Below are 88,509 nucleotides of genomic sequence, written 5' to 3' on the forward strand. Positions count from 1 at the left end.
CGTCGATGCGCAGGGGCGCATCCGGCATCACCAGTTCGGCGAGGGCCAGTATGCGAAGGTGGAACAGGTCATCCAGCAGCTGCTGGCGGAAGCGGGGCGGCCCGCCGTGCCGGCCGACCTGGTCTCGCCGCAAGGCCAGGGCACGCAGGCCGCGCCGGCCGAATCGCCGGCCCTGTCGGGCGAGACCTACCTGGGTTACGAGCGCGCGCACAACTTCGCTTCGCCCGGCGGCATCGCGAACGACCATGCGCACGTCTATTCCGCGGCTGCGCCATCACTGCGCACCAACCAATGGGCGCTGGCTGGCGAATGGACGGTGGAGAGCGAACGCGCGGTGCTGGCCCGCGCCAACGGGCGCATCGCCTACCGCTTCCACGCACGCGACCTGCACCTGGTGCTCGGCCCGTCGGCCGATGGCAAGCCGGTGCGCTTCAGGGTGCTGGTCGACGGCAAGCCTCCGCTCGCGGACCATGGCGCCGATACCGATGCGCAGGGCAACGGCACCATCGATGGGCAGCGGCTGTACCAGCTGGTGCGCCAGGCGGCGAACGACAGGGAGCGCCTGTTCGAGATCGAATTCCTCGATGCCGGCGCGCAGGCCTACGTGTTCACCTTCGGCTGAGTGCCTCGCGGCAGCGGGCGCGTGCCCGTTTCACAGGTGCTGAGCCACCAGCACCACGGCTCCGGCGATAGAGATGACGCCGCCAACGAACTTCCTGAATGCCTTCATGGCGTTCTCCTTCAGTGAGGCTCCATGGTGCCGCGTGGCTGTGCATTCGTGGGTTGGGAATTCTCATGTGCAGGATAGAAAAACCCAACCTGCAAGGCACTGCTCAGTCGCACGGCATCTACGACCGCGCACTCGGCAGGGAAAGCCGCGCCCTCGCGAACTGGCTCGCGCGAAGCCTCACGCGCTCCACTGCGGCTTCCAGCGTGGGCTGCTGCATGAATACGAGCACTCCCCGCTTGAGCCCGCGAAGGCTCAGCTCGGCAACGCCGGCGTAGCGGCCGTCCGTGGTCCGCTGGATATCGATGCGGCTCGACCAGCCATCGGGCAGTTTGACGAGAAGCTGTAGTTGTTGTTGTGTGACGCTCATGAGGGCGCCGAGGATAGGCGCCGCGGCGTTGCGCCCCCAAGGAAATAGTTCTTGGTATTCGAGATTCTTCAAGGTTGGCATCGGATGAATCTCCGGCCCGTCCTCGATGTCTCCCAGATTGGTCGCGATCATCGGCTTGCCCGCCGCCTCCGGCGGGTCCTCCCTCCGACCCTGCGAAAACGGGGTCCTTCAGCTCGCCTTCGTGCGAGCTTTTTTTTGCCTCCGCCGTCGCCTCTGCAAACTGAGCAAGCTCAGTTCTGACAATCGTGAAATACGCCCGTACCTGGAACATGTCGCCACCAATGGCATGACCGAAGAGTCAACCGACGTGCGGCGAGGACGTTGACAGCCACATGCACGTGTTTTCGTGTGACCCTTGAGGTGCAATCATGAAAAAAGCCCTGATCCTGTTGGCTGCCGGAACTGTCTTCACCGCTTCGGTCTTTGCACAGCAGCCACCGGCTGCACCAGCAACGACGAGCCCCGCTCCCGCTGCAAAAATGGCACCGGCAGCAGCACCAGCCGCGGCGCCTGCGGCCGCAGCACCCGCAGCCGCAGCGCCCGCGGCCAAACCCGCAACGACCACCACGGCAGCAGCACCGGCCGCAGGCCAGGTCTGGGTCAATGGCAAGGTCTATCACTGCGCGAACGACAAGCACTTCGGCAAGACGAAGCACGGCTCGTACATGTCGGAGGCCGACGCGAAGGCCAAGGGCGCTCACGCAGCCCACGGCAAGACCTGCTGAACGTCGCAATGCCGGGGCGCGGGCCGCTTCGTGCCCGTGCCCCGGCGAAAACCCACGAGCAGACAGCGACCTGCTGATCCCTTCTCTTTCCCCCGTCTCCCTTCGTTGTGGCTATCAGCCAAAACTGCTAGCATCAATTAACTTACCGGCCGGCATGTAAAACAAACCTCAGCCTCGACGGCCCGTGGCGCACCACAACAAAGGCACCTTCATGCGACTCTTCAAACAGACCCTGTGTGCAGCCGCGATGGGCATCGTGTCGGCCGTGGCTTCGGCGGCGACGCCGCAACCGCTGCTCGATCGTGCGCTCGCCCTGTCCGATGCCGCCGAGCCCAACGTCATCGCATGGCGCCGGCACATCCACCAGCACCCCGAGCTGGCCTACGAAGAGGTCGAGACGGCCAAGTACATCGCCGCCGTCCTGGCGAAGATTCCCGGCATCGAAGTGCAGACCGGCATCGCCGGCACCGGCATCAAGGCGGTGCTTCGCGGCGGCAAGCCCGGCCCGGTGGTCGCGCTGCGCGCCGATATGGACGCCCTTCCCGTCGAGGAGCGCAACGACCTGCCGTTCCGCTCGAAGGCCAAGGCCATGTGGCGTGGCCAGGAGGTGTCGGTGGCGCACGTCTGCGGCCACGACACCCACGTGGCGATGCTGCTGGGCGCGGCGCAGGCGTTCTCGGTCATGCGCGCCGAGTTGCCCGGCACGGTGGTGTTCCTGTTCCAGCCGGCCGAGGAGATCGGCCCCGGCGACCGCCCGAGCGGCGCGCTGGCCATGGTCAAGGCGGGCGTGCTCGACAACCCCAAGGTCGACGTCGTGCTGGGCCAGCACATCGGCTCGCAGGCGCCCAAGGGTTCGATCTCTTATCGCCCAGGCGCGATGCTGGCCAGCATCGACGTGTTCGACATCAAGCTCAGCGGTGCGGGCGGACACGGCGCCGCGCCCTGGGCCGCCAATACGCCGATGCTGGCGGCCGCGGAGATCACGCTGGGCCTGCAGAACATCGTGAGCCATCGCACCAACCCGACCATCGACGGCGGCGCCACCGTGGTCACGGTGGGCATGCTGCAAAGCGGCAACCGCTTCAACATCCTGCCCGAGATGGCCGAGCTCTCCGGCACGGTGCGCGCGCTGTCGGCGCAGAACCAGAAGACGGCCCACGAGCAGATCCGCATGAAGGCCGAGCACATCGCGGCCAGCTACGGCGTAAAGGCCGACGTGCGCATCGACACCGGCGGCGGCTATGGCGTGCTGGTCAACGACGTACCGTCCACCCTGGCGCTGGTCGATGGCCTGAAGGCCGCAGCGGGCAAGGACAAGGTCGCGGAAATCCTGCCGTCGATGGGCTCCGAGGACTTCGGCGCGTTCGGCGCAACCGGCATCCCGGTGGTCTTCTGGATTCTCAACGCCTCGCCCTATCCGGACCGCGCGGGTCCGACGAACCACTCGCCGCTGTTCACCATCGACGAATCGGCCATGCGCATCGGCGTGCGCGCGCTGACCAGCGCAACCCTCGCCCAGATGACACGTGCCAACGGCACGTCGCCTTGAAGACAGCCAACGGCTGATCCCCGGGTTTCCCCCGACCCACCCGCGTTGTGGCTGTCAGCCAAAACTGCTAGCATGAATTAACTTACCGGCCGGCATGTAAAAACAAGCACCGAGACCGGCAGCCGAGACCACAGAACCAGAGACGCGAGACAACGAATGAACGCCCTGATGCAAAACAACGCGCTGCTCATTTCCAGCCTGCTGGAACACGCGGCCCGCCATCATCCGGACGTTGAAATCGTCTCGCACCTCGACATGCGGACCTGCGTGCGAACCACCTGGCGCAAGGTGGCCCAGCGCGCGGCCAGGCTCGCCTCCGCCCTGCGGACGCTCGGCATCCAGCCCGGTGCGCGCGTCGCGACGCTGGCCTGGAACACGCATCGGCACCTCGAGCTCTACTACGCCGCCTCGGGCATGGGTGCGGTGCTGCACACCGTGAACCCGCGGCTCTTTCCCGAACAGATCGCCTACATCGTCAACCACGCGGCCGACGAACTGGTCTTCTTCGACCTGGGTTTTGCGCCGCTGCTCGAACAGGTCGCGCCACAACTGAAATCGGTCAAGGGATTCGTGGCGATGTGTTCGCGCGCGGAGCTGCCTGCGCTGAACCTGCCCGGCCCCCTTCTGTGCTACGAAGACCTCGTGGCCGATGCCGAACCACTCGCCGAATGGCCTGCGCTCGACGAGAACACCGCCTCGTCGCTGTGCTACACCTCCGGCACCACGGGCAACCCCAAGGGCGTGCTCTACAGCCACCGTTCGACTGTTCTGCACTCGTGGGCCGCCTGCGCCGCCGATGGCCTGCAGCTGTGCGCGCGCGACAGCGTGCTGCTCGCGGTGCCGATGTTCCATGTGAACGCCTGGGGCATTCCCTACGCGGCGGCCATGTGCGGCGCCAAGCTGGTGCTGCCCGGCCCGGACCTCGGCGGCGAGCGCCTCTTCAACCTGATGCGCGACGAGCGCTGCACCTTCTCGCTCGGCGTACCGACCGTGTGGCTGGGCTTCTTCCAGCACGCGGAGAAGCTCGATGCGGCTGCGCGCGCCGCCCTGTGCCTCGAACGCGTCGTGGTCGGCGGCTCCGCCGCGCCGCGTGCCATCGTCGAGAAGTTCGAGCACCTGTTCGGCGCCTACGTGATCCAGGCCTGGGGCATGACCGAGACCAGCCCGCTGGCCACCATCTGCAACCTGCTGCCGCGCCACGAGGGCATCCCCCTGGAAGAGCGCTTCGACGTGCAGACCCGCCAGGGACGCGCCATCTTCGGCGTGGAGATCGCGGTGTTCGACGCCGAAGGCCGCCGGCTGCCGGCCGACGACCACACGCCAGGGGAACTGAAGGTGCGCGGCCCCTGGGTCGTGTCGGCCTACTACGGCCAGGAGCCCGGCGCAGAACTCGATGCGAACGGCTGGTTCGCCACCGGCGACGTCGCGCTGATCGACAAGGACGGCTACGTGCAGATCACCGATCGCTCGAAGGATGTGATCAAGTCGGGCGGCGAATGGATCTCCTCGATCGACCTCGAGAACCTCGCGGTCGGCCACCCCAAGGTGAAGGAAGCCGCGGTGATCGGCGCGTACCACAGCAAGTGGCAGGAGCGCCCGTTGCTGATCGTGGTGCCGAACGAAGGCGCACAGGTCACGGCGGCGGAAATCCTCGGCTTCATGCAGGACCGCGTGGCCCGCTGGTGGATGCCCGACGACGTGGTCTTCGTCGACGAACTGCCCCACACCGCCACCGGCAAGCTGTTGAAGACACGGCTGCGCGAGCAGTTCCAGGGCCACCGGCTGCCGACCGACGCGGCCGTTGCCGACTGAGGTTCGGATGCCCACCAACACCCGCCGGTGCTGCGGCCGAGTTCACGCGACAGCAACCCTGAAAACAATGGAGAGACAAGCATGCAACATCGATTCCGGCTCGCGGCCTCTGCGGCCATCCTTCTCGCCTGCGCGGCGGCTGCTGCGCAAGGCACCCCGAACACCATCAGCGACGACGTCGTGCGCATCGGCGTCATGGCCGACCAGACCGGCCCCTACTCGGGCAACGGCGGCCCCGGCTCTTCGCTGGCCGTGAAGATGGCGGTCGAGGACTTCGGCGGCAAGGTGCTCGGCAAGCCCGTCGAGGTGCTGGTGGCCGACGACCAGAACAAGCCCGACGTGGGCCTGAACATTGCGCGCAAATGGCTGGACACCGAGAAGGTCGACACCATCGTCGGCGGCTCGGCCTCGTCGATTGCGCTGGGCGTCTCGTCGCTGCTCAAGGAGCGCAAGAAGCCGTACCTGATTGCGGGCACGGTCAGCGCGGAGCTCACCAATAAGTCGTGCTCGCCGATGAACTTCCAGTTCCTCACGGACACCTATGCGCTGCCCAAGGCGGGCGTGCAAAGCCTGATGAAGCAAGGCGTGAAGAGCTTCTACTTCATCACCGTGGACTACGCCTTCGGCCAGGCCTTCCAGGACGACGCCACCAAGTTCATCCAGGCCGCCGGCGGCAAGGTGGTGGGCTCGGTCAAGCATCCGCTGGGCGCCACCGATTTCTCGTCGTACCTGCTGCAGGCACAGTCCAGCGGCGCGCAGGCCATCGTCATCCTCAACGCCGGCCTCGACCTGTCGAACGCGTTGAAGCAGGCGGCCGAGTACAAGCTCACGCGCAACGGCCAGATGGTGTCGGTGTTCGGCATGACCATCAACAGCGTGTCGGCCATGGGCCTGGATGTGGCCCAGGGCCTGCAGCTCACGGTGCCGTTCTACTGGGACCGCGACGACGCCTCGCGCGAATGGTCGAAGCGCTTCATGGCGCGCAACAAGGGCGTGGTGCCAACCTATATCCACGCCGGCGCCTACAGCGCGACCATGCACTACCTGAATGCGGTCAAGGCCGCCGGCACCGACGACGGCGCCACGGTCGCGGCGAAGATGAAGGCCACGCCGATCAACGATTTCTTCTCGAAGGACATCAAGATCCGCGAGGACGGCCAGGCGCTGCGCCCGGTGTATGCCGTGCAGGTGAAGAAGCCGGCCGAGTCGAAGGGTGCGAACGACTACTACGCGGTGCGCGCCGAGATCCCGCCCGAGCAGACCTGGCGTCCGCTGGCCGAGAGCAGCTGCGACTTCATCAAGGGCAAGTGAGCGCTACGGTGGGCATGCAGATCGACATCCTCGAGCCGCGGCGCGACCTGCTCGGCGAATGCCCGCTGTGGGACGCGCGCAGCCAGTCGCTCTACTGGATCGACGGCCGCGCCCAGCTCGTGCGCCGCCACACGCCCGCCACCGGCGCCAGCGCCGAGTGGCACGCGCCGCAGCACATCGGCTCGATCGCGCTGTGCGAGAGCGGCCGCCTGCTGCTGGCGCTGGAACACGACTTCTGGCTGCTCGACCCCGACAGTGGTGCGATCGTGCCCATGGACGCCGGCGTGGCGCACAGCGCAGAGCGCATGCGCCTGAACGACGGCCGCACCGACCGCGCCGGCCGCTTCGTCGTCGGCTCGATGACCCTGGGCCGCGCCGAGCCCGAAGGCGCGCTTTACCAATTGACGACCGGCGGGTCGGTGAAGACGCTGGACACCGGCATCGCGGTTGCCAACGCCACCTGCTTCAGCCCGGACGGCCGCTGGCTCTACTTCGCGGACAGCCACACGCACCAGATCCGCCGCTATCCCTACGACACGGCCACCGGCGCAGCCGGCGCGAGCGAAGTGCTGGTCGATACCCGCGCGCTCGGCTCGGTGCCCGACGGCGCCACCGTCGATGCCGAAGGCCACCTGTGGGTGGCGCTGGTGCAGGCCGGCCAGCTCGCGCGCTTCACGCCCGAAGGCCGGCTCGAGCGCACCATCCAGCTGCCGGTGACCTACGTCTCCTGCCCCTGCTTCGGCGGCCCCGACCTCGACGTGATCTACCTCACGTCGATCAGCAACAGCGGCAACCTGCTGCGCAGCGACCATCCGGACGCGGGCGCGGTGTTCGCCATCCACGGCGCCGGCGTGCGCGGGCTCGAGGAGTCCCGCTTCGCCGACCGCCCTCCCCTCATCTGACAAGGCAGACAACATGACTCGACGTTTCGAAGGCAAGGTGGCGCTGGTCACCGGCGGTGCACGCGGCATCGGCCGCGCCATCTCGGAAGCCCTGGCGGCCGAAGGCGCCGTGGTGGGCGTGCTCGACCGGCAGGAAGACCTGGCGCGCGAAGCCGCCGAAGCCATCAAGGCGCAAGGCGGCCGTGCCGTGACCTTCGGTGGCGACGTGGCGCGCCGCGACACCTTCGCCCAGTCCATCCCGGCGCTGAAGCAGCAGTTCGGCCGCTTCGACATCCTGGTCAACAACGCGATCTGGGTGCGCTACGGCCCCATCGAGGCCATCACGCCCGAGATGCTCGAGCGCATGGTCGGCACCGGCTTCAACTCGGTGGCCTGGGGCATCCAGGTGGCGGCCGAGGCCATGGGCGAAGGCGGCAGCATCGTCAACATCGCCTCGTCGGCGGCCTACCTCGGCCTGCCCGAGGGCATGCTGTACTGCGGCGTAAAGGCCGGCGTGCTGGGCCTCACGCGCTCGGCGGCGGTCGACCTCGGGCCGCGCGGCATCCGCGTCAACGCGATCTGCCCGGGCTCGATCGAGACCGAAGGCGTGAAGATCAACCTGACACCCGAGAAGACCCAGGTCCGCCTCGCCAAGACGCCGATGAAGCGGCTCGGCGCGGTGGACGACGTGGCCAAGGCCGCCTGCTTCCTCGCCTCTTCCGACAGCAGCTTCATCACCGGCGAATCGCTGCTGGTCGACGGCGGCGTGACGCACGCCTTTCTCTGAACACCGGGCCCGCCCACGCCATGGACACCATCCTCGAAGCGCACCAGCTCAGCCGGCAGTTCAGCGGCTTCTTCGCCGTGAAGAACGTCGACCTGCGCGTGCGCCGGCATTCCGTGCATGCGCTGATCGGCCCCAACGGCGCGGGCAAGACCACCTGCTTCAACCTGCTGACCACCTTCCTGCGGCCGAGCACCGGGCGCGTGACCTTCAACGGCCGCGACATCTCGCGCAGCGACCCGGCCTCGGTGGCCATGGCCGGCCTGGTGCGCTCGTTCCAGATCTCGGCCGTGTTCGGCCAGATGACGGTGCTGGAGAACGTGCGCGTCGCGCTGCAGAAGAAGGCCGGCGGCAGCTTCGCCTTCTGGCGCAACGTGCGGGTGCTGCGCAGCCTGGACGCGCGCGCCATGGAGCTGCTGGAGCGCGTGGGCCTCACGCACTGGCGCGACACGATGGCCGGCGAGCTGCCCTACGGCCGCAAGCGCGCGCTGGAGCTCGCCACCACCATCGCGATGGACCCCGAGATGATCCTGCTCGACGAGCCCATGGCCGGCCTCGGCCACGAAGACATCGGCCCCGTGGTCGAACTGATCCGCGACGCGGCCAAGGGGCGCACCGTGCTGATGGTCGAGCACAACATGAAGGTCATCGAGGCGCTGTGCGACCGCGTGACCGTGCTGCAGGCCGGCCAGGTGCTGGCCGAAGGCAGCTACGACGAGGTGTCGCGCGACGCCCGCGTGATCGAAGCCTATGTGGGAGGCGCGCATGCCTGAGACCCTGGAAGCGGCGGCCACCACCGCCATGCTGCGCGTGGAAGGCCTGCGCGGCTGGTACGGCGAAACACTGGCACTGCAGGGCATCGACCTCGAAGTGCACGAAGGTGAAGTGGTCTGCCTGCTCGGACGCAACGGTGCCGGCAAGACCACCACGCTGCGCGCCATCATGGGCCTGCTCGGCCGGCGCGAAGGGCAGATCCGCATCGGCTCGACACCGTCCATCGGCCTGCAGCCCGAAGCCATCGCACGGCTCGGGCTGGCCTACTGCCCCGAGGAGCGCGGCATCTTCGCCAGCCTCACGACGCAAGAGAACCTGATGCTGCCACCGGTGCTGCGCCCGGGCGGCCTGAGCGTGGACGAGATCTACACGCTGTTCCCCAACCTGCTGCAGCGCCGCCACAGCCCCGGCACGCGGCTGTCGGGCGGCGAGCAGCAGATGCTGGCCATCGCACGCATCCTGCGCACCGGCGCGCGGCTGCTGCTGCTCGACGAGCCGACGGAAGGCCTCGCGCCCGTGATCGTCGAGCGCATCGGCCAGACCATCGGCATGCTGCGCGAGCGCGGCTTCACCGTGCTGATGGTGGAGCAGAACTTCCGCTTCGCATCCACCCTGGCCGATCGCTTCTACGTGATCGAGGAAGGCCAGGTCGCGGCGCATTTCCGCCGCGACGAGCTGGACGCGCAGCGCAGCCGCATCGAGTCCCTGCTGGGGCTCTGAGCAACGCAATCAACGCAGGACACACCACAAGATGGACGGGTTACTCGGAATTCCCCCGGCGGCACTGATCGGGCAGCTGATGGTCGGCCTCATCAACGGCGCCTTCTACGCGCTGATGAGCCTGGGGCTGTCGATCATCTTCGGGCTGCTGCGCGTGGTGAACTTCGCGCACGGCGCGCAGTACATGCTGGGCGCCTTCGTCACCTGGGGGCTGCTGGAGTACCTGGGCATCGGCTACTGGGGCGCGATCGTCATCGCGCCGCTGGTGGTGGCGGCCTTCGGGCTGCTGTTCGAGCGCTGGATGCTGCGGCGCCTGTACACGCTGGACCATGTCTATGCATTGCTGCTGACCTTCGGCGTCGCCTTGCTCATGGAGGGCGCGTTCCGCCTGCAGTTCGGCGTGAGCGGGCAGCCCTACCCCAACCCGCTGTCGGGCGGCCTGGACGTGGGCGTCACCTTCCTGCCGATGTACCGCGTGTGGGTCATCGTGGCCGCGCTGGCGGTGTGCCTGGGCACCTGGTTCTTCATCGAGAAGACGAAGCTCGGCGCCTACCTGCGCGCCGCCAACGAGAACGCGCCGCTGGTGCGCACCTTCGGCATCAACGTGCCGCGCATGCTGATGCTGACCTACGGCCTCGGCGTGGGCCTTGCCGGCCTCAGCGGCGTGATGGCCGCGCCCATCTACCAGGTGAGCCCGCTGATGGGCTCGAACCTGATCATCGTGGTGTTCGCTGTGGTGGTGATCGGCGGCATGGGTTCGATCCTCGGCTCGATCGTCACGGGCTTCGGCCTCGGTGCGATCGAAGGGCTCACCAAGATCTTCTATCCGGACGGCGCCGGCGTCGTCATCTTCGTCGTGATGATCCTGGTCCTCGCGGTCCGACCCCACGGCCTGTTCGGCCGCGCCTACTGAAGAAAGCCGACATGGACGCTCTCCACCGCCGCACGAACATCGCATTGCTGGCGGCCGCCCTGGCGGCGCTCGCCATCGCGCCCTTCGCGGTCTATCCGATGTTCCTCATGAAGCTGATGTGCTTCGCGCTGCTCGCCGCCTCGGTCAACCTGCTGGTGGGCTACGTGGGCCTGCTGTCCTTCGGCCACGCCATGTTCTACGGCACCGCCGGCTACATCACGGCGCACGCGGTCAAGGTCTGGGGCTGGGACGGCATGGCCGGCATCCTCGCGGGCGTGGCCACGGCGGCGCTCGTGGGACTGGTCACGGGCCTGCTGGCCATTCGCCGCCAGGGCATCTACTTCTCGATGATCACGCTGGCCTTCGCGCAGCTGGTGTATTTCATTGCGCTGCGCATGCCCTTCACCGGCGGGGAAGACGGCATCCAGGAGATCCCGCGCCCGATGGTGCTGGGCCTGTTCTCGCTGCAGAACACGCTGGTGCTCTACTACTTCGTCGCGGCGCTGATCGTGTTCGGCTTCTGGCTGATCTACCGCGTGGTGCATTCGCCCTTCGGCCAGATCCTGCGCGCCATTCGCGACAACGAGCCGCGCGCCCAGTCGCTGGGCTACCGCGTCAACCGCTACAAGCTGCTGGCCTTCGTGCTGTCGGCCGGGCTGGCGGGGCTGGCCGGTTCGCTCAAGGTGCTGGTGTTCCAGCTCGCCTCGCTGACCGACGTGCACTGGGCCACCTCGGGCGAGGCGCTGCTGATCTGCATCGTCGGCGGCATGCACACGCTGCTCGGGCCGGTCGTCGGCTCGATCGTCATCGTGTCGATGGAGAACTACCTCGCCTCGTTCGCCGAATGGGTGCTGATCATCCAGGGCGTCGTCTTCGTGCTGGTCGTCATGCTGTTCCGCAAGGGCATCGTCGGCCAGTTCCATTCGCATCTCGCCGCGCGCCGGCAGCGCCGCGCCGCGGCTTCCTGAGGAGCATGCCCATGGCAGCCCACGACCTTCCCTCCACCTGGCCGGCCACGCCGGGCCTGCTGTCCGGCCGGCTGGCGCTGGTGACCGGCGCCGCCAGCGGCATCGGCCGCGCCATCGCAACGGCCTATGCCCAGGCGGGCGCGCGCGTCGTCGTGACCGACCTGAGCAGCGATCGCTGCGCCGAAACACTGGCGGCCGTGCACGCCGCCGGCGTCGAGGGCTGGGCCTACGCGCTCGATGTATCCGATGCCCAGGCCTGCCTCGCGCTGGCCGAGGCGGTGCACGACACCGCGGGCGACATCGACACGCTGGTCAACAACGCCGGCGTGATCATCCGCGAAGGCATCGACAGTCCGCGTGCGCAGGAGAACCTGCACCGCACGATGGACGTGAACCTGTTCGGCGTGTTCAACACCGTGCATGCGTGGCTGCCGGCCTTGCGGCGCACGCGGGGCTGCATCCTCAACGTGGCCTCGGGGGCTGCGTTCATCGCCCAGGGCGGCGCGCTGGGTTATTCGGCCTCCAAGGCCGCAGTGAAGATGTTCACGCAGACGCTGGCGCTCGACCTTGCGCCGGACGGCATCCGCGTCAACGCGCTCGCGCCGGGCGTGATCGAAACGCCCATGACCGAGGCCACGCGCGCCGATCCGGCGCGGCTGGGCCGCTTCATGCAGCGCATTCCGGCCGGCCGGCTGGGCCAGCCGCACGAGCTCGCGGGGCCTGCGGTGTTCCTGGCCTCCGGGCTCGCGAGCTTCGTCAACGGCGTCACCTTGCCGGTGGACGGCGGCACGCTGGCCGTGTAAGGCCCCGGGACCCGCAACAGCGGGTCCCCATCCTGGCGTCAGGCCGCGAGTGCCTGCTGCGCGCGCTCGAACACGAAGTCGCGATAACCGCCCTGCACCGCCGCGGCGCAATGCTCCCGGTACTTCAGGAAGCCGCCCGTGAAGAGCGTGAGCCCTTGCGGCTTGTCCTTCACGTTCGCGCCGACGTACCAGGTCTTGGCCTTGGTCAGCAGCGTGCGCTGCGAGAGCGCGTAGACAAGGTCCATCCAGGCTTGCTCGGCCTGCGCGGTCGGCTCGATGGTCGACAGGCCGTTCTCTTCCATGTGCGTCATGGCCGCGGCGATCCAGTCGACGTCGTGCTCGCTGATGCGGATGATGTTGGCGAGCGCGGCAGGGCCGTTCGGTCCGGTGGTCATGAAGAGATTGGGGAAGCCTTCCATCATCAGGCCCAGGTGGGAACGCGCGCCGTCCTTCCACTTCTCGTTCATCGTGCGCCCGTCGCGCCCGACGATGTCGAAGGCCAGCAGCGCGCCCGTGAGGCCGTCGTAGCCGGTGGCGAAGATGAGCACGTCGAGCTCGACCTCGCCGGCCTGCGTCTTCACGCCGCGCTCGGTGATCTCCACGATCGGGTCGGCGATGCAGTCCTTCAGGTGGACGTTGGGCCGGTTGAAGGTCTCGTAGTAGCTGCTGTCCAGGCAGGGGCGGCGCGCGAAGATGGGGTAGCCGCGCGGCTTCAGCTTCTCGGCCGTTACCGGGTCCTTCACGGTCTCGCCGATCTTGCCGCGCACGAATTCGGCCACGTGCTCGTTGGCTTCCGGGTTGGCCAGCAGGTCCGAGAAGGTGCCGAGCATCGCAAGCCCGCCGTTCTTCCAGGCGTCTTCGAGCAGCTGTTGGCGCTGCCTGGGCGTCACGCTGAAGAAGGCCCGCGTGGACTGCGGGCGCACGCCGCCCACCGCGCTGTTGCGGGCCGATTCGCGAATGCTGGCGTAGTTGCGCTTGACCTCGGCCACGTAGTCGGGCTCGAGCGCTTCGTTGCGCATCGGCATGGTGAAGCTGGGCGTGCGCTGGAACACGAAAAGCTCGCCGGCTTCCTTGCCCACTTCCTGCACGATCTGGATGCCCGTCGATCCGGTGCCGATGACACCCACGCGCTTGCCGGCGAAATCGACGGGCTGGTGCGGCCACTTGGCGGCGCGCAGCAGCTGGCCCTTGAAGCGGTCGATGCCAGGGATCTCCGGGTCCTTGGGAATCGACAAGGGGCCGGTCGCCATGATGCAGTACGTGGCCTCGTAGGTGTCGCCGCGATCGGTCGTCACGGTCCACAGCTTGCGCGCCTCGTCCCACACCGCGCGGGTCACGCGCGTCTTGAACTGGATGTGCCGGCGCAGGTCGAGCCTGTCGGCCACGAAGTTGATGTACTTCAGCAGCTCGGGCTGGGCCGCGAACTGCTCCGACCACGTCCACTCCTGCTCGATCTCGGGAGAGAACGAAAAGCTGTAGTCGATGCTCGGCAGGTCGACGCGCGCACCGGGGTAGCGGTTCCAGTACCAGACACCGCCGACGTCGCCGCCCGCTTCGAAGCCCTGCACCCTGAAGCCCATCTCGCGGAAGCGGTACGTGGCGTACATGCCGCCGAAGCCGGCGCCGACAACGACCACGTCGACGCGCCTGGCGCCGGTATGCGGGTTCAATGGATGGTGAGATGAATGCAGGTTGATGGGTTCGGCGGTCATGTGTGTCTCCTTGTTGATTCCGGCCACGGCGGGCAGGTTTGCGTGCAAGGGAAATGATGCCCACCGTGGGGAAGCCCATCAAGAAAATCACACTGGCGCTGAACAACATTACATCCGTGATTTCCGCGTTATGCGGTCCCGTCTTCTTCCAGTTGCTGCACAAGCCTTCGCATGAGCGCGGTGTAGCGCGCACGATGCGGGCGCATGCGCTCGATGGTCCCGCCCATGCCCAGCACCGCGATGCGCCCCTGCACCAGGCAAGGCAGCACCACGCCGACGGTGGCGCCACCGAGCAGCGGCATGTTCTCCATGTAGATCGACTTGCGCTCGCGCGCGTCGGCCACGTGCGCCGCAACGACTTCCAGTGGCACGCGGTCTTCCTTGCGCGGCGTGGCGATGTTGGCGCGGCGCACGAGCTTCTCGATCTCGGCATCGGAGCGGTCGGTCAGCAGCAGCCACCCCATCGCCGACAGCGTGAGCGGCCGCATGCTCCCCTCGTCGGTGTGAAAGCGCAGCTGGTGCGTCGACTGGATCACGCGGATGTACTGCAGGTAGATGTCGTTGAGCATGCAGATCGACACCGTCTCGCCCGTGGCGCTGTGCAGGTCGCGCATCACCTCGACGACGCGGCCTTGCCCGAACAGCGCCTGCGTGACCCAATCGCCCAGCGAGGCCACGCGCGGCGTGGGGAAGTACACGCGATCGGCGCGGTTGTAGTTGAGGTAGCCCAGCGCGATGAGGTTCTTCAGCAGCACCGTGGTGCTGGACTGCGGATACCCCAGCGCGTCGCTGATCTGCTTGAGCGCCAGAGGCGTGCGCACCTGCGCGAAATGCTCCAGCACCTGAAGCACCCTCGTGGCCGATTTGACTGTGCCGATGGGCATCGATGTCCTTCAGAAATCACGCATGCGATGGTAGTTGTCGCACATGCGTGCCTCCACCGGGTGAACCATAGGCTAGAACGCCACGCGCACCCCGACGTGGGTGGCGTGGCTGTTGCCGCCACGGTCCAGCCCGGCCTGGGAGGTGGCGCCCGTCACCGCATACGCCGCGCCGTTGCGGTTGCGGATGCGGCCGTAGTCGGCGTACAGGCTGGTCCGCTTCGACAGCGCGTAGATGTAGGCGATGCCGAACTGCGTGGCGTCGCGGTTCAACGGCCCCTTGTCGTCGACACGCACCACCTGTGCGAGCACGGTGCTCACGCCAAAGGGCACGGCGATGCCGATCGACGCGCTGCGGTCGTCCTGCCCGCTGTAGTAACCCACCAGCGGGAAGCCCGCGAACATGAGGTTGTTGTCCGCGGCGGCGTGCGTGGCCGGTGTGACCGCAGCGCCCGGATTGCGGAAGGTCGCATACGAGCCGAACAGCTTGGCGGCACCGAAGTCGTAGGCCGCGGCGGAATGGAACCAATGCAGGGTGCTTGCATCTGCCAGTTGCCTGTAGGTGGAATAGCCGATGGCGGCGCTCAGCCCGCCCTTGAGGTAGAACACCGAGGCAGCGGTGCTCGTGCCAGACCTGGAGCTCGTCGCCGTTCCGCTGGTCACGGTGGTCTCTCCCGGCGAGTAGGACAGCTTGGCGATGAAGCCACCGAAATTCGGCGACTGGTACCAGATGGTGTTGTTGACCCGCCCCGGCGCCGGCTGGATGCCCTGCAGGTTGCCGCCGCCGCCCAGGCCGAAGGCATCGCCCACCGCCTGCACCTCGGAGCCGATGGCCACCACGGTGCGCCCGAGCCGGATCTCGCCTATCGAGCCCGACAGGCCGACGATCGCTCCGCGGCCGAACGACTTGGCGCCCGCGCCCTGGTTCTGGCCCATCGTTCCCGCATCGGAGTTGAGGCCCATCTCCAGCAGGAAGTTGGCGCGCAGTCCGTCGCCCAGGTCTTCGCTGCCCTTGAACCCGAGGCGCGAGCCGTTCATGTGGCCGCTGTCCATCCGTCTCACACGTCCGCCGGCGTTGCTGGCCGATGCCAGGCTGGTGTCGATCAGGCCGTACATCGTGAGGCTGGACGGCGAGGCCGCCATGCCCCCCGCCGGCTGCACGATCTGGCGCAACTCTTCCTTCTGTGCCTGCTGGGCCAGCGCTGGCGATGCGCCGCAAAGGCCGGTGGCAAAAAGCGTCACAGCGAGCGGCATGCGACGCGGGGTGTTCAAGAAACTCGACAAGATTTGTCTCCTCGTATGGGATTTCTGGTTGCAGGCCCGCCTTGCAAAGGGCCTGGCCGCCGTCAACGCGTGGTTGTCGGCCGGCATGCAGAAAGCCGCCCTGCGGCAAGGCCGGGGGCGGTAGTCGAAGAGAACGGAGGTTTCGTCAGGTAGTTGCCGGGGGCAGCGACGCCAGGAGCGCGTACCAGGGGTCGTCGGGCGCGCGCCCGCCGATCGGCTGGCGCACGCCGAAGCGCTCGGCCTCGGTGCCGGCGGGCGCCGCCGACTCGCGGATCCAGTCGTAGGCCACGGTGCGCGCGGCCACCCGCCATTCGCCCGCGCCGCGCCGCTCGAAGCGGTCGATGTAGCGGCCGCAAAGGAAGGTCTCGCGCGGCTTGCCCTGCGCGTCGGTGTCGGTCTGGAAGGCCTGGAAGTAGCTTTCCACCGCGGCCTCGGCTCCGCGCAGTTCGATCGCGATGTTGCCGATCGTGTGGATCAAGCGGCCGCCCTCCTTGAGCTTTGCCAGCGCCCAATCGATGAAGCCGCTGGCGCTGCCGCTGTAGGGGCCGTGGCGATCGGTGGCGTCGGGCCAGTACGACGAGCGCAGCGCCGCCTCGTCGCAGCGGTCGATGCCGCGGCAATAGCGATAGAGGCATGCGCGAATCGCCTCGCGCGCGCTCAGCGCCTCGAGCCGGGCCTCCAGTGCGATCAGGCGTCCTTCAGTCTGCATGCGAATGCTCCTTCGTTTCAGTGCCGCGCAGCACGATCACCGCGTCGAGGCAGGCGGCGCCGTCGGTGCGAACCACTAGCGGATTGATGTCGACGCTTTCGAGCTCGTCGGCATGGGCGATGCCGAAGTCGGACAGGCGGCACAGGGCGTCGGCCAGCGCTGCCTCGTCGTAGCGCGGGCCGCCGCGCCAGCCGCGCAGCAGCTGCGTGGAGCGCACGCGCTCGATCAAGGCGGCGGCACGCACGGGCGTCAACGGCGCGGAGGCGAAGGCCACGTCCTTGAAGAGCTCCACGGCCGTGCCGCCGGAGCCGTACATCACCATCGGCCCGAAGGTCGGGTCGCGGTGGATGCCGAGGATCACCTCGACACCGCCCTGCAGCATCGGCGCGACCAGCACGCCTTCGAGCCGCGCCTCGGGCCGCGCCTTGCGGGCGCGCGCCATCAGCTCGTCGTACGCGGCCTCGACCGCCGCCGCGTCCTGCAGGCGCAGCATGACGCCGCCGACCTCGGTCTTGTGGGGAATGTCGGGCGAGACGATCTTCGCGACCACCGGAAAGCCCAGGGTTCGCGCGGCAGCCGCCGCATCGGCGGCGCTGCGGCACAGGCGCTCGGGCAGCACAGGCAGGCCTGCATGCGCCAGCGCGCGCTTGGCGCCGTCCTCGGTCGACACGTCGCCGCGCAGCGGCGCGGCAGCCGCGCACTGCACGGGCTTGTAGAGCGTTTCGCGGCGTGCGCGGATATGCGCGAGCGCGGCCAGCGCGCGCACCGCGCGCGACGGGTCCTCGAACACCGGAATGCCCTGCTGTTCGAGCGCTTGGTTGACTTCGGGCTTCGACAGCATCACCAGCACCATGACCCGGTCCGGATGCCGCTGGCGCTGCGCGATCAGTTCCGCCTGCGTCGAGGCAAAGCGCTCCGGCGAAAGGCCCACGTGCGCGAGGTAGGCGAACACCGTGCCGTAGTCCGCGTGGTCCAGCATGACACCCACCGTGCGCGACACGCCGCTGGGCACCGAGGTGACCTGCGCCGTCATGTCCAGCGGATTGCTCGCCACCGCGAACGGCAGCAGGTCGAGCGCGGCGCGGCGTGCGGCCTCGGGCAGCGGCGGCAGCGACATGCCGCGCCCACCGGCATCGTCGGCCATCAGCACGCCGATGCCACCGGAGCCGGTGACGATGCCCATGCCGGCGTTGTGCGGCAGCGCCCGCGTGACCGAGAACGCATAGGCGATGTCGAGCATCTCCTCGATCGATTCGGGCCGCCACGCGCCGCACTCTGCGAAGACGGTGTCGTAGGCCGTGTCGTTGCCGGCCAGCGAACCGGTGTGCGTGGAAGCCGCAGCGGCGCCGGCCTCGGTGCGCCCCACCTTCATGATGAGCACGGGCTTGCCGGCGGCCGCGGCCTTCAGCAGCGCGCGCCGCAGGCGCTCGCCGTCGCGGCACGACTCGAGCGCGGCGCAGATGACGCGCGTGTCGGCGTCGTCCACGAGGTAGTCGATGCACTCGGCCACATCGACGTCGCCTTCGTTGCCGGTCGCGATGATCTTGCTGAAGCCCAGGCCGCGCAGCGAGGCCATGCCGTAGGCCGCGGAGCCGAAGGCGCCGCTTTGCGTGGCCAGCGCGATGGGCCCGGGCACGGGCTTCAGGCCATTGAGCGCGGTCGAGAAAGTCGAGAAGAAGCGCGTCGGCACGTTGAGCAGGCCGAGCGAGTTCGGGCCCACCATGCGCACGCCGGCATCGCGGCACATCTGCACCAGGCGGTCTTGCAAGGCGCGGCCCGCTGCGTCGATTTCGGCGAAGCCGGCGGTCAGCACCTGGATCGCCTTCACGCCCTTGCCGATGCTGTCGCGCACGGCCGCCTCCACGCCGGCCACCGGCACCGCGATGACGGCCTGGTCGACCGGGTGCGGAATGTCGAGCACGCTGGCGCAGGCGGGCAGGCCCTGGATGGTGTCTCCGCTCTTGTTGACCGGATAGAGCGGCGCTTCGAAGCCGCCTTCGAGCATGAAGCGCAGCGGCCGTCCGCCGATGCGTTCGGGGTCGGACGAAGCGCCGATCAGCGCCACGGAAGAGGGATTGAAAAGCGAATCGAGTGAATGCACCACAAGCTCCTCAATGCAGCACGGCATCGGCGGCGAGCCGGTCGAGCTGGCTGAAACGATCACCCCACTGCTGGCTGCAGGCCAGCGCATGCATGGCGAGCCGCGCCGCCGGCAGCTCGCGCGACATGCCGATGCCGCCGTGCAGCTGGATGGCGGTTTCCGCGACCTGGCGGCCTGTGACGGCGAGGTACAGCTTCACCAGCGCCAGTTCGCGCCGCACCTCGCGCCCCGGCAACGCAGAGCCCATGCCGTCGAGCACCGTCACCTGCTGGCGCACCATGCCGCGCACATTCTCGTAGGCCACGTACATCTCGACCACCTTGTGGCGCAGCGCCTGGAAGGTGGCGAGCGCCACGCCGAACTGCTCGCGTGTGCCGAGGTACTCGATGGTCTGCTCGATCATCGCGCCGATGGCGCCGACCATCTGCGCGCACGACAGCAGCGCGCCGACCGCGTTGGCGTGGTCCACCAGCGGGCGGACCGCGGCGCCGCTCAGCAGCACGGCGGCCTCGGGCAGCGCGAGGCCCTCGACGTCGATGTCGGTGGTGTGGCGCGCATCGATGCCCGTGTAGCTGCGTGCGGCGCCGGCCAGCACGGCGCGCGGCAACAGCACCAGCGCGTCCTTGCCGTCCAGCGCGACGAGCGCCAGCAGGTGCGTCACGGGTTCGGTGAGGTCTGCGCCGCGCAGGCTGCCCTGCAGCACCACGCGTCCGCCTTGCAGGCGGGCGGCCGGCGTCACGTCGTCGACAGCGAGCACCGGGCAGACCGAGGCCTCGCCGCTCGCGATCTCGCCCAGCAGCGTTTCAGCGGCGGGGTTGCCGCTGATGTGCGACAGCAGCGTGGGCACCACGGCGCAGCGTTCGACCAGCGGCGCGGCCAGCGCGTGGCGTCCGGCCGCCTCGGCGATGGCGGCGATGTCGCCCAGCGAGGCGCCGGCACCGCCGCTGGCTTCGGCCACCAGCACGGCCTGCCAGCCCAGGCCCAGGAACTGGCGCCAGGTTGCGCTCGATGCATCGGCATCGGCATCGGCGGTCGTGGTGGCAGCGGCGGCAACGCGCAGCGTCGTGTCGTAGAGGTCGCCGGGGAACATCGGCTCTGCGTGGAATGGCATGGATTCAGGCTCCGAAAAGGTCGCGCGCGATGACGTTCTTCTGAACTTCGCTGGTGCCGCCGGCGATGGTGCGCGAGCGGTAGAAAAGATAGGTGTGCACGAGCTCGCGCTGCAGATCGACATCCTGCTGCGCGTCGACGCCGGTGGCGGCCACCAGCCGCGCCGCGTGCGCCGGGCCCGCGATGTCGAACGCGATGCCGATGATCTGCTGCGAGAGCTCCGAACAGTAGAGCTTGAGCGCTGACGACTTGGAGGCCGCGAGCGTGCCCTGCATTTCTTCCTGGATGGCGCTCAGCAGCATCTCGCGTGCGCCCTTCACGCCGGCCTGCGCGAGATAGAGGCGCTCCAGCAGCACGTGGAAGCTGGGCGATGCAGCGGCTGCGGCATTGGCGTCGCGCCGTGCCACCAGCAGCTCCTCGACCTGCTCGGCGAGCCGCGCCAGCCGCGGCACGGTCGCGGGCGACAGACGTTCGCGGTCGAGCAGGAACTTGGCGCACTTCCAGCCCTCGCCTTCGGCGCCGACCAGGTTCTCGCACGGCACGCGCACGTCGTTGAGGAACACCTCGTTGACGTGGTGCCAGTGGTCGATGGTGGGAATCGGGCGCACCTCGATGCCGGGCGTGTTCATCGGCACCAGCAGCAGCGAGATGCCGGCCTGCTTGCGCCCCTCGTTCGACGTGCGCACCAGCGTGTACATCATGTCGGCCTCCTGCGCGTGCGAGGTCCAGATCTTCTGGCCGTTGAGCACGTAGTGGTCGCCGTCGCGGCGCGCGGAGGTCTTGAGCGAGGCCAGGTCGGAGCCGGCGCCGGGCTCCGAATAGCCCTGGCACCACCACTCGCTGCCGTCGAGGATGCGCGGCAGGAAGCGCGCCTTCTGCGCCTCGGTGCCGAAGTGCAGGATCACCGGTCCGATGTGGCCCAGGCCGTGGTGGTACTGCGGCGGGCAATCGGCCTGCGCGGTGATCTCCTCGAACAGGTAGCGCTGCTGCAGGTCCCAGCCGGTGCCGCCGTGGGCCACCGGCCAGTTGGGCGCGGCCCAGCCGCGGGCGAACAGCTTCTCTTGCCAGATGCGGTATTCGTTGCGCGTGATCTTCTGGTTGCTGCGCACGAAGCGCTTGAGTTCTTCCGGGCACTGCTCGGCGGCGAACTGGCGCAGCTCCTCGCGGAACGCGGCGTAGGGATCGGTCTGTGTTGGCGTTGTCATGTATCGGTGTGCTTGTTTTCGAAAGCGGTCATCGGGTCTTGTTCAGTCGAGCTGGATGCGGCGCTCGCGGATCACCGGCGCCCAGCGGTCGTGCTCGGCGCGCAGGTAGGCCGCGAACTCCGGTTGCGTCATGAGGCGCGGCTCCACGCCGGCGCGCTCGAGGGCCGCGCGCACTTCGGGTGTCTCGAGCACCGCGCGCAGGTCGGCGTAGATGCGTTGCTGCAGTTCGGCGGACGTCTTGCTCGGCAGGAAGAAACCGAACCAGCCGCCCGCGGCGAAGCCCGCAAGCTGCGGCACGCCCGAGCGCGCGATGGGCACCACCTCGGGCATCCGCGCCACGGGCGCGTCGCTGGCAACGCCGAGCGCCTTGAGCCGGCCGGCGCGCACGTAGGACATCGAGGCGGCCGAATCGAACATGGCCTGCACCTGGCCGCCCAGCAGGTCGTTCAGCGCGGGCCCGTTGCCACGGTAAGGCACGTGCACGATGTCGATGCCCGTCAGCGAGGCCAGCAGCTCGGCGGCGATGTGCGGGCTCGATCCGTTGCCGGAGGACGCGAACACGACCCCCTTCGGATTCGCCTTGGCATAGGCGATCAGCTCGGGCACCGTGTTCACGGGCAGCCTGGCCGACACGAACAGCACGCTCGGCGCGTCGGCCACGATGGTGACCGGCACCAGCGCGGCGGGGTCGTAGGGCAGGTTCTTCATCAGCAGCGGATTGCCGATGTAGCCGAAGGCGGTGAGCAGCAGCGTGTAGCCATCGCCCGGCGCACGCGCGGCCGCGGCGGTGCCGATGGAAGTCCCTCCCCCGTTGCGGTTGTCGATCACCACGGGCTGGCCCCAGCGCGCCGACAGCGCCGGGGCGACGATGCGCGCGAGGTTGTCGGTCAGCCCGCCGGCCGCGTACGGAACGATCAGCTGCACCGGCTTGTCGGGAAACGCCAGGGCCATGGCCGGCACCGCGGCAAGCACGCCGCAGCACATCGCGAGAAGGAATCGTTGAAGGACTTGCATCGCTGGATCTCGAAGGAAGTTTACTTAACGGCCGGTAAGTTACGAATCGGGTTTACCCTTCCAGGCGATGCGGCGCGCATGGGCGCCGCAGCGTCGTCAAGCTTCAGCGCTTTGGTGTCGCGCGCAGGCCGCCGAAGGCCATGTCGAGGTACTGCTCGATCACCTCACGGGTGCTCAGGCGGCCCTTGGGCGAATGCCAGCGGCAGATGTGGTTGAGCATCGACAGCAGCATGCGTCCGGCGATGGCGGGGTCGACCTTGCGCACCTCCCCCTTGGCGATGGCCTCGGCGATGCAGTCGCGCAAGAGGTGCTCGTATTCGTCGCGCAGGTAGACGGCCCCCGCGCGCGGATCGCCCTCGCTGCCGGACCAGAATGCGTTGGAGCCCGCGATCCAGGAATTGCGGCTGCGGTCCAGGAAGTCGGCGGACGACTCCATGAACAGGCGCACCTTGTCCAACGGACTCCTGCCGCGGGACATGGCCTCGCGCACCGAGTCCACCAGCGCCTGCATCGACTCCAGCACGATGCGCTCGTACAGCGCTTCCTTGTTGGGGAAGTGGTAGTAGAGCGCGGCCTTGGTGATCTTGGCCTCGTCGGCGATGTCGCGCAGCGAGGTGCCTTCGTAGCCCTTCTTGGCGAAGAGCCGGCAGGCGATTTCGGTCAGCTGCTCCTGGCGCACGTCGGACTTGCGCCTGGAGCCCCGTTCCGGATCTGCCGCCTCGGCGACGTTGGACTGGGTTGCCATGGGCGAAGGTCCTCTTGAAATTCTTGGCGTGGGAGCTTGCGGGGGGCAGCGGCTGAACAGCCATGCACTCGGTCCGCAATCGATCAAAAAATAATAGCACGCACCATGTAGCCGCAAGGCCCTGGTGCCGCGTGCCATCAGCGTCCGGTGTAGACGGGCGCGCGCTTCTCGAGGAAGGCGCGCTGCGCTTCCTTCGCGTCTTCCGTCTTCGACAGCGCCACCGTGTTGCCCTGCTCGTAGCGGTAGGCATCGCGCGATGGCATCACCTGCGTCATGCGGGCCGCTTCCTTGGCCAGGCGCAATGCGATCGGGCTCTTGGAGGCGATCTCGGCGGCGATCTCCATCGCGTAGGGCATGAGCTCGTCGGCCGGCAGGCAGGCTTCGACGAGGCCGAGCCGGTACAGCTCCTGGCCGGTGACCTTCATGCCCGTATAGAACATGCGCCGCGCACGCGAGCGGCCGAACACCTCCTGCAGGAAGGTCACGCCGCCGGCCAGGCCGACGTTGATCTCGGGCATCGAGACGAAGGCGTCCTCCGACGCCACCCAGATGTCGGAGGCCATCACGAGGCCGAAGCCCGCGCCCATGGCCGGGCCGTTGATGGCCGCGATGACGGGCTTGGAGCACTCCACCACCGCGTAGTACGACTCGCGCACCAGGCGGTTGTGGCGGCCGTAGGCGCCGGGCGTGGCGCCGAGGTTGGGCCGCTCGCGGATGTCGGCGCCGGCCGAGAAGGTCTTGCCGCTGCCGGTGAGCACGATGACCGAGACGTCGTCGCGGTCGGAAAGCTCGTCGAACACCTGCGTCAGCTCGCTGCGCAGCTCGGCGTTCTGGGCATTGACGGGAGGGCGATTGAGCGTGAGCACCGCGATCCGGTCCTTGACCTCGAGCAGCAACGTATTGAAAGTCATCATGTCTCCTTGGGCGTCCTTGAAAATATTACCTGTCGCACGGTAAGTTATTTTGAGGCAGACGGCGCTCTTTTGGCAACTGCCGCGGCCCAGGACAGGTCGCGGTCGGGACAGCTGCACCGAAGCCATCTACGCCAGAGGGGCCGATGCGGGCTGCTTATGCGTCGCGCAATTCAGGCGCTCATAATGCCGGCGACCGATGCCAGAGGTCACCCTCGAACCCCGAGGCTCCGCGCCCTCCAGCCGGGCCGGCCGCTCTCCTCTCCTGGCATTTACGGGACGACATCATGAGCGCACTCCACATGTTTCTACCGGCGTGCGAGCCAGCGCGCAGCGAGATGCTCGCGCAGCTGGTGAAGACGCACCACGTACCCCGCCACCTCGTCAAAGGCATCGTGCCCAGGAGCCATGGCGCGCGCATCGAGACCACTTCGGCCGATGCGCCACAAGGCCAGCAACAGGCGCAGCAAGCGTCGCCGCAGGACTCCGAGGCACCGGCTGCACAGGAGTAATTGCCGCGCAAACCTCCAGCCGTCGGGATGGGGGAATCTCCTACAGCGCGACAGTGCTGCAACCGATCCACGCATCTCCCACGCAGAGCGACACCCCCTCCCTGGGCTCTGCAAGCAAACGCCGGCGCTTTCCCAGAAGTGCCGTCAAGGAGATATTCATGGCAGCCACTTCCATTGCCACCGTGATCTCGTCGGATCGCGTCGAGGGGACAAGCGTCTACAACCCATCGGGCGACAAGCTCGGCTCGATCGACGACCTCATGATCGACAAGCTCACGGGCCAGGTCCGCTATGCGGTGCTTGAGTTCGGCGGTTTCCTCGGCATGGGCACCGACCGCTATCCCATTCCGTGGAGCATGCTCAAGTACGACACCTCTCAGGACGGCTACGTGGTGCCGCTGGACAAGGCCACGCTCGAGAAGGCGCCGCGCTACACCGACGACCAGGTGCCGGACTACGACGACCGATACAGCGACACCATCAACAAGTACTACGGCTTCTGACGCGGCGATCGCGGGTCCGCCAGGCGGATCCGCGCGCCGGACGTGATCGGCAGCTTCAGGAACTCCTTCAGCTGGCGCAGCACGATGTCGTTGCGCCTGGCCGACTGGGAGGCCACGCAGTCGCGCGGCACCACCACCGAGAGGTCGCGCATTCCGGCCTCGCTCGCCGTCACGAGAACGCACTGGTCGCTTGCCACGCCCGTAAGGATGAGGCGATCGGCGTCCAGGTGCTGCAGCAGCAGTTCGAGCGGCGTGCCGAAGAACGCGGACTGCTTGGGCTTGAGCAGGAAGTAGTCGTCGGCGTCGGGATTCAACGCATTCGCGATCGCCGCACCGGCGCCGCCCTGCGCCAGCGCCTGGTCCACCAGCGCGCGGAAATCGGAGCGCCAGCGGCCCCGGTTGTCGTTCGCGTAGATCACCGGCACGCCGGCCTTGCGGCACCGCGCCTTCAGCGCCGCGATGGGCCGCGCGATCCGCGCAGCGCGCACGAGCAGCTTTTCCGCATCGGGGAAATCCCAGCAACTGATCATGTCGATGATCAGCAGCGCGGTGTGGCCCGCGGCGCTTTCGTCGGCGAGCACGCCTGGGGATGCGGCAGATCGGGAAGGCATGCGGCCATTTTTTCATCTGCGGCGCTTGTGTGCGCAGCGGCCGCGCCATTCGCGGCCTCGTCCGACATCGCATGGCGGCGCAGCGCGGCGGCCCCGCGCTTTCGCACGGAAGAACGTCGGCTTTTTCCACCCGGCCATCGACCACGAGCCCGGAGTCTTCCGATGAAAAGTACCGTCAGCGATTTCGTTGCGCAGCGTGATGCCGCCATCGCCTGAGGAGAGGCGGCCGTGTCCACGCGCCTTTCGGTCGCACGCACGCGCGAAGCGCTGCTCGAGCTGAAGAAGGCGACCGACCGATGCCGCGAATGCCCCCTCGGTGCGCGCGCCACGCAGGCCGTGTGCGGCGAGGGCCAGGTTCGCTCGGCCATCATGGTGGTCGGCGAGCAGCCCGGCGACAAGGAGGACGTGCAGGGCCGGCCTTTCGTCGGCCCGGCCGGCAAGCTCCTCGACCGGGCGCTGGACGAACTGGGCTGGACGCGCGAAGAACTCTACGTGACCAATGCGGTCAAGCATTTCAAGTACGAGCTGCGCGGCAAGCGGCGCATGCACAAGACGCCGGGCCAGCGCGAGGCGGAAGCCTGCCATCACTGGCTGCAGGACGAGATCGATCTCGTGCGGCCCCCTGCCCTCGTCGCCCTGGGCGCCACGGCAGCGCGCGCACTTCTCGGACGGCAGGTGGCGGTGACGAAGGAGCGTGGCCGCTGGCACGACGACCCATCGGGACGGCCCGTGCTGGTCACCCTGCACCCCTCCGCATTGCTGCGCGGCGACCCTCGTCAACGCGACGAGGCCTGGCAGGCGTGGCTGAAGGACCTGGGGGTGGCGCTGCCGCGCAAGGCGAAGGACTGACACGAGCGGTGGGCCGTTTCTCACACGCATGGCCCACGAATCCTGCAGATTGAAGACTGCCCAGTTTCGACCCCGAAGGACTTCCATGACTGCCAGCATTCCCGGCTCCCCGGGCACACCCGACTCGAGCGACGTCGTCGATCGGCTTCTCACCTTCGCATACCGCGGATGGATCGTTTCCTGCGGCACCCAGCGCATCGATGGCGGCCTCTACAGGCCGGTCGTGTTCTGCCGTCCGGACGAGCCGGGAGAAAAAGACGCCCGGCTTCCTGTCGACACGGACAACGCGGCCTATGCAAGCGAGGCCGAGGCGCTGCGCCATGGAGAGCAGCAGGCCATGCGGTGGGTCCACGACCGCACCGGGGGACAGGGCGAGTTCTGAACGATTCGCCCCGCCGCGAGACCCGATGCGGGCGCGTTCAGGCGTGCACCGGCTCGGAGATCCCGCACAGCGCCTCGGCGGCCGGCTTGACCCTGCGCTCCTTCACCGCGACGTCGGCGAGGGCCACGATTCCCACGAGCCGCTTCTCGCGATTCACGATCGGCAGGCGCCGAACCTGGTGCTGGGCCATGAGCTGCGCCGCGCGTTCGACGGGCTCGTCGTCATAGGCCCATTGCACACCCGACGACATGACGTCGCGGACCTTGACCTTGCCGTCCAGGCCTTCCGCCACGCCCCTGATGGCGATGTCGCGATCGGAGATCGTTCCGATCATGCGATCGTCCTCGCCCACCGGCATCATCCCGAAGTCGCCGTCGCGCATGGACTGCGCGGCCTCGATGAGCGTCGCATCGGGGTGAACGACCTTCACGTCCTTGCTCATGACGTCCTTGATCTTGTGCATTTGAAACTCCTGTGAAAAGAACCAGAAACGGCGCGCACGCGCTAACCGCACCTCACGTGGAGTTGCAGCGCATTCCACGCATCCGTTCAACTTAGGCCCATCCCGCATGCGGTCTGTAGGACAGCGGCGAACAACCCGGCGGCCGGACCTTCACAGCCGCGGCGGCCATTGGCGGCGACTGCCTACATCCGCATGGGGGGGTGGCGTCGTGCGCTCGCGCGAGAGGATCCCTACGATGGCCTCGTCCAAGTGTTGCAGGAGGCTCGCATGCAAATACGGCGACATCGAATCCTCATCCACCACCGCCGCCCGTTCCACCTTCATGTTCTCGGCACGTTGGCGATATTGGCAGTGCTGCTGACCTCGTCGATGGCAACGCATTCGCAACGCCACCAGATCCTGGTCGCCGCCGACGCGCCGGCCATCGAGGCGCAGGCCGCCACCGGGCAGCTCGATCCGGCCGACAGCGCCCTGCTGCGCGACATTGCCGAGGCCAATCTGGCGGAGATCGAATCGGGCCAGCTCGCCCTCGAGAGAGCGCAGAGCGACCAGATCCGGCAGTTCGCGCGGACCATGGTCGACAACCACACGCAGGCCATGAAAGAGACCGAACTCTTCGCAAGGGAAAAGAACATCCGGCTGCCTTCGGTTCCGGGCGCACGGTACGCCGTCGCCCTTGCCGAACTCAAGGTGCTCAAGGGCGCCGCCTTCGACCGGCAGTACATGTCGCAATCCGGCTTCGGCCAGCACAAGACAACCGTCGAGCTGCTGCAGAAGACCCAGTCGACGGCAAAGGACCCGGAGCTGAAGGCCCTGGCCGTGAAGCTGCTCCCGATCGTTCAGAAGCAGCTGCAGTACGCCTTGTCGAAATAGCAGAACACGTCGCGCATGCCCCAGTGCCGAGCGGCCTCTGCAAAGAGTGCTTCGCCCGGCATGGCGGCGCCGCGACGTCCTCAGGGTGCGCTCGCCGCCATGTTGCGGCACTCCTGCGCGCAACTCCTGCAGGCCGTCGCGCACGCCTGGCAGTGATCGTGGTCATGGCCGGCGCATTCGTCGCCGCAGGCACTGCAGACCTCGGCGCACAGCCGGCAGGCGGCTCTGGCGTGCACGCTGCCGCGGGCCATCAGCGATGCGCAGAGCCTGCACATGGCCTCGCAGTCGGTGTCCAGCGCAATGCAGGCGGCCATCGATTTCACGTCCGGTTCGCGCAGGCATGCCGCCGCGCAGCGGCCGCATGCAGTGGCACAGGCATTGCACGCGGCAATGCATCGATCGAAGAGTTCCTGGGTCATCAGAGTCCTTCCTTGCGTTGCGGCAAGAGATCCGTTGCGGCGCGCAACGGGCGGGGCCCGGGCTCCCGGGGTGCATCGGTCGGCGCGCTTCCTGGTGCACTTCCGGAAATCGGCCATCGCGAGCTCCGGTCGTCCGGGCCAAGCCAAGGTTCGGCGCGCGCGGCGCGCGCCATGTCGGACAGATGCGGACGCAGGGGTCGGCTGCCGTCGAAAAACCGGGCTCGCAGTTGCCGGTTGCCGGCTCCTTCGCCTGCATCGAAAAAGCGCAGCGCTCCTACATTCTTGCGACACGGGCGGATGAAGAACACCCCTTTCACCTCGAAAGGAATGCACATGACCGACCCACGCAAAGCGGCGCCGCGCCCGCCGTTTTCCACCCCCGAACAGCAGCCGCCCGGACTCCAGTCCCGCATGGACCCGCCGCCCGACTCCGGCGAGAACTCGTACGTGGGAAGCGGCAAGCTGCAGGGCAAGGCCGCGCTGATCACGGGCGGCGACAGCGGCATCGGGCGCGCCGTCGCGCTCGCCTTTGCGCGCGAGGGCGCCGACGTGCTCATCTCCTACTTGGCCGAAGAAGAGGAAGATGCGCGCGTCACTGCCCAATGGGTCGAGCGTACGGGGCGCAGCTGCGTCTGCGTGGCGGGCGACATCCGCGAGGAAGCGCACTGCCGGCGGCTCGTGGACACGGCCATCGAACGCTTCGGCAAGCTCGACGTGCTCGTGAACAACGCGGCATTCCAGATGAGCCACAAGTCGCTGGACGAGATCTCCGAGGAAGAGTTCGACCGGACCTTCCGCACCAACGTCTACGCCCCCTTCTTCCTCAGCAAGGCAGCGGCCGCGCACATGAAGCCGGGCAGCTCGATCATCAGCACGGCCTCGGTCAACGCCGACAAGCCCAACGCGACCCTCGTGGCCTACGCGGCCACGAAGGGCGCGATCCAGAACATGTCCGGGGGCATGGCGCAACTGCTCGCCGAAAAAGGCATCCGGGTGAACTGCGTGGCGCCCGGTCCATTCTGGACGCCGCTCATTCCTTCCACGATGCCGCCCGACAAGGTCAGGGAATTCGGCAGCCAGACGCCGCTGAAGCGACCCGGCCAGCCGGCCGAGCTGCAGGCCGTGTACGTGCTTCTCGCCTCGGACCAGGCAAGCTACATCTCAGGCGCCACCATTCCGGTGACGGGCGGGGTGCCCTTCATCTGAGGCGCGGCGCGAAGGCCGCCTGCCGGTCTGCCGCATGCGCGCAGCAGGCCGGGGCGGCTCTTCGCATGACTGCAGCTCAGGCCTTGGCACTGCGCATCTGGTCGCGCAGGGACTTGATCTGGTCGTGGTTGCGCTTGGCGCCGTCGGCCTGGCGCTGCACCACGGCACGCACGTCCGCCGGGAGTTCCTGCTTGAGTGCCTTGCGATAGCGCGCGACCGCCGCGTCCTCGCCGCGTTCGCATTCCTCCAGCATGGACAGCGGGCTGTCCGCGCCGACCTTGCCCTTCACGTGCACCCAGCCGCGGTGCATGGCGCCGGCGACCGTGCCGCCGTCATCGACTTCGCCTCCGTACTGCCGGATGAGCCCCGCCAGTTCCGATGCAGCGCTGGCGCACTGGGCGGCGCGCTCACGGAACACCTGCTTCAGTTGCGCCGAGTCGACCTCTTCCGCGCAGGCGCGGAAGCCGTACTCGCCGTCGCGCGTGTTTTCCAGGAGATCGTCGAGCACGTCCACGACCTGGTCGTTGGGAATGACGCTGGTGGTGGTGCCGTTGGTTGTGTGGGCGTAGCTGGTCATGAAATCGCTCCATGCAAATGCCGGGCAACCGCGGCGCCGGCGGGGTTGAAGAAAAGGAAAAGGAAGAACTGCAATGAAGCTTCATCGTGTGCCGCTCGCGTGCGGCCCGTGTCGTCTACACCCGATGGCGGCTGTAAGCCTTCTCCGAGGCGCAGCATCCCGCGGGCGGGAACCGCCGCTTCATGCAACCAGCCTCCCCGCGGAAATGGAGGAGTCGCCCGGATCGAGTTGCGCGAGGATGGCGAACAGCTCGTCCACGCGGTGCGCGCAGGTGTGGCGGGCGAGCACCGTGGCAAGGCCGTGCTGCGCCAGCGAATCGGCGAATTCGCGGTCCCCGAGCACGTCGCGCAGATGGTGGCGCATTGCGGTGCCGTCGTTCGCGACGAGGAAATCGCGGCCCGGCGTGAACAGCGCCTCGGTGTCGTGCCAGGGCGCACTCACCAGTGGAATGCCGCATGCCAGCGCCTCGAACATGCGGATGGTGGGAACGCCGCGCAGCGCTTCCACGTGGGGCCGGTGCGGCAAGTGCACCGTCACCCGGTGGCGCGCGAACACGAGCGGCACCTTGTAGTTGGCGATCCATCCACCGTACTCGATGCCGGCCCCGCTCAGGCGGTCGATCGCGGGATCGGGGTAGCGCACGCCATACACCAGGGCCTTCAGCCCGAGGTCGCGCACCGGTCCGAGCAGGAATTCGTCGAGCTCGGCCACGCGCGCGTCGTCGCCCCAGTTGCCGACCCACACCAGGTCGCCGGTGCGCGCCACCTCGGGGCGTGGATGAAAACGCCGCACGTCCGCGGCCTCGTGCCACGTCCACGCATCGCGTGCCCAGCCCTTGCTGCGGTACAGGTCGCGAATCACATCGCCGCAGGCCAGCGCGCCGTCGTAGTGGGCGAGGTCGTAGGCGGCCATGGATTTTTCGTCCGTCACCGCGCGGTGATGCGTGTCGTGGAACAGCAGGCGATAACGGCCGCCGTCGCGCCGATGCAGGCCGATGCGGCGCACCAGCGCAGGCTCGTTCCATTCGTGCACGAGCACGACGTCCGCACCGTCGAGCACGGCATCGAGGTCGAGCGTCGCGCGGTCGTACGGCGTGCTTTGCAGTTCCGGGTAGGCGCGCGCGAAGCCTTCCACAGGCCTGCGGCCGTGTGCGGCCTCGAGGTTGGCCCGGCTCCAGCCGCGGCGCGGTTCGTACACGGCCACTTCGTGGCCTCGTGCGACAAGCTCGCTGCAGATGCCGCGCAAGAAGTGAGCATTGCCATGGTTCCAATCGGAAACGAGCGAATGGCAGAACATCACGAAGCGCATGAAATCTCCCTGTTTTGCTGTTTTGCTGTTGGACGGTGGAAGCAACGGGATCGACGGACCCCGGCCTTCCTCAGTGCCTGCGCCGCGCCGCGAGATAGCCCGCCGCGGCGGCCAGCGCCAGGGCGCCTCCCGCCACGGCGATGCCCGCTGCCAGCCCCGGCATCTCCGGGCGGGGCGGCGTGCGCTGCGCGGTGGCGCGCGCCGGTGCGGGCGCCGCGGACACCGGCATCGACTTCGACACGCTCACCGACACCGGATCGCTCGCCGGGAACGACTCTTCGATGCCGTGGTCGATCGCGTCCTCGTGCGGCATCTCGGTCACGGCCCGGGCAGGCGACGTCCCGCCGCTGTGCACGGGTGGAGCGGAGTGATCCTCCGACGTGGGGAAACGGAAGGCGCGGTCCTCGTCCGGGGTGCTGCTGGTAGTGGGGGTGCTCATGGAAGGACTCCTGGATATGGTTCGGCTGCGGATCAGACTGCCGGTCTATCCAAGCACCGCAGGGCCGTGTGTGGGAGCCCGGGGGCAGCGCCTGTAGGAGCGGCGGACTAGGGCCGGCCACACGGGCGCGACGGGAAAAAAAGCCCGCCCGATATGGGCGCGCTCCGACGCAAAGACGGGATTCCGGGACGCGGTGGCCGTCGCTTCCGGACGACGCCTCCACGGGGCCGGCGCAACCAGCATCGGTGCCCCAGGAGGAATACGCCCATGGACCGACTGTTCGCTTCGTTCGCCAACCACGTCGCGCGCATTGCAGGGAGCCCGACGACCTTCCTGCTCTGCGTCGCGGTGGTGGTGGTGTGGGCCGCCACGGGGCCCATGTTCGGCTTCTCGGAGACCTGGCAGCTGATCATCAATACCGGTACGACGATCGTGACGTTCCTGATGGTGTTCCTGATCCAGAACACCCAGAACCGCGACGGCCTGGCACTGCAAACCAAGCTCGACGAACTCATCCGCTCGTCCGACGCGCAGGACGAATTCATGGGCATCGAGAAGCTCACCGACAAGGAACTCGTCGTGCTGCACCAGAAGTGCGAGGCTGCTGCGAGACAGAGCCAGGCCACGCTGGATCGCGCGCTCGCCGAACGCCGCAGGCGCGGCCACGCGGGCGTGCCCGAAGTCGAGCGCGAGGAGGTGGCCGATGGCCGGAATCGCGGTATGGGCGGACCTTGAATTCGAGCGGCCGAGACCGAATAATGGGCCGCAGGCCCTGCCCCTGCAGCCCGCATCCGTATCCGCCGCGCTCCTTGTTCATTCATCCCTTTCGAGGAGATCGTCTTGACAATGAAGATCGCGCAGATTGCGCCACTTTACGAAGCCGTTCCGCCCAGGTTTTATGGCGGCACTGAAAGAGTCGTCGCGCACCTTGCCAATGCGCTGGCGGACCTCGGCCACGAGGTCACGCTGTTCGCCTGCGCCGATGCGCGCAGCCGCGCGAAGGTGGTGCCGATGCGCGCCCGGGCATTGCGGCTGGACCCCGCGCCGCTGAAGTCGGACCTGGCCAGCCACCTGACCATGCTCCACGAGGTTCGGCGCCGCGCCGGCGAGTTCGACGTGCTTCATTTCCACGTCGACCTGGTGCACTTCCCGTTCTTCGAGGACATGGCCGAGCGCACGCTGACCACCCTGCACGGGCGGCTCGACATCGCCGACCTGCCCGAGGCCTACATGCGCTGGAACAGGTATCCGCTGGCATCGATCTCGCGCCACCAGCGCCGCCCCCTGCCCTTCGCCAACTGGCTCGCGAACGTGCCGCACGGGATCGATGAATCGGCCTACGCATTCGGACAGGGCACGGGCGGCTACCTGGCGTTCCTCGGCCGCATCTCGCCCGAGAAGCGGCCGGACCGCGCCATCTCGATCGCCAGGAAGGCGGGCCTGCCGCTGCGCATCGCCGCCAAGGTGGACCCCGCCGACCGGCACTATTTCGAGCAGGAGATCCGCCACCTGCTCGACGACCCGCTGGTCGAGTTCATCGGCGAGATCGGCGACGAGGACAAGGCCGCCTTCCTCGGCGGCGCGCGGGCGCTGCTGTTTCCCATCGACTGGCCGGAGCCCTTCGGGCTCGTGATGATCGAAGCCATGGCCTGCGGCACGCCGGCGATCGGCTGGCGCTGCGGATCGGTGCCCGAGATCGTCGAGGACGGCGTGAGCGGCGTGATCGTCGAGAGCGAGGCGCAGGCCGTCGCGGCGGTGCACGAGATCGACCGGCTCGACCGCCGCCTCGTGCGGCAGGCCTTCGACAGCCGCTTCTCCGCGCGCGCCATGGCAACTGCCTACCTGGAACTCTATGCGCGCCTCGCGGGCGGCGGCAGCCCCATGCCGGAGAAGCAGCCGCCGCTGCCGGTTCTCCAGAAAGCAGCCTGAGACATGAGCACCGATGCAGAAGCCACTGCCGCCGACCAGGCCGAGCCGGCCACCGAGCGCGCCGTGCAGCAGGCCTTCGTCCTGAAGGAAGGCGACACCTATTTCGTGATGGACGCGCTAGGCGACGTGGGCGGAGGCGTCGACGGCCTGTTCCACAACGACACGCGCATGCTCTCAACCTTCACGCTGAGCCTCGACGCGCAGCGGCCATCGCTGCTTTCCAGCGGTGTGAGCCAGGACAACGTGTTCTTCGTCGCGAACCTCACGAACCATCCGCTGCCCGTGCTCGGCTCGACGTCGATGCCGCAGGGCGTGATCCACCTGGAGCGCAAGCGCTTCCTGTGGAACGCCCGCCTCTTCGAACGCATCCGGCTCGTGAACTACGGCGAGCAGGCGGCCCAGGTGCCGCTGGGCCTGCGCTTCGGTGCCGACTTCCGCGACATGTTCGAGGTGCGCGGGCAGCGCCGTGCCCGGCGCGGCGACTTCGACGCCCCCGAAGTGCGCCCCGACGGCGCGACGCTTCGCTATCGCGGGCTCGACACCCTCCTGCGCAGCGCCTGCGTCGACTTCTCCATGATCCCGCGCAGCATGGACGCCGGCAGCGCCGAATTCGATGTGCGGCTCGCCGCGCATGGCGAATGGACCTTGCATGTCGAAGTGGGGGAGCAGCCCGCGCGGCCGACGCCGCAGCGCTTTCGCGAAGCCTGCACGCTCGCACGGTGGCGCATGCGCGCGCGGCAGCGCAGGGGCGCCCGCCTGCAGAGTTCGGGGCGCCTGTTCCAGGCATGGCTGGAGCGCTCGCGCGCCGACCTGGCGCTGCTGACCACCGACCTGCCCACCGGGCCCTATCCGTACGCCGGCATCCCCTGGTTCTCCACGCCTTTCGGTCGCGACGCGATCGTGACCTCGTTCCAGACGCTGTGGATCGATCCGCGGCTGGCCGAGGGCGTGCTCACCTTCCTGGCGGCGAGACAGGCGCGCCAGACCTCCACCTTCCGCGACTCCGAGCCGGGGAAGATCATGCACGAGACCCGCAAGGGCGAAATGGCCGCCGTGGACGAGCTGCCCTTCGGCGAGTACTACGGCGGGGTCGACACCACGCCGCTGTTCGTGGCGCTCGCGGGCGCCTATGCGCGCCGCACCGGCGACCACGCCGCCATCGGGCGCATCTGGCCCTCGCTGTGCGCCGCCTGCGACTGGATGGAGCGCAACATGGCGCGCCACCCCGAGGGGCTGCTGGCCTACCAGCGCGGCGAGGCCAGCGGCCTCGTCAACCAGGGCTGGAAGGACAGCCACGATTCGATCTTCCACGCCGACGGGCGCACGCCCATGGGGCCCATCGCGCTGGTCGAGGTGCAGGGCTACGCGTACGACGCGTTCCTTGCGATGTCGACGATGGCCGAATGGCGCGGCGACGCGGCCGCGGTGCGCTGGCGCCGGCGCGCCGAGGCGGTGCTCGAGGCGGTCGAGAGATGCTTCTGGCTCGAGGACCAGCAGTTCTATGCACTGGCCGTCGACGGCCTGGGGATGCCCTGCCGCGTGCGCGCCTCCAACGCCGGCCATCTGCTGTTCTTCGGCCTGCCGGACCAGGACCGTGCCGCGGCGGTGGGGCGGCAGCTGATGTCGTCCTCGTTCACCTCCGGATGGGGCGTTCGCACGCTGTCCACGGAGGCCGTGCGCTTCAATCCCATGTCGTACCACAACGGCTCGGTGTGGCCGCACGACACCGCCCTGTGCGCGGCCGGCCTGGCGCGGTACGGCGAGCGCGAGGGCGTGATGCGCATCCTCGACGAGCTCTTCGAGTCCGCCGCGCATTTCGGCATGCGCCTGCCGGAACTCTTCTGCGGCTTCAATCGCCAGCCCGGCCAGGCCCCCGTGGCCTACCCGGTCGCATGCCTGCCGCAGGCGTGGGCGGCGGGTTCGGCGTTCATGCTGGTCCAGGCCTGCCTGGGCGTGGAAATCGACGGCATCCGCAACAAGGTGCGCATCGTGCAGCCGCGCCTGCCGGCGAACATCGAGCAGTTGCGCGTGGAGCGTCTGAAGGTCGGCCAGGGCCTTGTGGACCTGAGGTTCCAGCGCATCGGCAACCGCATCGTGGTTTCGGCGGAATCGCCGCCGCGCGGCCCGCACGTCGAGGTGGAGCTTTGCCTCTGACGCCCGCGACGGGTGTCTAGAGCCCGCCGACGATGGTTTTCAGCTCGTCGATCGACGCCGGTTTCGGCAGGTGCGCATTGAAGCCCGCCTCGAGCGCGCGGCGCACATCCGCGCGCCGGCCCAGGCCCGACATCGCGATCGAGCGCAGCTCGCGCGTTGCGGGCCGGCGGCGCACCTCCGCGATGAGCTGGAAGCCATCCATCTGCGGCATCCCGAGGTCGGACACGAGCAGGTCGTAGGTGTTCTTCTCGAGCAGGTCCAGCGCTTCCCTGGCGCTCTCCGCGACGTCGACGGTTGCGCCTTCCAGCCGCAACACCTCCGCGAACGGAATCAGCGCGTCGGCGTAGTCGTCCACCGCCAGCACGCGCCAACCTTTGAAATCGACCCCGGCCTGCGCCTGTGCCTGCGTTGCCGCTTGCTCGGCGCCCTTGCCTTCGAGCGGAAGCCATACACTGAACTCGCACCCGTTCCCGATGCCGGCCGAGAACGCCTTGACCCGCCCCTGGTGGGCATGCGCGAGTTCCTGCACCAGGGCCAGGCCGATGCCCATCCCGGCGTTGGACGGCGCCGCCTCGTCGACGGCCTGGTTGAACATGCCGAACACATGCGGCAGGAACTCGCCGGAGATGCCGCAGCCGCTGTCCGTCACGGTGAGCCTCGCGAATTCGCCCTCGGCCTCCACGCGGGCACAGATGCGCCCGCCCGCGGGCGTGAACTTGACGGCGTTGCTCAGCAGGTTCCAGGCGATCTGCTCCACGCGCACCCGGTCGCCATGGCACTCGATGCCCGGCTCGCAGTGCGTCTCCAGCACCAGCTTCTTCTCGGGCGCGGCTGCAACGGCGGCATTCGCGGCAGCCTGCACGATCTCGCCCAGGTCGACGCGCACCCGGTTCAGCCGCAACTTGCCGGTGCGGATGCGCGAGAGGTCCAGCAGGTCGTTGATGATGCGGGTCTGGCTGCCGACGGCGCGCTTGATGGTCTCGCTCACCCGCCGGACCTTGGCGCTTTCCGTGGCCACCGGCAGGTGCAGCAGCAGCTCCGCGTTCATCTGGATCAGGTTGAGCGGCTGCTTCAGCTCGTGCGACATCACCGCGAGGAACCTGTCCTTCAGCTCGTTGGCCATCTGTGCGTTCAGGCTCGCCTTTTTTTCCTTGACCAGCAGATGGTCCAGCGCAAGCTCATGCCGCTTGGTGCCGGTCATGTCCCGCGCGATCTTGGCGAAGCCGCCTCCCGCCCTGTCGTCCAGCAGCGTCATCACGCCGCTGCAGAAGAAGCGCGTGCCGTCCTTGCGCTGGTGCCAGCGCTCGTCTTCGGCGCGGCCGGACTGCGCCGCGTTGCGCATTTCCGCTTCGGGTACGCCGTGCGCGCGGTCCTCGGGTGTGAAGATGGTCGCGATCGGGCTGCCGATCATCTCTGCCTCGCCGTAGCCGAAGATGCGCTCGGCGCCGAGATTCCAGCTGGTGACGATGCCCTGCGGGTCGGCGGTGATGATGGCGAAGTCGCTCGTCGTCGCGGCCGCCCGTCGCAGCCGCTCCTCGCCCGCACGCACGCGCTCTTCCGCGGTCCGCAATTCGGTGATGTCGAAGAAGTTGAGGATGGCCCCCTCGATCCGGTCCTCGGCCGTCCGGTATGGAAGGATGCGCGCGAGGAAATGCCGCCCGTCGGCACTCTTCACGTGGCGCTCGCTCGCGCGCAATTCCCTGAAGGCCAACGCCGTGTCCTCGGCCAGCTCGGGGTAGTCGAGCCGGGTCGTGATGTCGAACAGCGAGCGCCCCAGGTCCGAGGGAATCAGGTTGAAGAGGTTGCTCGCATGCGGCGTGTAGCGCTTGATGTGCATGCTCCGGTCGACGAACACGGTGGCGATCTCGGCCGAGGCGATCAGGTTCTGCAGGTCGTCGTTGATGTGCTCCCATTCCTCGACCTTGACCTTGAGTTCGAAGTTGACGGTCACCAGCTCCTCGTTCATCGACTGGAGCTCTTCCTTGCTCGTCTCCAGTTCCTCGCTGGCCGAACGCAGTTCCTCGTTGATGGCCTGCAGCTCCTCGTTCGAGGCCTTCAGTTCCTCGGTCGAGGTCTCGGAGCTCTCGATGGTGTCCTGCAGGTGGAGTTTGAGCTGCCTGATTTCCTCCTCGAGCTGGGCGATCAACTGTTCGCGCGCGGCATCGGGCGGTGCGCCATCGTCCGGCCGCGTGCTCTCCTCGGTCTCGTCGAAGACCACGAGGATCAGCTGCCTGCTCCCCGGCTCCTGCTGCACCGGTCGCACGGTGATGTTCAGGAACACCTGCCGGCCGTCTTCCTGGCGCAAAACGAGCCGCGCCTCGACGCTGCGCGACGACTGCGCCGACTTGAACAGCGCAGTGCGCAGTTCGAGCCGGATGTCCGGGCGCACGTTGTTCAGCAGGTTGTCCGAGGGCTCGCCGCTCGCGCGCTCGAGGAAGCGCCCGGCGCCGTTGGACAGATGAAGCACGTTGTGGTCGCTGTCGATCAGCACGCTGGGCGGCGAGAACTGCTCCAGCGCGCGCTGGTGCAGCTCGGCGAGGCTGGGCCGTTCGCCGCCGTTGCGCCTGGATGCGCGCAGTGCCTGCATGACGGGGCCGGTCGGCAGCGCGGGCGGTGCCTCGCTGATCACCGGCACGTGCCGTGCGGGCAGAAGCTCGGGGTTGACCTGGAAGATGCGGTGGCGCTTGTCGACGGCGGTGAACAGGTTCGCGGCCGCGTCGGTCGACTCGGAGGTGCCGAGGAACAGGAAGCCGCCCGGCTTGAGCGCGATGCGGAACATCCCGAGCACGCGGGCCTGGGCGTCGCGATCGAGATAGATCAGCAGGTTGCGGCAGCAGATCATGTCGAGCCGGGAGAACGGCGGATCGCTCAGCAGGTTGTGCTGCGCGAAGAGCACCGGCTCGCGCACCGAGGCCGACACGCGGAACTGGTCGCGGTCCTTCAGGAAGTACTGCCGCAGCCGGCCAGGCGCGATGTCTGCCGCGATGCCTTGCGCATACACGCCCTTGCGGGCCGTGGCGATGGCGCGCTCGTCGACGTCGGTTGCGAAGACCTGGATGTCCAGCGGCTTCGACAACCGGTCGGCGTGCTCGCGCAGCAGCATGCTGATGGAGTACGCCTCCTCCCCGGTCGCGCATCCCGCCACCCAGACCCGCAGCTGCTCGCCCGGTTGCTTGCGCTCCACCAGCGGCCCGATGACCTCCCCGGACAATGCCTCGAAGGCGTCGCGGTCCCGGAAGAAGTTGGTCACGCTGATCAGCATGTCCTGCAACAGCGGCGCGGCCTCCTCCGGATGCTCCCGGAGGAAGTCGCGGTAGGCCGGCAGGTCGGCCAGCCGGTTCACCTGCAGCCGGCGCTCGATGCGGCGCAGCACCGTGGCGCGCTTGTAGTGGAGGAAGTCGTGCCGCGTGTAGGTCTTCAGCAGCGCCATGACCTCCTGCAGCGCCTTCTCGGCGAACAGCGACGAGGCAGGGCCTTCCGGCTCCTCCACCAAAGCGCCCACCTCGGACGCGTGCGGAAGTTGGATGTGGCGCGCGTTGCGCCATACATCGACCAGCCGCTCGCCCATCTGGTCGGCCGGAAGCACGAAGTCGACCATGCCGGTGGCGATGGCGGCCAGCGGCATTCCACCGTAGGTCGCGTCCTCCGGCGACTGGGCCATGGTCAGGCCCGCGTGCTCCTTGATTCGGGTGAGCCCGACCGCGCCGTCGCTGCCGGTGCCCGACAGGACGATGCTGACCGCGCGCTCGCGGTGCACCTGCGCCAGCGTGCGGAAGAAGACGTCCGCCGCGGTTGCGCGTCCATAGGGCCGCTCGCTCTGCGTGACCTGCAGGTTGCCGCCGTTCATCGTCAGTTCGACGCCGGGCGGAATCACGTAGATGTGATCGACCTCGATCGGCATCGTGCCGGCCGCCTGGGCCACAGGCAGGGCCGTCGTGCGCTGCAGGATCGCGGGGGCGCTGCTTTCATGGTCCGGCGACAAGTGCAGGATCACCACGAAGGCCATGCCCGGCCGCTCCGGCATGTGCTCGAAGAAGCGCATCAGCGCCTCCATTCCGCCGGCCGACCCGGCAAGGCCGACGACAGGGAAGCTCAGCGAACTTGGCGCCAGCGTCGCGGGCTCGGAGGAAGGCGCAGGGGCACCGGAGGTCTGGGAATCGGGCATTCGGGCTCGCAGGGAAAGTGCGGCATTCGGGAGCAACGATTTTGCGCCCAAGTCCGGCAACCCCGGTACGAACATTCCCTGCGCGGCGCCCGCCGTGGGGAGCGGGGGCGCCGTGCAAGCTCTCAGGCGGCCTGGATCTCGATGCGCCGCGCCTTCGCGTGCGCAGCCTTCGGAATCCGCAGCCGCAGCACGCCCTGCGCCAGTTCGGCGGTGACGTTCTGGGTGTCAAGCTCCTTGCTCAGCGTGAACACCCGCCTGAACCTCGCGAGGCCCACCTCCGTGTGGCTGGAGTTGAGCCCCTCGGGCGTTGTCAGGCTGGACTCGGCTTCGATGGTCAGCGTCGCGGCTTCCACATGGAGGTTCAGCTTGTCGCGGGTCACGCCGGGCAGGTCGGCATAGAGCGTGATGCCGCCGCTGTCCTCGATCACGTCGACGGCCGGCGTCAGCGCGGCCTCGGCATGGCGAGACGAATCCCTCCGTGCGAGCTCGCCCTGTTCGGCGGCCGACGAGGTCTGGAGATCGCGTTTCATGATGTGGCTCCTTTCGTTCGGTTCGTTCGGGGTTCCTCCGGCTCGCTACTGGATGGCGATCCGGCGCGGCTGCGCGGACGCACGCCGCTGGACAGTGATGTGCAGCACGCCATCGCTCATGCGGGCATTCACGGCGTCGGGGTCGGCGTCTTCCGGCAGCGTCATGACGCGGCGGAATGCGCCCTCGAAACGCTCGTTGATGTGCACCGCGGCCTTGTCGCCTTCCTCGGGGAGCGCGCTCTTGCGCTCCCCGGAGATGGTCAGCAGGCCGCGCTCGAGGTTGACCTCGAGCGTAGAGGGGTCCACGCCCGGCGCAAACGCATAGATCTCCAGCGTCTGCGGGGTGCTGCCCACGTTCAGCGCGGGGAAGCCGTTCCAGGCAATGCCGCGGATGGAGGGAGACAGGTCGAAAGCCTGCTGCACGTCGCGCTGCAGGCGGTCCATCTCCGCAAAGATGTCGCGAGGAAACAAGGATCGATACATGGCGAAACCTCCGTAAGAAGTTGAATGCAGAACAACGAAAAACCGGCGGCGTGCGCCCCCACGCTCCAGGCGCTACTGGAGCCTGCTCGATTCGCGGTGGGGCGGGGGCGGCGCCGTCGGACCGGCGCGCGCGAGCGTCTTGATTCGCGGCATCCGCAAGCGCCAGCGCGGCGGGCGGGACACCGGATAGTCGAACTTCGCCAGTTCTTCCCGCCCCTTGCTGGTGATGGCGAGCACCTGCGCCGCGGAAGGTGTGCCCGCAAGCGCGATGGGGTCGGAGGGCGACGGCACCAGGGCCACCACGAGGCCCGCGGCCCGAAGCAGCCGGACGCTGTCGATGTCCTCCGTCCGGTAGAAGGACACGGGCAGGCGGGAGGTGGCGATTTGCCTCAGCAGGTTCATGGTCATTTGAGTGCCTCCTTTTCGGTTTGACCAGGTTCCAACGGAAGTCAACATAGTTTCACTCGCCAGGATTTCAAGAGGGGAAATCGACAGCCGATCTGCGGCGCTGCGCGCCCCGCGTTTTCGCTGTCTCCTTCCTACATGGGACGTCGCAGGACGCTGACCCGGCGCGGCCCCGCGGCGCCTAGCGTTCCTTGCGTCAGCCCGGCGGCCGGCGAAGTTCCGGCGGCGAAGCCGACACGTGGGACCAAGCACCTTCGCAACAACCCTCACCCTCAGGAGACTTCCATGACACGCTTCTCTACGCTTCTGGCCGCGACCGCCTTTGCGCTGGCCGGCTCGGCTTTCGCACAGGGCACGCCGCCTACCACCGCCCCCGCGAATCCCGCCACCGCAGCCGGGCAGCAGAGCCCCGCGGGCGGCTCGATGGGCACGACCGGTACCCTGCCCCAGAGCAGCACAGGCGCGGCCACGTCCACGCCGCCTAGCAGCACCGCGACCACGCCCAGCAGCAGCAGCAGCACCGACACGACCAACATGGCTGCGTCGAACGACACCCGGCCCATGCGTGCGGCGCGCGCCGATCGCAACTGAGCGGTGGCACACCCCGGCATTCATCGCCTGACCGGCAGCCCGGCGCCAGCCTTGGCCCTGCTGCTGGCCGCCGCATGCGCGGCGATGGCGCCACCCGCCTGCGCGGCCGGCAAGCCTGCGGCCGCGCAGCAGGTGGCCCTTGCGGCAGTGGCTTCGGGCGACAACGGGGCGGCCCCCTTCGCCGTCATCGACAAGAAAGGCGCCCGCCTGTTCGTGTTCGACAAAGACGCCCGCCTGCTCGCCACCTCGCCGGTGCTGCTGGGCGCGGCGAAGGGCGACGATTCGGTGCCGGGCATCGGCACCCGTGCGATGAAAGACATACGCCCCGAGGAGCGAACGACGCCGGCGGGCCGCTTCGTCACCGAACCGGGAGTGAATGCGGCAGGCGAAGACGTGGTCTGGATCGACTACGACGCTGCGGTCTCCATGCATCGCGTGCGAACGGCCAACAAGTCGGAACGGCGGCTGGAGCGCCTCGCCTCGCCCAGCATCGAGGACAACCGCATCTCCTACGGATGCGTCAACGTGCCGGCGCGCTTCTACGACCAACAGGTGAAGCCACTGTTCGGAAACCGCAAGGGCCTCGTGTACGTGCTTCCGGAGACGACGACGGTCGAACATAGGTTTTCCTTCATGGACCCCAACCAGAAGCCCTGAGCCCTCACTTGCCCGAGGGAAAGGTCTCCGGCACGTCGGCGCCGCCGTGCGCCTGCGCACCGTCGAGCGGCACCAACGCGCTGGTGTGGTCGAGATGGACCAGCGCATCGAACTGGCGCGCCACCTCCACATGGAAGTAATGGCTCTGGCGTTCGGTCTCGGGCCGATAGATCACACCGATGGCGCGCTCGAGCCGCCAGGCATGCAGCGCGTCGATGCTGCCGGGGCCGGTGCCTTCGCCATCCAGCCGGAGCGCGAACCGTCCGATGCCGGTGTCGTGCATCAGGCGCTCGACGCTGCCGGGCAGCGAAGGCACCACGGCCTTGCGCATGGGTGGGCTGTCCCAGTCGGACGCTGCGGTCACGGTGCCTGCGTGGGTGGTGAGGCCGACCACAAACGCGTCCCGGCCCAGGCGCTCCCGCACCAGCTGCCCCAGCGTCAGCTCGCCGCGCGTCCTGCCCGCTTCGGTGGCGCGCGCATCGCCCACATGCGAGTTGTGCGCCCACACCACGATGCGCGGCCGCTCGCCGGAGCCGCCCAGGTGCCGCTCTATCGCCTCGAGCGTCTCGGCCATGTGACGATCGCGCAGGTTCCACGACGATACGCTGCGCGAGTACATCGCACGGTAGTAGGCCTCGGCGTTCTTCACGACGAGCGCGTTCTGCCGGGCCTCGAAAGCCGCCTCGACGTCGCTGCCCCCCGAGGCATTCGCGGCGGCGCGCCGCAGGTCGACGAGCATCGCGACCACCTCGTCCTCGCAGCCCTCGGCGCCGCGCAGGCCGGTGAGCATGCCGTACGCCTGGCTGTCGTCGCCGAAGCGGTCGAAGCAGCCATAGCGCTCGCGCGCCAGCCTGCCGGCTTCGGGCCGGTGCCGGTCGAGGTAGGCGAGCACCTGCGCCATCGAGGCATGCAGGCTGTACATGTCGAGGCCGTAGAAGCCGCACTGGTGGGCGGCGTCGCGGCCGTCGTTGAACGCGCGCAGCCATGCGACGAAATCCAGCACCGGCGTGTTGCGCCACATCCAGCCGGGGAAGCGCTGGAAGCCGCCGAGCGCCTCGCGCGCGGAAGCATCGCCGCCGCGGCCGCGCACGTACTGGTTGACGCGGTACGCATCGGGCCAGTCGCCCTCCACCGCCACGGCGCGAAAACCGTGCTCCTCCACCAGCAGGCGGGTGATCAGCGCGCGCTCCGTGTAGAACTCGTGGCTGCCGTGCGAGGCCTCGCCCAGCAGCACGACGCGGGCATCGCCCATCCAGGCGCGCAGCGACGCGTGCCGTGCATCCCGCTCCAGCGGCACGGCCGCAGCGCGGATGGACTCGATGGCATGGAGGTCGCTCATGGACGGCTCCACGCAGCCAGGGTGTCGCGCACCTCGTCGTCACTGGGCGGATCGAAGACGCCGTACCACGCGCCCACGGCATGGAAGGGGTCGGGCATGTGCATGCAGACCACCTCGTCCGCACGCGAGCCCATGCGCTCGAGGTCGCTGCGGCCCGCGAACTCGCTCGCCGTCGCGGGCTGCGCCAGCGCCTGGCACGCCATGGCTTCGCCGACCGGCACCGCGGCAACGACTTTCGCCGCGCCGAGCGAACGCGCCGCGATGATCGCCGCGCGCATCGACAGGCCGGTGGCGAGGCCGTCGTCGACCAGGATGACGGTCTTGCCGCCCAGGTCGCAAGGCGCCCGGCCGCCGCGGTAGGCGCGTTCGCGGCGCGCCAGTTCCCGCTGCTCACGTTCGAAGACGAGCGTCAGGTCGGCCCAGGGCTCGCCGATCACGCGCACGCCGCCCGCGGCGATCGCCCCGGCCGCATATTCCTCATGGCCGGGAAGCCCCAGCTTGCGCACCACCATGATGTCGAGCGGGAGATTCAGTGCCCGTGCGATTTCCGCACCGACAGGCACGCCGCCGCGCGGCAGCGCCAGCACGAGCGCATCCGGCACGTCGCGGTACTGGCCGAGCAGCGTCGCGAGCTGGCGGCCCGCATCGACGCGGTCCCGGAACATGATCGGCCTCCCGCCTACGAACGGCCTCGCCGCAAGGCCGGATCGCTGGGCGAATTGGTCGGCGACAGCTGTTCGGCCGGCGGCCCGAGCAGGCCGCTGTCGCCGCCCTTGGCGTGCGTGGTGCCGCCGCTGCGCACCTTGTCGCGGCCCGAATAGATCTCGTCGTCGTCGAAGTTCAGCGGTGCGGTGTCGGGGGTGCCGCCGCTTTGCACCGCGCCGCGCGACGGCGGGTTGTCGTCGTGGGGGCCGATGGCGTCCTGCACAGGGGCGCCGGCCTCGCGGCTTTTCGTGGCTTGGGGCTTGTGCCTCGTTTTCATGGTTCGCTCCTTTGCGCAATGGAGACCGGAAACTGGCCTCGAGAGTTCGGGTTTCGACCTTGCGGCGCAGGTCCGCTGTGGGAGCGGCCAGGCAGCGAATGTAGGAGCGTAGGAGCGGCAACCCTTGTCGCGTACCGCCGCAATTCGCGCTCCCTCAGAGCGAAGTGAACCCGTCCGACAGACGGCCGGCGCCGGCGGCGCAGATTGGTCCTGCCAAGTGAAAAAAGGAGTGCGCAATGATCCGGAAACTCGCTTCGGGCGAATACCGCCTGTATTCCCGCAAGATCGATCCAAAGACCGGCAAGCGCCGCAACCTGGGCACCTTCGCTTCGCAGGAGCAGGCCCGGCAGCACGAGCGCGAAGTCCAGTACTTCAAGCGGCACTAGTGAACGCCACGAGCCGGGCTGGGCCGGCAGCTCACAGCATGAACGAACCCCGGCTGCGCGCGGCGGGGCCTGCCTCGCTCGCGCTGCCTTCATCGTCGGCAGTGGCGATGCGCAGGCGGGCGCGTTCGTGCCTGCGGATGAGATCGCCGCACCGTTCGCGCGCGGCCGTATCGGCGAGCGGGTCTTCGCCGCAGTCGATGAGGAACTGCGACTCGTCGAAGCTCAGGCCGTGCAGGATCTCCTGGTCCCGCGAATTGAGGGCGAGCAGGTTCTCGCTCGAGAGCTGGGCGCGCCGCTGCGTCGAAATCCGAAGCATCTTCATGTCGTCTCCTGGTTGATTTCCTTGGTGTTCATTCGAACCCGCATGCCAGACCAATCTAGTGCGCGCCCATCGCGCTCCCGTAGGAGGCAGCGCTGTCCGCTGTAAGAAACCGGGGGCACTTTCGCACGAGGGCCCGGCGGTGGAGCAGCGCGCTTTTCGTCGGCCCGTGCCTACACGACGACAGCGCGCAGGCGCCGCCGCGCGGCCATGGGCCGTTCCTAGGATTCGTCCCGGTCCTCATCCGATCGGAGACCCCGCATGAAATTCGAACATCGCACGGACGACGTGGGAGACGGCGTGGGACGCCTGCCACCCGAGCCCATGCAACTGCAGCTCCAGGTCAACGGGCAAGCCCATCGGCTGGAGGTCGACACGCGCACCACCCTGCTCGACGCGCTGCGCGAAAACCTGCGCATGACGGGCACCAAGAAGGGCTGCGACCACGGCCAGTGCGGCGCCTGCACGGTGCTCATCGAAGGCCGGCGCATCAACGCATGCCTCACGCTGGCCGTGATGCACGAGGGGCAGTCGGTCACCACCATCGAAGGCATGGCGCAGGGCGAGACGCTGCATCCGCTGCAGAAGGCCTTTCTCGAGCGTGACGGCTTCCAGTGCGGTTACTGCACGCCGGGGCAGATCTGCTCGGCCGCCGGCATGCTGGCCGAGGCCAAGGCGGGCATGCCCAGCCACGTCACGCGCGACCTGGATGCGAGTGTGACGCTCACCGACGCGGAGATCCGCGAGCGCATGAGCGGCAACCTCTGCCGCTGCAGCGCGTACCCCAACATCGTGGCCGCCATCAAGGATGTGGCGGGAGCAGAGGCGCGCCGATGAAAGCCTTCACCTACGAGCGGGCCGCGACGCCGCAGGCGGCGGCCTCGGCCGCGGCGCGCCCCGGGGCGCGGATGATCGCGGGCGGCACCAACCTGCTCGACCTGATGAAGCTGCAGGTGGAGACGCCGGTGCACCTGGTGGACATCAACCGGCTGGGCCTCGATGCCATCGAGCCCACCGCCGACGGCGGCCTGCGCATCGGCGCGATGGTGCGCAATGCCGAACTGGCCGCCGACGCGCGCGTGCGCCGAGACTACGCGGTGCTCAGCCGCGCGCTGCTGGCCGGGGCCTCGGGCCAGTTGCGCAACAAGGCCACCACCGGCGGCAACCTGCTGCAGCGCACGCGCTGCGTGTACTTCTACGACATCGCCCGCCCCTGCAACAAGCGCCAGCCCGGTTCGGGCTGCTCCGCGCTGCAGGGCTACAACCGCATGCACGCGGTGATCGGCGCCAGCGACCAGTGCATCGCCACCCATCCGTCGGACATGGCAGTGGCCATGCGGGTACTCGACGCGACGGTGGAAACGGTGATGCCGAGCGGCGCGCACCGCGTGATTCCCATCGCCGATTTCCATCGCCTGCCCGGCGACACGCCGCAGCTGGAGACCGACCTGCAGCCCGGCGAGATGATCACCGGCGTCACGCTGCCGCCGCCGGTGCCAGGGCGGCAGGTGTATCGCAAGGTGCGCGACCGGGCCTCTTACGCCTTCGCGCTGGTGTCGGTGGCGGCCATCGTCGATGCCGGCGGCGGGCGCATCCGCTCGGCGCGGCTGGCCTTCGGCGGGCTGGCGCACAAGCCGTGGCGCGTGGAGGCGGCCGAGGCGCGGCTGACCGACACGGCGCTCGACGAAGCGGCTGTCGACGCCGCGGCGGACGGCGTGCTTGCCGGCGCACGCGGGCGCGGCCACAACGACTTCAAGCTGCCGCTGCTGCGCCGCACCCTGCAGGCCACGATCGACGAAGCCGCGCGCGCGGCCTGAAGGAGCGGCATCATGGACATGAACGCACCCTCGGCGCGCAATCCCATCGACGACAACCGCGGCGGCCTGATCGGCAAGCCCGTCGACCGCGTGGACGGCCGCCTCAAGGTGACCGGCCAGGCGCCCTATGCCTACGAGGTGCAGGAGGCGCCGGGCAAGCCGGCCTGCGGCTTCATCGTCGGCGCCACCATCGCCAAGGGCACGGTGGCCGACATCGACGCTTCGGCCGCCGAGAAGGCGCCGGGCGTGCTGCTGGTCATGACCCACCGCAATGCGGCGAAGCAGGCGCCCTGGGGCCCGGTCGACGCCAAGGACCGCTTCGCGCGCTCGACGCCGCAGCTCGCGAGCAACGCCGTGCGCTACTACGGCGAAGCGGTGGCCTACGTGGTGGCCGAGAGTTTCGAGGCCGCGCGCGCGGCCGCAGCGCTGATCCGCATCCGCTATGAAGCGGCGCCCGGCGAATACGACATGGCCGCCGCCCAGGGCAAGGCGGAAAAGCCCAGGGACGACGAGACGCAGGCCGACAGCCGCATCGGCGATTTCGAGGCCGCCTTCGCCGGTGCGCCGGTGCAGGTCGATGCGACCTACACCACGCCGCACCACATCCACGCGCAGATGGAGCCGCACGCAGCCCTTGCATGGTGGACCGGCGACCGCGTGACGGTGCACTGCGCCTCGCAGCTGCTGGAGAGCGCGCAAAACGCCGTGGCCAACACGCTGCAGATCCCGCCGTCGAAGGTGCGCATCGTGAGCCGCTACGTCGGCGGCGGCTTCGGCGGCAAGCTGCCCGTGTACGGCGAGGTGATGCTCAGCGCCATGGCCGCGCGGCAGCTGCGGCGCCCCGTGAAGACGGCGCTGACGCGCCAGCAGATGTTCCACTTCACCACGCACCGCAGCCAGACCGTGCAGCGGCTGCGCTTGGGCGCCACGCCCGACGGACGGCTCACCGCCATCGGCCACGACTCGCTCTCGCACAGCGCGCGCTTCGACGACTTCTACGAAACCGCCAGCACCCAGACGCGCTCGCTCTACGCCGCGCCCAACCGGCTCACCACGCACCGCGTGGTGAGGCTCGACCTGCCGGTTTCCGACTCCACGCGCGCACCCGGCGAGGCGGTCGGCATGCTCGCGCTCGAACAGGCCATGGACGAACTGGCCGGCAAGCTCGGGCTCGACCCGATCGAGCTGCGCCGTCGCAACGAGCCGGCTACGGACCCGGAGACGAACCTTCCCTTCTCCACCCGCCAGCTGCTGCGCTGCATGGACGAAGGCGCCGAGCGGTTCGGCTGGAACCGCCGCAGCGCCACCCCCGGCGCGGTGCGCGAGGGCCGCTGGCAGATCGGCCTGGGCATGGCCGCGGCCACCCGCAGCAACTACCTGATGGACGCTAGGTGCGCGGTGGCGCTCGACCGCCAGGGCGTGCTCACGGCGCGCATGTCGATGACCGACATCGGCACCGGCAGCTACACCGTCCTCACGCAGATCGCGGCGGAGATGCTCGGCCTGCCGATGGAGAAGGTGCGCATCGAACTCGGCGACAGCGACTTCCCCGAGACGCCCGGCTCCGGCGGCTCCTGGGGCGCGGCCAGCGCGGGCTCGGCCCTGTTCGACGCCTGCACGGCCCTGCGCGCGCAGCTCGCGCGGCGGCTCGGCGCGAAGCCCGGCGAGGTGGTATTTGCCGGCGGCCGCGCCACGGCGGGCGCGCGCTCCGAAACCTTGGGCGCGCTCGCCGGCACCGTCGGCCTGAGCGCCGAGGGGCGCATCGGGAAGGGAGACATGGCGAAGAAGTTCTCGCAGCAGGCCTACGGCGTGCATTTCGCCGAAGTGGCGGTCGACGCGGACACCGGCGAGATCCGGCTGCGCCGCATGCTCGGCGTGTTCGCGGCCGGCCGCATCCTGAACATGAAGACCGCCACCAGCCAGGCTACGGGCGCCATGATCTGGGGCGTGGGCTCGGCGCTCTTCGAGGCGGCGGTGGTCGACCCGCGCTTCGGCGCCTTCGTGAACCACGACCTGGCCGAATACCACGTGCCCTCGCATGCCGACATCCCGGCCATCGAGGCGGTGTTCCTCGACGAGTTCGACGACAAGACCAACCCGCTGAAGATCAAGGGCGTGGGCGAGCTGGGCATCTGCGGCGCCGGCGCCGCCGTGGCGAATGCGGTCTACAACGCGACGGGGGTGCGCATCCGCGACTATCCGCTCACGCTCGACAAGGTGATCGGCCTTCAACCACACCGGGGCTGAAGGGGCGCGCCGTCGGGCTACCGGTTCAGGTCCTGGCGGCGTAGATCTGGTCGAGCATCGAGCCCAGCCGATCGATGTCCACCGGCTTCGTCAGATGGGCGAAGAAGCCGGCTTCGAAGCTGGTGTCGCGGTCGCTGGGCTGGCCGTAGCCGGTGATGGCGATCAGCGCGGGCGGATCGATCAGGTCGGCGCGCAGGCGCTTGGCAACCTCGTGGCCGGTCATTCCGGGCAGCCCGATGTCCAGCAGCACCACGTCGGGCCGTTTCGCCTTGACGGCCTCGATCGCGGCAAAGCCGTCGTGCTCCACCGAGCAAGAGTAGCCCAGCACTTCCAGCAGCAGTGCCAGGGTTTCCGCCGCATCGCGGTTGTCGTCCACGACCAGCACCAGCTTTTCGCCCTCGCCGCGTTCGGGCGGCACCGGCATGTCGGGTGTGGGCGCCACCGGCAGGCGCACCACGAATTCGCTGCCCTCTCCCGTGCGCCCGGTGCTGAACACGCTGACGTAGCCGCCATGAAGCTGCGTCAGCTGCTGCACCAGGCTCAAGCCCAGCCCGAGCCCGCCGCGCGTGCGCGCCAGTTCGTTTTCGCCCTGCACGAAGAGCTCGAAGATCCTCTCGAGATCCTTGCGCGGAATCCCCGGGCCGTTGTCCTTGACGCTGATCTCCGCTTCCGCGGCGTCGGCGGCGTTGGCGCCGAGGCGGATCGCGATGCGCCCGCCGTCGGGAGTGAACTTGGACGCGTTGTGAACCAGATTGCCGATGACCTGGATCAGCCGCGCCCTGTCGCCCGTGACCCAGGGATCGGCCCCGTCGACCTGCAGCTCCAGGAGCTGCGACTTCTGCGCCATGCCAGGGCGCATGGCCTCCACCCCTTCGACGACCACTTCGCGAAGCCGCACCGGCTTGGCTTCCAGGTGGATGCGCCCGCTCGTGATCCGGCCCACGTCCAGCAGGTCGTCGATGAGCCGCGTCATCTGCCTGAGCTGGCGATCGATGATGCCGCGCGTCCTGTTCAGCACCAGCGAGCCCGTCTCCTCGCGCTTGAGAAGCTCCAGCGCGTTGGAGATGGGCGCGAGCGGGTTGCGCAGCTCATGGCCCAGCATCGCAAGGAAGGTGGTCATGCGCCTTCCCTCGTCCTCGAGCGTGATGATCCGGCGGCGCTCGGTGAGGTCGCGGGTGACCTTGGCGAATCCCTTGTGCTGCCCTGCGGCGTCGTAGATGGCCGTGATCACCACGCTGGCCCAGAAGCGGGTCCCGTCCTTGCGCACGCGCCAGCCTTCGTCTTCGAAGCGGCCCTCGCGCAGCGCGTTGGCCAGCTCCTCGGCGGGCCATCCGCGCGCGGCGACATCGGGCGGATAGAACTTCGAGAAGTGCTGGCCGATGATCTCGTGTGCCTTGTAGCCCTTGTTCTTCTCCGCGCCGAGATTCCAGCTGATCACGTGGCCGCCGGGGTCGAGCATGAAGATCGCGTAGTCTTTCACGCCCTCGACGAGCAGGCGGAATCGTTCCTCGCTGGCGCGCAGCGCGTCTTCGTGCTTTCGCCGGTCGCTGTGATCGCGAATGATCTTGGAATACCCGCGCGTGGCGCCGTTGGCGCCTGGCAGGCGGGTGATGACGATGTTCGCCCAGAAGCGCGTGCCATCCTTGCGCAGGCGCCAGCCCTCGTCCACGAAGCGTCCCTGCTTGCCGGCCTGCGCCAGCTCCTCGTCGGGCAAGCCGCGCGAGAGCGTCTCCTGCGGATACAGGACGGAGAAATGGCGCCCCAGGACGTCGGCGTCGTCGTAGCCGCTGAGCTGGCGCGCCCCGGCGTTCCAGCTCACGATGTTGCCGTCCGGGTCCAGCAGGATGATGGCGTGGTCGATGAGGCCGCCGACCATCTGGCGATAGTCGGCATCGGTCAGGGAGGCGACGGACAACCTGGGCTGTTCGCTGTCTTTCATCGGTTCAGCAGGCATGTCTGGCCCCGGCTCGTGGAGTCTTGCAAGTGTGGTCCATTGCACTCGAACAACCCGTGGGAAGATTCCTACTCCGGAGCGGAAGCCGGGGCTTCTTCAGCCGCTTCGCGCGGCAATTCGTACAGGAAGAATGGCGGCACGCCGGGCCGGCTGCGCTGCAGCAGGGGCTTGGCAACGTTGTAGACCGGCACGCCGTTGATGGTGCGCGCCTCGAGCGTGCCCCGGTGCGCGTGGCCGTGGAACACCGCATCCATCGGGTAGCGCAGCAGCGGCTCCTCCAGCCGGCTGCTGCCCAGGAAGGGAAATATCTCCACCGGCTCGCCCTGCACCGTGCCGGCGATGGGCGCGTAGTGCAGCAGCGCGATGCGGCGCCGGGTGCGCAGCTTGGCCAGCGCCGACTCCAGCTTCATCGCCTCGTTCAGCGCCTCCTGCACGAACAGCTTGATCGCCGGCTCGCCCCAGGCGCCCAGCGAGCCACGCCCGAAGCCACCGGCAAAGCCCTTCACGCCGGCGATGCCCACGCCCTCGATCTCGCAGGCCGAGCCATCGAGCACGCGGACGCCGGCATGCATCAGCGCACCGGTCACCGCCTCGGGCGTGCCGGACTCGTAGTCGTGGTTGCCCAGCACGGCGACGATGGGGATGTGGATCGCACCCAGCTCCTCGACCAGGACCCGGGCCTCCTCGGCCGTGCCGTAGTCGGTGAGGTCGCCGCACAGCAGCAGCGCATCGGCCTCGTCGGCGGCCTGGGCGAAGAGGCTGCGCAGCGTGCCGGCGGAGTCCTTCTGGACATGGATGTCGCCGACGGCGGCAAACCGGATGTGGGAGGACGATTTTGGATTGGGCATGGCGACGCGGCTCGATGAGGGCGAGCGCCAGAATGGGCCCCGCCGCGGTTCGCCGTCATCGGCCCCATCCCGTAGCGGCTGTAGGCGCTTGCCGACGTTCGATGGGGCCCTTTGCTCCGGGCCGCCGCCTGTGGCCAGTCCTACCTTGCAAGAATGTCGCCCTTCACCGCGCTCGCGCCTTCGCTGGAAGAAGAAGTCGACCCCCGCGTGGCCGATTTCTATCGGCAGACCTTGCGCGCCTTGAACGGTGCGGACATTCCCTTCCTGGTAGGCGGAACCTTCTCGCACGCGTGCTACACGGGCATCCGCCGCTCGACCAAGGACCTCGACCTGTTCATCCACCGCGAGGATTACGAGCGCATCGCGCAACTGATGCAGCGGCACGGCTGGCGCACCGAGCTGACCCATCCGCACTGGCTGGCCAAGGTGTACGACGGCCCCGAGTTCATCGACCTGATCTTCAATTCGGGCAACGGCGTGACGCCGGTGGACAAGCGCTGGTTCCGCGGCAACTGCCGCGCCGAGATCCTGGGCGTGCCGGTGCTCATCGCCAACGCGGAGGACAGCCTGCTGTCCAAGGCCTTCATCATGGAGCGCGAGCGCTACGACGGCGGCGACATCGCCCACCTGCTGGAGGCCAATGCGCAGCGGCTTGACTGGGCCAGCCTGCTGGAGCGCTTCGGCCCGCACTGGCGGGTGCTGCTGGCCCACCTCACGCTGTTCGGCTACATCTACCCCGGCCAGCGCCATCACATTCCGGACTGGGTCATGTCCCGGCTGATGGAGCGCCTGGCCGATGAAATGCACGAGGCGCCGGCCACGCACGAGAACGTGTGCGCCGGCACCCTGCTGTCGCGCGAGCAATACCTCCACGACGTGGAGCGGCTGGGCTACGTGGACGGACGCCTCACCGGCGCGAGCAGCATGACGGCCGAGGACGTGGCGTTGTGGACCGCGGACATCCACGCCAGGAAGCCGCATTGCACCGCGGGCGAGCCGTAGCCTGAGCAGTTGCGTCAGGGTTCAGGCGGTGCGAGCAGCCACCAGCGCCGCCCACGGCATGCGGCGGAAAGCCACGTCGAGGCTCACGGTGCCGCCAGCGGCCGCCACGGGCTCGCCGGTCAGCACGTTCTTCAGCACGCCCCCGTCGTGGCCTGCGGGAAGCCGCACCGCCGTGCCGCGCCACCTCGCCGCATCGGGCAGGGCCGGGGCATGGCCCATCGCTTCCCGATGCGGAAGCCCCACGAACAGCCGACTCGCCACGATCACGAGCATGCGGTCGCCATGCAGCCGCCCGAAGGCCACGACGTGCCTCGACAACGGCCCCTCGACCTCCAGCGGTTCATAGCTGCCCTGCTGGAACAGCAGCGGCTGCTGCCGCCGCAGCGACAGCAGCCGCCAGATGAACCAGAGCTTCGCGCGGCCGTCGTGCGGGGCCGCCGCCAGCGCGCCGACCCGCTCGGCAAGAGCATCGCCCTCGGCCGCGGCATGCAGCTCGTCGAGGCGCTGCTGGCGCAGCGCATAGTCGACCGGGCGCCGGTTGTCCGGATCGACGAGGCTCAGCTCGATGAGTTCGCTGCCCTGGTAGAGATCGGGCACGCCGGGGGAGCCGTACTTGAGCAAGGTCAGGGTCAGGCTGTTCCACGCGCCGAACCACGCCAGCCTGTCCGCCATGCGCTGGATGTCGGACAGGCAGGCGCCTTCGCTCGGGTCGCCCAGGATCTCGCGCACGAAGGTCTCGAGCACCGCCTCGTAGTCGGCATCGGGCTGGGACCATCGCGTGCGCAGCTTCGATTCGCGCGCGGCCTTCTGCATGTAGTGCCAGATGCGGTTGCTGTAGCCCGCAACCGCATCTGCGGCCAGCCCGCCCACCGGCAGGGTGCCGAGCAGCGTCTGGTAGAGCAGGTATTCGTCCGCGCGCGAGGGAGCCTCGCCGCCGGGCAGCTTCCTGTGCGCGCCGCGGCACTGGGCGTGCCATCGCGCCAGCGCGTGCATCCATTCATCGGGCATCTCGGACAGCACGTCGATCCGGTTGCGCACGTCCTCCGAGCGCTTGTTGTCGTGCGTCGAGGTGGCCAGCATCGTGTGCGGCCAGCGCAGCGCGCGGTCGGCGCTGAGCGCGTGGAATTCCTCGACCTCGATGCCGAAGCAGTCGGGCTCGCCGCCCACTTCGTTGAGCGAGCAGAGCGGAAAGTAGCGGTAGAACGCGGTGTCTTCCACGCCCTTGGCCGCCACCGGCGCGCTGAACTGCTGGAAGCGCCGCGCGAAGTGGCGCGCCCGTTCGCCCAGTGCCGGCGCGGCATGAACGGCCTCTCCCCGCAGTGCGCTGCGCACGAAGAGGAAGATCGAGCGGTCGGCATCGCCGCTGCTGCGGGCGGCCGCGTCGACGGCCTCGTCGATGACCCGCTCGTCCTGTGCCGAGAGGCCATCGACGATGTAGGTGCGATACACCGGCATGCACGAAGCCACGCCCGCGAGGGCCCGGCGCAGCGCGTTGAGCGTGTAGTCGCGCGTGCTGCGGTCGGCGCGGGCGATGCGCAGCAGCTCGGTGGCCAGCACGTTGAGCTCCGACGCGAGCGCGTTGCGCATCACCTCCCGCCGGCCCGACCGCGCCACCGCGGCAAAGTCCTGCGTGTCGCCGGTGAAGCGCTGCCAGGCGTGGAGAACATCCGACTCGGCTGCCGTGTCGACCAGCACGCCGTTGGCAACGTTGGCGAAGCGATAGCCCGTGGTCCCGTGCACGTGCCAAGTCTCGGGCACTTCCTCGTTCGCACCCGCGATCTTCTCGGCCACCACGTACAGCGGCCGCGCCGGCCGTCCTTGCGCATCGGCGGCCGGCAGCACGAGGCCGGCACGGCGCGCATAGCCCTCCTGCAGCTTGCGGAAGTAGCCGGCGGGGTCGTAAAGCCCGTCGGGGTGGTCGATGCGCAGGCCGTCCACCGCCCCGGCCGCAGCCAGCTCGAGCACGAACGACTGCGTGGCCTCGAACACCTCGTCGCGCTCGATGCGGATGGCGGCCAGGTCGTTGATGTCGAAGAAGCGCCGGTAGTTGATCTCGTCGGCTGCCATCCGCCAGTGCGCGAGCCGGTAGGCCTGCGCGTCGATCAGCCGGTGCAGTGCATCGCGCGCTTCCGGCACGGCGAGGTTCAGCTCCGCCACCGACGCCTGGATCGCCTGCGCCACCGCGGGGCGCCGCCGCACGAGCAGCGCAAGCCGGGCCTTGAGCAACTCCTTGTCGCGCACGCGCTCCGCGCGTTCTTCCGGCGACGCCGCGTTGCGTCCGGGCAGGTGGCCGAACGCGGTGGCAAGGCTTGCGAGATGCCCGGATGCGGTCGCGTCGCCGAGCCGCGCGAGCGCCCGGTGCAGCACCGCCGGATAGCTCTCCGGTGCGAGCGGAAAGCGGTGATCGAAGTAGCGGATCGCGAGGCTGCCGGCCGCATCCTCGAAGCGAAGAATCAGTTCGCCGTTTTCCAGCACCTCGCCATAGTGCCCACCGAGCACGGGCAGCAGCACCCTGCCGGCAAGCTCCACGTTGAGCGGTTGCCAGTCGATGTCGAAATGTTGCGCGAACAGCGAGGCGGGGCCGTTTTCCAGCACGTCCATCCACCATGCGTTGTCGGCGCCGAACACGCCCATGTGGTTGGGCACCATGTCCAGCAGCTGGCCGAGGCCGTTGGCCTTCAGCGCGGCGACGAAGCGCGCGAAGCCTTCGGCGCCACCCAGCTCGGGGTTGATCTCCGCGTGCGCCACCACGTCGTAGCCATGCATACTGCCGGCGCGCGCCCGCTGGATCGGCGAGCAGTACACGTGGCTCACGCCGAGCCTTGCGAGATACGGCAGCACGCGGATCGCCTCGTCGAAGCCGAAGTCCTTGTGGAGCTGAAGCCGGTAGGTGGCGCGCGGCACGCGGGTCTGCAGGCCCGGCGATGCCGCGGGTTCGACAAGGCGCGGCCTCTGAGCACGCAGCAACCGGCCGAGGCCGCGCATGCGTTCGCCGCCGGCCAGCGCCGTGCTCGAGACGGGCAGCTTGCGCCGCCAGTTCGGATGCGTATCGACCGTGCCCGGCATGTTGGCCTGGGCGACCACCTCCGCCACGTCTTCGAGCTGGACCAGCATCAGCGCCGACGGCGAGGCCGCCAGGAACGCATGCGCCGCTTCCACTATGCGGCCGGTCGGCATCGCAAGGCCGGCGGCCTGCGCCATGTCTTCGCGCGACAGCAGGCCGGCCCGCAGCATCGCGTGCATCAGCTGCATGCGCTCGTGCGCCCGGTCGGTCAGCTGCTTGTCGAAGATCGCCGGATCGGGGAACAGGCCGAGCGCGAGGCGTTCACTAAGGTCTTGCGCCGTCCACCAGCCCGCGAAGGTCGCGAGGTCGTGCGTGCTGACCGCGGCCAGTGCGGCCGGCGGATAGGCGGCGGGCGGCTTGAATCCGCCGCCCTGCGGCTCCTTCTCGAAATAGAGCAGGCGATAGGACAACACGTCGGCTCGCGAGAGCGCGTCGCGCAAAGCGTCGTCGACCGTGCCCAGGTCTTCGCCCACCACCATGCAGCGATGCCGGTGACTCTCTATCGCCACCACGGCCAGCATCTCGTCCAGCGCGTAGTGGACGTAGGCGCCCTCTTTCGCATCGCGCCCGGGCGGAATCCAGAACAGGCGCATCAGGCCCATCACGTGGTCGATGCGCAATGCACCCGCGCCGCGCATGCCGGCACGCAGCGTGTCGATGAAGTAGCGATAGCCCTCCGCACGCAAACGGTCGGGGCGCAATGGCGGCAGGCCCCAGCCCTGTCCGGCAGGATTGAACTCGTCAGGCGGTGCACCGATGCTGGCACCTCCGGCAAGGCCCTGCTGCAGGGCCCAGGCGTCGGAACCGGCGCGGTCGACCGACACCGCCAGGTCCACGTACAGGCCAACGCCCATGCCGAGCGCGCTGCAGCGAGCGGCGGCCGCGGCCAGCTGGCTGGCGGCCAGCCACTGGAGGTACTGGTGGAACTGCACGCGCTGCGCATACACCACCGCGAATGCACTCACCTCGGCGGAATCCGGGTCCTGGTAGGCAGTCGGCCACGCGTGCCAGTCCCACGCGCCTCCTTCGTGCGAGAGGAAGTGGGCCTGCAACGCTTCGAAAAGCGCGTGCCGGCGCAGCGCCTCGCCACGCTCCGCGACGAAGGCCATGAACGCCTGGCCCGTTTCGTCGGGCGGCCCTTCGGACGGCAGATGGCGCTCGCAGAAATGGCTGAACAGCAAGGCGAGCACTTCGAACTTCGCGGCGGCCACGCCCGGGTAGTCCACCAGGGGCGCCGCGCGCAAGGCGGCAAGGCGCGACTGGAAATCGGGCGAATGCACCCGCTCGCGGGCCGGCGCGCAATCTGCGAAGTCCGGCACTGCCTCCACGTCGATGTAGAGCGCGTTGAGCTGCAGGCGGGACGAAGGGCTGTAGGGGCTCACGTGTTGCGGGGTGCTGGCGAACAAGGCGTGCAGCGGGTTGAGGCCGATGATGTCGGCGCCCTGCGCCGCCATCTGCACGGCCAGTTCTTCAAGATCGCTGAAGTCGCCGATGCCCCAGTTGCGCGGCGAGCGCAGGCTGTAGAGCTGCACCGACACGCCCCACACGCGGCCGCCGTCGCGCACCGCGGGAGGCCGGTAGCAACGGCCCGGCGAGACCAGCACCAGCGTCTCGCCACGCAGGCCTTCGCCTTCGATGCGCAGCCGGCAGTAGCCCGCTTCGAGGCTCGACGGGAGGTGCAGGACGCGCTCGCACACATGCCCGCCGCTTTCGATGCGGCCGGTTTCGGGCAGCGCCCCGGCATCCGCTTCGCCCTGCCGCGTACGGCCTTGTTCGTCGATGAGTTCCCATCGAAGCCGGCCCGTCGAAACCGGCAGCCGCAGCGGCACCTGCCACTCGCGGCTCGACGCCTGCACGGCCACGGCCGGCGGCAGCACCTCGGAGCTGCGCGCGCGGTGTGCCGCCTCGAGGGCGTGGGCCGTATCGGCCGTATCGTCCGCATCGCCGATGTGCACGCCGAACTCTGCGAGCAGAGCAATCAGGCTCTGCGCGGAAACCTCGCGACGCACGCCGAATGCGTCGAAATAGCCGGTGTCGATGCCGAAGTGCTCGCACAGCCGCCCGAGTTCGCCAGTGATGCCGTGGTGGTGCGGCTCATGCGCCATGCAGATCCTCCAGCGTCACATGCACCGCGCCGCGCGCGCAGCGCAGGCTGCCCTGGCGATCGGCCACGCCGTCGCTATAGACCACGGCGCCCGGCGACGGCTCGACGCCATCGGCCGGCTGCGAACCGAAATGCGCGAGCAGGTACAACCGTGCCCCCGGCCGGCCTTGTTGCAAGGGCCCCAGGCTCCACTGCACCTGGAGCAGGCCGTTCTCGCAGCGGTAGCTGCCCGCGCCCGAGGTACCGGCGAGCCGCGGCACCACGAAGCGCTGGCGCAGGCGCAGCAGCTGCGTCACCTCGCTGAGCCTCGCGAAATGCGCGCGCGCGCCGCGCTCGCGCCAGTGCAGCTTCGACGCGAGAAAGGTCGATTCGGCGTTGGGGTCCGGAATGCGCGCGCGGGCTGCCTCGTCGGCAAACGCCGCGAAACCGCCGAACTCCGAACGCCGCCCATCGGACACCGCCGCCGCCAGCTCGGGGCCGAAGTCGCAGAAATATTGGAACGGCGTGGAGGCGGCGAACTCGTCGCCCATGAAGAGCATCGGCACATGCGGGCACAGCAGCAGGCAGGCCATCGCCGCGCGCGGCAGTACCGGATCGCCGAGCGCGTGGATGCGTTCGCCGAATGCGCGGTTGCCGACCTGGTCGTGAGTCTGGAGAAACGACACGAACGCCTGCGGCGGCAGTTGCGTGCTCGGCTCGCCACGCCGCTCGCCCTGGCGGAAGGACGAGGGCTGCCCCTGGTAGATGAAGCCCTCGGCCAGCGCCTGCGCGAAACGGCATACCGGGTCGTCGGCATAGTCCGCGTAGTAGCCGTCGCGCTCGCCGGTGGCCAGCACGTGCACCGCGTGGTGCAGGTCGTCGTTCCACTGCGCCGTTGCCGCAACCGGCAGGCCGTGGTCGTCGCGTACGAGCATCGAGGCCTGGTTGGCATCGTTCTCCAACACCAGGTGGACGTGGCGCTCGCGGGCGGGGCCGGCGTCCAGCGCCTCGCGGATCTCGCGCACGATGTGCGGCCGCGTCTCGTCGTGGATCGCGTGGACGGCGTCCATGCGCAGGCCGTCGAAGCGGAACTCCTCGATCCAGTAGAGCGCGTTGTGCAGGAAGAAGTCGCGCACGGTGCGCGAGCCCGGTCCGTCGAAATTGATCGCGGCGCCCCACGGCGTCCGGTGCCCGGGGTTGAAGAACTCGGGACAGTAGGCATGCAGGTGGTTGCCCTCCGGGCCGAAGTGGTTGTAGACCACGTCCAGCAGCACCATCAGCCCGAGCGAATGCGCAGCGTCGACCAGCGCCTTGAGATCGTCCGGCGTGCCGTAGGCGGCGTCCGGCGCGAACGGCAGCACGCCGTCGTACCCCCAGTTGCGCCGGCCCGGAAAGTCGGCCAGCGGCATGAGCTCGATGGCGGTAATGCCGAGCTCGGCGAGCTCGCCGAGCCGCTCCCGCGCCGCATCGAAGGTGCCCTCCTGCGTGAAGGCGCCGACGTGCAGTTCGTAGACCACCGCCTCCTCCCACGGGCGGCCGCGCCAGGCGTCGTCGGTCCACCCGAAGCGGTGCGGGTCCATCACGGCGCTCGGGCCGTGCACGTCGTCGGGATTGAATCGCGAGGCCGGATCGGGCACGCGCGAGCCGTTGGCCAGCAGGTAGCTGTAGCGGTCGCCGTGCCCTGCCTGCGGCACCAGCAGCCGATGCCAGCCGCGGTGGTCGCGCTCCATCGGCCTGGAGACCGCCTCGCCCCCGGCGGCGCGGTGTTCGAGCACGACGGACGGCTCCGAAGGCGCCCAGAGGGCGAACTCCACCCCGCCACCCCCCGCCTGCACGGTGGCGCCGAACGGCATGTGGTGCGAACGAGTGCTCATGGGGTGCCTCCGGGGTTCATGGCCTCATGCCGGGCCGGTTCAACACCGCGAGCGAGCGGCATTGCAGGGGATAGGCCGGCTGCGTCCACGCCGGGGCCGGCGTGGCGGCGTCCACGGTGGCGAGCGGCGGCGCGCTGCCGGCGGTGTCGACCAGCAGCCGCCAGGCCCCATGCGGGGTCGCCGGCAGCGTGAAGGGAATCTCGTCGTGGTGGGCGTTGAACAGCACCAGGAAATCGTCGTCGTGCTGCGCCTCGCCGCGCGGCCCGCGGTCGACGATGCCGCCGCCGGGGATGTACATCGCGATGCAGCGCGCGTTCGCGTCGTTCCAGTTCTCGGGCTGCATCTCCGTGCCGTCGGGCTTGAGCCAGTGCACGTCGGTCACGCTCTCGCCTTCCGCCGGCTGGCCTGCGAAGAACGAACGGCGCCGGAACGATGGATGCGCGCGCCGCAGCGAGATCATGCGTTCGACGAAGCTCGTGAGCGCCGAACTCTCCGGCGAGGGCGTCCAGTCGAGCCAGCCGACCTCGTTGTCCTGGCAGTAGACATTGTTGTTGCCCTGCTGCGTGTGGCCGCGCTCGTCGCCCGCCAGCAGCATCGGCACACCCTGCGAGAGCAGCAACGTGGCCAGCAGGTTGCGCTTCTGCCGCTCGCGCAGCGTGAGCACTTCGGGGTCGTCGGTGGGGCCCTCGACACCGCAGTTCCACGAGACGTTGTGGCTGTTGCCGTCGCGGTTGTCCTCGCCGTTGGGCTCGTTGTGCTTGTCGTTGTACGAGACGAGGTCATGCAGCGTGAAGCCGTCGTGCGCGGTCACGAAGTTGATGCTGGCAGTGGGCTTCTTGCCGGACCAGCCGTACAGGTCCTCGGAGCCGGTGACGCGCCTGGCCATCTCGCCGAGCAGCCCGCCGTCGCCCTTCCAGAAGCCGCGCATGCCGTCGCGGTACTGGTCGTTCCATTCGGCCCAGCCGAGCGGGAAGTTGCCCACCTGGTAGCCGCCGTGGCCCAGGTCCCAGGGCTCGGCGATGAGCTTCACGCGGTTGAGCGTCGGGTCCTGGCGGATGGCGTCGAAGAAGCCGCCGAGGTTCTCGACCTTGCCCGACTCGCGCGCCAGCGCCGAGGCCAGGTCGAAGCGGAAGCCGTCGACGTGCATCTCCTCGGCCCAGTAGCGCAGCGAGTCCATCACCAGCTGCAGCGCGTGCGGATGCTCCAGGTTCACGGTGTTGCCGCAGCCGGTGAAGTCGTCGTAGTAGCGTCGGTTGTCGGCGTTGGCGATGTAGTAGGAGGCGTTGTCCACGCCGCGCATCGACAGTGTGGGCCCGAGCTGGTTGCCCTCGCAGGTGTGGTTGTAGACCACGTCGAGGATCACCTCGATGCCTGCCGAATGCAGCGTCTTCACCATGGTCTTGAACTCCTTCACCTTGCCCGAGGCGCTGTAGCGCGTCTCGGGCGCGAAGAAGGCCAGCGTGTTGTAGCCCCAGTAGTTCTGCAGGCCGCGCTCGGCAAGGTGCCGGTCGTTGAGGAAGCTGTGCACCGGCAGCAGCTCCACCGTGGTCACGCCCAGGCGCTTGAGGTAGTCGACCACCGGCGCACAGCCCAGGCCGGCGTAGGTGCCGCGCAGCGCGGGCGGCACGTCGGGGTGCGTCATGGTGAAGCCGCGCACGTGCATCTCGTAGATCACCATGTCCTGCCACGGCACGAGGGGGCGGCGGTCGTCTCCCCAGGTGAAGGCGGTCTCGAGCACTCGGCCCTTGGGCATCAGCGGCGCGCTGTCGCGGCGGTCAAAGGAAAGGTCCTCGCGCTTGCTGCCCACGGTGTAGCCGTAGAGCGCGTCGCCCCATCGCAGCTCGCCAGCCAGGTCCTTCGCATACGGGTCGACCAGCAGCTTGTTGGCGTTGAAGCGATGTCCCTCCTCCGGCTTGTAGGGGCCGTGCACGCGGTAGCCGTAGGCCTGGCCGGGGCGCGCCTCGGGCAGGTAGCAATGCCATACGCCGTCGGTGCGTTCGCGCATCGGGATGCGCTGCAGCTCATGGCGCCCGCGCTCGTCGAACAGGCACAGCTCGACGCCGCTCGAATGCTGCGAGAACAGGGCGAAATTGACGCCCGCTCCGTCCCAGGTGGCGCCGCGCGGATACGGTCGGCCGGGCCAGACGGCCGTGATCGACGGATTGGGTTTTCGTGTCATTCAGTGCGGCAGGCGATCGTTGCCGGGACGCGGAGTGGAACTGTCGACGGTGGTCACGTTCGGCGGCGGCGGCTTGCCGCCCCTGATCTGCCGCGGCCACCAGTGTTCGATCTGCGCCTTGGCCCAGTCCTTGCCCGCCAGCCCGAAGGCCAGGGCGAGCGCAAAGACCACGCCGGCGAGGATCACGAGGAAGCTCTCGCGCACGATGTCGCCGCCGACCTTGATCTGGTCGAGCGCGATCAGGATCACGAACGCCATCACCGCGTACTGCGCCACCTTGCCGAAGAGGGCCGCGTCCTGCATCTGGATGCCGCGGAAGTAACTCGACACCGCATCGCCCACGAAGCGCGCGAAATAGGAGCCGAAAGCCAGCACCAGCAGCGCCACGAACACGTTCGGCACGAACCAGACGATGCGCCCGAGCAGGTCGGCGATGTAGCTCAGCCCCATGCCGTTGAAGGCGATGAGCAGCGAGGCGAAGATCACCAGCCAGTAGGCGAGGATGCCGAACAGGCTGCTGGTGTCCCCCGCGAGCCCGCCCTGGCGCAGGAAGTTGTCGAGCCCCGCGCGCTCGGTCAGCACGTTGAAGTTGACGGCGCGCAGCGCCTTGGTCACCGCGAAGCGCACCGCCTTGGCGACCAGCCAGCCGGCGATGACCACGACCACCGCGATCAGCAGGCGCGGCACGAAGGCGCCGACCTGGTAGAGGATGGCGCGCAGCGGCTCCAGGTGAATGCCGAAGTTTTCCATGGTGTGAGCTCCCTTGGGGGTTGCGTCGACAACGTCAGGCGCGGGACGGTTGGAGGAGCGCGAGCACGCCATTCAGCGGCACCTGCGCCCAATCGACACGGTTGTCGAGTTCGTAGCGCAACTCGTAGAGGGCTTTCTCGAGTTCGAACAGCGCGAGCAGTTCGCCGTCGAGCGCCCCGCCGTAGCCCGCCAGGAAAGCTTCGCGGGTCGCCTGCTCCCACGCAACGGCCGGGGCGGCCAGCCGCTCGGCTTCGTCGGGGTTCTGCGCCACCCGGCGCAGCGCCGACCAGCGCGCGTAGTTGAACGAGCGCAGCATGCCGGCCACGTCGCGCAGCGGCGAGCTCTTGGTGCGGCGTTCCTCGAAGCTGCGCGCGGGCTCGCCCTCGAAATCGATGATGACGAAGTCGTTGTCCTTCACCAGCACCTGGCCGAGGTGGTAGTCGCCGTGGTAGCGGCTCTTGATGCCGGAGCCTTCCACCGGCCGTCTCGCCTCGATGCCGGCCTGCAGCGTGCTCGCTGCCGCGAGCAGCGTGCGTGCGTCGGCCTGCACCGTGGGCGGCAGCAGGTCGAGCCGTTCGCGCAGCAGCGCGAGCGTTGCCTCCGCGTCGCTCGCGGCATGGGCCTTGAACCCTGTGAAGTCGGCAGACGCCAGCGGCTCGGGGTCGAATGCGGCGGCGCCCGTGCGCACGGCGAGCGCCTGGTGCAGCTCGGCCGTCCGGCGGCCCAGCGTGGCCATCAGCGCGAGGAAGCCGCCGTGCACCTCGGACACGGTGGGCGCGCTGCCGTCGGTGGTGGCCACGTCGCGCAGGAAGCGCTCGAGGTAGCCGAGCGTGTAGTCCCAGCCGTCGCCCTGGTTGGACACGTAGCTCTGCACCATGGCGAGCGTGATCGTGCGGCCGTCGTTCGCCATGTATTCGAGCGCGCCGAGCACCGGCACGCAGTGCGGGTAGCGCGCCACCTCGGTCAGGAAGCGGCCCATCTCCAGCTCGGGGTTGATGCCTTCGCGTACGTGCCGATAGCCCTTGAGGAACAGGGTCTCGTCCAGCGTGACCGCGGTGTTGCTGCTCACGCCGCTCGGGCGGCCCACAGGCAGCGCGTCGATGTCGGCGCCGACCTGCGCGAAGGCCGCGGTCGGCTTGAAGACCAGCCTGCCGTTCGCCGTCGCGAGCTCGGTCCCCTTGCCGATGGCACGCACCAGCTCGCGGCAGAAGGCCTCGTCGTAGAAGGCGTCGCCCATCAGCCCGACCTGCGCCTGCTGCCGCACCTTCGCGATCGCGGCCTGCGCCACGCCGGCCATGCGCTCCTCGTCGCGCTCTTCCCACGCCAGCGCGAGCGGCATGAAGTAGGTGGCGCCGCCGGACGGTCCGTCGAGATCCAGCAGCGGCAGCATCCAGCTCAGGCCACCGACCTCCCACACGGCATGGTCCACCAGCCGCGCGCGCCCCATGGCCGTTCCCTTGGAGGCATACCAGCGCTGGATCTCGATGTGGCGCGGCAGGATCTCCAGCTCGAACTGGTTGCGCATGCGCTCGGCCATGTTGATGCGCCAGGGCATCACGCGGTCGCGGAAGAAGCTGGTCCAGCCGTCGAACAGCACCAGCGTGGGCCACTCCTGCAGCGCCACGCCTTCCTGGTGCCAGCTCGGCGCATCGGCCTCGGCGGTGAGCTTGAACCAGTAGAAGCCGTACGAAGCCAGCGTCAGCAGGTACGGCAGCTCGCCGATGGGCGGAAACGGTGCGCGCCCCAGCATCTCGATGGGCACGAAGCCCTTGAATTCCGACAGGTCGAGCTCCACCGGCTGGGCCGCGCGCGACAGGTTGAACACCGTCAGCACCACGTCGCTGTCGTACTCGCTCAGGTAGGCCAGGATCTTGCGGTTGCCGGGCTTCAGGAAGCGGCGCCTGCCGCGCCCGAAGGCGTGGCTGGTCTTGCGCACGGCGAGCATGCGCCGGGTCCAGTTGAGCAGCGAGCTGCTGTCGCGCGCCTGCGCCTCGACGTTGAGCGCCTCGTAGCCGAACATCGCGTCCATGATCGGCTGCAGGTAGAGGCGCTGCGGATCGGCACGCGAGAAGCCCGCGTTGCGGTCGGGGCTCCACTGCATCGGGGTGCGCACGCCGTTGCGGTCGCCCACGAACACGTTGTCGCCCATGCCGATCTCGTCGCCGTAGTAGATGATGGGCGAGCCCGGCATCGACAGCAGCATGCCGTTCATGAGCTTCACGCGATCGGGGTCGTTCTCCATCAGCGGCGCGAGCCGGCGGCGGATGCCCAGGTTGATGCGCGCGCGCATGTCGGCGGCGTACATGGTGTACATGTAGTCGCGCTCCTTGCTGGTCACCATCTCGAGCGTCAGCTCGTCGTGGTTGCGCAGGAAGATGGCCCACTGGCAGCCCTCGGGGATGTCGGGCGTCTGCGCCATGATCTCGACGATGGGGTGCCGGTCTTCCTGCGCGATGGCCATGTACATGCGCGGCATCAGCGGGAAGTGGTAGGCCATGTGGCACTCGTCGCCGTCGCCGAAGTACTCACGCACGTCCTCGGGCCACATGTTGGCCTCGGCCAGCAGGAAGCGGTTGCGGTACTGCGCATCGATGGCCGCGCGCAGCCGCTTGATCACCGCGTGCGTCTCGGGCAGGTTCTCGTTGCTGGTGCCGTCGCGCTCCACGAGGTAGGGAATGGCGTCGAGCCGGAAGCCGTCCACGCCTATGTCGAGCCAGAAGCGCATCGTCTTGAAGATGGCTTCCATCACCGCCGGGTTGTCGAAGTTCAGGTCGGGCTGGTGGCTGAAGAAGCGGTGCCAGAAGTACTGCTTGGCCACCGGATCCCAGGTCCAGTTCGACGTCTCGGTGTCGGTGAAGATGATGCGCGTGCCCTGGTAGATCTGGTCGGTGTCGCTCCACACGTAGAAGTTGCGCTCGGGCGAACCGGGCGGTGCGAGCCGCGCGGCCTTGAACCACGGGTGTTCGCTGGAGGTGTGGTTGATGACCAGCTCGGTGATCACGCGCAGGCCCCGCTTGTGCGCCTCGGCCAGCATCTCGCGGAAGTCGTCGAGCGTGCCGTACTGCGGGTGCACGTCTTCGTACTCGGAGATGTCGTAGCCGTCGTCGCGCAGCGGCGAGGGGTAGAAGGGCATCAGCCAGATGGTGTTGACGCCCAGCTCCTTCACGTAGTCGAGCTTGGCGGTCACGCCCTTGAAGTCGCCCATGCCGTCGTTGTTGGAGTCGAAGAAGGCCTTGACGTTGAGCTGGTAGATCACGGCGTCGCGGTACCACAGCGGATCGTCGCTGTTGTCGATCTCGACGGTTTCGAGTGCGATGTGCGAGACGGGTGCATTCATGGGCCGGCGACCTCCTCACAGGAAATAATCGAAGTCGCGCTCGTCGCCATGGCGCCGGCGGACCACGAAGATGTGCGCGGGCACGCTGCGCGGATCGAGCCTCACGTAGTGCCAGTCGCCCTGCCAGGTGAAGCGCTGGCCGCTCAGCAGGTCGTGCATCTGGAAGGCCCGCGAGGAAGGAACGCCGACGCTGCCGGGTTCCAGCCCGAGCCAGCCCGACTGCGGCTCGTGCGGATCGAGGTTGACGACGGTGACGATCACATTGAGGCCGTCCGGCGATTCCTTGGCATAGGCCAGCAGCCGGTCGTTGTCGATGTGCAGGAAGCGCAGGCTCCGGTCCCACTGCAGCGCCGGGTTCTCGCGGCGGATGCGGTTCACCCGCGCGATGAAGGGAGCGAGGCTCGCGGGATCGTCGTAGTTCCAGTGGCGCAGCTGGTACTTCTCGGAATCGAGGTATTCCTCGCTGCCGGGTCCGCGCGGCAGGTGCTCGCGCAACTCGTAGGCCGGCCCGTAGATGCCGTAGTTGGCCGCCAGGGTGGCCGCCAGCACGAGCCTGGCGATGAACACCGCGGGCTCGCCGGTCTGCAGCTGCTCGTGCAGGATGTCGGGCGTGTTGGGCCAGGCATTCGGGCGGAAGTAGTCGATGCCGGGGGCGCTCGAAAGCTCGGTGAAGTACTCCTGCAGTTCCTGCTTGGTGTTGCGCCAGGTGAAGTAGGTGTACGACTGCGAGAAGCCCAGCTTCGCGAGCCGGTGCATCACCTTGGGCCGCGTGAAGGCCTCGGCAAGGAAGATGGTGTCGGGGTGTTCGCGCTTCACCTCGCCGATGGCCCACTCCCAGAACGGGAAGGCCTTGGTGTGCGGGTTGTCCACCCGGAAGATGCGCACGCCCTCCCCGATCCAGTGGTCGATCACGCTCTTGAGCTCGGCCCACAGTTCGCGCCATTCCTTGCACTCGAAGTTGAACGGATAGATGTCCTGGTACTTCTTGGGCGGGTTCTCGGCGTACTGCACGCTGCCGTCGGGACGCCAGCGGAACCAGTCGGGATGCTCCTTCACGTAGGGATGGTCGGGCGCGCACTGGAAGGCGATGTCGAGCGCGATCTCGAGGCCGTGTTCCGCGGCGCGTGCAAGCAGCCGCCGGAAGTCTTCGGGGGTGCCGAGCGCCGGAAGGATCGACTTGTGCCCGCCTTCTACCGCCCCGATGGCCCATGGGCTTCCCACGTCTTCGGGGCCGCTGGCGAGCGCGTTGTTGGGGCCCTTGCGCTGCACGCGGCCGATCGGATGGATCGGCGGGAAGTACAGCACGTCGAACCCCATCGCCGCGATGGCCGGCAGGCGTGCTTCCACATCCTTGAAGGTGCCGTGCACGCCCGGCTGGGGGCTGGTGGAGCGCGGGAACAACTCATACCAGGTGCTGAAGCGCGCGCGCTCCCTGTCGACGGCCAGCGGCAGCTCGATGGAGTAGCGCACCTCATGCCGCCTGTCGGGATGGCGGCGCACGAGCGCGGCATATTCCTCGTCGAGCGCCAAGGCCTTGAGCGAACCGATGTCGCAGCCGGGGTCGGCCGCCATGGCGTCGAGCTCGGTCGCCCAGCGCTGGAGCTCGATGCGGTCGGTACCCTCCGCCCGCGCGGCGGCGGCGGCGATTTCGAGCGCACCGATCTGGGCCGCGATGCGTACGTCGGCGGGATCAACGCGCCGCGTGAGTTCGTGGTGCCACGAGTCGAAGGAATCCACCCACGCGACGCAGGTGTAGACGTAGCGACCGAGGGACGGCGGCGAGAACGCGGCTTCCCACACGTCGTTGCCGAGCGGCTTCATCGGTACTTCGCGGAAGTCGGCCTGCTCGTGCGCGCGCCAGCACAGCTGCACCCGCAGCACGTCGTGCCCATCGGTGAAGCAATGCGCGCGAACCCGGACCCGCTCGCCGACCACGCACTTGATGGGAAACCGCCCGTTGTCCACGCATGGCAGGACGGCATCGATCACGGCGCGGACGGCGCCCTTCTCGATGTCTGCCGCCGCGGGTACGGGACGCGTCGCAAAGATGTTCTTCATGAGGCGCTGTGCTCCAGGATCAGCGTGGACAACGGCGGCAGCGTCAGGCACACCGATTGCCTTCGGCCGTGCGAACGCACGGGGGCCGCTTCGACGCCCCCGAAATTGCCCCAGCCGGAGCCGCCGAATTCGGTGGCGTCGGTGTTGATGACCTCGCGCCAATGGCCGCCGAGCGGCACGCCCAGCAGGTAGTTGGTGCGCGGCACCGGGGTCATGTTGCTCACGACGAGCAGCGGCGGACTGCCGTCGCTCGCCTTGCGCAGGAACGCGAACACGCTGGCGTCGGCATCGTCGGCAGCAATCCACTCGAATCCCGGCGACGAAAAGTCCAGCTGATGGAGCGCGGGCGCGCCGCGGTAGACGTGGTTGAGCCGGGCCACCAGGCGCTGCAGCCCGCCATGCCCCTCTAGCTCGCACACCCACCACTCGAGCTCGCCGTCGTGCGTCCATTCACGGCGCTGGCCGAATTCACCGCCCATGAAGAGCAGCTTCTTGCCCGGATGCGCCCACATGAAACCGAACAGCGCGCGCAGGTTGGCGAACTGCTGCCATTCGTCGCCCGGCATCTTGTTGAGCAGCGACCCCTTGCCGTGCACCACCTCGTCATGCGAGAGCGGCAGCACGAAGTTCTCGTGAAAGGCGTACACGAGCGAAAAGGTCAGCTTGTGGTGGTGGTACTTTCGATGGACCGGCTCTTCCTTCATGTACGCCAGCGCGTCGTGCATCCAGCCCATGTTCCATTTCTCGCCGAAGCCGAGGCCGTCCATGTCGGTGGGCCGCGACACGCGCGGCCACGCGGTCGATTCCTCCGCCACCGTGATGGCGTCGGGGTGCTCGCGATAGACCGCCCGGTTCAGCGTCTGGATGAAATCGATCGCCTCCAGGTTCTCCCGGCCGCCGTGGCGGTTGGGAATCCATTCGCCATGCCCGCGCGCGTAGTCGAGATAGAGCATCGAGGCGACGGCATCCACGCGCAGGCCATCGACGTGGTACAGGTCGAGCCAGAACAGGCCGGACGACACCAGGAAGCTGCGCACCTCGGCCCGGCCGTAGTTGAAGATGCTCGAATTCCATTCCGGATGGAAACCCTGGCGCGGATCGGCATGTTCGTAGAGGTGCGTACCGTCGAAATACGCAAGGCCGTGCTCGTCCGTCGGGAAGTGCGAAGGCACCCAGTCGAGCAGCACGCCGATGCCCTGCTGGTGGAGGTGGTCGACGAGGTACATGAAGTCCTGCGGCGAGCCGAAGCGCGCCGTGGGCGCGAAGTAGCCGGTGGTCTGGTAGCCCCACGAACCGTAGAACGGATGCTCGGTCACGGGCATGAGCTCCACGTGCGTGAAGCCCATCTTGTTCACATAGGCGGCGAGCTGGCGGGCGAGCTCCCGGTAGTCCAGGAAGCGCCCGTCGCGGCGGCGCCATGAGCCAAGATGCACCTCGTAGACCGACATCGGGGCGTCGAGCGCATTGCGCGAGCCGCGCGTGGACATCCACTGCGCATCTGCCCATTCGTACGAAAGCTCGCAGATGCGCGACGCGGTCGCGGGTGGCGGCTCGGCACTGAAGGCAACTGGGTCGGCCTTGTCCACCGAGTAGCCGCCATAGCGGGATCGAATGCGGTATTTGTAGGCCTGGCCGATGGCGGCATTGGGTGCATGGCCTTGCCATATGCCGGTGCCATCGGCGCTGGGCCTCAGCGGATCGGCATCGCCGGACCAGTAGTTCCAATCTCCCACCACCGACACCGACTCTGCATTCGGCGCCCACACGGCGAAATGGGCGCCGCCCTCTTTGGAGGGATGGCAACCCAGCACGTCATACAGGCGGGAGTGGGTCCCCTCGCGGAAAAGATGGACGTCTTGCTCGTTCTGGAGTGAATGATTCAACGGCACCGGCAACCCTCGGATTGAAGCCGGCGGAACGATGGTCAAGGAACGACGTCGGTTCCCGCAGGGCTTGGCGCCAATCTGCAGCGAGCCGAGGCCGCGCAGGTACGGCCTGCGCCGCCTCGTCTTGTCGGAGAGTTGCCTGTTCGCCGGGGCTCCGGCTTCGCGCAGCGTGGAGGACATTTGGCATAACGCCTGCTGCCCGCGGCGACGCCGCGCACTGGAAAGGGGCGCTCAGCGCGCAATCGGAATGAGGGGCGGAGGCCTAATGACTTACTGCGCAGTCTTGTCCTGCGGCTGGTCGTGCGGCAGCGGCTCGGCATCGAAACGCTCGAACCCGCAGTAGCAGAGAAAGTGGCGATTGGCGGCTCGACCGAACAGCGTCATGCCGAGCTTGACTGCCAGCTCGTGCCCCATCGCGGTGACGCCATTGCGCGAGACGATGATCGGCACACCCATGTGGGCCGACTTCATCACCATCTCGCTCGTCAGCCGCCCCGTCGTATAGAAGACCTTGTCGCCACCGTCGATGCCATGGACCGCCATCCACCCTGCGATGGTGTCGATGGCGTTGTGCCTTCCGACGTCTTCCACGAACACCAGCATGTCGGTCCCGCGGAACAGCGCACAGCCGTGCACCGACCCCGCGTGCCGATGCACGCTGTTGCGCGATCTCATCAGTTCGAGAATCCGCAGCAGCGTGCTTTGGGCGATGCGCGCCGATTGCGCCACCGGCAGGCGGACGGAGCCGATCTGGGCCATCGCATCGCCGAAAACGGTGCCTTGCCCGCAACCTGTCGTCACGACCCGGCGCGCGGTCTTCTCAATGAGTCTGGCGACGCCGCGATGCGACTTCACGGCGGCCGCATCCACGCTCCAGTCGACATCGATGCTCTCGATGTCGCTTGCGCGCTGGATCAGGTCCTGATTCAGCAGATAGCCCAACACCAGCAACTCCGGCGAGGCGCCCAGGGTCATCAGCGTGACGAGCTCGCGCTTGTCCACGAAAACGGTCAACGGCCGCTCCGCCGGAATATCGATGTCGCGCCGTTCTCCGTGCTGGTCGACGATCTCGATGCGGCGCAACAGCGGGCTGCGCGCCTGATTCAGGCGAGGCGTGCCGGCACGCGTGGATAGCTGTACCGCATCAAAGGCCTGCGGCGCTTCGTCTTCAGGTGGGGTCATGCAGGAATCCTACGCCACCGCACTGCCGCGACATGCCGGATCCGCGGGCCTCCCGTCGAAGGGGATACTTCTCGCAGGCTTTCGTGCCATCGGCTATCGTTCGTTCGATGCCTTCCTCGGACACTCCTGCCGCCAACGGCCGCCCGGCGCTCGACGTCGCGGTGGTCATGCGCCGCGAGCGCCTGCATGGCCCCTCGAGCCACTGGCAGCCCTGGCGCTGGACGCTCGACAGCGTGCTGCCCGACGAGCCCGGCTTTGGCACCGAGCCGCGCCTGCTGCGCAATGACGGCGGCGAGCAGCACTGGCTGCACCCCGGCTTCAAGGTCGAGCTGTTCCGCGACGAGGCCGAGGGCTACCACCTCAACGCGATCACGCCAACGCCGTGCTGGTTCGTGCTGTGGCGCATGGACGAGGAGGCAACGCTCGCGTCCGAGCCCATCCCGCGGCCGGTCGTGGTGACGCTGAGCTACTACGAGGCCGGGCGCTGGCTCGATGCGCAGGAAACCGTGGAACAGGTTCCGGCACCTGCAGAGGTGGTCGACTGGGTACGCGCCTTCGTGGACGAGCACTACGTGATCGAACCCAAACGCCGCCGGCGGCCCGAGAGCTTCCGGTCGCTGGTCGACCGTTTCGGCAACGCCGCGAGCGTGACGACCGAGAAGAAGCGCGGGCGGGGCGCTGGCGATGTCTGAGGGTTTTCTCGGACGGTGGTCGCGCCGCAAGCAGGAGGTGCGGGCGGCCGAGACCGCCGTGGAAGAAAAGGCCCCGCCGGCTGCGCCCACCCCCGTCGCGGAGGCTGCCGCCGCCCTGCCCCCGGAGGGTGAACAGGAAGCTCCGCCACCACTGACGCTCGCCGATGTGGACGCGCTGGGCATCGAGTCGGACTACAAGCCCTTCCTGGCCAGGGAGGTCGCGCCCGAGGTCAAGAACGCGGCCTTGCGCAAGCTCTTTTCCGATCCGCATTTCAACGTGATGGACGGCCTCGACACCTACGTCGACGACTATTCCCGATCCACCCCCGTGCCCGAGAGCGTGCTGCGCCAGATGGCGAGCGCCAAGTTCCTCAAGCTCTTCGACGAGGCACCCGAAGACACTCCCCCGGAAACCCCCGACGCCGACGAGGCAGCGAAAGTGGCACAGTCCAGGGAATGTGAAACGCTTCCCAGCCCGCCGGTTGCCCAGATGCAGCCCGCCAGCCAAGAAACCGATGACCACCACGCTGATTTGCGACTGCAACCAGACGATGCCGCTGGAGCCGAAGACCCTCGGCGCGGCACTGGCTGAAACGCTTCCGCTGCATTCGTCGCTGTGCCGCCGCGAGGCGACTTCCTTCCAGCGCGCCATCCAGTCCGGCGACGAGGTCGTGGTCGCCTGCACCCAGGAAAAGCGGCTCTTCGGCGAACTCGCCACGCAGACGCCCGACGCGACCTCGCCGATCCGCTTCATCAACATCCGCGAGACGGGGGGCTGGAGCCGCGACGCCAAGAGCGCGATGCCGAAAATCGCCGCGCTGCTGGCCGCCGCCAGCCTGCCCGAGCCCGAGCCCGTCTCGACCGTGAGCTACATCAGCCAGGGCCGCCTGCTGATCATCGGCCCGCTCGACGAAGCCGAGCGCGCCGCGGCGCTGGTCGGCGACACGCTCGACGTGACCTTGCTCGCGCAGGGGCCCGGTGCAGTCGGCGGCGCACAGGCGCGCCGCTGGCCGGTGATTGCCGGGCGCATCGATTCGCTCACCGGCTGGCTCGGCGCCTTCACGCTGCACTGGACGCACGACAACGCGATCGACCTCGACCTGTGCACCCGCTGCAACGCCTGTGTCGTCGCCTGCCCCGAGCAGGCCATCGGGCTGGACTACCGGATCGACAACGCGCGCTGCACCTCGCACCGCGATTGCGAGCGCGCCTGCAGCGCGGCGGGCGCCATCGATTTCAGCCGCGAGCCCCAGGCGCTCGATGCGGCGTTCGACCTCGTGCTCGACCTTGGCACCGCGCCGCTTATCAACTGGCACGCGCCGCCGCAGGGCTATTTCCACCTGTCCGGCGGCGTCGCGCATGCCGAGGGCCTGCAGACGCTGCTGCGCGTGCGCGAACTGGTCGGGGAATTCGAAAAGCCCAAGTTCTTCGACTACAAGCAGAAGCTCTGCGCGCACAGCCGCAACGAGGTGGTCGGCTGCAATGCCTGCATCGACGTGTGCTCGGCCCATGCCGTGAGCAGCGACAAGGAACGCCAGCGCATCGTGGTCAACCCGAACCTGTGCGTGGGCTGCGGCGCCTGTACCACGGTGTGCCCGACGGGCGCGCTGGGCTACACCTACCCGCGCGCGCCCGACCAGGGGCTCAAGCTGCGCAAGCTGCTCGCCACCTATGCATCGGCGGGCGGCCGCGACGCCGCGCTGCTGCTGCACAGCCAGGAAGGCGGCCAGGCGCTGCTCGAGCAACTCGGCCGACAGGCGCAGCTCGGCAAGGCGCAGGGCGTGCCGGCGCAGGTGATTCCCGTAGACCTCTTTCATGCGGCCAGCACCGGCATCGACCTGTGGCTGAGCGCGATCGCCTTCGGCGCCTCGCAGGTGGCGGTGCTTTGCACCGGAGAGGAAGCGCCGCAGTACCTCGCGGCACTCAAGACGCAGATGGACATCGCGCAGGCGCTATTGCTGGGCCTGGGCTACACCGGCACGCATTTCCGCGTGATCGAAGCCGACTCGCCCGCCGTTCTGGATGCCGCGCTGGCCAGCTTGCGCACGACCACGCAGCGCGTGCCGGCCACCCCCGCCCGCTTCGCCGTCGGCGCCGACAAGCGCGACCGGCTCGAAATGGCGCTCGACCACCTGATGGGCACGGCGCCCGCCCTGCAGACGCAGCTCGACGCACCGCTGGCTTTCGGGTTGCCGGCAGGATCGCCGCTCGGCGCCATCGCGGTCGACAAGGACAAGTGCACGCTGTGCCTGGCCTGCGTCGGCGCCTGCCCGTCGGGCGCGCTGCTGGACAGCCAGAGCGCGCCGCAGCTGCGCTTCATCGAGAAGAACTGCGTTCAATGCGGCTTGTGCGAGACCACATGCCCCGAAGACGCCGTCTCGCTCCTGCCGCGCCTGCTGGCTGCGCCTGAGCGCAAGCAGCAGGTGCTGCTGAACGAGGCCAAACCCTGGGTCTGCATCCGCTGCAGCAAGCCCTTCGGTACGCAGAAGGCGATCGAGGCCATGCTCGGCAAGCTGGCCGGACATGCGATGTTCCAGGGCGAAGCGCTGGAGCGCCTCAAGATGTGCAGCGACTGCCGCGTCATCGACCTCTACAGTGCCACCAACGAAGTGAAGATCGCCCCGCTATGAGCCAGACCTTTCCCGCCTCTTCCGCACTCGACGAGGAAGTGGCCCGGGCGGAGCTCTACGGCCTGCTGGCGCGGCTCTGGTACGCCGCACCCGATGCCGGGCTGCTGGAGGCCTTCCAGGTGGCGCCCACCGAGGCGCCTGCCGCGGGCGCCTTTCTCGAGGAACCGTGGCGCCAGCTGGTCGGCATCGCGCGCGACACGAGCCCGGCCGCCGCGCACGACGAATACGACGCGCTCTTCGGCGGCATCGGCAAGCCCGAGGTCTTCCTCTTCGGCTCGCACTACCTGAGCGGCTTCCTCAACGACAAGCCGCTCGTGCAGTTGCGCAACGACCTCGACCGGCTGGGCCTGGCGCGCACCGAGGCCACCTACGAGACCGAGGACCACATCGCCTGCCTGTTCGAGGTCATGCGCTACCTGATCGCCGGCGAAGACGCAGCGGTCGCCAACCTCACGCAGCAGCAGGCCATCTTCTCGAAGCACATCCAGCCCTGGCTGCCAGCCCTGTGCGAGGCCGTTTCGCAGCATCCGAAGGCCCGGTTCTACGCGGCGCTCGCCGTCTTCACGCGCGCGTTCGGCGACGTCGAGACGCAGGCCTTCGACATGCTGGCCTGAGGCCACGGAACGCAAGGGCTATCCAGGTTGCTCACCGGTTGCTGCTGGTCTAGTATTTGTAAGGGCGGACGGGTTTCCCTTCTCTCGTCGGGCCCAGCCACTCCGGGAGTCAGCATGCAGGACAGCCAAAATACCGGCCTCAAGCCGGCATCCCGTCGGGGATTCTTCCTCGGTGCCGCAACGGCCGGCGTCGCCGCAGTGGCCGTCACGGCGCTTCCGAAGGTGGTCGAGACGCCCGTCGCCGCCCCCTCCCCCCTGCCACCCGCGCCTGAAAACGGCGGCGGCTATTCCCTGAGCGAGCACGTCAAGCGCTACTACGCGACCGCTTCAGCCTGAGGAGTACCTGTTGTGCTTCTGACCAGAAAATCCCCAGGCACCGCGAGTCAACCTGCCTCCGGCGCGTCCAACCACGCGTCGCCCTTCGTCCACAGCCTTCGGCGCGGCCTCGCGAACGCGCTGCCGACGATGGACCGGCGCGCCTTCCTGCGGCGCTCCGGCCTCGGCGTCGGTGTGGGCCTTGCCGCCAGCCAGCTCACGCTGATCCAGAAGGCCAAGGCCGCCGACGGCAAGCCCGCGGCCATCGGCGCCGGCAAGATCGAGGTGAAGCGCACCGTGTGCTCGCACTGCTCGGTCGGCTGCGCGTCCGACGCCGTGGTCGAGAACGGTGTGTGGGTCCGGCAGGAGCCCGTGTTCGACTCGCCCATCAACCTCGGCGCCCACTGCGCCAAGGGCGCCGCGCTGCGCGAACACGGCCATGGCGAATACCGCCTGCGCTACCCGATGAAGCTCGTCAACGGCAAGTACGAGCGCATCAGCTGGGACACCGCGCTCGACGAAATCGTGGCCAAGCTCAAGGAGCTCACCAAGGCCAGCGGGCCCGACGCGATCTACTGGATCGGTTCGAGCAAGCACAGTAACGAGCAGTCGTACCTGCTGCGCAAGTTCGTGAGCTTCTTCGGCAGCAACAACTGCGACCACCAGGCGCGCATCTGCCACTCGACCACGGTCGCAGGCGTGGCGAATACATGGGGCTACGGCGCCATGACCAATTCGTACAACGACATGCGCAACGCGAAGGTCGCGATGTACATCGGCTCGAATGCGGCCGAGGCGCACCCCGTGAGCATGCTGCACATGCTGCACGCCAAGGAACACGGCTGCAAGATGATCGTGGTCGACCCGCGCTTCACCCGCACCGCGGCCAAGGCCCACGAATACGTGCGCATCCGCTCGGGTTCGGACATCGCGTTCCTGTTCGGCATCCTGCACCACATCTTCAAGAACGGCTGGGAAGACAAGCGCTACATCAACGATCGTGTCTACGGCATGGACGAGGTGCGCGCGGACGTCATGAGCAAGTGGACGCCCGACAAGGTCGAGGAGGCCTGCGGCGTCGGCGAAGCCCAGGTATTGAAGATCGCGACCATGCTGCACGAGAACCGCCCCGGCACCGTGGTCTGGTGCATGGGCCAGACGCAGCACACCATCGGCAACGCCATCGTGCGGGCTTCGTGCATCCTGCAGCTCGCGCTCGGCAACGTCGGCACGTCGGGCGGCGGCACCAACATCTTCCGCGGACATGACAACGTGCAGGGCGCGACCGACGTCGGCCCGAACCCCGATTCGCTGCCGGGCTACTACGGCCTGCTCGAAGGGTCGTGGAAGCACTTCGCCGCCACCTGGGGCGTGGACTTCGAATGGATCAAGGGCCGCTTCGCATCGCCCGCGATGATGAGCAAGCCCGGCATCACGGTGTCGCGCTGGATCGACGGCGTGCTCGAGAAGAACGAGCTGATCGACCAGGACTCGAACCTTCGCGGCGTCTTCTACTGGGGCCATGCGCCCAACTCACAGACCCGTGGCCTCGAGATGAAGCGGGCAATGGACAAGCTCGATCTGCTGGTGGTGGTCGACCCCTATCCGTCGGCCACGGCCGCGATGGCCGCTATGCCGGGCAGGCCCGAAGACGCCAATGCGAACCGCGCGGTCTACCTGCTGCCCGCGTGCACGCAGTTCGAAACCAGCGGATCGGTGACGGCGTCGAACCGGTCGGTCCAATGGCGCGAGAAGGTGATCGAGCCGCTGTGGGAAAGCCGCAGCGACCACATGATCATGCAGCAGTTCGCCGACCGGCTGGGCTTCGGCAAGGAGCTCAGCAAGAACTACAAGATGCAGAAGGTCAAGGGCATGGACGAGCCCGTGCCGGACGACATCCTGCGCGAGATCAACAAGTCCTGCTGGGCCGTCGGCTATTCGGGCCAGAGCCCCGAGCGGCTGCAGGCGCACATGCGCAACATGGCCGCCTTCGACGTGCGCACGCTCAAGGCCAAGGGCTCCGTCAAGGACAAGGTCAACGGCTACGACATCTCGGGGGACTACTTCGGACTGCCCTGGCCCTGCTACGGCACGCCCGAGCTGAAGCATCCCGGCTCGCCCAACCTCTACGACACGTCCAAGCACGTGATGGATGGGGGCGGCAACTTCCGCGCGAACTTCGGTGTCGAGCGCAATGGCAAGAACCTTCTGGCCGAAGACGGCTCGTACTCGCTCGGTGCCGACATCACCACGGGCTATCCCGAACTGGACCACATGTTGCTCAAGAAGCTCGGGTGGTGGGACGAGCTGTCCGACGCCGAGAAGCCCAAGGCGGAAGGCAAGAACTGGAAGACCGACAGCTCGGGCGGCATGATCCGCGTGTTCATGAAGAACCACGGCTGCCACCCCTTCGGCAATGCCAAGGCGCGGGCCGTCGTGTGGAATTTTCCGGATGGCATTCCGCAACACCGCGAGCCGCTCTACGGCACGCGCCCCGACCTGGCCGCGAAGTACCCGACCCACGACGACAAGATGGCCTTCTGGCGCCTGCCCACGCTCTACAAGACCGTGCAGCAGAAGAACATTGCCGACAAGATCGCCGAGAAATTCCCGTACATCATGACCTCGGGCCGGCTCGTCGAGTACGAGGGCGGCGGCGAGGAAACGCGCTCCAACCCCTGGCTGGCCGAGCTGCAGCAGGAGATGTTCATCGAGATCAATCCGAAAGTGGCGGCCGAGAAGAACATCCGCAATGGCGAGCGCGCCTGGGTGCACACGCCCACCGGCGCCAAGCTCAACGTGCAGGCTCTGGTGACCGAGCGCGTCGGGCCCGACACGGTGTTCATGCCCTTCCACTTCTCGGGCCGCTGGCAGGGCCAGGACCTGCTCGCCTACTACCCGAAGGGCGCGGCGCCTGTCGTGCGCGGCGAGGCCATCAACACCGGCACGACCTACGGCTACGACAGCGTCACCATGATGCAAGAGACCAAGACCACGGTCTGCAACATCGAGAAAGCTTGAGGAATCACCATGGCAAGAATGAAATTCGTCTGCGATTCCGAGCGCTGCATCGAGTGCAACGGCTGTGTCACGGCCTGCAAGAACGAGAACGAGGTGCCCTGGGGCGTGAATCGCCGCCGCGTGGTCACGCTCAATGACGGCCTGCCGGGCGAGAAATCGATCTCGGTGGCCTGCATGCATTGCTCCGACGCACCCTGCATGGCGGTGTGCCCCGTGCAATGCTTCTACCGCACCGAGGAAGGCGTGGTGCTGCACGACAAGGACGTGTGCATCGGCTGCGGCTACTGCTCGTACGCCTGCCCCTTCGGCGCGCCGCAGTTCCCGTCGCAAGGCACCTTCGGCGCACGCGGCAAGATGGACAAGTGCACCTTCTGCGCCGGCGGCCCCGAAGCCAACGGCTCCGAAGCCGAGTTCGAGAAGTACGGCCGCAACCGCCTGGCCGAAGGCAAGCTGCCGGCCTGTGCCGAGATGTGCTCGACCAAGGCGCTGCTGGCCGGCGACGGCGACGTGGTGGCCGACATCTTCCGCACCCGCGTCGTGCAACGCGGCACGGGCGCCGAAGTCTGGGGCTGGGGCACGGCCTATGGCTCGCAGCAGGCCGGCACACCGACCACCGGAGGCACCAAGTGAAGCGCGCGGTCGCGACCCTCGTCGTGCTCGCTTCGGGCGCGATGCTGCTTGCGGCCTGCACCGAGAAGCCGCAGACGAACGCGGAGGGCGTCAAGCACGATGCAGTGCCCTGGAGCGGCACCGGCACGCAGGCCAACACCGGCACGGCCTTCACCGCGCCCGGCTGGAAGGTGGGCGACAAGACGGCGTGGGAGCAGCAGATCAAGGCTCGCTCCAACGGGCAGAACGAGTACATCCGAGAAAACTGAACCGGAGGCCGCATGAGCGTCACCATTCGCACCGGGCGGGCGTTCCACGCGCTGTTGGCGACCGCGCTCCTGGGCTGTGCGGCGGTGGCGCTGGCCCAGGACGCCAACCCGGCCGCGAGCGGCGCCGTCGCGGCTTCGCCCGCCCCTGCTTCGCCTGCTTCCGCTTCCACCGCTTCCACCGCCGCTGCCGCACCGAAGGCCGAGGGCGGCATCCGCAGCCAGAACATCTTCGAGGTCAAGCCCGAGGCCAGCGCCGACCCGAACTACCTCAACCAGACCAACGGCGAGCGCAACAAGGTGCAGCCCGGCAACAACGCGCCGATGTGGCGCCAGGTGAGCGGTGGCGTCACCGGCTACAGCAGCCTGCCCGTGAGCGAGGCGCCCGAGGCCGGCAACCTGATCCAGCGCTTCGTGCAGTACCCGGGCTCGCGCTTCACCAACGCGGGCGAGGCCTGGCGGCAGGTGCGCAACAACTGGATCATTCCGTACGGCGCGGCGCTGCTCTTCGTCGTGCTGCTGGCGCTGGCCATCTTCCATTTCACGCGCGGGCCGATCCGCCTGCACGGCGCCGAGACCGGACGCAAGATCGAGCGCTTCACGCCGTTCGAGCGCGCCACGCACTGGTCGAACGCGCTGGCCTTCGTCACGCTCGCGCTGTCGGGCATCGTGATGGCCTTCGGCAAGTTCTTCCTGTTGCCGGTGCTCGGCAGCGCGCTGTTCGGCTGGCTCACCTACATGCTCAAGACCGTGCACAACTTCGTCGGGCCGCTGTTCGTCGTGACCACGCTGTTCATGATCTTCACTTTCATCCGCAGCAACTGGCCGCGGGCGGAAGACCTCGCCTGGCTGCGGCACGGCGGCGGCCTGTTCGGCGGCAAGGAGCCCGCGTCGCACCGCTTCAACGCCGGCGAGAAGGCCGTGTTCTGGGGCGGCGTGCTCTTTCTGGGCAGCATCGTCATCGGCTCGGGGTTGTTCCTCGACAAGCTGTTGCCCGGCTTCGTCTACACGCGCGGCGAGATGCAGATCGCGCACATGGTGCATGCGGTGGCCACGCTGCTCATGATGGCGATGATCCTGGGCCACATCTACATCGGCACGCTGGGCATGACCGGCGCCTACAAGGCGATGCGCGAAGGCTATGTCGACGAGACCTGGGCGCGCGAGCACCATCGCCTCTGGTATGACGACATCGAGGCCGGCAAGATCCCGGCGCAGCGCTCGGCGCCCCCCGACGCATCGGACCCGGCACGGCCGGCGACCGCGCAAGGAACCTCTGCATGAAGCACACGCTGACTCTTCTCTGCGCGCTGGCGCTACCGCTGGCTGCATCGTCCGTTTTCGCCAAGCTTCCAGCGCCCACGCCAGAAGCGCAGGCGAAGGCCGCCGAGACTGCGGCCCGCACCGCATGGAGCGCCAAGACCGACGCCTACCTGCTGTGCAAGGCACAGGACCAGGTCGCAGCCAAGTACCGCGCCAGCGCCCAGTCCGCAGGCAAGCCGGTACCGGCCGCGGCGACCACACCGCCCTGCGTGGACCCGGGCCCTTACGCCGCGGCGCCCGCGGGCGAAACCAAGCCCATCGAAGCCTCGGGTGCACATTCCCCGGCCACCACGGCTGCATCGCCGCCCAGTACGAACCAGCCTTCGGCACAGACCCATCCCGCACCCAAGAATTAAGTCAGCCGCCCCGCGCACGCGCGGGCGATACTGAAACTGATGCCCCCACCCGAACGAACTGCCTCGACCGATGTGCGCATGCGCGGCTTCACCCAGCGCGCAGAGGTTCCCGACGCGCTCGCCTGGATCGACGCCCACACGCCGCTGCTGCCGGGCGAAACCGTGGCGGTTGAAGAGGCCACGGGACGGGTGCTGCTGCATGAGGTGATCGCACCCATCGCGGTGCCCGAATTCGACCGCTCGGCCATGGACGGTTATGCGCTGCGCGGCGGCGAGACCACGGGGGCCGGTGAATACAACCCGTTGGAATTTCCGATCGCGGGCCATGCCTGGCCCGGCCGGCCTTTCGATGGCGCCGTGCCCGCGGGCGCAGCCATCCGCATCATGACCGGCGCCCCGGTACCGCTGGAACTGGATGCCGTGGTGCCCGCCGAGTACGCGAGCGAGCAGGACGGGCGCCTGGCCATCACGCGGGCCGTGGCGCCGGGCCAGCATGTGGGCCACGTCGGCGAGGACATCGCGCGCGACAGCACCGCACTGGCCGCAGGCCGACGCCTTCGCCCGCAGGACGCCGGGCTGGCCGCTTCGCTGGGCCAGGCGCAGTTGCAGGTGGTGCGCAGGCCCCGCGTGCGGCTGCTCGTGACCGGCAATGAAGTGCGGGCGCCCGGCACGCCCAAGGGGCCCTTCGACATCTACGACGCCAACTCCGTGACCTTGCACGGCCTCGTGGCGCGCGACGGCGGCCTGCTCGAGTCGCATCAGCGCCTGGGCGACGACCCGCAGGTCATTGCGCAGGCACTGGCGGCGCCCGGTGCCGACGTGGTGCTCATCTCCGGCGGCTCCAGCGTGGGTGCCGAGGACCATGCGCCACGCCTGCTGGCCGAACTCGGCGAGCTGGCCATCCACGGCATCGCGATGCGGCCCTCCAGTCCGGCCGGCATGGGCCGCATCGGCGATACGCTGGTCTTCCTGCTGCCCGGCAACCCCGTCTCCTGCCTGTGCGCTTACGACTTCTTTGCCGGGCGTGCGATCCGCCGGCTCGGCGGCCGGTCTGCCGACTGGCCCTATCCCAAGACACGCGCAACCGTGGCGCGCAAGATCGTCTCCCAGGTCGGACGCGTCGACTACGTGCGCGTGAAGATCGGCGAAGAAGGCGTGGAGCCAATCGCGCTGTCTGGCGCGTCCATGCTGAGTTCGACCACGCGGGCCGACGGCTTCGTGATCGCCCCTGCCGAAAGCGAAGGCTTCGGGGCCGGCACCGAAGTCACTGTTCATCTTTACGAGTGCCTGTGAAACCCCAATCGCAATTTCTCGATGTCGTCACGCGCGACGAGGCCGAGCGCCGGTTCCGTGAACACCTCAAGCTCACGCCACTGGGTCGCGAGACCGTTCCCCTGCACGAGGCGCTGGGCCGTGTGCTGGCCGAAGACGTGGTCGCCGCGATCGACGTGCCTGGCTTCGACCGTTCCAACGTCGATGGCTTTGCCGTGCAGGCCGCCGACACCTGGGGGGCAATGGAAGAACAGGCCCGCCTGCTGACGCTCGCCGACGAGACCCTGGCGCCCGGCATCGTGCCGCAGCGCGAAGTGACGGGCGGCCATGCGACGGCGATCGCCACGGGCGGCATGCTGCCGCGCGGCGCCGATGCAGTGGTGATGGTGGAGCACACCGATGCCGAGGACGGCCGGGTGCAGATCCGCCGCGCGGCCACCGAAGGCGAGAACGTCAGCTACGCCGGCACCGACATCGCGCGCGGCGAAACCGTGCTGCGCGCCGGCCAGCCCCTGAGCTCGCGGGAGATCGGCGTGATCGCGGCACTCGGCCTGGCCGAGGTGAGCGTGTACCGCAAGCCGCGCGTGGCCATCTTTTCCACAGGCAACGAAATCGTCGCACCCGGCGCGCCGCTGCCCACGGGCGCGGTGTACGACTCCAACGCCGCCATCATCGGCGCCGCCGTCGAGGAACTGGGCGGCCAGCCCGTGCGGCTGGGCGTGATTCCCGATGACGAGGCCGCGCTGTCGGCCGCGCTCGCGCAGGGACTGGCCTGCGATGCCGTGGTCTTCTCGGGCGGCACTTCCAAGGGCGAAGGCGACCTCTCCTACCGCGTGGTCGCCGCGCTCGGCGATCCGGGCGTGGTGGCGCACGGCGTGGCGCTCAAGCCCGGCAAGCCGGTGTGCCTGGCGGTCACGGGCGGCAAGCCGGTCGTGATCCTGCCGGGCTTTCCGACCTCGGCGGTCTTCACCTTCCACGAGTTCCTGGCACCCGTGATCCGCGCCTTCGCCGGCCGGCAGCCGGAGCGGCGCGAGCATGTGGACGCCAAACTGCCGATGCGCGTGAACTCCGAGCGCGGCCGCACCGAGTACCTGCTCGTGGGCCTGGTGCCCACCGACCAAGGCCTCGCGGCCTACCCGATGGGCAAGGGCTCGGGCTCGGTCACCACGTTCAGCAGTGCGGACGGGTTCATCACCATCGGCCAGCACACCGAGATCGTCGATGCCGGCGCGCCCGTGCAGGTGCAGCTGCTGGGCCAGGGGCTGGACGCCGCGGACCTGATCCTCATCGGCAGCCATTGTGTGGGCCTGGACTGGCTGGGCGGGGAGCTGGTGCGCCAGGGCATCCGCATCAAGGCCATGAACGTGGGCAGCACGGGCGGGCTGATGGCCGCCCGGCGCGGCGAATGCGACGTGGCGGGCATCCACCTGATGGACCCGGCCACCGGCGTCTACAACCGGCCACTGCTCACGCAGGAGCTGGACCTGATTCCGGGCTATGGCCGCATGCAGGGCATCGTCTATCGCCCGTCGGACGTGCGCTTCGAAGGGCGCGATGCCGCCGCGGCCATCGCCGCCGCGATCGCCGGACCCGGCTGCACCATGGTCAACCGCAATGCAGGCAGCGGCACGCGCATCCTCATCGACCGCCTGCTCGGCAGCGCCAAGCCGCCCGGCTACGGCGTGCAGACCAAGTCGCACAACGCGGTGGCCGTGGCCGTGGCGCAGCAGCGCGCCGACTGGGGCTTGGCCATCGACACGGTTGCACGGCAGTACGGCCTGGGCTTCATCCCGGTGCAGGAAGAGCGCTACGACTTCGCGGTGCCCAAGGCACGCCGCGAGCGCGCGCCCGTGCAGGCGTTCATTGCCTTGCTTCAATCGGCCGCCGCACGCGAGGCGCTGAGCCGACTGGGCTTTCGCGTCGATCCCGCTGCCTGACCCGCAGGACGGCATCCTCAGCTTCCAAGGACCCACACTATGACGATGGCCTCGCGCAGACGCCTCAACTTCCTCGCCCTCGCCGCTGCCCTCGTCGGCACGCTGCTCGCGCCGATCGCCCAGGCGCAAGAAAAGTTCATCGTGCTGGCCTCCACCACCTCGACCGAGCAGTCCGGCCTGTTCAAGCACCTGCTGCCGCAGTTCACGAAAGCCACGGGCACCGAGGTGCGCGTGGTGGCCGTGGGCACGGGCCAGGCGCTGGACATGGCGCGCCGCGGCGATGCCGATGCGCTGTTCGTGCATGACCAGCCCGCCGAGGAGAAGTTTGTCGCGGAGGGCTTCGGGCTCCCGCGCCGCGCGGTCATGTACAACGACTTCGTGCTGATCGGCCCGAAAACCGACCCGGCCGGCGTGCGCGGCAAAGACATCGCGGCCGCGCTCAAGCGGCTGGGCGCCACGGGCGGTGCGTTCGTTTCGCGCGGCGACAAGAGCGGCACCCACGCGGCCGAGCTGCGCCAGTGGAAACTGGCGGGCATCGACCTCGCGGCCGCCAAGCCCGCCGGCTACAAGGAGTGCGGCTGCGGCATGGGCCAGGCGCTCAACATCGCCGCTTCCACCAATGCCTATGTGCTGTCCGACCGTGGCACCTGGCTCAACTTCAAGAACCGCGGCGACCTGGGCATCGTGGTCGAGGGCGACCGGCAGCTGTTCAACCAGTACGGCGTGATCGTCGTGAACCCGGCCAGGCATCCGCACGTCAAGAAAGACCTGGCGCAGGCGTTTTCCGACTGGGTGGTGTCGAGCGACGGGCAAGCCGCGATCGCCTCGTACAAGATCGGCGGCGAGCAGCTCTTCTTCCCGAACGCGAGCCAGTGAACGGTGGCCCAGTCGATGGATGGGCCGCGTGATGAGCATGGCCTCGCGCTTGCATTGAGAGCCGTCCTTCGATGAACACCATGACCGAAGGCTGGGCACTGGCCTGGCAACTCATCACAAACGCCGACCCCGAACTCGTACGCATCACGGCGCTCTCGCTGCAGGTCAGCGCCACGGCCTGCGCGATTGGCGCGCTGTTCGGCCTGCTGCTGGGCGCCTGGCTGGCAGTGGCGCGGTACCCGGGGCACGCGCTGGCCGTGTGGTTGGTGAACACGCTGCTCGCCCTGCCCGCCGTGGTGGTGGGCCTGCTGGTGTACCTGCTGCTCTCGCGCTCGGGACCGCTGGGCGAACTGGGAATCCTGTTCACGCCTTCAGCGATGGTGGTGGCACAGAGCGTGCTCGTCACGCCGCTGATCGCCGCCCTGTCACGCCGGCTCGTGATGGCGGCCCTGGCCGATGGCGGCGACCAGTTGCGCTCCCTGGGCGCCGGGCCGCTCACCACCTCGCTGCTGATGCTGGTGCACGACCGGATGGGCGTGGCCACCGTCCTGCTCACGGCCTTCGCGCGGGCCATTGCCGAGGTCGGGGCCGTGATGATCGTGGGCGGCAACATCGCCGGCGTCACGCGCGTGATGACCACCACCATCGCACTTGAGACCAGCAAGGGGAATCTTGCGCTGGCCTTGGCGCTGGGCATCGTGCTGCTGGCGGTGGTCGGCGCGGTCAACGGCGCCATCGGCCTGCTGCATTGGCTTGCCACACGCCCGCTGAGCGCCGCCCCTCAGGTGACGCCGCATGCGGCGCCCCGGACACCCGCTCCTCGCGCCCCTCGCACGCCGCTTGCCACCGAGGCGGCGCCTTTGATCCGGGCCGACCGGGTCACGGTGCGCTTCCGCTCGTTGACGGCGCTGAACGACGCATCGCTGACCGTGCGCCGAGGCGACCGGCTCATCCTCATCGGAGCCAACGGATCGGGCAAGACCACGCTGCTGCGGCTGCTGCATGGACTTTTGCCCTGCGAAGGTCGCTGCGAATCCTTGCCGCTGCAACCCGAAGGCCGCCTTCCGCGAGGGGCCATGCTGTTCCAGCGCCCCTTCCTGTTGAGCCTCTCGGTATGGCGCAATGTCTGGGTGGGCCTCTGGCTTTCCGGCGTGCCGGCGTCCGAGCGCAGCGAGCGCTGCCGCCAAAGCCTGGCAAACGTGGGCCTGCTCGAACACGCCGAGCGATCTGCTCGTTCGCTTTCGGGCGGACAGCAGCAGCGCCTTGGCCTCGCACGCGCCTGGGCGCTGCAGCCGGACATCCTGTTCCTGGACGAGCCGACCGCCAGCCTGGACCCCGGCGCCAAGAATGAAATCGAGGCTCTCATCGAGGAGGTCGCCAACAGCGGCGTGACGATCGTGATGAGCACCCACAACCTCGGGCAGGCCAAGCGCCTCGCCACGCGCGTGGCCTATCTGCATGCTGGACGGATCGTCGTCGAGCGCCCCGTGGCGTGCTTCTTCGACGCAGAGGATCTGCCCCCCGAGGCCGCCCAGTTCCTTCAGGGCGAACTCGGCTGGCGCCTGCGGCCGTAGCGCTCCTCCACGCGCAGGTCAATCGCCGGCGTTCCTCAGGGCACGACGGTCGAGCTTGCCAGTGAGCCCAGTGGGCAAAGCGTCGAGGATATGAATGGCTTTGGGAACCTTGTAGCCGCTCATCTGGCAGTGCTCCTTCAGATGCACCTTGAGATCGTCCGAAGTCACTCCGGAGGCCTTCAAGACGACATACGCGACGATCCGCTGCCCGAAATGCTCATCGGGGTGCCCGACGACCGCGCAGGCGGAAACTCCCGGATGAGTCAAGACTTGAGCTTCAATCTCTTCGGCGTGACCGAACGGCTACTTCAGAAGTTTGACGAGGCGTTTCTCGCCGATCGACCCCGGGTGTTTTCGCGGTTGCCTGAGTGTGGCTGGGCAGCGAGGTCGAGCCGCGCGCGCCAGGGATCGGCCGGTGCCCGCAACCGCTCTTCCAAGCACTACCTACGTCTTCCTGTGAGGCGCCGGCCGAATGGCGGGTTTGGTCTGGGCCGGTGACACAGCGGACGTTGTGGCACTTCCAAGCAAGTGATGGCGCCGCGCTGCAATCGGCAACGGCTTTGTTCCGAGAGACTGGGGGCCTCAATAGCCCACCTCCACGGAGACACGAAATGCCCGTCATTGTTTGCGA

General features: G+C 68.4%; 78 protein-coding genes (1 of these 78 running past the window's edge). 42 read left to right on the plus strand and 36 right to left on the minus strand.

Features of this window, described 5'->3' with window-relative positions; all coding sequences use genetic code 11:
• A protein-coding gene (locus ASD05_RS28045; RefSeq protein WP_056599676.1) for a cytochrome c biogenesis protein DipZ crosses the window boundary here: on the plus strand, positions 1–622 show its 3' end. The gene continues 1,112 nt to the left of window position 1, outside the view; 622 of the gene's 1,734 nt are visible here — the last part of the coding sequence; its start codon lies beyond the left edge, outside the window; it ends in the stop codon at positions 620–622.
• Positions 623–848: 226 nt separating this feature from the next.
• Here the strand turns inward: ASD05_RS28045 and ASD05_RS28050 are convergent, their stop codons facing one another.
• Positions 849–1,229 carry a hypothetical protein gene (locus ASD05_RS28050; protein ID WP_235508134.1) on the minus strand — a complete coding sequence of 127 codons (381 nt, stop codon included), beginning with the start codon at positions 1,227–1,229 and terminating at the stop codon, positions 849–851.
• A 257-nt stretch (positions 1,230–1,486) separates the two neighbouring features.
• Between ASD05_RS28050 and ASD05_RS28055 the strand changes: the two genes are divergently transcribed.
• The 11 genes from ASD05_RS28055 to ASD05_RS28105 all read left to right on the plus strand — a co-directional run bounded on the left by ASD05_RS28055 (position 1,487) and on the right by ASD05_RS28105 (position 12,358).
• Entirely contained in the window at positions 1,487–1,843 is a 357-nt protein-coding gene (locus tag ASD05_RS28055) for a hypothetical protein (RefSeq protein ID WP_082572452.1), read from the plus strand.
• A 211-nt stretch (positions 1,844–2,054) separates the two neighbouring features.
• Positions 2,055–3,392 (plus strand): M20 metallopeptidase family protein, encoded by a 1,338-nt coding sequence (locus ASD05_RS28060; protein ID WP_056599913.1) that lies wholly within the window; start codon positions 2,055–2,057, stop codon positions 3,390–3,392.
• Positions 3,393–3,548: 156 nt separating this feature from the next.
• On the plus strand, positions 3,549–5,204 hold the full coding sequence (locus ASD05_RS28065; protein ID WP_056599682.1) for a long-chain-fatty-acid--CoA ligase: 1,656 nt from the start codon (positions 3,549–3,551) through the stop codon (positions 5,202–5,204).
• A gap of 81 nt (positions 5,205–5,285) precedes the next feature.
• Positions 5,286–6,515, plus strand: a complete 1,230-nt coding sequence (locus tag ASD05_RS28070; protein WP_007833018.1) for an ABC transporter substrate-binding protein — start codon at positions 5,286–5,288, stop codon at positions 6,513–6,515.
• Positions 6,512–7,417, plus strand: coding sequence for an SMP-30/gluconolactonase/LRE family protein (locus ASD05_RS28075; RefSeq protein WP_235508135.1), 906 nt, complete (start codon positions 6,512–6,514; stop codon positions 7,415–7,417). The genes ASD05_RS28070 and ASD05_RS28075 overlap by 4 nt, the downstream gene beginning before the upstream one ends.
• Positions 7,418–7,430: 13 nt before the next feature.
• A complete protein-coding gene (locus ASD05_RS28080; protein WP_056599692.1) occupies positions 7,431–8,183 on the plus strand; it encodes an SDR family NAD(P)-dependent oxidoreductase in 753 nt (250 codons plus the stop codon).
• A 20-nt stretch (positions 8,184–8,203) separates the two neighbouring features.
• The gene (locus ASD05_RS28085; RefSeq protein ID WP_056599694.1) at positions 8,204–8,953 is read left to right on the plus strand and encodes an ABC transporter ATP-binding protein; all 750 of its coding nucleotides are present in this window, start codon (positions 8,204–8,206) and stop codon (positions 8,951–8,953) included.
• Positions 8,946–9,674 carry an ABC transporter ATP-binding protein gene (locus ASD05_RS28090; RefSeq protein WP_082572481.1) on the plus strand — a complete coding sequence of 243 codons (729 nt, stop codon included), beginning with the start codon at positions 8,946–8,948 and terminating at the stop codon, positions 9,672–9,674. Before ASD05_RS28085 ends, ASD05_RS28090 begins: the two co-directional genes overlap by 8 nt.
• Before the next feature lie 31 nt (positions 9,675–9,705).
• The gene (locus ASD05_RS28095) at positions 9,706–10,587 is read left to right on the plus strand and encodes a branched-chain amino acid ABC transporter permease (protein ID WP_056599697.1); all 882 of its coding nucleotides are present in this window, start codon (positions 9,706–9,708) and stop codon (positions 10,585–10,587) included.
• A gap of 11 nt (positions 10,588–10,598) precedes the next feature.
• On the plus strand, positions 10,599–11,555 hold the full coding sequence (locus ASD05_RS28100; protein WP_056599700.1) for a branched-chain amino acid ABC transporter permease: 957 nt from the start codon (positions 10,599–10,601) through the stop codon (positions 11,553–11,555).
• 11 nt (positions 11,556–11,566) lie between these two features.
• Positions 11,567–12,358 (plus strand): SDR family NAD(P)-dependent oxidoreductase, encoded by a 792-nt coding sequence (locus tag ASD05_RS28105; protein ID WP_056599709.1) that lies wholly within the window; start codon positions 11,567–11,569, stop codon positions 12,356–12,358.
• A 38-nt stretch (positions 12,359–12,396) separates the two neighbouring features.
• Here ASD05_RS28105 and ASD05_RS28110 read toward each other — a convergent pair whose 3' ends face one another.
• The 10 genes from ASD05_RS28110 to ASD05_RS28155 form a co-directional block, all read right to left on the minus strand.
• Entirely contained in the window at positions 12,397–14,070 is a 1,674-nt protein-coding gene (locus ASD05_RS28110; protein WP_157610319.1) for a flavin-containing monooxygenase, read from the minus strand.
• 128 nt (positions 14,071–14,198) lie between these two features.
• On the minus strand, positions 14,199–14,954 hold the full coding sequence (locus ASD05_RS28115; protein ID WP_056599714.1) for an IclR family transcriptional regulator: 756 nt from the start codon (positions 14,952–14,954) through the stop codon (positions 14,199–14,201).
• 72 nt (positions 14,955–15,026) lie between these two features.
• Positions 15,027–16,235 (minus strand): porin, encoded by a 1,209-nt coding sequence (locus ASD05_RS28120; RefSeq protein WP_162248908.1) that lies wholly within the window; start codon positions 16,233–16,235, stop codon positions 15,027–15,029.
• Positions 16,236–16,380: 145 nt separating this feature from the next.
• Positions 16,381–16,944 carry a nuclear transport factor 2 family protein gene (locus tag ASD05_RS28125; protein ID WP_056599722.1) on the minus strand — a complete coding sequence of 188 codons (564 nt, stop codon included), beginning with the start codon at positions 16,942–16,944 and terminating at the stop codon, positions 16,381–16,383.
• Positions 16,934–19,045, minus strand: a complete 2,112-nt coding sequence (locus tag ASD05_RS28130) for an acetate--CoA ligase family protein (protein ID WP_056599922.1) — start codon at positions 19,043–19,045, stop codon at positions 16,934–16,936. The genes ASD05_RS28125 and ASD05_RS28130 overlap by 11 nt, the downstream gene beginning before the upstream one ends.
• 10 nt (positions 19,046–19,055) lie before the next feature.
• A complete protein-coding gene (locus tag ASD05_RS28135; protein ID WP_082572456.1) occupies positions 19,056–20,156 on the minus strand; it encodes an acyl-CoA dehydrogenase family protein in 1,101 nt (366 codons plus the stop codon).
• Positions 20,157–20,160: 4 nt separating this feature from the next.
• Positions 20,161–21,360, minus strand: coding sequence for an acyl-CoA dehydrogenase family protein (locus ASD05_RS28140; protein WP_056599731.1), 1,200 nt, complete (start codon positions 21,358–21,360; stop codon positions 20,161–20,163).
• Positions 21,361–21,402: 42 nt separating this feature from the next.
• Entirely contained in the window at positions 21,403–22,374 is a 972-nt protein-coding gene (locus ASD05_RS28145) for a Bug family tripartite tricarboxylate transporter substrate binding protein (protein ID WP_082572458.1), read from the minus strand.
• 103 nt (positions 22,375–22,477) lie between these two features.
• A complete protein-coding gene (locus ASD05_RS28150; RefSeq protein ID WP_056599741.1) occupies positions 22,478–23,119 on the minus strand; it encodes a TetR/AcrR family transcriptional regulator in 642 nt (213 codons plus the stop codon).
• A gap of 137 nt (positions 23,120–23,256) precedes the next feature.
• The gene (locus tag ASD05_RS28155; protein ID WP_056599925.1) at positions 23,257–24,030 is read right to left on the minus strand and encodes an enoyl-CoA hydratase/isomerase family protein; all 774 of its coding nucleotides are present in this window, start codon (positions 24,028–24,030) and stop codon (positions 23,257–23,259) included.
• Between the two features lie 287 nt (positions 24,031–24,317).
• On the opposite strand from ASD05_RS28155, the gene ASD05_RS28160 reads away from it, so the two are divergent.
• Complete coding sequence (locus ASD05_RS28160; protein WP_056599745.1) at positions 24,318–24,542, plus strand: hypothetical protein; 225 nt, start codon at positions 24,318–24,320, stop codon at positions 24,540–24,542.
• A gap of 158 nt (positions 24,543–24,700) precedes the next feature.
• On the plus strand, positions 24,701–25,045 hold the full coding sequence (locus ASD05_RS28165) for a PRC-barrel domain-containing protein (protein ID WP_056599750.1): 345 nt from the start codon (positions 24,701–24,703) through the stop codon (positions 25,043–25,045).
• On the opposite strand, the gene ASD05_RS28170 is transcribed toward ASD05_RS28165, so the two are convergent.
• Entirely contained in the window at positions 25,033–25,656 is a 624-nt protein-coding gene (locus ASD05_RS28170) for an isochorismatase family cysteine hydrolase (protein WP_056599753.1), read from the minus strand. The genes ASD05_RS28165 and ASD05_RS28170 overlap by 13 nt on opposite strands.
• A gap of 228 nt (positions 25,657–25,884) precedes the next feature.
• Here ASD05_RS28170 and ASD05_RS28175 point away from each other — a divergent pair, with 228 nt between their 5' ends.
• Together ASD05_RS28175 and ASD05_RS28180 are read left to right on the plus strand one after the other, a co-directional pair.
• On the plus strand, positions 25,885–26,505 hold the full coding sequence (locus ASD05_RS28175) for a UdgX family uracil-DNA binding protein (RefSeq protein ID WP_082572469.1): 621 nt from the start codon (positions 25,885–25,887) through the stop codon (positions 26,503–26,505).
• A gap of 85 nt (positions 26,506–26,590) precedes the next feature.
• Positions 26,591–26,887: a hypothetical protein gene (locus ASD05_RS28180; RefSeq protein WP_056599755.1), complete on the plus strand. Its 297-nt coding sequence runs from the start codon at positions 26,591–26,593 to the stop codon at positions 26,885–26,887.
• Positions 26,888–26,924: 37 nt separating this feature from the next.
• On the opposite strand, the gene ASD05_RS28185 is transcribed toward ASD05_RS28180, so the two are convergent.
• Positions 26,925–27,350, minus strand: coding sequence for a CBS domain-containing protein (locus ASD05_RS28185; RefSeq protein WP_056599758.1), 426 nt, complete (start codon positions 27,348–27,350; stop codon positions 26,925–26,927).
• A 168-nt stretch (positions 27,351–27,518) separates the two neighbouring features.
• Here ASD05_RS28185 and ASD05_RS28190 point away from each other — a divergent pair, with 168 nt between their 5' ends.
• Complete coding sequence (locus ASD05_RS28190) at positions 27,519–28,223, plus strand: DUF4142 domain-containing protein (protein ID WP_082572471.1); 705 nt, start codon at positions 27,519–27,521, stop codon at positions 28,221–28,223.
• A gap of 80 nt (positions 28,224–28,303) precedes the next feature.
• On the opposite strand, the gene ASD05_RS28195 is transcribed toward ASD05_RS28190, so the two are convergent.
• Positions 28,304–28,642, minus strand: coding sequence for a four-helix bundle copper-binding protein (locus tag ASD05_RS28195; protein WP_056599767.1), 339 nt, complete (start codon positions 28,640–28,642; stop codon positions 28,304–28,306).
• Positions 28,643–28,975: 333 nt separating this feature from the next.
• Between ASD05_RS28195 and ASD05_RS28200 the strand changes: the two genes are divergently transcribed.
• Positions 28,976–29,848 carry an SDR family oxidoreductase gene (locus ASD05_RS28200; protein ID WP_056599930.1) on the plus strand — a complete coding sequence of 291 codons (873 nt, stop codon included), beginning with the start codon at positions 28,976–28,978 and terminating at the stop codon, positions 29,846–29,848.
• A 76-nt stretch (positions 29,849–29,924) separates the two neighbouring features.
• Here ASD05_RS28200 and ASD05_RS28205 read toward each other — a convergent pair whose 3' ends face one another.
• The 3 genes from ASD05_RS28205 to ASD05_RS28215 form a co-directional block, all read right to left on the minus strand.
• The gene (locus ASD05_RS28205) at positions 29,925–30,425 is read right to left on the minus strand and encodes a ferritin-like domain-containing protein (protein WP_056599770.1); all 501 of its coding nucleotides are present in this window, start codon (positions 30,423–30,425) and stop codon (positions 29,925–29,927) included.
• A gap of 180 nt (positions 30,426–30,605) precedes the next feature.
• Positions 30,606–31,733 (minus strand): glycosyltransferase family protein, encoded by a 1,128-nt coding sequence (locus ASD05_RS28210; RefSeq protein ID WP_056599773.1) that lies wholly within the window; start codon positions 31,731–31,733, stop codon positions 30,606–30,608.
• 70 nt (positions 31,734–31,803) lie between these two features.
• Positions 31,804–32,172, minus strand: a complete 369-nt coding sequence (locus ASD05_RS28215) for a hypothetical protein (protein ID WP_157610323.1) — start codon at positions 32,170–32,172, stop codon at positions 31,804–31,806.
• A 267-nt stretch (positions 32,173–32,439) separates the two neighbouring features.
• Here ASD05_RS28215 and ASD05_RS28220 point away from each other — a divergent pair, with 267 nt between their 5' ends.
• From ASD05_RS28220 to ASD05_RS28230, 3 genes are all read left to right on the plus strand, one after another.
• Positions 32,440–32,907, plus strand: coding sequence for a low affinity iron permease family protein (locus ASD05_RS28220; RefSeq protein WP_056599780.1), 468 nt, complete (start codon positions 32,440–32,442; stop codon positions 32,905–32,907).
• Between the two features lie 111 nt (positions 32,908–33,018).
• Positions 33,019–34,101 carry a glycosyltransferase family 4 protein gene (locus tag ASD05_RS28225; protein WP_056599782.1) on the plus strand — a complete coding sequence of 361 codons (1,083 nt, stop codon included), beginning with the start codon at positions 33,019–33,021 and terminating at the stop codon, positions 34,099–34,101.
• Positions 34,102–34,104: 3 nt separating this feature from the next.
• Positions 34,105–36,255, plus strand: coding sequence for an amylo-alpha-1,6-glucosidase (locus tag ASD05_RS28230; protein WP_056599785.1), 2,151 nt, complete (start codon positions 34,105–34,107; stop codon positions 36,253–36,255).
• A gap of 16 nt (positions 36,256–36,271) precedes the next feature.
• Here the strand turns inward: ASD05_RS28230 and ASD05_RS28235 are convergent, their stop codons facing one another.
• The 4 genes from ASD05_RS28235 to ASD05_RS28250 form a co-directional block, all read right to left on the minus strand.
• Positions 36,272–40,420 (minus strand): CheR family methyltransferase, encoded by a 4,149-nt coding sequence (locus ASD05_RS28235; RefSeq protein WP_056599789.1) that lies wholly within the window; start codon positions 40,418–40,420, stop codon positions 36,272–36,274.
• Between the two features lie 122 nt (positions 40,421–40,542).
• A complete protein-coding gene (locus tag ASD05_RS28240; RefSeq protein WP_056599792.1) occupies positions 40,543–40,950 on the minus strand; it encodes an Hsp20/alpha crystallin family protein in 408 nt (135 codons plus the stop codon).
• Between the two features lie 45 nt (positions 40,951–40,995).
• Entirely contained in the window at positions 40,996–41,433 is a 438-nt protein-coding gene (locus ASD05_RS28245; protein ID WP_007832946.1) for an Hsp20/alpha crystallin family protein, read from the minus strand.
• 72 nt (positions 41,434–41,505) lie between these two features.
• Entirely contained in the window at positions 41,506–41,841 is a 336-nt protein-coding gene (locus ASD05_RS28250) for a hypothetical protein (protein WP_056599795.1), read from the minus strand.
• 282 nt (positions 41,842–42,123) lie between these two features.
• Here ASD05_RS28250 and ASD05_RS28255 point away from each other — a divergent pair, with 282 nt between their 5' ends.
• Both ASD05_RS28255 and ASD05_RS28260 read left to right on the plus strand, forming a co-directional pair.
• Positions 42,124–42,429: a hypothetical protein gene (locus ASD05_RS28255; protein WP_056599798.1), complete on the plus strand. Its 306-nt coding sequence runs from the start codon at positions 42,124–42,126 to the stop codon at positions 42,427–42,429.
• Positions 42,430–42,480: 51 nt separating this feature from the next.
• A complete protein-coding gene (locus ASD05_RS28260; RefSeq protein ID WP_235508136.1) occupies positions 42,481–43,086 on the plus strand; it encodes a L,D-transpeptidase in 606 nt (201 codons plus the stop codon).
• Between the two features lie 4 nt (positions 43,087–43,090).
• On the opposite strand, the gene ASD05_RS28265 is transcribed toward ASD05_RS28260, so the two are convergent.
• The 3 genes from ASD05_RS28265 to ASD05_RS28275 are packed head-to-tail and all read right to left on the minus strand — an operon-like array spanning position 43,091 to position 45,407.
• Positions 43,091–44,425 carry an erythromycin esterase family protein gene (locus tag ASD05_RS28265; RefSeq protein WP_056599802.1) on the minus strand — a complete coding sequence of 445 codons (1,335 nt, stop codon included), beginning with the start codon at positions 44,423–44,425 and terminating at the stop codon, positions 43,091–43,093.
• On the minus strand, positions 44,422–45,090 hold the full coding sequence (locus tag ASD05_RS28270; protein ID WP_056599805.1) for a phosphoribosyltransferase: 669 nt from the start codon (positions 45,088–45,090) through the stop codon (positions 44,422–44,424). The genes ASD05_RS28265 and ASD05_RS28270 overlap by 4 nt, the downstream gene beginning before the upstream one ends.
• Before the next feature lie 14 nt (positions 45,091–45,104).
• The gene (locus tag ASD05_RS28275) at positions 45,105–45,407 is read right to left on the minus strand and encodes a hypothetical protein (protein ID WP_056599808.1); all 303 of its coding nucleotides are present in this window, start codon (positions 45,405–45,407) and stop codon (positions 45,105–45,107) included.
• A 236-nt stretch (positions 45,408–45,643) separates the two neighbouring features.
• Here ASD05_RS28275 and ASD05_RS30570 point away from each other — a divergent pair, with 236 nt between their 5' ends.
• Positions 45,644–45,793 (plus strand): hypothetical protein, encoded by a 150-nt coding sequence (locus tag ASD05_RS30570; protein ID WP_157610325.1) that lies wholly within the window; start codon positions 45,644–45,646, stop codon positions 45,791–45,793.
• A gap of 31 nt (positions 45,794–45,824) precedes the next feature.
• Here the strand turns inward: ASD05_RS30570 and ASD05_RS28280 are convergent, their stop codons facing one another.
• The gene (locus ASD05_RS28280; protein ID WP_056599811.1) at positions 45,825–46,115 is read right to left on the minus strand and encodes a hypothetical protein; all 291 of its coding nucleotides are present in this window, start codon (positions 46,113–46,115) and stop codon (positions 45,825–45,827) included.
• A gap of 258 nt (positions 46,116–46,373) precedes the next feature.
• Here ASD05_RS28280 and ASD05_RS28285 point away from each other — a divergent pair, with 258 nt between their 5' ends.
• The 3 genes from ASD05_RS28285 to ASD05_RS28295 are packed head-to-tail and all read left to right on the plus strand — an operon-like array spanning position 46,374 to position 50,176.
• Positions 46,374–46,949 (plus strand): 2Fe-2S iron-sulfur cluster-binding protein, encoded by a 576-nt coding sequence (locus ASD05_RS28285; protein ID WP_082572473.1) that lies wholly within the window; start codon positions 46,374–46,376, stop codon positions 46,947–46,949.
• Entirely contained in the window at positions 46,946–47,929 is a 984-nt protein-coding gene (locus ASD05_RS28290) for an FAD binding domain-containing protein (protein ID WP_056599813.1), read from the plus strand. Before ASD05_RS28285 ends, ASD05_RS28290 begins: the two co-directional genes overlap by 4 nt.
• Before the next feature lie 12 nt (positions 47,930–47,941).
• Entirely contained in the window at positions 47,942–50,176 is a 2,235-nt protein-coding gene (locus ASD05_RS28295) for a xanthine dehydrogenase family protein molybdopterin-binding subunit (RefSeq protein ID WP_056599816.1), read from the plus strand.
• A gap of 25 nt (positions 50,177–50,201) precedes the next feature.
• Here ASD05_RS28295 and ASD05_RS28300 read toward each other — a convergent pair whose 3' ends face one another.
• On the minus strand, positions 50,202–52,115 hold the full coding sequence (locus tag ASD05_RS28300) for a PAS domain S-box protein (RefSeq protein WP_056599818.1): 1,914 nt from the start codon (positions 52,113–52,115) through the stop codon (positions 50,202–50,204).
• Positions 52,116–52,198: 83 nt separating this feature from the next.
• Complete coding sequence (locus ASD05_RS28305) at positions 52,199–52,978, minus strand: metallophosphoesterase family protein (protein ID WP_056599821.1); 780 nt, start codon at positions 52,976–52,978, stop codon at positions 52,199–52,201.
• A 153-nt stretch (positions 52,979–53,131) separates the two neighbouring features.
• On the opposite strand from ASD05_RS28305, the gene ASD05_RS28310 reads away from it, so the two are divergent.
• On the plus strand, positions 53,132–53,980 hold the full coding sequence (locus ASD05_RS28310) for a nucleotidyltransferase (protein ID WP_056599826.1): 849 nt from the start codon (positions 53,132–53,134) through the stop codon (positions 53,978–53,980).
• Positions 53,981–54,001: 21 nt separating this feature from the next.
• On the opposite strand, the gene ASD05_RS28315 is transcribed toward ASD05_RS28310, so the two are convergent.
• From ASD05_RS28315 to ASD05_RS28350, 8 genes are all read right to left on the minus strand, one after another.
• On the minus strand, positions 54,002–59,149 hold the full coding sequence (locus ASD05_RS28315; protein ID WP_056599829.1) for a malto-oligosyltrehalose synthase: 5,148 nt from the start codon (positions 59,147–59,149) through the stop codon (positions 54,002–54,004).
• Positions 59,139–61,001 (minus strand): malto-oligosyltrehalose trehalohydrolase, encoded by a 1,863-nt coding sequence (treZ, locus tag ASD05_RS28320; RefSeq protein WP_056599832.1) that lies wholly within the window; start codon positions 60,999–61,001, stop codon positions 59,139–59,141. Before treZ ends, ASD05_RS28315 begins: the two co-directional genes overlap by 11 nt.
• A 16-nt stretch (positions 61,002–61,017) precedes the next feature.
• On the minus strand, positions 61,018–63,180 hold the full coding sequence (gene glgX, locus ASD05_RS28325) for a glycogen debranching protein GlgX (RefSeq protein WP_056599836.1): 2,163 nt from the start codon (positions 63,178–63,180) through the stop codon (positions 61,018–61,020).
• Positions 63,181–63,930 carry a mechanosensitive ion channel family protein gene (locus ASD05_RS28330; RefSeq protein ID WP_056599839.1) on the minus strand — a complete coding sequence of 250 codons (750 nt, stop codon included), beginning with the start codon at positions 63,928–63,930 and terminating at the stop codon, positions 63,181–63,183.
• A 34-nt stretch (positions 63,931–63,964) separates the two neighbouring features.
• Positions 63,965–67,267 carry a maltose alpha-D-glucosyltransferase gene (gene treS / locus ASD05_RS28335; RefSeq protein WP_056599842.1) on the minus strand — a complete coding sequence of 1,101 codons (3,303 nt, stop codon included), beginning with the start codon at positions 67,265–67,267 and terminating at the stop codon, positions 63,965–63,967.
• Between the two features lie 15 nt (positions 67,268–67,282).
• Positions 67,283–69,325, minus strand: a complete 2,043-nt coding sequence (locus ASD05_RS28340) for an alpha-1,4-glucan--maltose-1-phosphate maltosyltransferase (RefSeq protein ID WP_056599845.1) — start codon at positions 69,323–69,325, stop codon at positions 67,283–67,285.
• Positions 69,322–71,214, minus strand: coding sequence for a 1,4-alpha-glucan branching protein GlgB (gene glgB, locus ASD05_RS28345; protein WP_056599939.1), 1,893 nt, complete (start codon positions 71,212–71,214; stop codon positions 69,322–69,324). The genes ASD05_RS28340 and glgB overlap by 4 nt, the downstream gene beginning before the upstream one ends.
• Positions 71,215–71,481: 267 nt before the next feature.
• The gene (locus ASD05_RS28350) at positions 71,482–72,393 is read right to left on the minus strand and encodes a formate dehydrogenase accessory sulfurtransferase FdhD (RefSeq protein WP_056599850.1); all 912 of its coding nucleotides are present in this window, start codon (positions 72,391–72,393) and stop codon (positions 71,482–71,484) included.
• Between the two features lie 107 nt (positions 72,394–72,500).
• Between ASD05_RS28350 and ASD05_RS28355 the strand changes: the two genes are divergently transcribed.
• The 14 genes from ASD05_RS28355 to ASD05_RS31005 all read left to right on the plus strand — a co-directional run bounded on the left by ASD05_RS28355 (position 72,501) and on the right by ASD05_RS31005 (position 87,878).
• The gene (locus tag ASD05_RS28355; RefSeq protein WP_056599854.1) at positions 72,501–73,085 is read left to right on the plus strand and encodes a DUF3305 domain-containing protein; all 585 of its coding nucleotides are present in this window, start codon (positions 72,501–72,503) and stop codon (positions 73,083–73,085) included.
• Complete coding sequence (locus ASD05_RS28360; RefSeq protein ID WP_056599857.1) at positions 73,078–73,677, plus strand: DUF3306 domain-containing protein; 600 nt, start codon at positions 73,078–73,080, stop codon at positions 73,675–73,677. The genes ASD05_RS28355 and ASD05_RS28360 overlap by 8 nt, the downstream gene beginning before the upstream one ends.
• Positions 73,637–75,715: a 4Fe-4S dicluster domain-containing protein gene (locus tag ASD05_RS28365; RefSeq protein ID WP_056599860.1), complete on the plus strand. Its 2,079-nt coding sequence runs from the start codon at positions 73,637–73,639 to the stop codon at positions 75,713–75,715. Before ASD05_RS28360 ends, ASD05_RS28365 begins: the two co-directional genes overlap by 41 nt.
• Positions 75,712–76,329 (plus strand): molecular chaperone, encoded by a 618-nt coding sequence (locus tag ASD05_RS28370; RefSeq protein WP_056599863.1) that lies wholly within the window; start codon positions 75,712–75,714, stop codon positions 76,327–76,329. The genes ASD05_RS28365 and ASD05_RS28370 overlap by 4 nt, the downstream gene beginning before the upstream one ends.
• Before the next feature lie 114 nt (positions 76,330–76,443).
• Complete coding sequence (locus ASD05_RS28375) at positions 76,444–76,665, plus strand: hypothetical protein (protein ID WP_056599866.1); 222 nt, start codon at positions 76,444–76,446, stop codon at positions 76,663–76,665.
• A gap of 12 nt (positions 76,666–76,677) precedes the next feature.
• Positions 76,678–79,665: a formate dehydrogenase subunit alpha gene (locus ASD05_RS28380; RefSeq protein ID WP_056599869.1), complete on the plus strand. Its 2,988-nt coding sequence runs from the start codon at positions 76,678–76,680 to the stop codon at positions 79,663–79,665.
• Positions 79,666–79,674: 9 nt separating this feature from the next.
• Positions 79,675–80,295 (plus strand): formate dehydrogenase FDH3 subunit beta, encoded by a 621-nt coding sequence (gene fdh3B, locus ASD05_RS28385; protein ID WP_007832884.1) that lies wholly within the window; start codon positions 79,675–79,677, stop codon positions 80,293–80,295.
• Positions 80,292–80,543 carry a hypothetical protein gene (locus tag ASD05_RS28390; protein WP_414930073.1) on the plus strand — a complete coding sequence of 84 codons (252 nt, stop codon included), beginning with the start codon at positions 80,292–80,294 and terminating at the stop codon, positions 80,541–80,543. Before fdh3B ends, ASD05_RS28390 begins: the two co-directional genes overlap by 4 nt.
• Before the next feature lie 12 nt (positions 80,544–80,555).
• Positions 80,556–81,824, plus strand: coding sequence for a formate dehydrogenase subunit gamma (locus tag ASD05_RS28395; RefSeq protein ID WP_056599873.1), 1,269 nt, complete (start codon positions 80,556–80,558; stop codon positions 81,822–81,824).
• Positions 81,821–82,219 (plus strand): hypothetical protein, encoded by a 399-nt coding sequence (locus tag ASD05_RS28400; protein WP_056599876.1) that lies wholly within the window; start codon positions 81,821–81,823, stop codon positions 82,217–82,219. The genes ASD05_RS28395 and ASD05_RS28400 overlap by 4 nt, the downstream gene beginning before the upstream one ends.
• Positions 82,220–82,258: 39 nt before the next feature.
• A complete protein-coding gene (gene glp, locus ASD05_RS28405; protein WP_056599879.1) occupies positions 82,259–83,512 on the plus strand; it encodes a gephyrin-like molybdotransferase Glp in 1,254 nt (417 codons plus the stop codon).
• Positions 83,509–85,428 (plus strand): molybdopterin biosynthesis protein, encoded by a 1,920-nt coding sequence (locus ASD05_RS28410; protein WP_056599883.1) that lies wholly within the window; start codon positions 83,509–83,511, stop codon positions 85,426–85,428. The genes glp and ASD05_RS28410 overlap by 4 nt, the downstream gene beginning before the upstream one ends.
• 39 nt (positions 85,429–85,467) lie before the next feature.
• Entirely contained in the window at positions 85,468–86,304 is an 837-nt protein-coding gene (locus tag ASD05_RS28415) for an extracellular solute-binding protein (protein WP_082572477.1), read from the plus strand.
• Between the two features lie 71 nt (positions 86,305–86,375).
• Positions 86,376–87,878, plus strand: a complete 1,503-nt coding sequence (locus tag ASD05_RS31005; protein ID WP_056599887.1) for an ABC transporter permease — start codon at positions 86,376–86,378, stop codon at positions 87,876–87,878.
• A gap of 18 nt (positions 87,879–87,896) precedes the next feature.
• Here ASD05_RS31005 and ASD05_RS28425 read toward each other — a convergent pair whose 3' ends face one another.
• A complete protein-coding gene (locus ASD05_RS28425; protein ID WP_268810560.1) occupies positions 87,897–88,160 on the minus strand; it encodes an AMP-binding enzyme in 264 nt (87 codons plus the stop codon).
• Between the last annotated feature and the right edge of the window lie 349 nt (positions 88,161–88,509).

The sequence above is a fragment of the Variovorax sp. Root434 genome (genome assembly GCF_001426595.1).
In the GTDB taxonomy this organism is placed as follows: domain Bacteria; phylum Pseudomonadota; class Gammaproteobacteria; order Burkholderiales; family Burkholderiaceae_C; genus Variovorax.

Bases quoted from the DNA above. Each gene is read 5' to 3' on its own strand.
- ASD05_RS28115 (WP_056599714.1), bottom strand. From the start codon at position 14,954: ATGCCCATCGGCACAGTCAAATCGGCCACGAGGGTGCTTCAGGTGCTG.
- ASD05_RS28055 (WP_082572452.1), top strand. From the start codon at position 1,487: ATGAAAAAAGCCCTGATCCTGTTGGCTGCCGGAACTGTCTTCACCGCT.
- ASD05_RS28065 (WP_056599682.1), top strand. From the start codon at position 3,549: ATGAACGCCCTGATGCAAAACAACGCGCTGCTCATTTCCAGCCTGCTG.
- ASD05_RS28265 (WP_056599802.1), bottom strand. From the start codon at position 44,425: ATGAGCGACCTCCATGCCATCGAGTCCATCCGCGCTGCGGCCGTGCCG.
- ASD05_RS28180 (WP_056599755.1), top strand. From the start codon at position 26,591: ATGACTGCCAGCATTCCCGGCTCCCCGGGCACACCCGACTCGAGCGAC.
- ASD05_RS28185 (WP_056599758.1), bottom strand. From the start codon at position 27,350: ATGCACAAGATCAAGGACGTCATGAGCAAGGACGTGAAGGTCGTTCAC.
- ASD05_RS28315 (WP_056599829.1), bottom strand. From the start codon at position 59,149: ATGGCGCATGAGCCGCACCACCACGGCATCACTGGCGAACTCGGGCGG.
- ASD05_RS28285 (WP_082572473.1), top strand. From the start codon at position 46,374: ATGAAATTCGAACATCGCACGGACGACGTGGGAGACGGCGTGGGACGC.
- ASD05_RS28235 (WP_056599789.1), bottom strand. From the start codon at position 40,420: ATGCCCGATTCCCAGACCTCCGGTGCCCCTGCGCCTTCCTCCGAGCCC.
- ASD05_RS31005 (WP_056599887.1), top strand. From the start codon at position 86,376: ATGAACACCATGACCGAAGGCTGGGCACTGGCCTGGCAACTCATCACA.
- ASD05_RS28255 (WP_056599798.1), top strand. From the start codon at position 42,124: ATGACACGCTTCTCTACGCTTCTGGCCGCGACCGCCTTTGCGCTGGCC.
- ASD05_RS28365 (WP_056599860.1), top strand. From the start codon at position 73,637: ATGCCGCTGGAGCCGAAGACCCTCGGCGCGGCACTGGCTGAAACGCTT.
- ASD05_RS28340 (WP_056599845.1), bottom strand. From the start codon at position 69,325: ATGAAGAACATCTTTGCGACGCGTCCCGTACCCGCGGCGGCAGACATC.
- ASD05_RS28220 (WP_056599780.1), top strand. From the start codon at position 32,440: ATGGACCGACTGTTCGCTTCGTTCGCCAACCACGTCGCGCGCATTGCA.
- ASD05_RS28225 (WP_056599782.1), top strand. From the start codon at position 33,019: ATGAAGATCGCGCAGATTGCGCCACTTTACGAAGCCGTTCCGCCCAGG.
- ASD05_RS28145 (WP_082572458.1), bottom strand. From the start codon at position 22,374: ATGCAAGTCCTTCAACGATTCCTTCTCGCGATGTGCTGCGGCGTGCTT.
- ASD05_RS28275 (WP_056599808.1), bottom strand. From the start codon at position 45,407: ATGAAAACGAGGCACAAGCCCCAAGCCACGAAAAGCCGCGAGGCCGGC.
- ASD05_RS28370 (WP_056599863.1), top strand. From the start codon at position 75,712: ATGAGCCAGACCTTTCCCGCCTCTTCCGCACTCGACGAGGAAGTGGCC.
- ASD05_RS28080 (WP_056599692.1), top strand. From the start codon at position 7,431: ATGACTCGACGTTTCGAAGGCAAGGTGGCGCTGGTCACCGGCGGTGCA.
- ASD05_RS28240 (WP_056599792.1), bottom strand. From the start codon at position 40,950: ATGAAACGCGATCTCCAGACCTCGTCGGCCGCCGAACAGGGCGAGCTC.
- ASD05_RS28415 (WP_082572477.1), top strand. From the start codon at position 85,468: ATGACGATGGCCTCGCGCAGACGCCTCAACTTCCTCGCCCTCGCCGCT.
- ASD05_RS28360 (WP_056599857.1), top strand. From the start codon at position 73,078: ATGTCTGAGGGTTTTCTCGGACGGTGGTCGCGCCGCAAGCAGGAGGTG.
- ASD05_RS28110 (WP_157610319.1), bottom strand. From the start codon at position 14,070: ATGACCGCCGAACCCATCAACCTGCATTCATCTCACCATCCATTGAAC.
- ASD05_RS28095 (WP_056599697.1), top strand. From the start codon at position 9,706: ATGGACGGGTTACTCGGAATTCCCCCGGCGGCACTGATCGGGCAGCTG.
- ASD05_RS28310 (WP_056599826.1), top strand. From the start codon at position 53,132: ATGTCGCCCTTCACCGCGCTCGCGCCTTCGCTGGAAGAAGAAGTCGAC.
- ASD05_RS28250 (WP_056599795.1), bottom strand. From the start codon at position 41,841: ATGACCATGAACCTGCTGAGGCAAATCGCCACCTCCCGCCTGCCCGTG.
- glgX (WP_056599836.1), bottom strand. From the start codon at position 63,180: ATGACACGAAAACCCAATCCGTCGATCACGGCCGTCTGGCCCGGCCGA.
- ASD05_RS28060 (WP_056599913.1), top strand. From the start codon at position 2,055: ATGCGACTCTTCAAACAGACCCTGTGTGCAGCCGCGATGGGCATCGTG.
- ASD05_RS28215 (WP_157610323.1), bottom strand. From the start codon at position 32,172: ATGAGCACCCCCACTACCAGCAGCACCCCGGACGAGGACCGCGCCTTC.
- ASD05_RS28395 (WP_056599873.1), top strand. From the start codon at position 80,556: ATGAGCGTCACCATTCGCACCGGGCGGGCGTTCCACGCGCTGTTGGCG.
- ASD05_RS28350 (WP_056599850.1), bottom strand. From the start codon at position 72,393: ATGACCCCACCTGAAGACGAAGCGCCGCAGGCCTTTGATGCGGTACAG.
- ASD05_RS28165 (WP_056599750.1), top strand. From the start codon at position 24,701: ATGGCAGCCACTTCCATTGCCACCGTGATCTCGTCGGATCGCGTCGAG.
- ASD05_RS28245 (WP_007832946.1), bottom strand. From the start codon at position 41,433: ATGTATCGATCCTTGTTTCCTCGCGACATCTTTGCGGAGATGGACCGC.
- ASD05_RS28270 (WP_056599805.1), bottom strand. From the start codon at position 45,090: ATGTTCCGGGACCGCGTCGATGCGGGCCGCCAGCTCGCGACGCTGCTC.
- ASD05_RS28290 (WP_056599813.1), top strand. From the start codon at position 46,946: ATGAAAGCCTTCACCTACGAGCGGGCCGCGACGCCGCAGGCGGCGGCC.
- treS (WP_056599842.1), bottom strand. From the start codon at position 67,267: ATGAATGCACCCGTCTCGCACATCGCACTCGAAACCGTCGAGATCGAC.
- treZ (WP_056599832.1), bottom strand. From the start codon at position 61,001: ATGAGCACTCGTTCGCACCACATGCCGTTCGGCGCCACCGTGCAGGCG.
- ASD05_RS28230 (WP_056599785.1), top strand. From the start codon at position 34,105: ATGAGCACCGATGCAGAAGCCACTGCCGCCGACCAGGCCGAGCCGGCC.
- ASD05_RS28295 (WP_056599816.1), top strand. From the start codon at position 47,942: ATGGACATGAACGCACCCTCGGCGCGCAATCCCATCGACGACAACCGC.
- ASD05_RS28355 (WP_056599854.1), top strand. From the start codon at position 72,501: ATGCCTTCCTCGGACACTCCTGCCGCCAACGGCCGCCCGGCGCTCGAC.
- ASD05_RS28155 (WP_056599925.1), bottom strand. From the start codon at position 24,030: ATGACTTTCAATACGTTGCTGCTCGAGGTCAAGGACCGGATCGCGGTG.
- ASD05_RS30570 (WP_157610325.1), top strand. From the start codon at position 45,644: ATGATCCGGAAACTCGCTTCGGGCGAATACCGCCTGTATTCCCGCAAG.
- ASD05_RS28070 (WP_007833018.1), top strand. From the start codon at position 5,286: ATGCAACATCGATTCCGGCTCGCGGCCTCTGCGGCCATCCTTCTCGCC.
- ASD05_RS28195 (WP_056599767.1), bottom strand. From the start codon at position 28,642: ATGACCCAGGAACTCTTCGATCGATGCATTGCCGCGTGCAATGCCTGT.
- ASD05_RS28400 (WP_056599876.1), top strand. From the start codon at position 81,821: ATGAAGCACACGCTGACTCTTCTCTGCGCGCTGGCGCTACCGCTGGCT.
- ASD05_RS28050 (WP_235508134.1), bottom strand. From the start codon at position 1,229: ATGATCGCGACCAATCTGGGAGACATCGAGGACGGGCCGGAGATTCAT.
- ASD05_RS28210 (WP_056599773.1), bottom strand. From the start codon at position 31,733: ATGCGCTTCGTGATGTTCTGCCATTCGCTCGTTTCCGATTGGAACCAT.
- ASD05_RS28330 (WP_056599839.1), bottom strand. From the start codon at position 63,930: ATGGAAAACTTCGGCATTCACCTGGAGCCGCTGCGCGCCATCCTCTAC.
- ASD05_RS28200 (WP_056599930.1), top strand. From the start codon at position 28,976: ATGACCGACCCACGCAAAGCGGCGCCGCGCCCGCCGTTTTCCACCCCC.
- glp (WP_056599879.1), top strand. From the start codon at position 82,259: ATGCCCCCACCCGAACGAACTGCCTCGACCGATGTGCGCATGCGCGGC.
- ASD05_RS28125 (WP_056599722.1), bottom strand. From the start codon at position 16,944: ATGCAGACTGAAGGACGCCTGATCGCACTGGAGGCCCGGCTCGAGGCG.
- ASD05_RS28375 (WP_056599866.1), top strand. From the start codon at position 76,444: ATGCAGGACAGCCAAAATACCGGCCTCAAGCCGGCATCCCGTCGGGGA.
- ASD05_RS28085 (WP_056599694.1), top strand. From the start codon at position 8,204: ATGGACACCATCCTCGAAGCGCACCAGCTCAGCCGGCAGTTCAGCGGC.
- ASD05_RS28160 (WP_056599745.1), top strand. From the start codon at position 24,318: ATGAGCGCACTCCACATGTTTCTACCGGCGTGCGAGCCAGCGCGCAGC.
- ASD05_RS28280 (WP_056599811.1), bottom strand. From the start codon at position 46,115: ATGAAGATGCTTCGGATTTCGACGCAGCGGCGCGCCCAGCTCTCGAGC.
- ASD05_RS28105 (WP_056599709.1), top strand. From the start codon at position 11,567: ATGGCAGCCCACGACCTTCCCTCCACCTGGCCGGCCACGCCGGGCCTG.
- ASD05_RS28205 (WP_056599770.1), bottom strand. From the start codon at position 30,425: ATGACCAGCTACGCCCACACAACCAACGGCACCACCACCAGCGTCATT.
- ASD05_RS28305 (WP_056599821.1), bottom strand. From the start codon at position 52,978: ATGCCCAATCCAAAATCGTCCTCCCACATCCGGTTTGCCGCCGTCGGC.
- ASD05_RS28090 (WP_082572481.1), top strand. From the start codon at position 8,946: ATGCCTGAGACCCTGGAAGCGGCGGCCACCACCGCCATGCTGCGCGTG.
- fdh3B (WP_007832884.1), top strand. From the start codon at position 79,675: ATGGCAAGAATGAAATTCGTCTGCGATTCCGAGCGCTGCATCGAGTGC.
- ASD05_RS28300 (WP_056599818.1), bottom strand. From the start codon at position 52,115: ATGAAAGACAGCGAACAGCCCAGGTTGTCCGTCGCCTCCCTGACCGAT.
- ASD05_RS28135 (WP_082572456.1), bottom strand. From the start codon at position 20,156: ATGCCATTCCACGCAGAGCCGATGTTCCCCGGCGACCTCTACGACACG.
- ASD05_RS28140 (WP_056599731.1), bottom strand. From the start codon at position 21,360: ATGACAACGCCAACACAGACCGATCCCTACGCCGCGTTCCGCGAGGAG.
- ASD05_RS28170 (WP_056599753.1), bottom strand. From the start codon at position 25,656: ATGCCTTCCCGATCTGCCGCATCCCCAGGCGTGCTCGCCGACGAAAGC.
- ASD05_RS28150 (WP_056599741.1), bottom strand. From the start codon at position 23,119: ATGGCAACCCAGTCCAACGTCGCCGAGGCGGCAGATCCGGAACGGGGC.
- ASD05_RS28100 (WP_056599700.1), top strand. From the start codon at position 10,599: ATGGACGCTCTCCACCGCCGCACGAACATCGCATTGCTGGCGGCCGCC.